This window comes from Ectobacillus ponti, assembly GCF_024294785.1.
GTDB classification, from domain to species: domain Bacteria; phylum Bacillota; class Bacilli; order Bacillales; family Bacillaceae_G; genus Ectobacillus; species Ectobacillus ponti.
The window spans coordinates 1-114377 of sequence record NZ_JANCLT010000003.1; the positions used below are offsets into that span (position 1 = coordinate 1).

Consider the following 114377-nt stretch of genomic DNA (forward strand, 5'->3'; position numbering starts at 1 on the left):
GGCCTATAGCTCAGCTGGTTAGAGCGCACGCCTGATAAGCGTGAGGTCGATGGTTCGAGTCCATTTAGGCCCACCATCTTGCAAAAAAGTATACATCACCGTTCCGCAATAGCTCAGCGGTAGAGCAATCGGCTGTTAACCGATAGGTCGTAGGTTCGAATCCTACTTGCGGAGCCACATATGGCCCGTTGGTCAAGCGGTTAAGACACCGCCCTTTCACGGCGGTAACACGGGTTCGAATCCCGTACGGGTCATTCTGATCAGGACAGGCAATGAGAAGCATTTTCTCATTGCCTGTCCTTTTTTGTTTTTCAAAAAGGGAATGAGCCGACCAAATGAGAATATGAGTGATACAGAAGGAGGGAAGAGCAATGGAACAGCAGGTAGAGCAAGTATTTGCACCAGAGCTTTTGCAGGAGGCGGCAAGGCATTTTGGTGTTGAAGTGGAGGAGGAGTCTTTAAAGGCATTTGAGAGCTATATCTTTCGGGCTCACATACATACGGGGGAAGCGCGTATTCTTCGTATTACCCATTCCTCCCACCGCAGTCAGCCGCAAGTGGAAGCAGAGCTATCCTTTTTGGCTTATGCAGCGGAGCAAGGGGTATCGGTTGCCAAGCCATATCGCTCAAAGCATGGAAGACTTGTGGAGCGGCTGGAGGCTGTGGATGGGACGTATTTTCTTGCTTCTCTCTTTGCGTTTGCCCCGGGCAGGCATGTCGGTGAGTCGGATGACATCTGGGATGAACAGCTGTTTGAAATTTGGGGCAAAACTGCAGGTGCGCTGCATCGGGCAACAAAAGGGTTTCCGTATACACCGCACCGTCCACAATGGCAGCAGGAGAAGTACCTTTCTCTGGCGCTTGGGCATCCGGACAAGGAACTGCGGGCTGCTGCAGGGGAGCTTGTGGCATTCATCAGCAAGCTGCCCCGGGAGGAAGATGCTTTTGGTCTCATTCACAGCGACCTTCACCATGGCAACTTCTTCTACAGTGAGGGCGCACTTGTTGTGTTTGACTTTGATGATCTTATGTATCAGTATTTCATTCATGACCTGGCCATTATATTGTACTATTCTGTGCTGCGGAGAGAGGGTACACAGGAGGAAAAGGATGCCTTTGCCAAGCAGCAGCTGTTTGCTCTGCGCAAGGGCTATGAGACAGAGCATATGCTTTCCGACACATGGTATGCGCAAATTCCGCTGTTCCTGCGGCTGCGGGATATCGTGCTCTATGTTGTGATATCACAGAAATTTGAAGGACAAGAAATGCCGGCAAGCCTGCAAGCAACATTGCGGCAGATACGGGAGCGAATTCGGAACAAACAGCCAATTGTGAATCTGTAGGAGGGATGAGAGGATGGAAGGGGAGGTAATTGTCCGGGAAAGGCCAAGGAAAAGACGGCTGCTTCGTTTTTTGAGCATAACAGCTGCCTGTATCGTCTTATTGCTCGGCTCCGCGTATGCGGGAGGGCGGGCTTATCTGAAGCGCAGTTTGCCGGATATAAGCGGTGAGACGCACGTCATGGGCCTGCAGGGAGCTGTAACGGTTACCAGAGACGGGCGGGGAGTGCCGCATATTGAGGCTCAGAGCGAGCAGGATTTGTATATGGCACAGGGGTATGTGACGGCGCAGGACCGTCTATTCCAGATGGACTTAAGCCGGCGCCAGGCTTCGGGAAGACTGAGTGAGGTTGTCGGGAAGAAGGCCATTGAGCGGGATAAATTTTTCCGCGCATTTGGGCTCCGCCGGGCGGCTGAAGCCTCTTACGGGATATACTCTGAGCAGGCAAAGAAGGTTTTGCAATGGTATGCAGATGGTGTAAACCGCTATATAGAAGAAGCGCGCACCGGCAACCGGCTGCCGTTTGAGTTTACGCTCCTAGGCTACGAACCGGAAGCATGGACACCGATTGATTCACTGACAATCGGCAAGTATATGGCTTATGATTTGGGCGGGCATTGGCAGGGGCAAGCATTCCGCTATCAGCTGCTGCAGACCGTACCGCAGGAAAAAGCGGCAGATTTGTTTCCTTCTTATCCAAAGGATGGGGCTGTTATTATGGCGGCTCTGGGGAATACAAACCTGAATGTGAAGTCGTTGGCAGCAGCACCGATTCCCAATGAGTTTAACGGCAGCAACAACTGGGTGGTCAGCGGCGAAAAGACGAAATCCGGCAAGCCGCTGCTTGCGGATGATCCGCACCTGTCGCTTGCAACACCGTCCATATGGTATCAATCGCATTTGCAGGCGCCCGGGATAAATGTAAGCGGTGTTATTTTTGCGGGCATTCCCGGCATTATTTTGGGACATAACGAGAATATTGCCTGGGGTGTGACAAATGTCGGCCCGGATGTGCAGGATTTGTACATTGAAAAACGCAACCCGGAGAACGCCAGACAATTTCTGTATCAGAACCAGTGGGAGCAGGCTCAGGTGATAGCTGAACGAATCCGCGTAAAGGACCAGGACCCGGTTGATTATGAGGTTGTCATCACCCGGCACGGTCCCATTATTTCGGAGTTTGCCAAGGATAAGAGTGCAGACACAGCTTTAGCTTTAAAATGGACGGCAGCCGAAGCATCAACAGAGCTGGAAGCAGTGCTGCTGATGAATAAAGCGAAGGATTGGGACAGCTTTAAGCAAGCGTTGACCTACTTCCACACGCCGGCGCAAAACTTCGTGTTTGCTTCTAAAGATGGAACAATTGCTTACCGGGCGAATGGGAAAATTCCCATCCGCAGCAAAGGGGACAGTCTGCTGCCGGTACCGGGCTGGACGGGTGAATACGAGTGGAGCGGCTATATCCCGTGGGAGGAGCTGCCGACACTGGTGAACCCGAAGGAAGGCTTTATCTCCACAGCGAACAATAAAGTCATTGCAGAGTATCCGTATCACATTACGCATACTTGGGCACAGCCATATCGGGCAGCCCGGATTCAGGAGGTGCTGCGGGATAAGAGCGCTCTCACTGTGAAAGACATGCAGCAGCTGCAGATGGATCAGAAGAATCTGCAGGCGAAGGAATTTGTGCCGATTTTCCTGCAGCATGTGCAGAAGGAAAAGCTGACCGCCATTGAAAAAGAAGCACTGGCAAGGCTTGAAAAATGGGACTTTGTGGATGGCCGAAATGAAGGAGCGCCGCTCGTGTTTCACATGTGGATGAATGAGATCAGCAATGTATTGTTTGCGAAAGAACTGTCAGCGGACATGCTGAAGCTATTTGAAGGAAAAGGGCAAGTCGTGGATGAACTCATCCGCAAGGCGCACAGCGGCAATCCCGGACCATGGATGAAGGACAGCGGCGGATTGGATGCTGTTGTAACGAAGGGGCTGCAGCAAGCCGTTGGCGGCATTGTGAAGCAGCAGGGTGAAAAAGTGGCAGATTGGAAATGGGGCACCTTCCATCGGCTGTCCTTTGTTCATCCATTATCAGCTGTCGGACCGCTCTCGTACTTGTTTAATCCGGAAACTCCCATTCCGGCAGGCGGCAGCCGTGTTACTGTACAGGCGGCCGGCTATGGAGAGGATGGCATCGTTAATCATGGCGCTTCCTGGCGTTTTGTAATTGACATGAGCGACACGACAACCGGCTATCATGTGGTGGGTCCAGGGCAGTCGGGCCATGTGGAGAGTGCCTGGTATCATGATCAAATGAAGGAATGGGTGAACGGGACATACCATGAAACAAAACTGACAAAGCCATCAGGCAAGGTATTGAAGCTGATCCCTGCGGCCGGCAAATGAAAGCACAGCATTTGGATACACTAACAAGTGCAAGGAGGGATGAGACATGACAAAAGTCAGAGAAGTCATGAGTACAGACATTTCCTGCTGTACAACACTTGATAATGTGTATGAGGCTGCTTTACGGATGAAGCAGGAGGATGTAGGCATCATTCCTGTCGTCGAAAATGACAGGCTGGTGGGAGTCGTCACAGATCGTGATTTGGTGGTGCGCGGCATTGCTGAAAAGCATCCGGGCTCCAATAAGATTACAAATGTAATGAGCACGGATATCATTTGTGTCAGTCCGGAGGATACAACTGAACGTGCAACAGAGCTTATGGCACAGCATCAGGTCCGCCGTCTTCCTGTTGTGGAGAACGGTAATGTGATTGGAATGCTGTCGTTGGGCGACCTGGCAGTGGAAAACCAGACTGATGACCAGGCAGGCTACGCCTTGAGCGAAATTTCAGAGCAGGATTGAACAGAAGAGAGGTGCTTTCCAAGGTGAGAAACTTTGGAATGGCACTTCTCTTTTTTTCTGTTTCATTTTATGATATATGGTAAGAAAATCATATATAGAAATATAGTTTTCAGGGGGTGGGAGAATGTTATCTGTGCATAAGGAGCCCAATTGGAGCCTTGTAACAAAGCAATTTCAAGAGCCGGAAACATTTACGGATTTACTGGCACTGCTGATTCCGGAACAGCCATATGGAAGCGGCGCAGAACGGGCCATCCTGGAGTGGCGGGAAACGCAATTTTACAAGCTGGAGAATCTGCAGCATTTCCTGTACTATGCCATGCATACAATTCGGGTGCTGCCGCGGTTTCATCGTGATGAGATGGCTGCAATTATGCGGATGATCCGATTGTGCCAGGAGGCAGGCTGGTATGAGCAGGCATATACTCTTTTGGAGCAGGAAGGCTTCAGCCTGTTTGTGCGGACAGCCCTTTCCGTGGAAGAGTGGGATGTGTGGAAGGAAATTGCCGCCTGGAATTATTTGATTGTGAGATGGAAAACAGGGAGATTGACAGAGGAGGATCACGCTGTTTGGGAGAGGGTTAAGTTTTGCGAAAGCTGGGCACTGAAGCATGCTGAGCTTGTTTCTCAGCGTGAGATGCTGGCGTTCACACTCTTTTATATGTGTGATCATATAAAAAGAATGCCGCGCCAAGAGGCGGAACGGGACATGATGCGGCTGGCCGAATTTTGTAATACATATATTGCTGAGATATACACATACGGCTTTTTCGTGGATTATGAAGCATTTGTAAAATATGCAGCGCACTATCAAATTCATGAGGCTGTTTTGGCGTCACAGCGGGCCGTTCTGGCGCAGGTTTGTGACCTGTTTGGCTATGATGCAGGACACAGCTATGATTTTATCAGTGAAATGGGCGATGTGATGACAGCTGCTGATTTTCACTTTTTACAGCAGCACAGAGAGTTTGTCGGCAAACTGCTTTCTTACATTATGTTTCTTGAAGCAGTACGGGTGCCCTCCCATGTTCTTTGCTTTGAGTCCCTTTTGGCAGGCTGCAAGGGATTGCGCTTCAAAGAGGAGCTGCTGCGGCAGTATGTATTTCCCTACCTGCATGAGAGTTTTATTTCCTTCTGCAGATATTTCCTGCGGAGCAAGCGCTATGAGAGCATTCATCATATTCTCTTCTACTGGTGCACAGATGAGCAGAGGCTGCGGCTTGAGGGGATGTATAATTTGAGTGCAGTCTATGAGAAATATGTCTGCGGCTGATAGAAGAAAAGGAAGGGCTGCTCATTTGAACAGCCCTTCCTTTTTTAGTAGTACAAACAAAGAGAAATGAGGGCCAGCAGAGTCACTCCGTAAAGAAGAGCCTGACTGGACGGAGATTGCTCAATACCAAGAAATTGGTTGACCTGCTGGTACCTGCGCATCACTTCTTGCTGCAGCATAATGTTCACCTTACTTTGGCAAATATAAAAGAGGATTTAGTGCGTTTGTTTTGCCGGAAGTCCATTCGCCTTTATGTAATTCAAAGTGAAGGTGCTGTCCAGTGGCATCTCCTGTATTCCCCATGTAGCCAAGCAATTGTCCTTGCTGGACCTGCTGCCCCACATTAACCGAACGGCTCTTCAGATGGGCGTACACGGTGGTATAGAGTGTTCCGTTTAACCGATGGGCAACAAATACAACATTCCCATAGCTGTTGGAATAATAGGACTTGCAAACTGTACCCGCTGCGGCTGCCTTCACCTCTACAGTCCCGGCTTTTGCAATATCAATGCCATAATGCATGGAACCCCATCTTATTCCAAATTCCGATGTGATGGAGCCTTCCGCAGGCATGGCCAACAGTGCGGTTGTCTGGACGGGAGCCGAACTCGCGGTCACCGGCTTGACGTATTGCAGCGCTACAAAGGCGCGTTTTCCGTTATGTACAATTTCATACCAGCTTCCTGTTTTCCCTGTAACGGTAACCTGTGATCCCTGTTGAAGCAGCCCGATACTATCGTAGCCCGTCCCGGGGCCGCTGCGGACACGCAATGCCGTGCAATTCACGTAATGAGAGGAAGAGGAAAGCGCTTGTACGGCAATATCGTTGCTTCGATTTGTTACAAATTCCTTCTTTACATATCCAATGGCTCCGTTTTGAAATACACGGTACCATCCATCGGTTTCCCCTTGTACGGAGATGTGTGTGCCATTGGAAAGGACATGCAGAACCGGATATGAGGAGCCTGGTCCAGACCTTACATTCAGGGCATCCGCTGTAACCGTATATGGCGCTGTCGTAGCCGGAGAGTCCGAAACATAAGCAGCCTTCACGTAGGCCGGCTCATTGTTGTAGCTGATTTTGTACCAATCGCCAGTCCGCTCTTGGATGGTTACCATGGTGCTTTGCGCCAGAGTGGTCAAAACAGGGGATTGCAGGCTGGGACCGCTGCGCACGTTCAAAGCAGAGACCGTCACGTATCCCGAAGTGGAGGCGGCATCTGCCTGCTGAGGCGTGGAATTAGAGTCTGCATATACGCTTGCAGATACTGCCGCTGCCCCCAAAGATACGGCGGCAAGTAGGATCGGCTTCATGATAACTTCCTCCTTTCAATTAAATCTGTATATTTTTACTATTAGTTTATTGAATCTATTAATATATTATAAGAATGTACCAACATTTTCAAGCGAATTTCCCCAATAGATGGAATGGTTTTGTCAGATTGTCGATCTGGCTTATGAAGAATCGGTGAAATTCACATGAATAGTCTGAAGGTTGCAGCATCTATAAGATGGTGCTATACTGAGTATAATTTAAATTGAATGTGCTGGGGGAGCCGGTTAATCGGCTGAGAGTGAGGCTGTGAGCCTCTGACCCTTATAACCTGATCCAGTTCATGCTGGCGGAGGGAAGCGGACCTAAGCGTATACATACGCCCGGCTTCCCTGCTTGGAAGTCGGGCTTTTTGCATATTTCAAACAGACCACTAGGGGTGCTGGAAAGCTGAGAGGGGCGGATGCCCTGACCCTTATTCACCTGATCTAGGTAATGCTAGCGAAGGGAAGTGGCATACATACAGCATTGTATGTACAGCCGCTTTCCTCCAAGGGAAGCGGCTTTTTATTTTACATAAGGGGGATGGGAGTATGAAATTTTCGGAGCAGTTGTTTCAAAAGGTACAGCCGATTTGGGAGCAAAGCCATCAGCATCCGTTTGTCACGGGAATTGGGGACGGGACACTGCCGCTGGACCGGTTTCAGTTTTATATAGTGCAAGATTACTTGTATTTATTGGATTATGCGAAGGTATACGCGCTTGGCGTGGTCAAAGCGACGGACCTGCAGGTCATGGCCCGCTTTGCCAAGCAGATTGACGGCATTCTGAATGGGGAGATGAGCATTCACCGGCACTATGCCGCCCGCCTTGGCATCACGGAGGAAGAGATTGAAGGGGCCAAGCCGGCAGCGATGAATCTGGCCTATACAAACTATATGCTGTCAGTGGCGCAGAACGGCACGTTGGCTGAGCTGGTCGCTTCCCTGCTGCCTTGCATGTGGAGCTATTGGGAAATCGGCAAACGGCTGAATGACCTCCAGGGAGCGGCGAAGCATCCCTTCTACGGGGAATGGATCCGCGGCTACAGCTCTGAGGAATATGCAGATTTGTGCCGTTGGGTCATTGAACTGTTTGATGATCTGACGGAGGGGAAAAGCAGCCGCGAGCTGAATCGTCTGGAAGAGATTTTCTTAAACACAAGCCGGTTCGAGTATTTATTCTGGGACATGGCCTATCGCAAGGAGATGTGGGGATTTCATGAACAGGCAACTGAGCTTTTCTAATGTGTCCTTCGCCTATGAAGGACAGCGGCATGTGCTGCAGCAGCTGAGCTTTTCCGTGGAGAACGGGGAGTTTGTCAGCATCATCGGGCCGAGCGGCTGCGGTAAAAGCACCTTATTCCGCCTCATTCTGGGGCTGGAGCAGGGACAGGAGGGAGACATTCTCACCCAAAAGCAAGCCGGCTATATGCCGCAGCAGGATTCGCTGCTGCCTTGGCGGACGGCGGCCGAGAACGCCGCGCTGTCGCTGGAGTGTCAGGGGGCAAAGAAGAAGGAGGCTGTCCGCATCGCCGGAGAGTATTTTGCCGCATTCGGGCTGGATGGCTATCACAGCAAGTATCCAAAAGATTTGTCCGGTGGCATGCGGCAGCGGGTCTCCTTTCTTCGGACCTTTCTGACGGGGGCAGATTTGCTCCTGCTGGATGAGCCATTCAGCGCGCTGGATGCCATCACCAAGGTGAAAATGCAGGAGTGGCTGCATGAGCAGCAGCGAAAGTGGGAGAAAACGGTTTTGTTCATTACGCATGATGTGGAGGAGGCACTGTTTCTCTCACAGCGCATCTTCGTTATAACAGAAACGCCGATCCGGCACATGCGGGAAGTTGTCGTGCCGCTGCCGGCGAAGCGGGAGCGCCACGACTTGAGCCGCCCTGAACTCGTCAGCCTGAAGGAAGAACTGCTGGAGCTGCTGAAGGAAGGGGTGCGGCTATGAAACGGACATTGACCCATGTACCGGCTGTGCTTACGGCGCTTATTTTGCTTGCTGCTTGGGAAGCAGGTGCCCGCTGGCTGGATGCCATGTACATTTTGCCATCTCCGACAGCGATTTTGCAGAAGATCTGGACGGTGCGAAGTGTGCTGCTGGCTGTTCATTTGCCTGCCACTCTGCTTGTCACTGTCATTGGCCTTGGCATCTCTATTGTGCTTGGCACCGGGCTGGCTGTCCTGATGAGCGCCAGCAAATGGATGGAGAGTATTTTTTATCCGCTTCTGGTGGCTTCACAAACCATTCCAACGACAGCGCTTGCTCCCTTATTTGTGCTCTGGTTCGGCTATTCCATTTGGAGCAAGGTGGTTGTCACGGTTCTCATCACCTTTTTCCCGATTGCCGTGAATACCTATGACGGTCTGCGGTCAGTGAAAAAGGAATGGGAGGAGCTGCTCTTTACATACGGTGCATCAAAGCGCGCCTTATTTTTCAAATTGAAGCTGCCGGCGGCCCTGCCGTACTTTTTCTCCGCCCTCAAGGTGGCGGTTCCGATGAGCGTCATCGGCGCAGCCATCGGGGAATGGCTCGGTGCGCAGGCAGGCCTTGGCTATTTCAGCAAACGCATGATGACACAGCTCGACGGAGCAGGCGTGTTTGCGCCGATTGTTCTCCTTTCTCTGTTGGCCATGCTGTTTGTTGGCATTGTGTCGCTGCTTGAAAAAAAATGGATTCATTGGAGGAATCATCTATGAAGCTTATAAAATATCTCATGACTGCGGTCCTGATGCTGGGCATCCTTTCGGGGTGTGCCACAAAAACAACAAGCTCAGCAGGGAACAAGCAGGAAAAGGAAGTTACGGTGGTGCTGGACTGGTACCCGAATGCCGTACATAGCTTCCTGTATGCCGCCATTGAAAAGGGATACTTCAAGGAAGAAGGCATCAATGTAAAGATTCAGTTTCCGGCAAATCCGACCGACCCGCTTACGCTAACAGCGGCGGGAAAAGCGACAGTCGGACTGTATTATCAGCCGGATGTCGTCATTGCCCGGGCAAATGAAGGAGTGCCGGTTACCTCTATTGGAGCGGTTGTCCGTTCTCCCCTGAACCACGTTGTGTCCCTGGAAGCAGCAGGCATCAAGTCACCGAAGGATTTGGAAGGAAAGACGGTCGGTTCTTCCGGCACGCCATTGAGCGAGGAATATGTAAAAGCGATGGTGAAGCAGGACGGCGGAGACCCAAGCAAGGTGAAAATTGTAGACGTTGGCTTTGATTTGGTGGCGGCGCTGATTACCAAGAAGGTAGATGCCGTGACAGGCGCTTACATCAACCATGAGGTTCCTGTTCTGCGCCATGAGGGCTATCCGCCTGCTTACTTCGATCCAGCGAAATACGGTGTCCCGAATTATTATGAGCTGGTCTTTGTGACTGGGGACAGCACGCTGAAGAAGGACAAGAAAACGCTGCAGGCCTTCCTGCGCGGCGCACAAAAAGGCTATGAATTTATGAAACAGAATCCGGATGAGGCGCTGAAGATTCTGCTGGCCCATCAGGAGAAGGAAAACTTCCCGCTCATTCCTGAGGTGGAGAAGGAAAGCATGAATATTTTGCTTGGGAAAATGGAAAGCCCGCAGGAAGCGTTCCTGTCACAAACGTCAGCCTCTTGGGAAGAGCAAAACAAATGGCTGAAGGACAAGGGGATGGCCAAGCAAATGGTTCCGGCGGATGAGCTGTTCCACGACATTTTGAAGTAGGTGCTGAAATGGGGAGGGGCTTTCATCTTGTTTCAAACGGCCGCATGAGCTTTGAGGAAATGGCGGCGGCAGCGAAGGAGGCAGATTTCCTGCATCTTCGGGAGCCGGGAAAAAGCGCCAGAGAATTGAGTGAGGGAATTGAACTGCTGCTGAAGCAGGGTGTCCTGCCGGAAAAAATCATTGTCAATGATAGGGTGGATGTTGCCATGGCGAAGGGTGTGCATGGTGTACAGCTCGGGTACCGCAGCCTATCTGTTGCGGAGGTGAAGAGAGTGTGGCCGAATGTACGGACCGGCTGCTCTGTGCATTCTCTTGGGGAGGCAGAGGCGGCAGCCGCTTGCGGGGCGGATTGGCTCATCTATGGCCATATTTTTTCAACGAACTCCAAGGCCGGCGTGCCTCCAAGAGGGCTGGCAGAGCTGGCACTGATTGGAGAGCGGGTGCCGGTTCCGGTTCCGGTCATTGCCATCGGCGGCATGACTCCCGGGCGGATAGCGGAAGTCATGGAGGCCGGCGCGGCTGGCATTGCAGTGATGTCAGGGATCTGGGAGGCAGCAGATCCGGCTGCAGAGGTAAGGAAGTACCAAGAAGTCCTAAAGGGGATGAGATGATGAAGGGGTATGATGTTGTAATCATTGGCGGCGGTGTCATCGGCTGTTCCGTCGCTTACAGTCTATCCGGACGCGGCATGCGGGTGGCAGTGGTGGAACGTGCGCAGATTGGGGCGGAGGCATCGAATGCGGCTGCCGGCCTGCTGGGTGTGCAGGCCGAGTGGGATGAGCACGATCCGCTGTTTGAATTGGCGCGGCAAAGCCGGGCATTGTTCCCAAAGGTCGCTGTGCGCTTGCGGGAGCAAACCGGCATCGATATTGGCTACGAGGAAAAGGGGATTTACCGGGTGGCCCAGACGGATGGAGAGGCAGAGCGGCTGCAGTATATCATGCAGTGGCAGCGTCAAACCGGGGAAGCGTGTGAACTCATGGACGGGACAGAGCTGCGGGAGCGGGAGCCGCATTTGTCCTCCTCCATTATGAGTGCTTTGTTTTGCCCGCAGGACGGCCATGTGCTGGCACCTGATTTAACAAAAGCCTTTGCTCACGGTGCGGCCGCCTTGGGAGCGCATATTTATGAAGGCACAGAGGTACAGCGGCTCATTGTGGAGAATGGAAGAGTAACCGGAGTTGCCACGACTGCAGGAGTGTTCAGCTGCGATAAGGTCGTGACAGCAGCGGGTGCATGGAGCACGCCATTCCTGCAGCAGCCGGAGTGGGGGACCTATCCGGTGAAAGGGGAAATGGTTGCAGTCAAAAGCTATCGCCCGCTGCTGGCGGCTCCTATTTTTCAGGATGGCTTTTACCTCGTACCAAAGCGGGGCGGCCGCATCCTGATCGGGGCGACAAAGGTGGAGGGCAGCTATCAAAAGCATGTGGAGGCAGGCAGCGTGGCTTCCCTGTTGGAACGGGCAGCCTCTCTTTTACCGGATATTCGCACAGCTGAATGGGACGGGGCATGGTCCGGCTTGCGTCCGCAGTCCCGCCAGCAAATGCCGTATATCGGTCCTCATCCAGAAATGGAAGGAATGTATGTATGCACCGGCCATTACCGCAATGGAATTTTGCTTGCGCCTGTCACAGGAGAGCATATGGCCGATGTCATAGAAGGAAAGGAACAGGTGAACCTGTTGCAGGCCTTAGTAAAGGGGAGGGAGCAGCTTGCTTCTGCAAATTAACGGGAGAAAGATAGAGGTGCCTGAGGAAATTGGGACAGTGGAACAGCTTTTGGGTCACTTCGGATTGGAAGGAAAAATCGTTGTCGTAGAGCAAAATGGCAGTATCGTAGAGAAGCAGCAGCATCGGGACACATCTGTGTTTGCCGGTGACCAAATTGAGATCGTAACATTCGTAGGAGGCGGTTAATGATGTTGAAAATTGGTCCATATTCGTTTGAATCCCGATTGCTGTTGGGAACAGGGAAGTTTCCTGATTATGATGTGCAGCGGCAGGCGGTAGAGGAGTCTGAGGCGGAAATTTTGACGTTTGCGGTGCGCCGCATGAATATTTTTGAAGCGAACCAGCCGAATCTGCTGGATAAGCTGGATGTCACGAAATATACCCTGCTGCCGAATACTGCGGGTGCATCTACTGCGGAAGAAGCGGTGCGGATTGCCCGCCTAGCGAAAGCATCCGGCTTGTGCGACATGATCAAAGTGGAGGTCATCGGCGACCCGAAAACCTTGCTGCCTGATCCGGTGGAGACATTAAAGGCAAGCGAGCAGCTGCTGGCGGAAGGCTTTATCGTTCTGCCATACACGTCTGATGATGTGCTGCTTGCCAAGCGTCTGCAGGATCTTGGCGTGCACGCTATCATGCCGGGAGCATCCCCGATCGGCTCAGGGCTGGGCATTGTCAATCCGTTGAACTTAAGCTTTATCATTGAACAGGCACGTGTTCCGGTCATTGTGGATGCCGGCCTTGGCAGCCCGGCAGATGCCGCCAAGGCCATGGAAATGGGCGCAGACGGCGTCCTGCTGAACACGGCTGTATCCGGTGCCAAGGATCCGGTGAAAATGGCGGCAGCCATGAAGCTTGGAATTCAGGCCGGCCGGCTTGGCTTTGAAGCAGGCCGCATTGCCCGCAAGCGCTATGCGACTGCCAGCAGCCCTTTGGAAGGGATGAGCGTGCTTGAATAGATATTCCCGCCAGGTTCTATTCAAGCCAATTGGAGAAGCCGGCCAGTCGGCCTTGCAGGAGAAGCATGCGCTGATTATCGGGGCAGGGGCACTCGGCAGCGGAAATGCTGAAATGCTTGTCCGTGCCGGTGTCGGCCGTGTAACAATCGTGGACCGTGATTATGTGGATTGGAGCAACCTGCAGCGCCAGCAGCTGTATGCGGAGCTGGACGCGGCCGGACAATTGCCAAAGGCTGCGGCAGCCAAACGGCGGCTCCAGGCCATCAACAGTGAGGTGGAGATTGTCATCCATGTGGCGGATGCAACGGCAGAGCTCCTGGAGCGGCTGGCTGCGGATGCGGATGTCATCATCGATGCGACAGACAACTTTGAAACGCGCTTTATCATCAACGATGTGGCACAGAAGCTGGGAGTTCCCTGGATTTATGGAGCCTGTGTCGGCAGCTATGGCATTTCCTATACAATTTTGCCGGGAGAGACACCCTGCCTGTCCTGCTTGCTGCAGACCATTCCGCTTGGCGGGGCGACCTGCGACACGGCCGGCATCATTTCGCCGGCTGTGTCCATGACCGTCTCCCATCAGGTGGCGGAAGCACTGAAGCTGCTGAGCGGAAACCGGGAGGCGCTGCGACGCGAGCTCGTCTCCTTCGATGTATGGTCCAACGAATATTCGGCTGTCCGCGTGCAGGCCATGAAGAAGGAGAGCTGTCCTTCCTGTGGGCCCGATGCGGTCCACCCTTACTTACAGCGGGAAAATACGTCACAGGCAGCCGTGCTGTGCGGCCGCGACACCGTGCAAATCCGTTTGCCGCAAGCAGTGCCCATTGAAGAGTACAGACGGAATTTGCCGCCTCATGCGGAGCATATTGTACAGAATCCGTATCTACTGTCCTTCTCCCTGGATGGAAAGCGGTTTGTCCTGTTCCGTGACGGCCGATTGCTCCTCCATGGAACAAAGGACATTACAGAGGCGCGGACAATCTATCACCGTTACTTTGGATAATGCAGGGGTGGCCCAAGTGCTTGAGCATAAGGGCCACCCTTTTTTGTGCTCCCGTAATGGGGCGAAACAATCAATAGTGTGATGGAACAAAACAGAAGGATAGGAAACAATCCCATCAATAGAATTTGTAGTGGTGGAACAAAAAAGTGTGAAAACGGAACAATTATTCCGAAAAATGGAACAAATATCTCGGAAAATGAAACAATTCTTGCCGGAGAGTCACTTCCATTCCACCATATGTCTCCTTTGGGGCTGCTGCTGGATCAAAATATATAGCGTTTCGCGCTGAGAGAACCATTTTGCAGCAGGAATTGTCACACCGAATATGGAAAAGGGGAGCCCATTCACCCCAAAGGCTCCTTCAGTCCGTCCTTATTGCAAAGCTTGCTCCAAATCGGCAATGAGCTCCTGTACGGGTTCCAGTCCGACAGCAAGCCGGATTAGGCCGGGGCTGAAGCCTTGCTGCCGCAGCTGTTCCTCATTGTAGCCATAATTCGGAGAGAGGGCGAGGCTTTCAAAGGAGCCGTATGAGAGGCCGATCCGAAATACCTGCAGCTTGTCGATGACCTGTTGTACTGCCTCATAGCTTTCTTCCTGTAAAGTGAAGGTCAGGAGGCCGGAGTATCCATGCAACTGCCTCAGTCCCAGTTCATAGTCCGGATGGGAGGGGAGCCCTGGATACTGCACCTGGGCCACCGCGCCGTGAGACGAAAGGAACCGGGCCACTTGAAGGGCGTTCTCCTCGTGGGCCTTCATGCGCAGCGGCAAGGTCCGCAGCCCCCGCAGCAGCAGCGAAGCAACTGCCGGCGCCATGATGCCGCCATACAGCAGGTATTCCTTCTCAAACAGCTCTTTCATGACGGCAGCACTCGTAATAACGGCACCGCCAACCAAATCACTGTGTCCGCCCAAGTATTTGGAAGCCGAATGAACCACGATGTCAAAGCCATACAGCAGCGGCTTTTGAAACAGCGGTGTCGCCCATGTATTATCAATAATGGTCCGGATGCCGCGTGATTTTGCCAAATCCGCCACCCCCTGCAAGTCCACAAGGCGCAACTGCAAATCCGTCGGGCTTTCCACGTAGATGACCTTCGTGCCAGGCTGAATCGCGCTTGCGATGTCAGCAATGTCCACAGAAGGGACAACCGAATGGGTGATGCCGAACTTCTGCAGATATGTAATCAAATCCATGGTTTGCTGGTACACATGGCTGACACAAAGGATATGGTCGCCGCTCTGCAGACTATTGTGCAGGGCGGCGCTGATGGCAGCCGCGCCGGAGGCGAAGCATTTGCAGCGCTCGCCCCGCTCCAGCGCCGCAAGCTTTTTCTCGGCGATTTCCACAGTAGGGTTTGTGCCGCGCCAATACACGTAGCTTTTACGTTCATCCGCCACTGCCTGTCCGAGTTCATCCAAGGTTGGATACAAGAACAGGCTGTTGCCGAACGTGGGCGGAATGACTGCTTCGAGAAAGCGCTCAGGGTCTTCTCCTTCATACAAGCAAATGCGTTTGTCTTCATCATATTGATCCTGCAGAAGCATACGCCTTCCTCCATTCTGTAGTTCGCTCTGTCCTCAGTATGGAGAGAAAGGCAAATTTCATGCGCAAAAAATTTTATGTCATGAATAAACCTTGCTATACTACATAATAAGCTATAAGAGATGGGGGAAGGAAATGCTGCAACATACAGGATTAGTGCTTGAGGGCGGCGGCATGCGCGGCGTGTATACAGCCGGTGTGCTGGAGTATTTTATGGAAAAGGATTTGTATTTCCCGTACACAATCGGGGTGTCCGCGGGGGCGTGCAATGCCGCGTCTTACCTGGCGCGGCAGAAGGAACGCAATAAGCAGGTAAACATCGGCTACATCAATCATCCCAACTACTTATCCTACAAAAACCTGTGGCGGAAGCGGCAGCTGTTTGACATGGATTTTATTTTTCGGGAAATACCGACACAGCATGTGCCGTTTGACTTCAATACGTATCGGGATGCATCAGAGCGGTTCCTGATCGGCACAACGGATTGTGAGACAGGGCAGCCGGTGTATTTTGACAAGGAAGGCACCGATGAAGAAATGCTGCTGCTGCTGCAGGCATCCAGTTCGCTTCCGTTCGTGGCGCCGATTGTGGAGTTCCGGGGGAAGAAGCTGCTCGATGGCGGCATTTCCGATCCGATTCCGCTGCGCAAATCCCAGCAGGACGGCAACGTGAAAAACATCCTGATTCTGACGCGCAACCAGGGCTATCAGAAGAAAAAATCCAGCTTTGGTTGGGTGGCAGGCCGGGCGTACAGGCAGTATCCGAAGCTGGTGGAGAGTATGCTGAACCGATACCAGTCGTATAATGAAACGCTGCAATATATTGAGGAGCAGGAGCAGGAAGGAAAGGTGTTCCTCATCCGTCCGATGGAGAAGCTGGAGGTTGGGCGCGTGGAAAAGGATCCGCAGAAGCTGGAAGCATTATATATGCAGGGCTATCGCGATGCGGAGCGCCTGTATGATGGCCTGCAGCGTTTCCTGGAAAAATAGGCTGACCCATTCGAGTCAGCCTCTTCGCCATGCGGGTCAAGGCTGGAGGAGCAGGGGCAAAAGCAGAAGCGGGATGGCCACGAGCAGCGAGCCGCCAACGACGGCCGTCATGTCCCGCCCAAGCAAGGGCTCAACCGGGTTGCTTGCCGGTGAGGTCAGAAAGCGAAGAAGCCGGTCCGCTCTGCTGCGTTTTCTCGGAAAATCCGGCACATCCACCTTATAGGCATCCAAATGCTGCTTCAATTTATGTTCCTTCTGAAAAGGATCTTGTGTCAAGGTCCTCCACCTCCAGTATCAATTTGAGCTGCTTCAGTCCATGGTGCAGCCGGGATTTTACCGTGCCGAGCGGAATACTTAAAATGTCGGCAATCTCCTTTTGCGGCAGGTCATGATAATATGCCAGCAGAATGACGGCCCGCTGCTCCTCAGATAGCTGCAGCAGCGCCTCGCGGATGGTCAGCCGGTCTTCAGGCGAGGGCGCCGGCTCTGCGGCGGGGGCCAAGAATGGCAGAAGCGAGCGCCATTTTCTGCGGCGGTTCAGCTTATTGATCATCAGGCGGTAGCCGATTTGAAGCAGATAAGACTTCACACGCCCTTTTTCCGGCTGATAGCTTTGCTTGTTCCGCTCCAGCATGAGAAAGGCATCCTGCACCAAATCCATGCTCAGCTGCTCATCATGGCTGAAGCGGTATAAAAAGGTGTACAGCGGGCCCTTTAAGAGCACATACAGTCTATCAAACGCTGCTCCGTCTCCCTGCTGAAAACGGAGCATGAGCCCCTCCTCTGTCTCAAACGGCTCCATGCTTTTGCAGCTCCTTCAATCCCTTCAAAATAAGAGAAATGCGGCTTACCAAATACAGAATGGCAACAAGGGTCCATGCCTGCGCCTGGTTGGTGAAAAACTGGACATAGTTATTGGTGATGGTATGCCCGCCCATCACCAGGAAGTTCAGCACCTGCACACAGATGACCGCGTAAGCAGCCAGGATGAGTGAAAGTGTATCAAACACATTCCAACGGAAAAACACCTTTGTTTGTTGAAAATCAATTTTTCGCCGTGCATCCCGTACAATATACTTCCGGTCAAATGGAATCACAATTGCCAGAATCAATACAATCATCACACCAGCTACTATTAATGAAGCAATCCAGCCTGTTGTCATGTAAAACGCCTCCAGTTTTGTATTTTCATAAGTATATACAAATGAAGAGGGGGGAAGGTTCAACTTATGTAAAAAAAAAGGACGACTTATCGTCCTTTTCGCTGTGTGAAAGAGAATGCGAGTGCTGCAATCAAAATTAAACCTTTGACAATGTCCTGTGCGAAGTAGGGTACATTCATCATGGTCAGGCCGTTCAAGATAATGCCGATCAGGATGGAGCCAAGGAAAGTGCCGACTACGTTCGGTTTGCGAGCGCCGAACATGGCGTAGCCGATATAAGCAGCTGCCACTGCATCCATCAGGAGCGGTGCACCAGCAGAAACCTGCCCTGTTCCAATCCGGCTTGTCAGCACGATGCCGCCGATTGCCGCGAACAAGCCGCTGATGACATAAGCGTATGTACGGTAGCGATTCACAGAAATGCCGGCAAGGCGGGCTGCTTCCCGGTTGCCGCCGGTCATATAGAAGAAGCGCCCGTACGTGGTTTTCTCCAAGAAGAGATACGCGATAATGACTGCCACAACCATAATGATCACCGGGAATGGAATGCCCGCGACAGAGCCTTGTCCGATGAAAAGGAAGGACGGGATGAAACGTCCTGTCGCTGTGCTTCCGTTCATTGGCATGCCTTCATAGATGGAAGATCCTTTTGTCAGCGTCATCTGCAGACCGTTGATGATGTACATCACGCTCAGCGTGCCGAGCAAATCCGGAAGCTTGATGCGGATGACGAAAAATGCATTCAACAGGCCCACAACCAAGCCGCACAGAATCGGCAGCAGCAGCGCCAGCAGCAGCTCCTGGCGATAGACAACAAGCGAGATGGCGGCTGTCACCGTGGCCAGGCTGGCGGTGGAGCCGACAGATAAGTCAAAGCCATCTACAATCAGAGTGAAGGTCACCCCGATTGCCAGCAAAGTTACGATAGAAACAGAGCGTAAGATGTCGCTGATATTTTGATAGGTTAAAAAAGCATCATTGACAATAGAGAAAAAGATGGTAACGCCAACAATAATGGCGAGTGTTCCGAAGCGGTATAACGCATCCGAAACAGTAAGAGCTTTTTTTATTTTCGCTTCAGCGGTCTGTGCCAAGCGGAATTCCTCCTTCTGCAAGCTGCAAGAGCTGTTCTTCTGATGCTTCGTCCGGGCGCAGCTCGGCGGCAAAGCCATTCTTTGTCAATACAAGGATACGGTCTGCGATGCGCAGAGCCTCATCCTGCTCACCCGTTACATATAAGACGGAGCTTCCTGCATTTGTGATTTCTTCAATAAAACGAAACACATCTTCCTTCGCTGCTACATCCACACCTTTTGTCGGCTCATCGAGGATGAAGATGTCAGGTGAAAAGCCGGCCCATTTGGCAATGGACACCTTCTGCTGATTGCCGCCGCTCAGCCGCTGCACAAGCACTTCAGCCTGGCCTGGACGGATGTCGAAGCTCTGGATGGCAGTTTGTGCATGCGCCTTTTCGCGGGAAGGGCGGAGCCAGCCGCGCTGGTGCAGATTCAAGTGAGTGCCAATGCTCTCTGATAAAAATAAGCCTTGCTTGCGCCGCTCTTCCGGCACAAATGCAATGCCAGCCTCAATTGCTTCCTGCGGTTTGCGAATGGTGAGGGTTTTTCCCTCAATGGTTGCCCGGTACGCGTTACGGGCTCCAAACAGTGTTTCCGCCAGGGAAGACTTGCCGCTTCCGACCAGGCCGTAAATGACCAAGGTTTCGCCTTTGCGGATGCCGAAAGAGAGCGGGGCTTTGCCTCGGGACACGATCAGGTCTTCTACCTGCAGCTTGTATGGCGTTTCTATATTGCGGACTGTGCGCTGCGACTTGGCTGCCGTTTTTCCGGTCATGGCTGTGACGATGTCGCGGTCCTCTGTGGCCGCAACCGGGGCTGAGAGAACAACATGGCCGTCACGCAGTACGGTGACCGCATCCGCCAGCTTGCGGATTTCCGCAAGACGGTGCGAGATGAACAGAATGCCGACCCGCTGCTGCTTCAGGATTTGGACAAGCCTGCCGAAGTGCTCGGCTTCCTTTGGTCCAAGTGCGGCTGTCGGTTCATCAAACAGGATGAAGGAAGCGTGATTGGATAAGGCCCGTGCGATTAAGATCAGCTGCTTTTCATGCAGTGAGCAATTCGCAACGGGCTGATGCACATCCAAGTCTGCGTCCACAAGGGAGAGCAGGCGGCGTGCTTCCTCCTCCAGCCGGCGTTTCGAGAAGCGGACTGCTTTTTTGGAAGCGAGTTGGTCCATCAGTACATTTTCCAAAACGGACAGAGTGGGAATCAGGGCATGGTCGACTTCCTGGGCCACAAAGGCAATGCCGGCTTCCTTTGCATCACGCGGTGAGCGGAAGGAGACGTTCTTGCCGTCAATGGAAAGAGCACCTGCGACAGGAGGGAAATCTCCTGCCGCGACCTTCATGAGGGTGCTCTTGCCGGCGCCATTCATGCCGAGCAGCGCATGCACTTCTCCTTGTTCCACCGTCAGCGACACCTTCTTCAAAACAGGTACCGCTCCGTAGCTGTGTGAAATGTCATGCAGTTGGAATGCCATTATTTCTTCTCCTTCTCCAGCTTTGTCATCCATGGGGAATAAGCGGCTTTGGAAGTGCCCCATCCATTGATGTATTGGGAAAGCTTGTCCATGGTGATGGATTCTTTCGGCAGGGTTTCTTTTTCAACCAGATATGGCTCGACAGAGAATACATCGGGTGTTGCTTCGCCTGCCGCTTTTTGATACAGAATGCGTGTTTGTACTTTTCCGACTTCAGCCGGGTCTGCTGCGGCTGTTGCCACCCAAGGAGAGTTTTCCTTCTGCATCAGCTGCAGGTCTTCGTTGCTCAGATCGATGCCGTATACTTTAATGTCTGTACGGCCAGCCTGCTCCAGTGCTTTTACTGCACCTTTGGCAAATTCATCCCATGTTGCGAAAATCGCATCGAGGTCGCCTTTGTTCGGGTATTTTTTCAGCAGTGCCTCCACTTGTGCTTGTGTGTCCAGCGCTGTGTTGGCAGAGGCAGTACCAAAACGGGCAACTTCCTTGATACCCGGGTAGCGTTTGTAGAATGCATCGATGATGACGCTGCGGCGCTCCATTGGCGCGAAGCCGCCAACCCAAACCACCGCGATATTTCCTTTGCCATTCAAGTCCTCGCCCAGTGTCTTCAGAGACTTCCAAGCCAGGCTGTAGTCATCCTGATCAATGACTGTTACGCCGGGAATGCGAAGGTCGTTATCAAAGGCAACAACCGGGATGCCGGCTTTTACTGCCTTGTCCACGCCGTTTTTCAGCGCTTCCGCCCGGCCATGGTCGATCAGAATGCCATCAACCTTCGCATTAACGGCAGCGTCAAGATTGGAAGCCATCTTCGCCAAGTCATTATCAGAGTTGTATACTTGGACAGTTCCGCCGAAGGCTTCGACTTGCTTTTTCACACCTTCAATGTATTGCGTGGAGAAGGTCCCGATGGACATTTGCATAATCAGCGCGACTTTCAGCTTTTTGACTTTTGCAGGAACCTCCGCACTGGCAGAAGCAGGTGCTTCTGTTTTTGCTTCCTTTGTCGTTTCGTTTGCTACAGATTGCTTTTGCGGTGCTGCGGTTTGTTCATTTGTGCAGGCTGCCAAAGCCAGCAGGCACAGGGCCAGCAGGGCGCTGATCCATTTTTTCATATGTAATCCCTCCCATGTTTTGTCCCTTATCAAGGCTGAGAAAAGCAAAAAGCCGCCTTTCCATATATCAAGAAAGACGGCATAGCTTTAATAAGCTCTTATCCCTCAGCATGTACATGCTGCAAGAATTAGCACCGTGCCCAAAAGGGTCGGTTGCCGGGCTTCGTAGGGCTAGTCCCTCCACCTGCTCTTGATAAGACGTTTGTATATTTAACTGTTTTGAATTATTGCATTTATTGGATTGTATGTCAATTCAAATTTTCACTTTCTTATCATAAAATTCTTGAAAATGTAAGAAATGCTTGGAGGTGGAAATGCGGACTTTCTGCGTTGGCACAAATGAAAAAGGTGCCCGGAAACGGACACCTTTTGCTCAGTGCGGTAAAAAAACAAGCTGATACAGGAAGAGCAGACCGAATACATACACCAGTGGATGTACCATCTTTGCTTGTCCTTTTACAAGCTTCATCAGCGGGTAGGAGATAAAGCCAAGGGCAATGCCTGTTGCAATGCTGGAGGTAAGCGGCATGCTCAGAATGACCAAGAATGCCGGAAATGCCTCATCGAAGTCATCCCAGTTAATATGGCGGACTGCACCCATCATGAGGGAGCCGACAATGATCAGGGACGGCGATGTAATGGCTGACACGCCGGACACCGCGCCGACGAGCGGGCTGAAGAAGGCGGAAACCCCGAACAGAATGGCTACGACAAGAGCGGTAAGACCCGTACGGCCTCCTGCCGCAACACCTGCAGAGGACTCAATGTAGGCAGTTGTCGGGCTTGTGCCGAACATGGCGCCCACAGTTGTGGCAATTGAGTCGCCAAGCAAGGCGCGGCCTGCGCGCGGCAGCTTGCCGTCCTTCATCAGCCCTGCCTGGGAGCTGACGCCGAGCAGGGTGCCGGTTGTATCAAACAGAGTAACAAGCAAGAAGGAGAAGATAACACCGTACAGACTATACTGCACCACATCCCCAATTGCATGGATTGGATTTGCAATCACGATGCCCTCCGGCAGCTGCGGCATGGAGGCAACACCCTGCTTAAACTTCAGCTGTCCTGTAAAGGAAGCAATGATACCGGTGAGAACCATGCCGATGAAAAGGGCGCCGTTCACATTCAAGGCCATGAGAACGATGGTAATGGCCAAGCCGACCAAAGCAAGCACAACGCCGGGGGAGTGCAGGTCACCCAGTCCGACCAGATTGGATGGATGCTTTGTAATAATGCCGGTGAGTCGCAGGCCGATGAATGCGATGAATAGACCGATGCCTGCAGTGATTGCATGCCGCAAATTAGCCGGAATGGCTTCCATCAGCCTTGTGCGGAAGGTGGTCAGAGACAAAATCAGGAACAGAATGCCTGTTACATATACGGCTGAGAACGCAATGGCAAAGGTAATGCCGGAGGTTGCTTTGACAACAGAGTAAGCGAAGTAGGCGTTCAAGCCCATGCCCGGTGCGATGGCAATCGGCATGTTTGCCAGAAATGCCATGCAGAGCGTGCCGACAAGAGCGGCAATGATGGTCGCGGTAAATCCTTGGGCAAAGGGAACTCCGGCATCGGATAAGATAATCGGGTTTACCACGACGATATATGCCATTGTTAGAAACGTCGTAATTCCTGCCAAAATCTCAGTTTTGACAGATGTTTTTTGCTGGGATAAGTTAAACATACAGATATTCCTTTCTGTTTCACGAATGATTCACACAACAGTTATATATATTATTCGCTTTTTAGTTGTTTGGCAAGAGTAAATTTTGCTGTGTATTTGTTTGTTAGCTTGCACCAATTTCGCACATGCTAAAGCCGACGAAGCTTAGGAGGGGAATGTAAATTGGACCAAAATCAGCAAAAACAGACAGCTTTTCCGCCACAGCACCAGGAGCGGCAGCCCGGCTTGGAAACTCAAATGAATCCCACGCCAAAGAGTGAGGACGACAATTACCGGGGCAGCGGCAAGCTGAAGGGGAAAACAGCCCTGATTACCGGCGGAGACAGCGGAATCGGCAAGGCGGTAGCCATTGCATTTGCGAAGGAAGGGGCAAATGTGGCCATTGCCTATTTAGACGAGCATGAGGATGCGCAGACAACGAAGCAGCAGGTCGAGAAGCATGGAGCAGCCTGTTTGCTATTGGCAGGAGATCTGGCACAGGAGGAACAGTGCCGGCATGTGGTGGAGGAGACGGTGAAGCAGTTCGGCGGGCTGAATATTGTCGTGAACAACATTGCCCAGCAGTATCCGCAGCAGCGCTTGGAGGATATCACAGCCGAGCAGTGGAACCGCACCTTTCAAATCAATGTGTTTTCCTACTTTGCTGTGACAAAGGCGGCTTTGCCGCACCTGCAGCAGGGAGACAGCATCATTAATACAGCATCCATTACCGCATATGAAGGCAATGAGCTGCTGCTGGATTACTCTTCTACAAAGGGCGCCATCGTGTCCTTCACCCGTTCCCTGGCCAAGTCCTTGGTGCAAAAGGGAATCCGGGTCAACGGTGTTGCGCCGGGCCCCATCTGGACACCGCTCATTCCAGCGAGCTTTGACAGCCAGAAGGTCGCTGAGTTTGGGACAAATACGCCGATGGGCAGAGCCGGGCAGCCGTATGAGCTGGCGCCGGCATATGTATACTTGGCATCCGGTGATTCTTCCTATGTCACCGGGCAAATGATCCATATCAATGGCGGCAAGCCTGTGGGCGGATAATAGCAAGCGAGAGGGCGGCCTTATGGGCCGCCTCCTTTTCTTGGCACTTATACTTTGGCAGGGATAACAAAAGCTATAAAGGCAATGCCACATGTGGAGGGTTAATATGAAACGAATCCTGACAGCCTGTATCGTATCGTTGCTGCTTCTGTTTGTTCCGCAAGCGGCTGCCGAAGAAGAGCCCGACCATCTTATCCTGATTAATCTGGCCTCCAATCAGCTGTCCTATTTTGCGGACGGACAATATATCCGAACCTTCTCTGTCTCCACCGGCAAGCCGGACACACCAACACCGGAAGGCAACTTCTGCATTGTCAATAAATACCGCAATAAAAAATATTATCGTAAAAATATCGCTGGAGGGGCGCCGAACAATCCGCTGGGAACCCGTTGGATGGGTCTCAGCAAACCGCAATACGCCATCCACGGCACCAGCAAGGAATGGTCCATCGGCCGCTATGAATCCGGCGGCTGCATCCGGATGCATGACCGTGATGTGCAGTGGCTGTATGCCCGCGCCCCGTTACGGACGACTGTCATTATTACCCGTTTTCATGAGCCTGTGGAGCATGCGGCCCACCGCCGCGGATACCGGGTGACCAGCTGGAATGGACAGCGTGTGCTGCAGAACCAAATTGGCAGGCTCACTGTATTTGATAGAGTGCCGCTGTACTGGCGGGATCCGTATGGACAGCTCGTGCAGGTGCAGACAGTTATGCCGAATGAAGGATTTGCCGTTCTGTCCCATGATGGAAAGGGCCAATATGACATTGGCGGCAATTTTTATATCTTTGATCCGAAGCAATCGAAAACGCGTTATATCCAGGTTCCGATTCATATCATGGCAAATCAGTACAAACGGCAAAGCGGTGTGAAGTAGGAGAAGTCTCTGCGAAGGCTTCTCTTTTCTCGTCCCGAAAAAAAGGATGCGGCATACACCGCACCCTCTGCATTTAATATTTTTGTCTGAACGTCTGGCAGCATGTCTCGGCACTCGCGGCAACGTCGCTGCTGATTTCGTGGCCTTGCAGCACTGCATTGTAGTAGGATTCATCATTCAAATTCGTATATGCTTTAGAATCAGGCTGGACAACAATCGCATTTGCCTGGCAGAAGTTGCCCTGCCCCCAAAAATGACAGTTGTTTACTGCACAGCGTACCTCTGGCATGAAAATCCCCCCTTGTCCTTTATTGTGGACAAGAGGGGATTTTTCATGTGTGTAACGCGTTACCGATGGAGGGAATCAATGGTTTTTCTCAAACCATGCTTTAAACTCATCCTTCGTATGTTCACCGACGATCCGGTCAACCTCCACTCCATTTTTATAGCGGACAAGGGTAGGCGTATATTCAATTTTAAAGGCATCCCAGCCGGCATCATACTTGACGAGGTCAAGCACCTTCATATCAATATTCATATCCTTGGCCATGGGTACAATCGTTGGAGATACTTTCTGGCAATGGGTGCATGTCGGCTGATAGAAATAGATCGTCATGTCCTTCTGGTTCTTCAGCTGCTTCTGCAGCTCTTCAACAGAAATTTGCTTCTCATAATAGTCGGTCTTCTTCTCAGACTTTGTTACAAAAAAGATTGCCGCCAAGAGTCCAACGAGAATGACCGTAAAAATCAGCATCTTTTTCATCGGTAGTAGCCTCCTTTGTTCGCTTCACGCATTAGAATCACACTGCAGCCGGTGATGAGGAGGAAGGCAAGCAGCGCAAGCAACGGAATGGTAATGAAATGAAACCAGTTCAGGTAGTCTCCGGTGCATGGAATGCGGCCGCAAGCCAGGCCGGATTGCGAAAGCGCCGGGATTTTTTGCATAGCATAATGGTACAAGGAGATACAGGCGCCAATGCCCGCCAGCGGCAGGCTGTACACGTAGATACGGTAATCTTTGCGGAACAGGGCCACCCCCAGCACAATCACAAGCGGATACATCAGGATGCGCTGATACCAGCAAAGGGTGCATGGCTCATACTTCATCACCTCTGATAAATACAGGCTGCCGAGCGTTGCAGTCAGGGCAGCGGCCCAGGCAGTAAAGAGCGTATATTCTTTCTTTGTCTCTTGGTTCATCCCTATGTCCTTTCCTTTACTCTGTCATGTAATTAAATTATAGTACGAGCCCTTGATTTATGTAAAATATAGAAAATGTACAAATTCCTGCAGCATGTCCTATTTGTCGCAGGAGCATCTAGGAGATTGCGGAAATTAATGGTATGATTGGGGGAGAAATTTTTTACATAGGCTGCCGGCAATACAGGTGTGCTTGTGCATAAAAGTACAAAGCGGGCGCTTGATGGCCGCAGCATAATTTTCACACAGGAGAGGATATAATGAGCTGGAAGCAAGCATATGAACGTTGGATGAATGCATCCGCGCTGGACCAGGAAATGAAGGAGGCTCTTTCGCACCTGGAAGGCAAGGAGAAGGAGCTGGAAGACTGCTTTTACCGGGATTTGGAGTTTGGTACAGGCGGGATGCGCGGGGAAATCGGGCCGGGCACCAACCGCATGAATGTGTACACCGTCCGTAAGGCTTCAGAGGGCCTCGCCCGCTTTATTGAAGCATATGGAGAAAGCGCAAAGCAGCGAGGTGTTGCCATTGCGTATGATTCCCGCCATAAATCTCCTGAGTTTGCGATGGAGGCTGCCAAAACGCTGGCTTCCCACGGTATTCAAACATATGTATTTGAAGAGCTGCGCCCTACGCCGGAGCTGTCTTTTGCCGTGCGTGAGTTGGGTGCGTTCTCCGGTATTGTGGTAACAGCGAGCCACAATCCGCCGGAGTACAACGGCTATAAGGTATACGGCGAAGACGGCGGCCAGCTTCCGCCTTATGAGGCAGATCAGGTTATCCAGAAGGTCAATGAAGTGGAGAACGAACTGGAGATTGAGGTTGAGGCAGAAGAAGTGCTGAAGCAAAAAGGTCTCATTCAGATGGTCGGCACAGAAATGGATAAGAAGTATGTGGAGAAGCTGAAGACCATCTCCGTGCGTCCAGAGCTGGCTGCTGAATTGGGGGACTCCTTGAAAATTGTCTTCTCGCCGCTGCACGGCACATCCAATAAGCCTGTGCGCCAGGCATTGGCGGCACTGGGATATACAAATGTGGCCGTTGTGAAGGAGCAGGAGCTGCCGGATCCAAACTTCTCCACTGTGAACTCGCCAAATCCGGAGGAGCATGAAGCGTTCACGCTGGCTATTCAGTACGGAACAGAAATCGATGCGGATGTGCTGGTGGCGACAGACCCGGATGCGGACCGTCTCGGTGTGGCAGTCAAGAATACAGAGGGCGAGTATGTTGTGTTGACAGGTAACCAGACAGGCGCACTGATGCTGGAATATCTGTTGTCCCAGAAGAAGGAGCAGGGCATTCTGCCGGCAAACGGCATCGTGCTGAAGACAATTGTAACATCTGAAATCGGCCGTGCGATTGCGGAACATTACGGGCTGCAAACTGTTGATACGCTGACAGGCTTTAAATTTATCGGCGAAAAAATCAAACAGTATGAGACAACGGGCGAGTATGTGTTCCAGTTTGGCTATGAGGAAAGCTATGGCTATCTCATCGGTGACTTCGTGCGCGACAAGGATGCTGTGCAGGCAACCATTTTTGCAATTGAAGTGGCGGCTTATTATAAGAAGCGCGGCATGACCATGTATGAAGGGCTGCTCGAGGTCTTTGCCAAATACGGCTTCTACCGGGAAGGCTTGAAGTCACTTACACTGAAAGGAAAAGATGGCGCTGAGCAAATTGCCGCACTGCTGGCATCCTTCCGTGAAGATATGCCGACGGAATTCGCCGGCTATCAGGTGAAAGCAGTGGAGGACTATAAAACAAGTGTCCGCACGGAAGCGGAAAGCGGAAGCAAAGCGGCAATCGAGCTGCCAAAATCCAATGTGCTGAAATATTTCCTTGAGGACGGATCTTGGGTGTGCCTGCGTCCATCCGGAACAGAGCCAAAGGTGAAGTTTTATTTTGGCGTACAGGGAGGCAGCCTGGCAGACAGCGAACAGAAGCTGGCGGCTGTATCTGAAGCGTTCATGGAGAAGGTCAACGAATGTCTGGCAAAGTAATGCAAGGATGTAACGCGTTTCATAATGAAAGCCAGGGCTGCGAGCCCTGGCTTTTCTTGATGTTCCACAGGAATCAAATCTTTATGTGTAGACTTCTTCCATCTGTTGTACATATGCCTTTTGCGAGGCATGGTCGATATATTGAAACAGCAGCTGCAGCTGCTTATCCACTTCTGACAAATCCTTGGAATACTTGTACGCATGGAGGAAATGCTCAATGCGTTTGGAAAATACCTCATCCTCTGTTTGCACCATCAGGACAAGCAGCTGGTCCCAGCTGCAGCAATAGGTGTAGTACAAGGCTTTATCATAATCCGTATAGTGATTCATGTCAGCCCTCCTTGCTGAGGAGTAGTTATAGTGTGCGCGTGATGGCGGACAAATAAAGCAGGAAGAAAATTGTTAACAAATTGTTACACCAAATCGGGCACAAAGTATGGTTAGATAGAGGAAGGCAATGGAAAGCTTTTGTGGATTGAGGTGTTTGATATTGCGTTCCCGCTTGGAGCATTATATAGATGAACGGGCTGTGCGCGTCTGGCGCCTGACAGCCTTGGTTGGAAACGGATTTGCTGTACTGCTGTATGCGGCTGTGGCCTGGGGCATTTCTTCCTTGCGTTCCCTGATGTGGCTGCATGCGGTTTGCTTGGGCAGCCTGATGCTGCTTGCATTCTTTACTGTCATTGTTCTGCCCAAGCTGCGTTGGCAGCGTTGGCGTTATGTAATTTATGAAGAAGAAATTGACCTGCAGCATGGTGTGGTCATTACAACGAAAACACTGATTCCCATGGTCCGGGTCCAGCATGTGGATGTGCGGCAGGGGCCGTTTTTGCGCCGCTACGGGCTGGCGTCGGTAGAAATTACAACAGCGGCAACCAAGCATGAAATTCCGGCAGTTGCTTACGAGGAAGCGGAGCAGCTCCGGATGCAGCTGTCCAAGCTGGCAAGGGCGGCGACGGAAGATGTTTGAGAAGCGGCGGTTGCACCCGGCGGCAGTGCTGCTGAATATGGGTGCATATATTTGGAATTTAGGCCCCCTAAGTATGTTTGCCGTATTTCGTTTCCGCAACAGCCTGCCGTTTTCCCCATTTTGGAATTCACTTCTGCTCGCACTGCTGTTTCTGGTGCTTTTGTTCACCTTTGCCTTTATTAGATGGCGCAGATTCACCTATATGGTAGAGCCGGATCAAATTTGTATTGAGAGCGGCATTTGGCTGCGCAATAAGCGGTATATCCCGAAGGAACGGATGCAGTCGATCCATGAGCTGCAGGATATTGTCCACCGCCTGTTCGGCCTGGTGAAGCTGCAAATTGAGACGGCCAGCGGCGGCAATGACCATGAGGGTGTGCTGACGGCCATTACAAGGGAAGAGGCTGTATGGATTCAGCGGGTTTTTTCACATGGACAAGCTGCGTCAGAGGAAGAGCAGCTCTCGTCCTATGAGCTGTCAAAGAGGCGGCTTCTGCTGTATGCAGCCACTTCGGGGAGTGTCGGGCTTGTGCTGTCGGCGGCAGTCGGCTTGTATTCAGAGCTGGATGATTACTTTGATATTCCGGATGCCCTCGCCTTTTTTTACGAAAAAACAGCCGGATTTTATGCCATTGGCATCCTTGTTCTCGGTCTGTTGGCTTGGGCTGTGGGCATGCTGCTCGTATATCAAAAGTATTACGGTTTTCGTCTTGTCCGCCAGCGGGATGAGCTTGTCATGACCCGCGGTTTGTTTGAGAAGAAAAAGGTGGTTATTCCGCTCAAGCGGATTCAGGCTGTGAAGATTGAAGAAAATATGGTGAGACAGTGGCTTGGCTTTGCCACCGTACATCTGTTGAGCGCCGGCAGCCAAGAGGATGAGCATGAGAAATTCAGTTATATCTGCCTGCCTCTTGTGCCAAAACGGGAACTGCCCGGGCTGTTGCGTGTGTTCCTGCCCGGTTATGTGCCGCAGACTTCGTTCGTGCGCCTGCCGCGGCGGGCACAAAGACGCTACATGATACGGGCGGCTTTGCCGCTTGCTGTGGCTGGCTTTACGGCATTCTATTTCTTCCCTGTCATGAAGTATGTGCTGCCGCCGGTGCTGGCAGGCGCCATGTTATTCGGGTTCTGGCAGTATTGGGATGCCGGCTGGAGCCTGGAGGGCCAGCAGGTGATCCTCTCCAGACGGCGTCTGAACCGGGTAACTGTACTGGTGCAGCGCAAGCATATTCAGTCGCTGGCAGTCAGCCGGACAGTATGGCAGGACTATGCCTCACTCTGCACGGTCCGGCTTCACGTAAAGTCCGGGGCGCTGTCGGCAAGCTTTGCGGTAAAGGACAGCGACGAGTCGCTGGGAGTGCTGCTGCGCGCCTGGTATTCTTCACAGAAGGTGCGGAATGTCTCATGAATTCCACAAAATAAAGCAGCCTGATGAGCTCAGGCTGCTTTATAATTTGACCTCCTGCACCATTTGCAGCACCTCTTTACTCAATTGGTAATCTTCGTCCGCATTCTGGTGCTTCCGGTTGGATAATAGGATTACATACGTTTGGTTATCCGGTGTAAAGCTATTAAAGGCCACCCACCCTGGCAGCACACCTTGATTATGGTAGAGCGGTGTTGTATAGAAGCCAAAGCCGAAGCTGCTGTTGATGCGCTCCGGCGGCGTGAACATCTGCTTCCGGCTGGCCTCCGACAGCAGCTTTCCGGAAAGAATGGCGCTGTCGAGCCGCTGCAGATCGTGTGTGGTTGTATACAAGTCACCAGTGCCGTACAAGGCCCGGAAGGAAAGCGCATCGCCCGGCACTGTCTGGCCATCCTTTAACATGTAGCCCTTTGTCACACGCGTGTCCGATTTCCCGGGTTTTCCAAAACCGGAGGCTCCCATCCCTGCAGGCTGCAGGACGCACTGCTGTGCATACTCCGCAATTGGGCGTTGGCACACCTTCTCCACAATTGCAGTCAGCACCATATAATTCCGGTCGGTGTACCGCCAGGCAGTGCCGGGAGCATCTGTCAGCGGGATCTTTCCGATGGAAGCGGCCAAGCGCTCGGCGGATGCATAATCGAGCTTGCCGCCATGGTCCGCCAGACCGGACGTATGCGTCAGCAGCCCCCGGAGCGTCACATTGGCACTTTCCGGAAATGCCGGCACATATTTGTGCACATTGTCATCCACACTCAGCTTTCCCTGCTCCTGCAGTTGCAAAATTGCCACAGCTACTATTACCTTCGTTATGGAACCTACATAATACTGTGCTTCAGGGCTGTTGGTTTGTTGTGCTGCGAAATCTGAATATCCATACCCCTTGTCGATCAGTGTATTGCCCCGGTGCATAATCAGGGCAGTGCCATTGAAATCCTTCTTTTTCAATTGCTCATCAATGCGGGCTGCCAGCTCCTCATCTAAACGAGTCCGGACTTCCTCCGGGTGCTGCGGTGCTGCAGTCTGTACTGTAGTATGGACTTCTGTCTGAATGGCTGTCTGCTGCACAGGAGGCGGACTGCCGGCGGCGGGCTTCAGTGCCAGCCCTCCCGCAGCCAGCAGTCCGGCTCCAAGCAATCCTGCTGTCAAAAATCTTTCCTTCTTCATCATGGCATCCCCTAATCTACATCTATCTATACCCCTCGTATTATACAATGAGCCCGCTGAGCAGGTCTTTCTCTTTAGTATGATTTATGAAAAAATGTAAGTAAAAGGTATCATATTTTGACTTGCTGCTGATAGCTATAAAGTGCATTTCCTGGATGCTTTTTATTTCAGACTATACGAGGCGGGAGAGAAGTGAGACCCTAAGAAAGATCCAGGACAAGGCAATCCTTCATGAAATGTCCCCTTTCCTCATACATTGTGATAAGAGAGGAAAAAAAGGGGGCGCGCCTAGTGCGGGAAGCTGATTATAAAGCTCTTGAATATGCGATTGATGAAATTACGGAAATTGCGGAAGGCTTTGGTCTCGACTTTTATCCAATGCGTTACGAAATTTGCCCGGCGGAAATTATCTATACCTTTGGCGCTTATGGCATGCCGACACGCTTCTCCCATTGGAGCTTCGGCAAGCAGTTTTTCCGGATGAAGCTGCAGTATGATCTGGGGCTCAGCAAGATTTATGAGCTTGTCATCAACTCCGATCCATGCTACGCCTTCTTGCTGGATTCCAACACGCTGATCCAAAACAAGCTGATTGTGGCCCACGTGCTGGCACACTGTGATTTCTTCAAGAATAATGTCCGCTTCAGCAACACAAAACGCGACATGGTGGAGAGCATGGCGGCGACGGCGGACCGGATCAAGTATTATGAGCATGAGTACGGCAAAGAAGCCGTGGAGAAGTTTCTTGATGCGGTGCTGGCGATTCAGGAGCATATTGACCCGTCTCTGATGCGGCCGAAGCTTGCCTGGAGCATGGATGACTTGGAGGAAGAGGGAGAAGCAAAGCCTGCGGCCACACCGTATGACGATCTGTGGGGGCTGGATCAGCGGAACCAAAGGCAGGAGCAGAAGGGTGTCCGAAGAAAGAAAAAGTTCCCGCCGCAGCCGGAAAAGGATATTCTGTTATTTATTGAAGAGTACAGCCGCGAGCTGGAGGACTGGCAGCGCGACATTCTGACGATGATGCGCGAGGAGATGCTGTACTTCTGGCCACAGCTGGAGACGAAGATCATGAACGAAGGCTGGGCGAGTTATTGGCATCAGCGCATCCTGCGTGAGATGGACCTGACGAGCGATGAAGCGGTCGAGTTCGCCAAGCTGAATGCGGGTGTCGTGCAGCCGTCAAAAACAAGCATCAACCCCTATTACCTCGGCTTGAAGATTTTCGAGGACATCGAGCAGCGCTATGACAACCCGACGGAGGAAATGAAGCGCCTTGGCATCCAGCCAGGCTCCGGCCGGGCCCGCATGTTTGAGGTGCGCGAGGTGGAGTCGGATATCTCCTTCCTGCGCAACTACTTGAATAAGGAGCTTGTCATGCGCGAGGATATGTATCTGTTCCAGAAGCAGGGCAAGGAGTACAAGGTGGTCGACAAGGAGTGGGAGCATGTCCGTGACCAGCTCGTCAACATGCGGGTCAACGGCGGCTTTCCATATCTCACTATCAATGACGGGGACTACCTGAAGAACGGCGAGCTGTATTTGAAGCACGGCTATGAGGGGATTGAACTCGATGTGAAGTATCTGGAGAAGGTGCTGCCATACATCCACCAGCTTTGGGGCCGTTCGGTTCACATGGAGACAGTGATTGAGAACAAGGGCGTGCTGTTTACGTTTGATGGAAAGGTGATGCATCGGAAATATCTATAGGAAAAAAGGCTGTCGGACAGCTTCGTCCGACAGCCTTTGCTGTTAAGAAATTGTCTGGGAAGCGGAAGCATCAGCAGTTACTTTCGCCGCGCTTGGCACGCGGGTAAGCACGAATCCGCCAATCAGGAACAGGAGAATGAGGCTGAATACGCCGCTGTTTGTGCTGCCGGTCAGCTGGGTGGCAATACCGACCAGGAATGGTCCCATAATGGTGGCAAACTTGCCAAAGATGTTGTAGAAGCCGAAAAACTCATTGGCCGACTCCTTCGGGACGAGCTGGGCGAAGTAGGAGCGGCTGATGGCTTGAATGCCGCCCTGTGACGTGGCGACCAGCATGGCCAGAATCCAGAAATCGAGCGTGGAGTTTAAGAAATATGCATAAATACAGATGATGATGTAAACAGTGACGCCGGCATACAGCATCGGCTTTTCACCGAATTTTTGCGCCAGCCGGCCATACAGCATGGCAAACGGGGCGGCCACCACCTGTGTGGCAAAGAGAATGATCAGCAGGCTGGTGGAGCTGACGCCGAGGTCTGCCCCATATGCGCTCGCCATTCTAATAATGGTGTCCACGCCGTCAATGTAGAAGAAGTAGGCAAGCAGGAAAAGGAAAATGGCCCGGTTGGCTTTGATATTCTTGAAGGTTTGCCCGAGCGTTTTGAAGCTTTGCCGCACCGGATGGGGCTCAGGCTCTTTGTAGTAGATTTGCTCGACGTGCCGCAGCATCGGGATGGTGAACAGCCCCCACCAAAGGGCAGTGATGCCGAACGACATCTGGCTGGCAGCTCCGACTGAGAACGGGAGGATTTCCTGCTGGGCCAAGAGGATGAGCGCGATGCTCAGGATGAAGGGAATGGTGCTGCCGATATAGCCCATGGCATAGCCGCGCGCGGAAACGGCGTTCATCCGCTCTTCCGTGGTGACATCGACAAGGAAGGCATCGTAAAAAATATTCGTGCCGGTAAAGCCGATGACTGTCAGCATGTACAGGACAAGCAGCAGGAGCCATTGCTGCTGCGGCACGACGGCGAGCAGTCCGGTGAAGACGACTCCGAGGCCAAGAAAGAAGGTGAAGAAGCGCTTTTTAAAGCCGCGGTAGTCAGCTATCGTGCCAAGAATCGGGGCAAGCAGGGATACGAGCAGGGTGGCAATGGAGTTGGCATAGCCCCAGTAGGCGGTGGATGAGGCGGGTGAAATGCCGGCCGTGTCGGTCGCGGCTTTAAAGTACAGCGGAAAAACAGCGGTTGTAATGATAACAGAGTAGGCGGAGTTGGCCCAGTCGTACAGGACCCAGCTGCGCTCTTGTTTGGTTGCATCTCGTTTCATGGTCATCAACCTCCCTCATATGTTATTGCTGCAGCAATTCTTCGACGGCCCGGCCATCTGTATCCCCAAGGTCCAGCCCGAGAAGCCGGGCGAATGTCGGCCCTTCATCAATGAGCCGTATAAAAGGAATAGTGCCGGGCTGAATGCCCCGGCCGGCGGCCATGACAATCGTGGAGTAATCCGGCTTTTCGGGTGAATAGCCATGCGTGGCCCGGGTGTATTTTTTTCGGTCCATGTCCCCTGCCGTATTCTCCCGCAGATACGCTCCTTCATAATCCTCCAGGAAATAGTAGCCTTGCTTTGCCTCCAGCAGAAAAGCGCACGTCCCGTCAGCCCCCCTTTTTTCTGCTTCGGCTCCTGTTAACATTTGCTCAATGCCGCTTTCAGGATCCTGCAGCAGGGACTCCAGCAGCTTTTGCAGTGTCTGCAGTGTTGCGGTATCCTTCTTCTTTACATGAATGTAAGCTGAGCCGTCACAGCTCTGACAGTAGGCATCCCAGTGCCGCAGCTTTCCCTTCGTATTAACGGATAGGAGGCCATGCTTCCGCAGCAGCACATTCACTTTGATGGCGATGGCTTCATCGAGCGCGCTGTGGTCGCCGAGAGCGACAAGAGTAGAGTGGTCATAGAGGCCGCTTTGCTGTAACGCGTTGGTGATGGCCCCGAGCCGTTCATCGTGCCGCCGCAGCGCCGCCATTGCCTCCTCCGAGGAAAAACCATGAAGATGGCGCTGTGTATCCAGATCGGTAAAATGGACAAGCAGCAGGTTCGGCTTTTTTGTTTGGATGGTATGGACGGTGGAGGCGAGCACGAAATCATCGAGCTCCGGCTGGCTGAGCCCGTTGCGCAGATGGCCGAACAAGCGGTTCAGCTCCCATTGATACAGCGGTGAACCGTTCAAGAGAGAGACGAGAATTTGATTGTGCCAGGGACGGTTGGCGAAAATCTCCGGCATGTTGTAGTCAATGTCAGCCTTTGCGGTTACGGGCCAAAGCAGGGCAGCTGTGGTGAGCCCGGCTTTTCTCGCTTCATCATACAGGGTGGTGCCCTGTACATCTCTCCGGTGCCAATGCCAATCCGGAGAAGATCGGCCCGGCTGCAGCAGGGTGTTGCTTGTGATGCCGTGCCGGTTCGGCAGCCTGCCCGTCACAATGGTGGCATGGCAAGGATAGGTGATAGAAGGATAGATGGTTTGTACCTGCTGTGCAAGGGCGCCGCGCTGCAGCAATGCCTGGAAATGGGGCAACTGCTTGATAACGGGCAAATCTAAGGCAGAGAGGCAGTCAAACGAGATGACAATGAGATGGTCCGTGAGTCGCTTCATAGTGCACCTCCGGGAATTGCTGTATCTCTATTGTAAGGGAAAACAGGGGGGATAGGGCTGTCTTTACAGAATTGTCGGATAAAATTAACAGAGAGAGCCTTATCTTATTTTATTCTCTTCCGGCTACAACTCATGCCTTGCAGCATAAAAAGCCTGCTGTCCATGGGACAGCAGGCCTGTTATGCCGCGGTGCGTACAGAAGCCGATTGTGTCGGCTTAATGGCGAAGGATAGAAGAAGGCCGATGGCGAGAATGCCGCCGAAGCTTTCAAACGCAAAGAGATACTGCCCTGCTTGCAAGAGGCGCAGCGCCAGCAAGGGGCCGGTGCTGGCACCGAGGAACAGGATGAATGCGTTGAAGGAAATGGCGCTTCCTCTGGCGTTTCCGGCCAACTGGCTGATAAGAGAAATATTCATCGGCGTGACGATGGCAATGCCGGCCACGAACAAGACACTCATCAGTACGATCAGCGGCAGGACAGGGCTGATGCCAAGTGCCAGCAAGCCAAAAGCGGCCAGCGCCAATCCGCTCCGCAGCACTGTGATCATGCCGAGCTTTTGTGCAATCCGGCCGGCAAATGGGGAGATGAGCATACCTGCAATACCGGCGGCCCGCACGTACAGAATGTCCTGGTTTGTCAGATGAAATGCGGACGCCAGGTAGCTTCCGAGAATCGTATACATGCCGACCAGCGACAATAACAGCATGAAGGTAACGGAAAACGCAAGCAGCAGCTGTGTCTGCTTAAGCAGAGCGGACATTTGCCCGAATTTCATGAGTATGTTCTCCTGCGGCCTTGCGATATCATCCTTCGGCAAATATACAAGAACGAGCAGAGCTGTCAGGGCATAGAGCACTCCTAGAATAACGAAAATGGTGTGCCAGCCCCAATACTCATTCACAAGGCTGCTGAACACCTGTCCGGCGATGCCGGCCATAAGCAGCCCGGAGCTGATAAAGCCGACAGCCGTCATCCGTTTGGCGGGCGGGAACATTTCGCCGGCATAGACGAGGGCGATGGGCGCAAAGGCAGCCGCCACCAGCCCCTGCACGCCTCTGAGCAGCAGCAGGCCGTAGAAATGGTCCGTGAAGCCGCAAGCAAGGGTTACGGCGGCAAGCAAACCCATGCTGGCCGTCAAAAAGATTTTGCGTCCGTACCGGTCTGAGAAGGGACCGTACAGGAGACAGCCCAGTGCATAGCAAAGGGAAAAGCAGCTGCCCATCCAAGCTGCCCGTGCCAGGCTGACATGGAAGGAGCGGGTGAAAACAGGGGTCAATGGGATAGTAATGTACATGCTCATGAGCACGACAAGACCGCACCAGAACAGGATGGCGGTCATGAGAGAATAGTTCTTGCTGTATGTGGCTGACTTCGTCACAGATACAATGCCTCCTTGAAAATCGTTACATATAAATTCAATTCCACCATCCTACGTGCATGGAGGTGTTTTTGCAAGCAAAACGCTTGTGGAGCATGCGGGCTCTTTCTGCCTGCATACATGATATTCCTAAATATGGAATGGTAGTATAATGAGAAGGAAGCATGTAGGAAACGGGGGAACGATTCTCATTGCTGTTCAGCTGTTCGTGAGCGAGAAAGGCGCGTCCCAAGCAGCTGAAACAGGTCTGCAAACCATGCTGGAGGTGCTCATTCAGGCGCAGCAGGCTGCCATGATGGCGGCATTGCCGGAGCGGCAGCATCCTCTGCAGGCGGCTCATGATTATGTAAATATTGGAACACCTATAAATATGCTGAAAAATTCGATTCGATCTTATATAATGTAGATATTCCGATAAATGCAAACCCAGGGAAACCTGGCGACGCAAAGCTACAGGGGCTAAGGTCTTGCCCGGACTATGCCAGCCAGTTGCCGAAGATAACTGTGACACCACGTTATCATTCCATTGAGTGTTATTCTTTCTTATTGAATAGCACTATTTTTTTGGCAATAAAAACCTTTTATTTTTATATAAAGATAAATGAAATGGCGGTGAGCGAATGCAAGCGGGATGTGAGGTTTGTATGCCGTCTGTCCGTGGCTACACAGTCGTATTGCCAGATGGGTTCTCAATTGAGAAGTTGATGCCGTATGTGAAGGACGAGCCTGCTCCGAGATTTCAAAAGCTTGACAGCCGCACCTTTTGGGCAGAGGATGGGCTGTTTTTTGAAATGATGGATGCACTGCAGACGAACAGCCAAGTGCAGGCAGCTCCGGCCCGGCCGATGAATCCATTGCAGTTCGAAGGGGCAGTGCAGCCGGTTGCAGCACTTTCACAGCAGCGGGAAGCAAGCTGGATTGATGAGCTGATCCGCAAGAGAAATATTGCAACCTACTATCAGCCCATTGTCCGGCTGAATGGAACTGCGGCGGAGGTCATCGGCTACGAGCTGCTGGCGCGCGGGGTACGGGAGGATGGCAGCATCATTTCTCCTTATCATATGTTTGAGGCGGCCAGAGTGCGGAATCGGTTGTTCTCCTTGGACCGTCTGTGCCGTTTGGAGGCGATTCGCAATGCTGGAAGCATGACGGATTGTTTGCTGTTCATTAATTTTATTCCCACGGCCATTTATGTACCGGAGCACTGTCTGGCCAGTACATTTCAGTTGGTGAAGCAAACGAAGCTGCGTCCCGAGCAGATCGTGTTTGAAGTGGTGGAGACGGATGAGGTGCAGGACATCCGGCATCTGCAGTCCATTCTGGAGTATTATCGCCATCACGGCTTCAAATACGCTTTGGATGATGTAGGAACAGGGTATAATCATGCTTCCAAAATTCAAAAGCTGCGTCCGGACATTGTGAAGCTGGCGATGGAGCACGTGCAGGGCATCAGTCTGGACCGGGAAAAGCAGAAGGCGGCCCTTGAAATTGCGCAAATGACTCACAGCATTGGCGGATCGGCGCTGGCGGAAGGTGTGGAGACACTGGAGGATATGCAGTGTTTGCAGGAGCTGGGCTATGATTTGTTTCAGGGCTATTATTTGGGAAAGCCGCAGCCTGAGCCGGTGCGCCGGGTGCTTTCATAATAATCGCGCGGGGCAGGGCGGCTTCAGCTGCTCTGCCTGCCGCTTTTGTAACAATGTTACAGCTGGAAGGAACAATATCATATTCCCATTACAGCCCAATTAGCAGTTTGTTACATAGACAAATTCTTCTCCTTCATCTGCTATAGTTGTATCCACACAGACGAAGGGAGAGGAGAACATGATGAAAGGAATGCTGGCAAAGGCCGGAATTGGCGGAGCAAAACCACATCTGGGGCTTCTCAGGACAGCTTATCGAAATGGAGAGGCAGTGGCCGGATATGTACAGGTAAGCGGTGGCGGAACAGGACAGCGGATTGAACGGCTGACGGTATCCGTAAAGCAGCGCAACGCGGCGTTCCCGTTGGCTGTTACAGAATATACAGAATTGGACATTACGGGGCCGTTCGCAATTGAACAGGGAGAGGAACGGCACTTTCCATTTGTGTACAAGCTGCCGCTTCAGGAGCAGGAGGATGCCCAGACCTTGTTTGAGCTTGTGGCGACTTTATATATTGCGGGTGCCCGGCGGGAGCGCGATACCGCGGAGATTTTCATTCGAACTGCCTGAGGGCAATGCCCATCCCCATCGAGAAGGAGATCCGGAATGGGAACAGCATGAATGCTGCTGGCGGCCTTGCTGATTGCTGCTGCGGTGACAGGATACATTGCGCTGCCACAGCTGATTTGGCTGGCCGTTGTAGTGCTGGTGGTATATGTCATGGTATTTGCAGTAAAGGGGATTGTCCGCAGGCATTGAGGAAGAGGCGATAGAGCCTCTTTTTTTTGTATGCTCTTAACTAAACAGGCTCGTCAGTACATATATTTTGTAATATTATGAGGGTAGATAATATTACTTGGTCATAACAGGGGGAGAGGTCATTTGGAGAAGCTTGCCTGGGTCATTGACAGCACTGCCTACGTGTCAGAGGAAGTGAAACAGCATCCTGATATCTTTGTTGTTCCTTTGGCTGTCATGTTTGGGGATGAGGTGTACGAAGATGGGGTTACCATTGATGAGCATGCTTTATATACGAAAATCCGGGAGCAGCAGGCGGTGCCGACCACCTCACAGCCGGCAATCGGCGTGTTTGTGGATCTGTACGAACAGCTGAAGGAAAACTATGATGCAGTCATTATGCTGCATGTGTCACAACGCTTGAGCGGAACATATAATGCCAGCAGACAAGCCGCGGAAATGACAGGACTCCAGTATCATTGCATCGACACCATGGTGCTGTCGGCAGGGACCACCTATTTGCTGGAGGAAGGGCTGTATTTGGCGGGGCAGGGCTGCCGTGCGGCGGAAATTGTCCAGCGGCTGGAAGCGATTCTTCCTTCTCTGGAGGACTATATTCTCATCGGCAATCTGGCGCAGCTGCACCGGGGCGGGCGGCTGAGCAATGCCCAGTATGTGATTGGCACGCTGTTGAACATTAAGCCGATTCTGCAGGTGCGCGATGGGCTGGTGGAGGTCTACGGGAAGGTGCGTTACGAGAAGAAAGCAGTAAAGCTGCTGCTGGATAAGTGCCGGGAAGCGCTGTCACAGCATGATATTCGCAAGCTGGCGGTGATTCACGGCAACCGTCCGGAAGCGGCGGCCCAATGGCGTGAACAGATTCTCGCGATGAAGCCGGGCTTGCGGGTCGACCTTGTGCCGCTGCCATCTGTATTAGGGGCGCATGCAGGGGAGGGGACGCTGGCTGTTATGTGGTACAATGCAAGCCTGGAAGGATAGATTTTTCAGGACATGTAAAAAAGCATTGACGGACGGGAAAGTCCGGTTATACAATGAATCATGTAAAAAATGGTAAAGGAGGTTACGTGTGATGATTGTAGCAGGAATGATCCGTATGCAGGACAATTGGATACAAGAGCACGTGACCGAAGCAGAGGGCTGTCTGGAATAGCCTTGTGCCGCCATTCTGATCCTACAGAGAATGCGTACGTTGCGTGAGGGCTTCGTACGCTTTTTTATGCTTTTGCAGGCATATCGTCAAAGCGGCGGTATGCCTTTTTGTGTTTTGCGGGTGATTTCGCCAAAGAGGCGTTCACATAACAAATGGAGAGAGGAAGATGAGTGATGAAAACAATCATGGTGAGCGACATGCTGTATGGAGCCTTGCAGGACAGCGGCTAGAGAAAGCAATGCCCAGAATAGAGAGGAGAGGATCTATTTGTTTTCTGTATTACAGAAGCTGACATGGTTTTTTAAAGCAGAGTGGAAGCGCTATACGATTTCAATCACGCTGCTGATGCTTGTAAATATTTTGGAGATTATGCCCCCGAAGCTGCTGGGCATGTCCATTGATGATATTAAGGACGGCACGCTGACGGCGGCGGGCATTTTGCAATATATCGGGATTTTGCTGGCGGTGGCGCTTGGCGCCTATATCATGACGTTCTTCTGGCAGCATCAGCTGTTTGGCGGGGCATTTGTGCTGGAGCGGGTCATGCGTTCCAAGCTGATGCGCCATCTGTTGAACATGACGCCGGCCTTTTATCAGCGCAACCGGACCGGGGATTTAATGGCCCGGGCTACGAATGATTTGAAGGCAATCTCCAACACGGCGGGCTTTGGCATTTTGACGCTGGTGGATTCCAGCGCCTATATGCTGACTATCTTGTTTATGATGGCCATAACGATCAGCTGGAAGCTGACGCTTGCGGCCATGCTGCCTTTGCCGATTATGGCGATTGCGATGAACCGGTATGGCAAGAAGCTGCATGAGCGCTTTACGGTTGCCCAGGATTCCTTTGGCGATATGAACGACAAAGTGCTGGAGTCGATTGCCGGTGTGCGGGTCATCCGTGCTTATGTGCAGGAAAAAGAGGATGAGCAGCGGTTCCACCGCCTCGCGACAGACGTATATGAGAAGAACATGGAAGTGGCAAAAATTGATGCCTTGTTTGATCCGACCATTAAGCTGCTGGTTGGCCTCAGCTACTTGATCGGTCTGGTGTACGGGGCATTTCTGGTGTTCCGCAGTGAGGTGACCTTGGGAGAGCTTGTATCCTTCAACGTGTATCTCGGGATGATGATTTGGCCGATGTTTGCCATCGGGGAGCTCATCAATGTGATGCAGCGGGGCAATGCCTCCCTTGACCGTGTGAATGAGACGCTGGCGTGCGAGCCGGAGGTGCAGGATCCGGCAGAAGCGGAGAAGGTGGAGAAGCCGGAAAGCATTGTGTTCGACCGGGTGTCCTTCCGCTATCCGACAGGAGACACGGAGCAGCTGCGTGAGGTATCCTTCAGCCTGAAGCGCGGCCAGACGCTCGGAGTGGTCGGGAAAACCGGCAGCGGCAAGACAACACTGGTGCGGCAGCTGCTGCGGCAATATCCGGTGCAGCCGGAATCCATCCTGATGTCCGGTGTGCCGCTTGAACGTATTCCAGTGGAAGAGGTGCTTGGCTGGGTCGGCTATGTGCCGCAGGAGCATATCCTGTTTTCCAAAAGCGTACGGGAAAATATTATGTTCGGCTGCCGGCATGTGGACAAAGAAGCGCTGCAGCAGGCCATCCGGCTCTCTGCCTTTGAAAAGGACTTGACGTTCCTGCCGGACGGTCTGGAGACCATCGTGGGCGAAAAGGGTGTATCCCTGTCCGGGGGCCAGAAGCAGCGGATTGCGATTGCGCGGGCAATGATTCTGAATCCGGAGATTTTGATCCTGGATGACTCGCTGTCAGCGGTGGACGCCCGGACAGAAGCGGCCATTATTGCCAGCATCCGCAGCGAGCGCAGCAATAAAACCACAATTATTACCACACACCGCCTATCAGCCGTGCAGCATGCCGATTGGATTGTGGTGATGGATGAGGGGCGTGTGGCGGAGGCTGGCACGCACGAGATGCTTCTGGCGCATGGCGGCTGGTACAAGGAGCAATTTGAACGCCAGCAGCTGATGAGCGAGGATGCAGGGAATGAGGTGAGTGTATGAAGGTTGGAAAACGGCTGTTTCAATATGCGGTAAAGGTTAAGGGCGTCATTCTTGCGGCGCTGGTGATGCTGGCGATTTCCGTCGGCGCCGAGCTTGCGGGACCATTTGTGGCGAAGCAAATGATTGACAATCATATTGTCGGCATTGAAAAGCCCTGGTATGAAACAAAGGAACGGCAGGACGCAGTCCTCTATAACGGCACTCTATACAAGAGGGGCGACCGCTTTTCTGCCGGGGAAGAGAAGGGAAAGGAAGCCCGCATTCTGCAGGTGAAACGGAATTATTATTTTGTTGACAGCAAGGTCGGCATTGAGGGGAAACGTTCGGCAGAGGGAAATCTGCTGACCATTCAGAGCGGTGCTGCCAAGCAGGTCTATCAGGTGCAGAAGCTGTCCTTGCCGCAGGTATTTTCCTTCTATGAGCCGGAGGTACCCCGTCTCCTTTGGCTGAGCGGCAGCTATTTTGCCCTTTTGGCAGTGGCGGCGCTGTTCGCTTACGGGCAAAAGTTTTATCTGCAGAAGGCATCCAATAAGATTATCCAGCATATGCGCGAGGACGTGTTCGCGCATATTCAGGAAATCCCGATCCGATACTTTGACAATTTGCCGGCCGGAAAGATTGTCTCCCGGGTCACCAATGATACGGAGGCAATACGCGAGCTGTATGTAACGGTGCTGGCGACCTTCTTCTCCGGCATCATCTATATAACCGGCATCTTTACGGCGCTGTTTCTCCTGGATGTGCGTCTGGCGGGACTGTGCTTGTTTATCCTGCCGGTTCTCCTGCTTTGGACCGTGCTGTACCGGAAGTATGCGTCCCGCTATAACCACGTTATCCGCGCGCGCTTGTCTGACATCAATGGCATGATTAACGAATCGATCAACGGCATGAGCATCATTCAGGCGTTCCGGCAAAAGCAGGAGACAGAGCGCGAATTTGAGGTAATGAACGGCGAGTACTATGAATATCAGAAAAAGCTGCTCAATCTGAATGCGGCAACCTCCCACAACCTGGTGGGGGTGCTGCGGAATCTCTCCTTCATCGCGGTTATCTGGTATTTTGGCGGTGCTTCCTTGACTGCGTCGGCCGCATTGTCCATCGGTGTGCTGTACGCTTTTGTGGATTATCTGACGCGCCTGTTTTCGCCGATTACCGGCATGGTGAACCAAATGGCCAATCTGGAGCAGGCACGCGTCGCTTCCGAGCGTGTATTCGAGCTGCTGGATGAAGCAGGCACGGAGGTCAGTGAGGCGCATGTGCCTCGCTTCGCCGGAAATGTGGAATTCCAGCATGTCTCCTTTTCTTACAACGGCAAGGATGACGTTCTGCACGACCTCTCCTTCAGTGCCAAGCGGGGGGAAACCGTGGCGTTGGTCGGCCATACAGGATCCGGCAAGAGCTCCATTATGAACGTCCTGTTTGGCTTCTACGAGTTTCAAAAGGGGCGGATTACGATTGACGGTCAAGATGTGAAGGAATTGCCAAAGCAGGCGTTGCGTGAGCATATGGGCATTGTCCTGCAGGATCCGTTTCTGTTTACAGGAACGATCGCTACGAATGTCAGCTTGGAGCATGGGCGCATTTCCCGTGAGAGGATGGAGCAGGCCTTGCGCGACGTGGGAGCGGACCGCTTCATCGCCAATTTGGCAGGCGGCTTGGATGAGCCGGTCATTGAAAAGGGCAGTACGCTGTCGGCCGGCGAACGGCAGCTCATTTCCTTTGCCCGTGCGCTTGCCTTTGACCCGGCCATTTTAATTCTGGATGAAGCGACATCGAGCATCGACACGGAGACAGAGACGATCATTCAGGATGCGCTGGAGGTGCTGAAAAAAGGGCGTACGACCTTCATCATTGCCCACCGCCTCTCCACAATCCGGAATGCAGACCAGATTCTCGTGCTCGACCGCGGCTGCATTGTGGAACGCGGCAGCCATGAGGAGCTGATGGCCCTTGGCGGCCGCTACTCCCGGATGTATGAGACGCAGGCTGCCGGTGCCCAAAGTGCCTGATGTTCACAGAAAGTTACGATAGCTGCCATATAATGTTTACAGTTCCTCTGATAAGCCAATCCCTCCAAATGATATGCTAATAGTAGAAAAAGGCACAGAGGAGGATTTATATGGAAGAGTTCTCTATTACCTTGAATATCGCATTTTTCCTGCTGCTGTTGGGCTTTATCGGCTATACAGTACTGGATTCCTAAAAGGACCTGTTCACGTGAACAGGTTCTTTTTTATGGAGAAGTTGGTTAAAATAAGCACAGGACATTATACTTGAAAAATGATTGCATAACGCATACAATCAGGAATGTTCTAAAAACCCGATAAGAATACTGGAGGATTGTTGTTATGAAAAAGTTATTTTCCCTTTTTCTCGTAGCATTGCTGGCGTTCGGCGCACTGGCTGGATGCAGCACAAAGGAAGAGAAGAAAGATACAGCCAAGTCCACAAGCAATGATGTGCTGGCAAAAATCAAGAAGGATGGCAAGCTGCTCGTAGGGACAGAAGGTACATATCCGCCGTTCACCTTCCACGATGAGGGCGGCAAGCTGACAGGCTTCGATGTGCAAATTGCGGAGGAAGTGGCAAAGCGCATCGGTGTGAAGGCTGAATTTAAAGAAACACAGTGGGATGCCATGTTCGCAGGCTTGGATGCCAAGCGTTTCAATATGATTGCGAACCAGGTGGGCATCCGTCCGGACCGCCAAGAAAAATACGCGTTTTCAAAGCCGTATATTTCTTCTTCTGCGGTGCTGGTTATTCCAAAGGATAAGGACAAGCCTGCCAAGTTTGCGGATGTGAAAGGCTTGAAGGGTGCGCAGTCTCTCACAAGCAACTTTGCGGATATCGCGAAGAAAAACGGTGCGGAAATCGTCGGTGTGGAAGGCTTTAATCAGGCGGCAGAGCTGCTGAGCTCCGGCCGTGTGGATTTTACCATCAATGACCGTTTGTCCGTACTGAATTACATCGCCACAAAAAAGGATGCCAAAATTAAAATTTCGGATACAGAAGCAAATGCTTCCGACAGCGGCTTGATGTTCCGCAAGGACAGCCAAACACTTGTGGATGCGGTGAATAAGGCGTTGGATGATATGAAGAAGGATGGCACATACGCGAAGATTTCCGAGAAGTGGTTTGGTGAAGATGTATCTAAGTAATGCAGTTTTCGACAGTGAGCGGCTCCAGCTTTGGGGCGAAGTGACAAGGACCTCCTTCATGCCCATGCTGAAGGGGGTTATCTCCAATACCCTCCCGCTGACTTTGGTCAGCTTTGTGATCGGCCTGGCACTCGCTGTCGTTACGGCATTGTGCCGCATTTCAGGCAACGGGCTGCTGGACCGCATAGCACGCGTGTATGTTTCCGTCATCCGCGGCACACCGCTGCTCGTGCAGCTGTTCATCATTTTTTACGGCCTGCCGACGGTCGGGATTACAATTGATCCCTTCCCGGCGGCCGTCATCGGCTTTTCGCTGAGCGTGGGCGCCTACGCTTCCGAAATTGTCCGTGCCGCCATTCAGTCCATTCCGAAGGGGCAGTGGGAAGCAGCTTATACCATCGGCATGTCGTACCGGCAGGCGCTGCAGCGGGTGATTCTGCCGCAGGCCGCGCGCGTGTCTGTGCCGCCGCTGTCCAATAGCTTCATCAGCCTCTTGAAGGATACATCGCTGGCATCGACCATTCTGGTGGTGGAGATGTTCCGCAAAGCGCAGGAAATTGCGGCTATGAACTATGAGTTTCTCATTGTCTATACGCTGGCAGCGGTTATATACTGGGTAATTTGCTTTATCCTCTCCATTGGCCAGCAGGTTCTGGAGAAGCGTTTGGAACGCTATGTGCTGAAGTGAGGAGGGGATGTTGTGATTACAGTACGGAATTTGCAAAAGCAATTTGATGATCATCTTGTGTTACGGGATATCAGTCTGGAGGTGCCAAAGGGCGAGGTAGTGGCCATCCTTGGCCCGTCCGGTTCCGGCAAAACGACGCTGCTGCGCTGCTTGAATGTGCTGGAAATGCCAAACGGCGGCAGCGTCACCATCGGCGGCGAGACCGTTGAGTTCGGCGGCAAGGTGACGAAGCAGGATATTGCCAAGCTGCGCAGCCAGACCGGCATGGTGTTTCAGCAGCATAATTTGTTCCCGCACTTTACGGCACTGGAAAATGTGATGGAAGGCTTGGTTACGGTCAAACGGGTGCCTAGGCTGAAGGCGCGCGCCACCGCAGAGATGTTTCTGACGAAGGTCGGGCTCGGCGACAAGATGAACCTGTATCCGTTTCAGCTTTCCGGCGGCCAGCAGCAGCGCGTGGGCATCGCCCGGGCGCTGGCGATGGAGCCGCAGGTGATGCTGTTTGATGAGCCGACGTCAGCGCTCGACCCGGAGCTCGTCCAAGAGGTGCTGAAGGTTATGAAGGAGTTGGCGGCGGAAGGCATGACGATGGTGGTCGTGACGCATGAAATGCGCTTTGCCCGCAGCATTGCGAACCGGGTCATTTTCATGGAAGGCGGCTACATCGTCGAAGAAGGACAGCCGGAGCAAGTCTTCCAAAGCCCGCGGGAGGAGCGGACGAAGCAGTTTCTGCAGCTGTTTGAATGAGAAAATGGAGCCGTGTGCGGCTCCATTTTTTTATGGCCGGCTTCGCTTCCGCCAAGAACAATATCCCGGCTGCAGCAATCCCGGCTGCATCCAGGTGCGGTCAGGCGGCGGGGAACTCGGCTGGTCCAAAGTCTTTGGTGCTGCCAAAGCCTGCAGCTTCGGAAAGCTTCAGAACCCGGTTGCAATCGTTGACAAACCAAGAGCCTGAAGCAATAAGAAGAGGCTCCGGTTGGTCCGGAGCCTCTATAGCCATATTATGGTTTATCGTTGAAATCCGCCAAGCTGTTGCTCAGCCATTGCCACAAGACGCTTTGTGATTTCGCCGCCGACAGAGCCGTTAGCGCGGGCAGTTGTTTCGCCACCCAGTTGTACACCAAACTCTTGTGCAATTTCGTACTTCATTTGATCCAAAGCTGCTTCCGCACCAGGTACAACTAACTGATTCGTGTTGTTGTTAGACATGTTAGTTCCTCCTTAGGAATATAAGTTTTTTTGGTTGGATTAGCTGGGGTTGCACCAGTGAAAGCCACTAGGCTGGCTCTAATCCATCGGGTTGGTGGTGCGCTTGCTTTGTACTACTAGTATGGATGGGAAAGAGGTTTGTATGCGGACATTTCCGCTGGTATATTTTTGCAAAATAACAAATTCTAATTCCAAAAATTTCAAGTCGTAAAAGCACATAGGAAAAAGAGAATGTCACATAATAGGAGTACACCAGTCAAGGAGGTGAAAACAAATGTCCAACAACAATAATCAATTGGTTGTTCCAGGTGCAGAAGCTGCTCTTGACCAAATGAAGTATGAGATCGCGCAAGAGTTCGGCGTACAGCTTGGCGGTGAAACAACTGCCCGCGCTAACGGCTCTGTCGGCGGCGAAATCACAAAGCGCCTTGTAGCAATGGCTGAACAGCAATTAGGCGGCAGCTTTCAACAACGATAATATATAATGGCTATCGGGGCGGGTGAACACCCGCCCTTTTCTATAGGAGGAATGAGCATGTCTCTTTGTCCGATTTGCAATGGCATGACCGATGTACAGGAGCGCTGCCCGGAGTGCGCGGCTGTTATGCAGGACTGCGGCAAGACAGTGGATTATTTGGACGACTACAGTGCCTACATGGACTGGCAGCAGCTCGAACAGGTTGACGGCATGCCCTATGAAGAGTCGCATACATACTGCCTGCACCTGTTCTATTGTCCCCGCTGTCAGCAGGAGCACAGCGAAAAAATTCTCATGATATAAAAAAGTCTCTCCCGCTTCGGAAGAGACTTTTTTCGTGCTTCATTACTTTTCATTTGTGTTGCGGATGCGGCTCTCGCTGTCCACATCGAAGAAGTGAACTTTGTTCATGTCGAATGCCAATTCCACGTTATGGCCCGGTTTGAAGTCCGTGCGTGCATCTACGCGCGCTACGAAGTCTTGGCCGGCAACCTGAGAGTACAGCATGGATTCTGCACCGAGAAGCTCAGCCACTTCAATCTTGGCATTCACAACAGAGCCTTGTGCAGCGCTGATGAATACAGGCTCATCATGGACGTCTTCCGGGCGGATTCCCATAATCACTTCTTTGCCTACGTAGCCTTGCTCACGCAGGAACTTCATTTTGCCTTCTGGAACAGCCAATGTGACATCGCCTGTCACGAAGCCTGCATCGGACAGCTTGCCGCGGAAGAAGTTCATCGCCGGGGAACCGATGAAGCCGCCTACGAATACGTTTTCCGGCTTCTCGTATACTTCCTTCGGAGAACCAACCTGCTGGATGATGCCATCCTTCATAACAACAAGGCGGGTTGCCATTGTCATCGCTTCTGTCTGGTCATGCGTTACGTAGATTGTAGTTGTGCCCAGACGGTGGTGCAGCTTGGAGATTTCCGCACGCATGGATACACGCAGCTTGGCATCCAGGTTGGAGAGCGGCTCGTCCATCAAGAATACCTTTGCATCACGAACGATGGCGCGTCCGAGGGCAACACGCTGGCGCTGACCGCCGGACAGTGCCTTTGGCTTGCGGTCCAGGTACTGCTCCAGACCAAGAATGCGTGCTGCTTCTTTCACGCGGCGGTCAATTTCCGCTTTGTCAAACTTGCGCAGCTTTAGGCCGAATGCCATGTTGTCATATACGCTCATGTGCGGATACAGGGCATAGTTCTGGAATACCATCGCGATGTCGCGATCCTTTGGCGCCACGTCGTTTACACGCTTGCCATCGATGGAGAAGTCACCCTTGGAGATTTCTTCAAGGCCCGCAATCATACGAAGCGTTGTGGACTTACCGCAGCCGGATGGGCCGACGAATACGATGAATTCTTTATCCTGAATATGAAGGTTGAAGTCTGTAACCGCAGTTACGTTGTTATCGTAAATCTTATAAATGTGGTCTAATTTCAGTTCAGCCATTTTAAGATCCTCCTGACGATTTGAAATCGTTTTCTCATGTGTTCAGTTTACCCAAAATCGCCAAGTGAGGAAATGGATAGATTGACTAAAAAAACCGCTTTCAACTGTACAGGTTGCACAAAGGCTACTTCGCCTCTGTAAATAGGATCGCCATATAGACGGAGACAGCACCTCTGAAGGATTTGATGTCTATTCCGGTCTTCTCAATGAATTTATCGACACGGTACAGCACACTGTTGCGGTGCATGTAGAGCTGTTTGGCTGCCAGCGAGACGTTCATATTGCAATCCAAATACGCCCGGACAGTTGCCAGCAGATCCTTTTCGTCCTTCACCGTCTGCAGCATGAAATCAGCGGCTTCCCCGGCGTGCCCGGCCAGGAAGAGATAGGGAAGGGCATCCTCGAGCCGATACATATGCTGGCGGCGCAGATGTGTTTTTGCAATGCCAAAGCAAAATTGCTCGTACCGGAAGGCTGCCGGAAGTGCGGAATTTACCGGGAGCAGCCTTCCGACCAGAACATGGGGTGTAATAAAAAAGTCGGATACCAGTGTCTCAAAGGCATCACTCTCAATAGCGATTTCCTCGTCATACGAATAGGTTTCCACAATGACGCCTTGGGAATGGTCCTGCCAGGCCATGACAAACGCTGTCTCCAGCAGACCCTTCAATGCCTCCTCCAGCGCCTGCTTTTCGAAGAATGGCTCCTTTAGGGAAAAATGCAGAAAACGGACCTTTTTCACGGAGGGCTGCAGGGCGGACAGGGCAGCTTCCTCCTGCCCAAACAGCAGCCGCTGCCACAGCTGCTGCTCCGGCGACCGGTATACATCCTCGAGAGCCACAGGAGTCAGAAATACCTGCAGCAGTGCTTCTTCTTGCGGCGACAAGGTTCCTTTTTCAATGCCGATGATTTGGTTGTGCGGGTCACTGTACCAGTGATAGGACTCGCGCCGGCCGGCTGCCGCCTCGGTCACAACCGCCTGGCCGTAATGCTGGCGGAGCTTGTCGATCATGATGAATCTCTCCTTGTGAAATGTTGCTTCTATTGTAGCACAGAAAAAAGGGCTGACCCAATGCGGCCTGCCCTTGCCTGTTATTTGTATACATGAAACAGCATCAGCTCGTGAATTTGCGAAATAATTTGCTTTTCCTCCTGCTCCGGCGGCTGCTGGGACGTCCAGGTAATACGGCCGTCCTTATGATAGGTTCCCTTATAGGGAACACCCCGGAAGAAAAAGGAGATGCTCCAGCCGGGAAGCGCTTCGTTGGCAAAGAGCGGCTTGTATTGGAAGTGAATCAGCACAGGTCGAACCTCCCTTGGTGTGGTTGTCTACTCATTCTGCCGGCCATGCTGAAAATCCTGCTTCCTCCGCAAAAATGGCAAGCAGCTGCTCCGTAATGCGGCGGGCTGTCTCCGGTTCATCGAATATCATGGGCTTGCTGTTCGCTTCGTAAATGAAATACCGCCCTTCTCGGTCAACTCCGATATCAAGTGAAAACTCCCGAATGCGCCCAAATATAGACAGGCTCTGGCCGCAGGCTTGCGCAAGCTGCTGCAAATCCGCCATGCGCACAGGGCGGCTGAGTTCGGAAGGCGAAATGATGGTTCCGCCGTTCGGGACATGGGTGACAATTTCATCGGGCGCCGCCAGCCGGACACCGGCCCCGGTCACCTGAAAGGCACCGCTGGTATAATGCACAGCAACGCGAAGGTCGTATTTTTGCCCCTGCTGCAGGTCATGCGGTAAGGCGGCTTGTACGATGTAAGTGCCATCCAGAAACAGCGATTTCAGCTCTTGATCAGAGACGATCCTGGCCGGTGCACCGGGCGAACGGAGCAGCAAGGCTTCGGCTTGCCGTTCCATGCGGACCAGATGCTTTCCTTTGGCGGACTCCGCACGCTTTACATACACGGCAGCCCCATCAGGCAGTCTTCGCAAATCCATTGGATTCTTCAGCAGCCGCGTCGGCAGCAGGTGGGGGAGGAGGGCAGTATTGCTGCGGAAGGCCTCATATGTCTGCCATTTTGAGAAAAAGCCGGGGTTGAACAGCGGGATTGAGCGGGCGGTGAGCCTGCGGATGGCCTGCTGTACGTCCTCCTTCTGCTCATGTGACCGGTATGGCACGCGGTTATAGACAACGTCTGGGAGGGGAAGCTGGCATTTGCGCCAGCGACCGTCCGGCAAATAGACATAGCCTTCTATACCCTGCTCCTTTATTCCGTAGGGGGAGAACACAAAGCTGACGCCCCCCTTCTCCTGAAGTGCCTGCTGCAGGCCGGCAAAGCGGGGGATGTCGCCAAATAACCTCCCTGCTTCGGTGCCGCTTGTCAAAATTCCGACAAGCGGGCCGAGCCGCCCGTTCTGCTCCTGTACCCGGAAACAGAAGGCGCCTGCTTCATCAGCGGCAGCCGTCCTGCCGCGCCCGAAGCGGTACGCCTGCCGGGGGTGCACCCATTGCTCCAGCCGCGTGTCATAATAGATGCTGGTCATTGAAACAGCTCTTCCGGGGAGAAAAGCGACTTTTCTGTCAGGTGCAGGGCGTATTCAAGGAACAGTTCCTTCGTCAGCCGGTCGCTTTCCTGCAGCTTTGGGTGCTCGAAAATGGAACGGCCGGGCTTGGAGTTTGCCTCGAACAGCCACACCTTCCCGTTCTTATCCAAGCCGATATCAAAGCCGATTTCCCCGATGCAGCCATCCACTTGCCGGTCAATGCAGCCGCTCAGCAGCAGAACCGCATCCGTAATTTTTGTCTGCACTTCATCCCGCTGCTGCGGGTCAGGAAACAGCTCCTCAAGCGTCAGCACATCGCCGCCATTATTGATGTGGGTAGTCATGCTGCCCTGGCCGGCGACCTTGGCGGCGATCGCGGTCAGCTGCCAGATGCCGCTGCGGTTTTTATTCGTATGCACCCGGAAATCAACGGGCTGCCCATTCAGCCGGTACAGCGAAATGCCCTGCTGCACGATAAATTTATCAAGCTCATGATGGCGCAGCAGATGGTTCACTAAATATTCCAGCGCCTGATACTTGCGCAGCTTGTTGCCATTTTCGTCACGGAAGCGGCAGTAATACACATTCTCCTCAAAGGCATAGCGAATTTGGTAGATGCTGTTGCCGAGGCTGCCGTTCATTGGCTTCACATACACATGGCCGTACTTCGCCAGCAGCAGCTCGATTTGCCCGAAGCTGGTAAAGCGCTCTGTTTCCGGCAGATAGGGCAGCGCCTCCTCCTCGCGCTGCAGCAGCTGGTAAATATCCCACTTGTTGAAGAAGCCCGGGTTGAACCAAGGAATCAGATACTCCCGCTGCAGTCTGGTTTTGACACGGGCAATGGCGCGGTGATTTTCCGTCTTCCGGTTCGGCAGCCGGTCATATACGACGTGCGGAAGAGGCACTTCATGCTGCACCCAGCGCTCATTGTTATAGAAGTAACCCGTTACAGTCCCCTCATCCCAGTGAATGTGGTGGGAGCCGAACACAAACATATAAGCCTTATTGGCGGCTGTGGCAGTCAATAGATTGGCAAAGAAAAGCGAGCGCTCTCCGATTGGGCGCAGAGCGGATTCTGTGAAGCCCGCTGTAAAAATGCCAATGAGCGGCCCCAGCATAATCGTGTCTTCCTGGATAAAGACATGAATGTCGGCTGCAAAGGGCAGATGGATTTGCTTGGCGACGTTTGCGCCGATTGTAATGATGGAATCAGACAGATAATCTGTCTCGACCTTGCATGCCGCCACAGACGCACCGAAGGAAATATGCTGCAGCTGCCGTACCTCCGGGAATGTATAGGGAAGGAATACAACATCGGGATGCCGTTCATTGATTTGAATTGGATAGCTCTTCATCGTACATCCGCTCCTTTCTCATGCATGAGATAGCGGCTGTAGGCAAGCGGTGCGCGGTACAGCTGCTCGGTGCGCTCCGGCATGCAGGTGGTGATGACCTTCCGTCCAGGCTTGGAGTTGACGTCAAGCAGCCAGACAGCCCGGTTCCGTTCTACGGAAATGTCGAGCCCGACTTCAAACAACGGCGGCAGCTCCCGCTCAAGCGCACGCGGCACGGCTGCAATCAGAGTGCGGATATCATCCTCAAGCAGGGAAAGATCCCGGCGCGGATAGGCGGCCCGCCATTCGGCATAGGAGATGGTGCTGCTGCCGGCATGCAAATTCGATACAAGGGCGCGTGCGGCGCCGACCCGGACACCGCGTCCGCTTTCCTGCCACTGCCCCTGTTCATCCTTCTGCAGCAGGATGCGAATATCAAATGGCCGCCCGTGCCGGTCCTGTACGGACAGATGCGGCTGAAGCAGGAAGGCGCGTGTTTGGAACAGGGCGGAAAGCCAATCTGTCAGCTCTTCTTTGGAGCGGAAGGTATAAGATTGCTGCTCCTGCCCCTGCTGCATGCTGATGTAAAAGCCGTCACGCTTATGGGAGAGGCGGCAAAAGCCGTTTCCTTGGGAACCGTTGATGGGCTTAAGGGCGGCCTCTCCTTTCCGTGCCAGCATGCTGTGCACCTGATCAGCTGTTGCCTGCTCTGTGTGCGGCACATAAGGAGCTGTTTCACGATGTGAGGACAGGATGCGGTATGTTTCCCACTTATCCGGCAGACCGTAGCCGAGAAATGTAATATCTGTCCGTTTCTTCAGCCAATCCACAATGGGCCGCCCTTTCTTTGCCGCCTCGGAGCCATTGTAAAAGCAGCGGTCATAAATAATGGAAGGAAGCGGAAAGGTCTGCTGCTTCCACTCTTGGCTGCTCTGGTCAAAGGCCAATCCGGCAATGAGCTCGGTTACCGGCTGAATTTGGGCGGGCGTGAAGCGGACAACCTGCAGTCCGTAATCCGGCGCGCGGCGCGCCAGCTCTGTCGCATATTCGGCTTCTTGGGCGGAGCGAAGGGTGAGAAAACCGATCAGCATCATCATACCTCCTTGGATGGCTGTGCGGCAGCCGCACAGCAGTATTGCAGAATAGAACGCACCGAGGGGCGGATTGCCGGCCCGGCCGTTTGCGGCATCATATTTTTGGAAGGCTTGGAATTGGCTTCAATAAACCAGGGGTTGCCATGTTCATCGACTGCCATATCAATGCCGAGCTCGCCGTACAAGCCGTCATAGGAGAGGCTGATGCATTTGGCCACCTCAATGGCGAGCTCGCCCAGCAGCTTTTTAATATGCCGGGCTTCCTTCGAAGAGAAAGCGGGCTGAAGCACTTCCTCCGGTCTATGCAAGGAACCGCCAAGCGCCGCGTTGGAGACAAATTGCTTCTCCGCCGACACGCGGGCGATGGAAGAGGTCACCTTCCAGCGGTGCTCCGGCGTTTTATGGCAGAGAATGCGGAAGTCCAGCGGCCTTTGCTTATAACGGTACAAGGATAATCCCTGCTGCATGAGATAAGAGCGTTGGCCGGTAAGCCGTTTGATGGTGCGGAACAGCTCATCCAGCGAAGTGTAAGAGCGCTGCACGTCTCCGGTGAAGGTCGTGTAGTCCAGCAGATAGCCGGCTTCATCGCGGGTGACGCGCAGAATATTGCGCCCCTGGCTGCCGTAAATGGGCTTCAGGAACAGGCAGGAGTGTGACGCCAGCATATCGGCCAGCTCCTGTTTTGTCTGCAGCAGGGCAGTCTCCGGAATGTACGGCTTCAAATAGGGAAATCCTTGCAGCAGCTCATGCACCTCCCATTTATTCAGAAACCGGTCATTAAAATGCGGGATGCCCCGGGCCTTCATATGCTTCAGCCAATTGAGAAAGCGGGTGCTCTGCTCGGCTCTTCGGGAATGGACCCGGTTGTGCACAATATTCGGAAACGGCATGCTTTCCTTCAGCCAAGCGCCATTTTCGAAGCGGTAGCCTTCTACATCATCATCATCCCAAAGGGACAGTGAAGTGACATAGAAGAAGCAGCCCATTTGCTCGCTAAAGGCAGCGAGCTCTTCGCAGAAGGCAGCCACATTGCCAAAGGAGGGACCGTTGTCCATTTCCTTAATCTCTGTCAGCAAAGCGATGACAGGGCCAAGCACCAGCTCGCGTTTTGATGGAAAGTAACCCGAGCGGAGCAGAGAATCCGGCAGCAGCCGCAAGTGCTCCAAAAGCGCCGGATGGCACAAGAGTACATTTTCTTTGCCGTCTATTGAACTAATATTCACCGCCGCGTCCGTTAGACCAAAAAACAGTGTCAGAGAATCACCTTTTCGAAGCTGCCACTGCTTGGCAAGCCGGCGGGAGAGAATGATTTCATCAGCATCCAAAGCGGACTCGCTCTGGATGCTGACACCGGTTGCAGTAAACATATATGTCCCTCATTTGCTAGGTAATGGGAGAGGCTCTATAATAAGGAGGAGGCTTTTTGTAGTGTATGAGAAAGAGAAATGACTGGTGAAATGGAAGGTTGATGAGAGTGAATATATGGTGGAACTTACTTATTACAACAGGGCTGGGAGCCGTTATTGGCGGCTACACGAATCATGTGGCCATTCAAATGCTGTTCCGGCCGCATGAGCCGGTGTACATCGGCAAGTATCGGGTGCCATTTACCCCTGGGCTGATTCCGAAGCGCCGCGACGAGCTGGCGCGGCAAATGGGGCGCATGGTGGTGGAGCATCTGCTGACGCCGGAGGGGATTGAGAAGCGGCTGCAAAACGAGGCATTCCGGAATGAAATTACACAATGGGCGCAGACAGAGGCTGGAAAGCTCCTGCAGACGGACCGCTCTGTACGGGAGCTGCTGGCTGTAGCCGGCGCAACGGACGTGGAAGGGAAGGGACAAGCGTTTGTACAAGGCCTCGTGCAGAACAAGCTGAACGAAGTATTTGACACATACGGGGCTCTTTCTCTGGCAGAGGCTTTGCCGGCGGACACAAAGGATAAGATTGGGGCGTGGATTCCAAAAGCGGCAGACATGCTTGTGCAAAAGGGCATTGAATATTTTGAGAGCGAGGCAGGCAAGCGCCGGCTGTCACAGATGGTGGATGACTTCTTCGCTTCCCGCGGCACGCTGTTGAATCTCGTCGGCATGTTCCTTGGCAATGCAAATTTGGCGGAGCGCATTCAGCCGGAAATCATTAAGTTCCTGCGGCAAGGCGGAGCACAGAAGCTGCTGACAGAGGTCATTGAGAAGGAATGGCAGGCGCTGCAGGAGCGCAAGATCGGCGAAGCGGAAGAGCTTCTGTCCCGCCAGACGATTCTGGATGCCATTCTCCGCAGCGTAAATATGGAGGAGGCAATCGGCGCCATGCTGGACCGGCCGGTGCGTGATTTCCTGGCGCCGTACGCGGGGCGTGTGCAGACAGAGCTCACTCCATCTGCAGTGAATCGGGTGTTCCAGTGGATCAGCAGCCATTTGCCGACTGTCATGAAGCGGCTGCATTTATCAGAGATTGTGGAGGGGGAGGTCGCCACATTTTCCACGGAGCGTCTGGAAGACCTCATTCTGTCGATCATGAAAAGCGAGCTGAAGGCCATCACGTATCTGGGGGCGCTTCTGGGCGGATTGATTGGCATTGTACAAGGACTTGTCATGCAGCTGATGTCATAACGGAAAAGCATTTCTCATATAGTAAATAGTCTGGTATAGTAGGTAGGTATAAGCGGAAAGCTCCCTGTCCCACGGACGGGCTACATAAAAGGAGGAAGCACATATGGCAACAAATATGTATGATGCGGCATATGCTCTGCAAAAGGCAATTACAGAAAATCCGGATTTCCAAGCACTGAAGCAGCAGTATCAGATAGTACAGGCGGATCCGCAGGCAAAGCAGCTGTTTGACCAGTTCCGCGGCATTCAAATGGAATTGCAAAACAAAATGATGCAGGGCCAGGAAATTACCGAGATGGATAACATGAAGGCGCAGCAAATCGTCATGCAGGTGCAGCAGGATCCGAAGATCACGGCACTGATGCAGGCGGAGCAGCGCGTCAACATGCTGATCGGCGATTTGAACAAAATCATTCTGCAGCCGCTCGAGGATTTGTACGGTCCATTCATGCAATCCTAAAGGATAAGGAAGGCAGCCCATGGAGGGAAGCCTTCCTTTTTATTTGGACACAAACGGGTGCCCTTTATAATAGAAGCGCCACGGATAATGGATTGCTTCCTCCGCGTAATCGATATTAATCCGCGGCCCGGCGGCCATTTCGTATTGTTTGGACAAATGCTGCTCCGGCTCCACAACCTCCATGTACAGCTCGTCTCCAAGCAAGGACAATCCGCGCTGCGCGAACGTGATGTCCAGCGCCCGGCACAGCTTGCCCGGCCCGTTCGTCAGATTGCGGTATTGGCTTTTGGTAATGTCTATCTTGCCGAATCGGGCAGCCTTCATTTCTTCAATGCCCTCAGCCGGCTCCAGCGCCCGAATCAGCACGCCTTGCGGAATCCCCTCGGGGGCTGTAATAATGTTGAAGCAATGGTACATGCCGTAGATTAAGTACACATAGGCATGTCCCGGCGGCCCAAACATGACCTCAGTCCGGTCAGTGCGCCGTCCTCCGTAGCTGTGGGCTGCTTTGTCATCCGGCCCTTTATACGCCTCCACCTCCACAATGAAGCCGCTCCGCTTCCGGCCGTCCACCATATGGACCAGCTTATGCCCGAGCAGCCGCTTCGCCACCTCCAGCGTATCGCCCTCATACCAATCCGCAGGCCATTTCATTGGCATATCTCCTTTCCTGGCCAGGCCGCAGCCCGACTTGAACGTTCTATTTCCGCCTCCTGCTTCATAGGCTAAGTGTAGAAATGCATCAGCCTAGAAAAGGAGGTCCCTCATCATGATTTATCGCTTACTCGCCATTAATATAGATGGATCCCTGCTCCGCCCCAATGGAAAACTGCAAAAAGGAACGAAGGAAGCCATTGATTTTGTCCGGGAAAAAGGTGTCTATGTTACATTATATACAAGCCGGAACTTTCAATCCGCGCAGAAAATTGCCAAGGTGCTGAAGCTGGATTCCTATTTGGTTACACACAGCGGCGCCTATATCTCCGATTCCTTGGACGCCCCGCTGATTCAAAAGCGGCTGTCAGAGGAAAAAACGTTTAACCTCGTGCAGGTGCTGGAGCACTTCGAATGCAATATCCGCATTTGTCATGAGCGCTTTTCCCTGGGCAACCGCCGCCGCCTGGCATCAAACCTGATTGCGCGTACGGTGCTGTCCAATGCGGACCCGGTATTCTACCCCATTCAATTCGTGGAGTCCCTCGGTGACACGCTGCGCGACCAGCCGGTGGCGGCTCCGAAGATCGATGTATTCTTCGCTGATAAGAAGGAAAAGGCAAAGGCCATGGAGACCATCCGCGAGGCGTTCGAGGACGTCAGCATCATTGAATGTGACGGGGAGCGGATCGAACTCGTGCCGCCCGGTGTTTCCAAGCTCCGCGGCCTGCAGCAGCTCGGACGGCACCTTGGCATTGAATTGGGTGAAATGGTTGCCATCGGCGACAGCATCGATGATTTGGAAGTGATTGAAAGTGTGGGTCTCGGTGTGGCGATGGGCAATGCGCCGGTTCAGCTGAAGAAGGCGGCTGACTGGATTACCCGCTCCAATAACGAGCACGGCGTCACCTACATGATTAAAGAGCATTTCCGCAAGCAGTTCCCGCTGGAGTTCCTGAAGGGTCATTTGCGGATCAAAAAATGGTAAGACACATTCCCCGGGATTTCGTCCCGGGGAATTTTCGCTTCGCTCCAGCTGCGCCGCAGGTTTTGAAGTCCCTCCATCTGGAAAGGCTTATATATTGACCCTCTTTGACCCGTACAGTACACTTAAGGGAGTTTACAAATGAAAGGTGATTCTCATTGCGCATTCAACTTCGAAATTTGCAGGACGAACGGTTTTTACGCCCGCTGCAGCTCATCAGCGGCTTGTTTTTTGAGGAATGTGAAACTGCCATCCATACATCGGAAGCAGATTTCATGGTCGATATCACAGTAGAAGGAACAGCCCACGTTGCGGCGGCAGCGGTATTGACAGAAACGGCAACGGGCGAAACATATACAGCTTCGTTTGAAAAGGATTTGTCCGCCATTGCGGAGGAAAAGGAACGCTTCAAGCAGGTGAAGCATGTGGTTTCCTATGTATACCTGTCTGTCCTCCAGCAGGTGACCGGCATCGAGCAGAAGTGGGGCATCCTGACCGGCGTGCGCCCGACAAAGCTGCTTCATAAGAAGCTGCAAAGCGGTTTGACACAGGAAGAGGCGCACCAGCAGCTGCGCGACGATTACTTGATTCATGAAGAAAAAATTGAACTGATGCAGCGTATTGTGGACCGCCAGCTGGCGATTGTGCCGGATCTCTATCGCTTGAAGGATGAGGTCAGCATTTATATTGGCATTCCATTTTGCCCGACCAAGTGCGCCTATTGCACCTTCCCTGCGTATGCCATCAATGGGCGCCAGGGGTCTGTGGACTCCTTCCTCGGCGGCTTGCATTATGAAATCCGCGAGGTCGGCAAATTCCTGCGGGAACAGGGCATCAAGATTACAACCGTCTATTACGGCGGCGGTACACCTACGAGCATTACGGCGGAAGAGATGGACATGCTGTATGAAGAAATGTACGAAGCCTTCCCGGATGTCCGCCATGTACGCGAACTGACGGTGGAGGCAGGCCGTCCGGACACGATTACACCGGAGAAGCTGGACGTGCTGAACAAATGGAACATCGACCGCATCAGCATCAATCCGCAGTCGTATCATGAGGAAACGCTGAAGGCAATCGGCCGCCATCATACGGTAAAAGAAACGATTGATAAGTACCATCTGGCACGCGAGATGGGCATGAACAACATCAACATGGACCTTATCATCGGCCTCCCGGGCGAAGGCACAGAGATTTTCCAGAACACCCTGGATGAGACGGAGAAGCTGATGCCGGAATCTCTGACGGTGCACACGCTGTCCTTTAAGCGCGCTTCTGAGATGACGCAGAACAAGCGCAAGTACAAGGTGGCAAGCCGTGAGGAAATTACGGATATGATGCATATGGCGGAGGAGTGGACCAAGGAGCACGGCTATGTGCCGTATTACCTCTACCGCCAGAAAAACATCCTTGGCAACCTGGAGAACGTCGGCTATGCGCTGCCGGGGCAGGAAAGCATCTATAACATTGTGATCATGGAGGAAGTGCAATCCATCATCGGCCTTGGCTGCGGTGCTTCGAGCAAGTTTGTCCATCCGAAGACGGGCGCCATCACGCACTTTGCAAACCCGAAGGATCCGAAATCCTACAATGACAGCTTTGAGCAGTATACGGAGGAGAAAATTCAAATTCTGCGGGAGCTGTTCGCATAAGAACATGAGGGACAGCAAAGAAAAAACCAATGGGCCATCCATTGGTTTTTTCTTTGCCACACTACTCTGTTATACCGGACTCTAAAATATTTACATCTACATGAACTGAGATAGGCATTGTACTGTATTGCCGGTCCCATCTCTGCATGTTGAAGCCGCGCGTTTGGCTCCGTGCGTGATCGCCGATTCCGAGCGGATCTACATGCTCTTTTTGAAACAGCTCAATCATCGCTTGTGCCTGCTTTTTCGTAATTTCTGATACATGCTGCTCGAGCTTTTTTAACATGCGGGGGTCATGAATCTTCAGCTGTCCTGATTCAACAATTCGCCCCTTCAGCTTAACAAGGATGTCCACCTTTGGATGGGTGTTTCCATCCGTTATGGAATAGTGCACAGAGGAAGCTATACTCTGGAAGGTTACATAGATGTCCTTCTTGATATGGAACTCGTAGATTCCGCGCTTGAAGGGTTCGTCCAGCATTTTATAGATGAATGCCTGGTTATAAGGAATATATTTTCCTATATATTTATCTTTCTTAAGCAGGGCGATTCCCTGAATGCGAATATGGTTTCCCTTTCGCTTCAGCAAGGGAAGAATGGCATCCATCCCCTCCCCCTTATCATGATATAAAAATTCCTGAAGGTCTGTTTCCGGAAAGTTGCCCTTCTCGTTCTGTGCCAGAAGGTGGCGAATATAGGAGCCAGGATCTTCTCCCATAGAGGGGCGTACTGTAAGGATGTCTCCGGCTTCCCCCTCTGCAAGGGCCACATATAAATCCCTGCCGATGCTGGGGTCGCGCCGAAGGCCGTCCACATACGGAGAAATGCCTTGCTTGGCAAGCTCTTCGCCGTAGAGTACGACACCGACTTTCCCGGTCAGAATGGGCTTGGGCGACTCGGCCTGGGCAAGCTGGCGCAGAGTTTTTCCTGTGTGGGCGCTTGTCACAAACACGTCATTCCTTGTTTGAACCTCCCCTCCTTGTCCGGGAGGAGTAATGGTAACGGCAAGCGTCCCTTTGATCTTATGGTCCCCCGCCGCATCATACGCAGCTGCCCGCGACAGCTGGATGTCCTCTAATATCTTGGATTCCACACCGCACCCGCACAGCAGGAGAAAGCAAAGAAAGATGCAGCTGCGTCTAGCCATGGGCTTTCTTCCTCACTTTATAAATCATGGCCTGCCAAATATATAAAAGCAGAAAGTAGCAGGGGATGGTATACAGTCCAATCAGGGACATCGTATTGTTCAAGGTATCCACCTGTCTGCGCGACTCCATGAGACAGCTGGCGCAAAATACGATGAGCAGAATGCCCTGCAATGCCCGGCGCTGTGTGATGGGAAAGAGCCGGTGCATGGTGCGGCTGGCCCCCCACAGCGTCAGGCATATGTTTGGCAGAACACCAAACAGCCAGATGGAAATCCCCATATACTCGAAGCGCTCCAGAAAGGGAAAATCAACAATTTTCCACAATGTCAGGGTGGCCCATATGGTTTCCTTCAGCTGTCCTTGATTGAAATAGGAAAATGTCACCAGGGCAGTGAATAGATACACCAGTACACTGGCTGCCACCCCCAACTGGGCCCACTTCTGGGATTTCTCCTTATTCTTCAGGAAGGGATAATACACCATGATGAGCTCGAATCCCAAGTAGTTCAGCGCCATGCCTTTGGCGGAGTCCAGTATCTCCGGCAGAGTGTGGTCCAATGGCGGAAACATGTTGTACAAGTGCCCTTCCTGAATTGGGAAGTATTTCAGCGGCAGCAAAAACATCGTATAGACAATGCCAAGAAAGCAAAAGCCGGTCACCACCCGAAGCCCGCCTGTCACAAAGCTGTAGGCAAGAAGAGACAGGATGCCTGTGAGAACCCATGCGTTGATTTCAGGAAACAGCCAAACCTGAATCACCTCTACGTATGTGCGCAGCAGGGTGAGGGCAAAGGCGCTGAAATATAAAATAAAATAGATGCTGAACAGGCCGCCAATCCATTTTCCGAGCACATCATGATGGATGGCCGCCAAATCATTGTTGCCCTTTTTCAGAATCTGATAGGCAAGCCAAAGGAGGAGATGGGTGGCGAGTCCGGCCAGTATAATTCCAATCCAGGCATCGTAGCCGGCAAGCTTCGCAATATATCGCTCGAAGCCGAGTATGCCCACTCCAATCTGCATTTTATGTACAAGATAGAAAGCAAAATAAGCGGAAACCATGCGATTTTCCTTCGGTAAAGCGTACATGTCAGCTCCTCCTTTCTTCCCTAATCTTCTATGTCCTGCTTTTCTTCGCTCTGCTTCCGGTCAGGCTGGAAGCGCAGTCTGTTATGTGTCCGCGTCATAATGGGACGTCCCGCCTGCTTGCTGAAGGGCAGGCGGATGAGGGCATCCTTTAAATCTCTCGTGCGCAGCGGATAGATGGGAGACACGTAGGGCCGGCCCAATGAAGTCATCCGCAGGAGATGCGACAGGATGAAGGCGAAGCAGATGGAAATCCCCAGGAGTCCGTATGCCTGCGCTGCCAGTAGAAACGGAAAGCGGATCAGGCGGATGGTATTGCTCATTTGATAGACTGGCGTTGTAAAGGAGGCCAGGGCTGCAAGCGCCACAATAATGAGCAGCACATTGCTTGTGAGTCCTGCCTGTACAGCTGCCGTTCCAATCACGATACCGCCTACGATACCAATGGTCTGGCCAACCTTCGTGGGCAGGCGTGCGCCCGCTTCCCGCAGCAGTTCAATGGCCAGCTCCAGCACAATGGTTTCAATAATAGGCGGAAAAGGAATGCCGCTTCGGGAGGCAATCAGCGCATTTATCAGATCATCCGGAATCATTTCATAATGATAGGTAAGAATGGCAACATAGAGCGGCGTGGAGAGAACTGAGAAAAAGACAGAAAACAGCCGGATGAGACGGAAGGCAGATGCCAGATACCAGGTAAGAAAGTAATCCTCAAAGGCAGAGAAAAATTCAACAAGCGTCGTGGGTCCTGTCAAGGCCTGCGGGGAGCCATCCACCAGAATGGCCACTTTCCCCTCGGACAGCACGCTGGCCACCCGGTCCGGACGCTCTGTGTCCACCAGCTGGGGAAATGGCGAATTTCGGTTATCCTCAATCATTTGGGTAATGAAGGAAGAATCTGGGATGATATCATAGCTGATTTCCTGAATGCGCTGGATGACTGTATTGACATTTTCGATATCAGCAATTCCTTCCACATGTAAAATAGCCACTCTTGTTTTGGAGCGCTCGCCCACCTGCAGCTCCCGCACCTGTAATTCGGGAATGGGCAGGCGCTTGCGGATCAGCCGGATGTTGATGTCAACAGACTCCACAAAGGCCTCCTTTGGACCGACAACAGAGAATTCGGTCTCAGGAGTATTGATGGAGCGCCCCTCTTCCCGGGCAAGACCATGAATGAGGGCGCAGTGTGCTTCATTGCCGTCCTGCTGAACAACAATCGCCCCCTTCATCAGCGCCTGCTGGATGGCGGCCGCATCGTCTGTCAGGGTAATATCCTCAATTGGCAAAGCCTTCTTGATGTCTTCCAGACAGGAGAACGACTCGTGGGCAAGGTATGGAAGCACATCCCGATGCACATACTCGGAGTCCACCAAAGTTTTAAAGTATGACAAGCGGAGCGGGTGCGCGGCAGAATAGGAAAACGAAAAATAGTCAGCGGAGCGTCCGCACAGCTCTAAAGCATCATGGATGGATTGCTTCCGTTGCTTTTCCTTAAAAAAATGGCGCTCATTTTGATTGTCGGAGGTAAAGTCCATCCCTGTCACCTGTCTTCCTTCTGTTGATGCTTTTTGTATTGTTTCCAATACATTCCAAGGATATGAAACGAAAGTGTAATTCGGGGGCGGAGAAGTTCAGACGGGGAAAAGCCTGTTCCGTCAAGGGAGGAACAGGCTTATACGTGTATTTAAGAGAGGCGGAACCGCTTTAAGAATTGCAGGAAATGCTGCCCCGTCTCATGGCCCTCCCGTGTGATGGCATAGGTGCGGGCGGACGGCAGCGGAAAGTCTCCGCAATACACCTCCAGCAGCCGCCCCTCCAGCAGCTCCCGCCGTACGGCGCTTTCCGGCAAAAAGGAAACGCCGAGCCCTTCTTCAATGAAGCGCTTCGTAATGTGCACCTGTGATACGGTCATGGTGCGGAGCGGCAGATGGAGCTGCTTCAGCCGCAGAAGCAGGTCATCCCAATATTCCGGATGATTGTGTGTCAGGATGGTTTGCGCTTGCAGGATGCTTTCCATTTCCAGTGCTTCCGCATGCTCGCTGTCCAGTCCGTCATGCGGCGCCACAAGCAGCACGCGGTCCTCCGCCAGAATGCGGCAGGACAGGTCATCGTGCTGGACATGCAGGCGGGACAATCCCAAGTCAATTTCATCACGCAGCACAAGGCCGGCAATCTCCTTGGATTCTGCCACCTGTACGCTCACCTCCACCTCGGGAAAGGAGCGGACATAGCGGCTGAGCGCAAACGGGATGGAATACGCGGCGATGAGCGGCGAAACCGCAAGCCGCAGCGTTTTCGTATAGCCCTGCTGGAGGCGCTGCAGCTCGCTCATGCCGGCCTGCTGCTGCAGGAGAATTTGCTTCGCATGGGGCAGGAAGCGCCGTCCTGCCTCTGTCAGCCGCACCCGGCGGCCGACCCGTTCAAATAAGACGGAGCCAAGATGGCTTTCGAGCAGCTTGATTTGCACGGTCACGGTTGGCTGGGAAATATACAGCTCTTCGGCTGCCTTGCGGAAATTTTCATTCCGGGCGGCGCAAACAAAGGTTTCCAGCCATTTCAAATCCATAGAATCTCTCCCTTTCTGTTGATTACATTTTATAATCAATTCAATGCCGAATATTCAATATTTTATCTTAATTCGATTATATATAATGGGAGTAAGAGAAGCAAAGGGGAGAAGACGTATGCAGAGAGGATTAAAGGGTATTGTTGCGGCGGAGACAGCAATCAGCTTCATTGACGGCAATGCGGGTGTGCTGGTGTACCGCGGCCATCCGGCTGCGAAGGTGGCCGTGCAGCATTCCTTTGAAGAGGTTGCTTACTTGCTGTGGCATGGTGCTCTGCCAGGTGCAGCCGAACTGTCGGCCCTGCAGGCAGAGATGCGCCAGGCGCGCCAGGTGCCGGATTTTATATATACATTAATTGAGACACTGCCGCAGGGGCTCGATATGATGAACCAAATGGCGGCTGCGGCAACGGCTCTCTGTCCGGGACAGGAGAAGCCGACGCTTGCGCAGGCGGTGCAACTGACTGCGGCTATGCCTGTCATTGCGGCAGCGGTGTACCGCAAAGAGCAGGGGCTGCCGGCCATCCGGCCGCATGCCGCTCTCGGCCATGCAGCGAACTATTTATATACGCTGACAGGAGAGGTGCCGCAGGAAGCACATGCGCGTGCGCTCGAGGCCTACATGATCCTGACAATGGAGCATGGCCTGAATGCTTCGACCTTCACGGCACGGGTTATTGCCTCCACGGAATCTGACATGGCTTCCGCGGTATCCGGTGCCATCGGTGCCTTGAAGGGGCCGCTGCACGGCGGGGCGCCGACAGAGGTCATCACCATGCTGGAGGAAATCGGAACAGTGGAACGGACAGAAGGCTGGCTGCGCGCCCGCTTGGAGAACGGCGAACGGCTGATGGGCTTCGGCCACCGTGTATATAAAACGAAGGATCCAAGAGCTGTGGCACTGCGGCAGGTAACGGAGCAGGTCGGCCAGGATGACCATTGGCTGCGCCTTGCCGCTCATGTCGAGCAAACGGCGATTCGGCTGCTGGAGGAGTATAAGCCAGGACGCGGACTGTATACGAACGTGGAATTTTACGCGGCAGCCGTGATGCGCTCCATCGGCTTGCCGGCGTCGATGTTCACGCCGACGTTTGCTGTAAGCCGCACCGTCGGCTGGACCGCGCATGTGCTGGAGCAGGCAGGTGACAACACCATTTTCCGTCCGGAAGCGCGGTATACAGGTGTAATATATTCATAATGAAAAATAGACCACTGCTTCAGCGGTGGTCTATTTTATTGCTTTGAGAACCAATTCTTGCATTCCAGGATGAAAAGGAGCGTCTTGGTGGAAGAATGAGCGGGAATTGTTTCATTTCCGGAAAAGATTGTTTCATTTTTTGATTTTTTTGTTTCACTGCTTGTCGTGCTTCCGTGGAGACAGCTCCGTTTCGTTTCGTCTGTTCCGATTTTGTTTCCTAACAGTCCGTATTGCTTCATGACAGCAAGCCGCCAAATGACAGAAGGGAGCTGACTTGGTCAGCTCCCGTTTTATTGCGCCTTTTGCTGCAGCTCTTCTTCCTTCTTCACCCGCTTGTCCAATTCCGGAGCAATGCGCTGGAACAAGAGCACGCCAGCCAGACCGGTTGCGGTAATGAAGACAGATGTCATGAAGCCGGACAGAAACGCACTGAGTGTCACCGTCAGCGAGCAAATGAGCATGGCGAGGTTGAAGGTAAGCCCGGCCACTGCCATGTATGAGCTCCGCGCATCTGCCGGCGGGAGATTGGCCATGTAATTTTGCTGCACCGGCACACGCAGCACCTCTGCAACAGTTGCCGCCAGCATGGCCAGAAACAGAACCCACATATTCGTAGAATATGAGATAAATGCATAGCCTGCGACAAACACAAGGCAGCTGAGCACGAGTGTGTAGCGGTCCTTCCATTTCTCGACAATGCGCGTGGCGAACAGGGCAGTAATAACGACTAAAACAGTATTTTCAGTGCGGAGAAAGCCTGTCATTTCAATGCCGCCAAAGGTCCAATTCATCAGGTGTTGCTGCGGCATGTCATTGGCGAGGCGGATGCTGACATAGTTTGTAAGCTGAAATTCCATAGACAGCACAAGCAGCCCTGCCAGTACGTACAGCACAAAGATATGGTCGGTGAAGACCCGCTTGTAGCCGGACAGCATCGTTTTGGCATGGACGGCGGGAGACTTGGCGGCCGTCTGCTTTGGTGTGTAGCTTTCATCGATGAAAAAGGTGATGAGCACCCAGGTCAGCAGTGCTGCAACAGAAAGCGCCAGCAGCAGCTCAAACAGGTAATGCTGGAACAAGAACCCGCCTGCAATGCCGCCGAGGGCAACAGAGAGATTATTGGTCCAATACATGATGGTGTACATCAGCTTTCGTTCTTCGGGCTTGCTGACATCAATCAGCATGGCTTGGTTGGCCGGGCCGGCCAGCCCCCAGCAGACGCTGTTGACAGTCATCATGAAAAAGGTAAGAAGCGGTGATGAGAACCAGGGAGAATTGCAGAGCATCATGGTGAAGAAGGCAAGGAAGCGCAGTGTTTCCGCGATGACAATCACTTTTTTGCGCCCGAACTGATCGGAAAAGTAGCCGCCAAAGAAATTGAGCCCGATGCCGACAAACACATTGAGAAGCAGAAGCAGTCCGGCTGTCTTCATTCCAAAATGGTGAGATAGGTAGATGGCCATAAACGGGAAAATCATGCCGCCGATGGTGGAACCGAGGAAGGATTCAACCAGCCGGATTTTAATATTTTTGTGGAATTGAAAAATACTCATGAGATTCACATCCTTTCTTCTATTGTAAATGTGACAATATCATATATTAACAGAAAAATATAAAAATGGAAATAAAATATATAGTCAAAAGATGAAGAGGGCAACCAATTTAACCAAAAGGTCTGCCCAATCCCCCCTATATACGACGAAGCGGGTAATACTATGCGTTTAAGCAGGGCGCACAGGAGCCGGTTTCGGTGCTGTCAGGGGCATTAAGCATGTGGCGGGAGTCCTTACAAGGGCTTTTTTTATTCACAAAAAAGCTATTGACCCCCATTTGCAGAAAACGTTATCATTTAATTGAAATTGTTTGAAACAATAAAAGTTGAAGTAAAGGGGGAGATGTTATGAAAGCAAGCAAGCTGACTGCCGCAGCCCTGGCTGTGCCGTTGGTGTTGTCCGCCATGCCGCAGAGTCCGACTGTCAACGCGGAGCCAACAAAGGAACAAGCCTTTGGAGTGTTCCAGAACCCTGTTGTCACGGAGGGAGCCGACCCGTGGGTGGTGCGCCACTCGGATGGCTATTATTACTACACACAAACAACCGGCGATAATATTACCGTGTGGAAGTCCAAGACCCTTTCCGGCCTTGGCGGCGCCGAAAAAAAGGTGGTATGGGAGCCGGCTGCCGGTGCGCCGAACAGCCAACACATGTGGGCGCCGGAGCTGCATTTTCTGAATGGCAAATGGTACATCTATTACGCAGCTTCTGACGGTGACATGGGCAAGCAGCGGATGTATGTGCTGGAATCAGAGGGCGCGGACCCGCTTGGTCCCTATCATTACCCGCAGGGCACAGCCTACGGCAAAGTTTCCGACCCATCCGACAAGTGGGCCATTGACGGCACCATTTTGGAGCAAAACGGCCAGCTGTACATGATTTGGTCCGGGTGGGAGGGGGACGTCAATGTCAGTCAGCAGCTCTACATCGCCCCGATGTCCAATCCATGGACGATCAGCGGCAACCGGGTGGAGATTTCCCGGCCGGAGCTTGCTTGGGAAAAGAATGGCTTCCCGTACATCAACGAAGGGCCGCAGTTGCTGAAGAATAAGCAGGGGCAGGTGTTCCTTGTATATTCAGCAAGCGGCAGCTGGACTGATGATTACTGCCTGGGCATGCTGACGCTGAATGGAGACCCTCTGAACCCGAAATCCTGGCTGAAGCATGAACAGCCTGTATTCCAGAAGGATCCGGCAGCCGGTGTATACGGTCCGGGGCACAACAGCTTTGTCCAATCGCCAGACGGCAAAGAAGACTGGATTGTGTATCACGCTGCCCGTTTCCAAGGCGCAGGCTGGGAGCGCAATGTGCGCATGCAGCCATTTTCCTGGAACAGTGACGGCACGCCAAACTTCGGCACACCGGTGGCGGCCTATGCCTTCCAGCGTGTTCCGTCCGGTGAGGGGGCAATTGGAAAGCTGGCGCCGTCCTTCCCGGGACTTACCTATAAATATGAGGCGGAGAGCGGCACAGTGAACCGAGCGCGCATTGTGCCGAACTCGGATGCTTCCGGCGGCGCAAAGGTCGGCTATATGGACTTTGAGGACAGCTATGTGGAATTTGCCGTGCAAGTGCCGCCTGGTGCTTATACAATGAAGGTCCGCTACTCCAACGGCATGGGCCAGCAGACGAGCCATAAGCTGGTGCTGAACGGCCAAGATCTCGGGGAAGTCACCTATGAGCCGTACGGCTGGAATTCCTGGCGCTATGCCGAAGTGCCGGTTACGCTGCAAGCTGAAAATACAATTCGCCTGTCCAAAGGCAAGCTGTACACCGAGCTTGACGGCATTGAACTGGTGCCGCAGAACACAACAGTGTACCGCTATGAAGCGGAGCTGGCTGAACTCAAGCGCGCAAAGGTCATTCATGACATTACGCTGTCCAACCGGCAAAAGGTGGCTTGCCTGGATGAGCAAAGCAAGCTTTCCTTCCCGGTGCAGGTTCCGAAATCCGGAATATATAAGCTGCAGTTTCAATACCGCAACACAGCCAATACAGCGGGGGCCCAACAGGTGCAGGTGAACGGCAAGCCGTCCGGAAATCTGTCCTACAGCCCAACCGGTCAAGCTTGGCAGACTGTCTCAATGGAAGCAGAGCTGCGCGAAGGTGCCAATACCATCACCCTCTCCAAAGGTGAAGGCATAATTGAGCTGGATTATATGAATATTGCAAAGCGAGGGGAATAGCATGGAATTTCGTACATTAGGAAAATCAGGCTTGCAGATTTCCGAGGTGGGCTTCGGCGCGTGGGCCATTGGCGGCGATGCTTGGGGACCGGTGGATGACCAACAGTCCATCCGGGCCATGCAGCACGCTTATGAGCTGGGCGTCAACTTCTTCGATACAGCCGATGTATACGGTGATGGCCGCAGCGAGCATTTGGTGCGGGAGCTGCTGAAGGGGAAGCGCGACCGCATCATCCTGGCCACAAAGGGCGGCCTTCTGGGCCATACCCGCAAGCCAGAACCGATTTACGACACGCCGGCCAAGGTGATTGGGGCGTTTGAAGACAGCTTGCAGCGGCTCGGAACAGACTATCTGGACGTCTACTTCTGCCACATCTGGTGGCACCAGGAGCAGGAAACAGAAGCCTTCCTCACCGCCTTTGAGCAATTAAAGCGCGACGGCAAGGTGCGGGCAGTCGGTGTCTCCACCGATGATTTTGCTTACCTGCAGACATTTAACCGCTACGGTGCCGTGGATGTGCTGCAGGTGGACTACAGCATCCTCAACCGGGCAGCCGAGGGTGAAATTCTGCCGTATTGTGAGCGGGAGCAAATCGGAGTTGTCGTGCGCGGCCCGCTGCAAAAAGGGCTGCTGACCGGAAAGTTCACGAAGGAGACCATGTTCACCGGCAATGACGTTCGGCAGCATTGGGACCGGGCGTGGTTTACGGAGCAGGTGGACAAGGTGGAGCAGCTGAAGCAATTGGTGCAGGCTGACCGCATCCTTGGCCAGCTTGCCTTGCAATTTGTGCTGTCCCATCCGGCTGTCTCCGCTGCTATTCCAGGCGGAAAAACCGAAATGCAGGTATCAGAAAACGTGCAGGCATCCCGCCGGCCGCTGCTGACAGAGGAGGAGCTTGCTTTTATCCGTTCGCTGTAGATACAACAAGAGGGTGACCCATGTAGGTCACCCTTTTTTCAGCATGGGGTGAAGCAATAAACAGCATGCTGGAACAAAACAGGAAGCGATGAAACCACCCTGACATGTGTCTCGTTTTAAATGACCGCTTGCGTCGTCCAGTGTGAAAGGGAAAATTGTAGAACAGGCATCATGATAACTGAGCCGTTTCCGCACTTGCTGGAGGCAAAAAAGCAGGAATTATGATAAAAATAGGTCTTAGGTCTTATGAACTTACCTTTAGAACTTGTTATAATAACAGCATGGAAAACAAATTCTAAAGAAAAAGGAGCTCGTTATCTCATGGAACATAAATGGTTGAAGGTATTGACCCATGCAAGCACATGGTTTGCCCCGATTCTAGTTCCCATTGTTGTCTATTTGCTGATTTCCGACCGGGAAGTGAAGCGCATTGCGCTGCAGGCGCTGACCTTCCACGTTGCGATGGTTGTGCTGATTTCCATCTCTGCATTCTTCTCATGGGTCTTGATCGGCATTCCGTTTCTGATCGTGTTCAGCCTGATGGCCCTCATTGCCCCAATTATCGGTATCTTGCGCGCTCTGGAGGACCGCCCGTTCCGCTATCCGATTGTAGGCTTCTTATTTTAAAGGAAAAAAGGAGCTTTCCCGCAAAGGGGAAGCTCCTTTTACTGCTCCAGGGTATCCCAGGCATCCTCATGCTTATTTCGCAGCAGCTGAAAGCCGATGAGGATGAGGGTGCCGCTCATAATGACATTTTGCACCAGGTCGTATGGAACATAGATGGAAATATATTGCGGCAGGTAGTTCATGATTTGCTTCATGACAGTCAGGCAGCCAAGGGCAATCAGCACCCAGCCGAACACATGCTTTTTCCGGCGCAGCCAGGCAATGGTAATAAGCGGTTCATCATACAGCTCAGTCATATCCTGATACAGCCGGTGCAGCTGCAGGGCATCGAAGTAGCTGTAGAATACAATGACCGGCAGCACGAGTGCCAGGCTGCCGAACGAGTTGGCAATGAGAAAAATGGTGCCAAAGAACAGCAGCATGAACTGCAGGCCCCGTGTCATCAGGCCGAGATAAAAGTGGCCGAGCCCCGGCAGAAGCGCCAGGAAGTATAAAAGCGGTCTTCGTCTATTCATTTCGTGTTCCCTCCATCCAATGTATGAGCTTGTGGTCTGCAAAGAATGACGTGCGTTTCACTGTACGTTCAACATAAGCGTCTGTACGCGGAATCAGCTGCAGAATGCCGGACTGTAAAAACAGGAACGCCGCCGCTGCAGCCAGCAGAACATGAACCCGGCTCACCTTGCGCGAAGGCTGCTGCTTGGGCGGTATAATCGGAAGCGGCGCTGCTTGTATATCAGCCATAATGGCTGTAAAGGTATGTTCGGGGAGCGGCTGATCCGGATGGCTCCAGACGGCCTGGAGCTCCCGCAGCATGTCCAGCTCCAGCAGGCATTCTGTGCATTGCTGCAGGTGCTGTTCGCATAGGTGCCGCTTTGTTTGCGGCAGCTCATTCCGGCTGTAAGCCGTAAGAAGGGCAATGGTCAGATGCTTCATCCTGTTTCTCCTTTCCGCATGTGCTGCAGGAGGCCCCGCGCGCGGTACAGGCGGGACTCCACCGTTTTCACGGCAATGCCGAGCTTGTCGGCAATTTGCCGGTAGGACAGCTCCTTAAAGTAGTAAAGATAGACAATCTCCCGGTACGCTGCGGGAAGCCGCATAATGTTGGCATGCAGCCATTCCTGCTCTGACTTCTGCAGCAGCGCTTCCTCAGGAGTGGCGGCCTGCATGTCGGGCAGCTGTGCCAGTGCAGCATCAGGGGCCTGCGGCTTCTGCTTTCTCTTATAATCGAGCGCCTTATTCATCGTAATCCGATACATCCAGGTGGAGAGCTTTGCTTCTCCCTGAAACTGAGGCAGAGAGCGATACACTTGGAGAAAGACCTCCTGTGAAATGTCCTCGGCATCGCGCGGATTGTCCGCCACCTTTATGGCCACGCTGTGCACCTGCGCGCCGTAGTGGGCTACAATCTCCTGAAAGCGGTGCCGGTTGCCGCGTAAAATGTCTTGTATCAGCTGCTGTTCGTTCTCCAAAGCATCACCTCTTTTCTCTCTGACTCTTAGACGTCCCCCATGCACGAAAACCCTGCAAGATTTTTGAAAAAAAGATAAAAAGTCACAAAATATATTATAATGGGGATATTCTTGCTTAGGGGGATTGAATAATGGGGAATTCCGAAACGGTTTTAAAGCAAGCGCTGGAGCTTGACTTTGTCTATATGGATACATTCACAACGAGAATTCCGACGGCTTGGGGGTATCTATTCTGCAATGAAGGCCATCCGGCCTATTATACGGCAAACCATGCCCACCTGTACGATGCTCCGCAGGATCCGAAAGCTGTCATTGAAGAGGTGCTCCAGTTTTATGGGGAGCGCAATCTCGTGCCAAGATTCTATATTTATAATTTGGAGCAGCAGACTGCCTTTTTGCGGGAGGTGCAGAACTATGGATTTCGCTACGAGGAGCTTGTCAGCCCGGTGCAGGTTTGGGACAAACAGCTTCCCGTGCTGCATGGCCGGCAGGGAGTCGTGATTGAGCAGGTCACAGAAGCCAATTTTCAGGAGGCGCTGGACATTGAATGCAGCATCCCGGAGCTGGGTGGAAGGGCGGTCCGGGAAAAGGCTTTTACAGAGGAATTCCAGCATCCTTGCTTCACGCATTACCTGCTGCGGCTTGATGGAACAGCCTGTGCGGTGGCCTGCCTGTTTTCCGACGGAAAGCAGGGAAGAATTGAGAGTGTGGCCACCAAGCTGGAGTTCCGGGGCAAGGGGCTGATTGGAGAGCTCATCCGGTTCATCCAGGCAGAGGCAAAGCAAAAAGAACTGGAGAACCTGTGGATTTTCCCGATTAATGAGCGGGTCGAGCGCGTATATGCAAGGTACGGCTTTCAAACCGCAGGGACGTTCCGGGTTGGCCATGCGTTCTTAAGCGGAAAAAGCATTCATGAAATTAATCAAGGATAAGAAATGACGCAAAAGGAGCCCAGCGCTCCTTTTGCTGTCTTCAGGAGATCAGCGTGTCAGCAGTCCGCCCGGGCGAAGGCGCGCCATCATGATTTCATCCACAAAGCTGCCGTCCGCTTTTAAGCTGCCGCGCCTTACGCCTTCTTCAACGAAGCCAAAACGTTCATACAATGCCTTTGCTTTCGGGTTGGTGGCAAGCACGCCGAGCTCGATACGCTCGAGCATCAGCCAGTTGTCAGCCAGATCCAGCATTTTTGTTAAAAGGGCGGAGCCAATGCCCGAACCATGGCGGGCGCTGTCCACGCCAATGAACAGATCGCCTCTGTGGGAACGCCGCCCTTGCCCCTGCGACATGCCGATGAAGCCGGCAACCTTTCCGTCCAGCTCCGCCACAAATTCATATTCCTGCGGTCCAAGATTGCGCAGGCGGTTTTCCACCGCTTCAGGGCGCATGCTCGGCAAAAACACCATATACGGGAGCACATCCTCTTGGATATAGATCCGGTGCAAGGCGGCAGCATCCCGAATTTCAACCGGCCGGATTGCAACTGTCATACAGCATCCTCACTTTCTAATTGTTTTGCTAGTATTCTCTCATTTTTTACAGGATTTGACTACGGGGAAGAAGGAAGAAAAGGGAGCGGGACGAAATATAAACATATAGATGATCAACAAGGGGGAATAAGTATGGACATGACAGTTGGACGGATTTTTGATCTGGCTGTACAGGCATATCCGAGAAAAGAAGCACTGGTGGAAGCAGCCAAAAACATCCGTTGGACCTACAGCCAATGGGACGAGCAAGTGAACAAAGCAGCAAATGCACTGCTGGACGCCGGTGTCCGTAAAGGGGACAGAGTTTCAACCTTCCTCTATAACGGCAGCGAATTTGCAACAGCCTTTTTTGCCTGCATGCGCATCGGCGCTGTGTTCAACCCCATCAATTTCCGCTTGAAGGCGAAGGAGGTCGCGTATATTCTGAACGACGCCGCCCCGAAGGTTGTGCTGTTTGAGCAAGCCGTCGAGCCTGTCGTCACAAGCATTGAACAGCAGTTTCCATCTATTTCATTCTGGTCCATCGATACCGTACCTTCCTACGCAGCCTCCTACCATGAAACAGTCGCACAAGCAGCTTCCAGCCTAGATCCAATCGAAGTCACTGAACAGGATTATTGCTCCATGATGTATACAAGCGGCACAACGGGGCATCCGAAAGGGGTGCTGCACCGCCACCGCGAGATGGCAGAGCACAGCCTCATCTGCACGTATTACTTGAAATACAACCGGGATTCCATCGGCCTGATCACTGCGCCGCTGTACCATTGCGGTGAATTGCATGCGGGCATCATACCGCGCGTGCATGCGGGCGGCAAGAATGTCGTTGTGCATCAGTTTGATACAAAGACTGTGCTGCGCACCATCCAGGAGGAGAAAATCACCACCTTCTTCGCTGCGCCGACGATGTGGAACATGCTGCTGCAGGAGGACCTGTCCCAATATGATGTAACCTCTATGAAAATCGGTGTCTATGGCGGAGCGGCAATGGCTCCTGCCCTGGTGAAGGAATGCAAGGAGCGCCTTCATATTGATCTTGTGCAAATTTATGGCATGACAGAAATGGGACCGGTGGTTTCCTTCCTTGTGGAAGAGGATCAGCTGACAAAGCCAGGCTCTGCCGGCAAGGCGTGCTTTAATCATGAAATCCGCATCGTGAAGCCGAGTGAGGACGGCCCATCTGAGCCGGATGATGTGGTGGAGCCGTACGAAGTCGGCGAAATTATCCTGCGGGGCCCGTGCATGATGGCTGGCTATCACAACCGGGAGGAAGCAACAGCCAAGTCCCTCTACAAGGGCTGGTACCATTCCGGTGACCTCGGCTATCTGGACCGCGACGGCTATCTGTATGTGGCGGACCGGGTGGATGATATGGTCATCAGCGGCGGGGTGAACATTTATCCTCGTGAAATTGAGGACTTCCTGCACAGCCATGAAGGGGTGCTCGATGTAGCTGTGCTGGGTGAGCCGGATCAGCTGTGGGGCGAGCGCGTTGTGGCGGTCGTTGTAAAAAAGGATCCGAATTTGACAGCGGAGGATTTGGATGCATTCTGCAAAACGAGCGATGCGCTGGCTGACTATAAGCGTCCGCGCCATTACATCTTCGCTGAGGAACTGCCGCGCAATGCCAGCGGCAAGCTGCAGAAGTTTGTGCTGCGCGAATCGCTGAGCAGTGTGAAGTAAAACAAGAGCTGATGCCGCGGCATCAGCTTTTTTCTGCGAAAAATGAATACTTGTTCAGTATGTGGCAGGATTTTTTCCCCTGTGCCGCAAATAGGTACATGAGAAGAAAAGGGGGAGTTCAGGTGAGTGTTTCAAGTTCTACAGATACAGTGATTGTAAAATATGAGGGGCGTACTGCAACAGTGATGCTGAATCGGCCGGAGGTATTGAATGCCCTGGATGAAGCGACGCTGAAGGAGCTGACGGTAAAGCTGCGCGAGGTGGCAAAGAGCGAGGCGGATGTTGTGGTGCTGTGCGGCAATGGCCGGGGGTTCTCGGCAGGCGGCGATATTAAATCCATGCTGTCCAACACAGATGAAACAAGATTTCTGCCGATTATGGACATCATTTCCGAGGTGGCTGTCGCGCTGTATACGATGCCGAAGCTGGTCATCAGCGCCATTCATGGCCCGACTGCCGGACTTGGGCTGAGCATGGCGCTTGCAGCTGATTACATCATGGCGGATGCTTCCTCCATTATTGCGATGAACTTCATCGGCATCGGCCTGATTCCGGATGGCGGCGGCCATTTCTTCCTGCAAAACCGGGTGGGAGCAGAGGCGGCAAAGCGCATTATTTGGGAGGGAAGCAAGCTGTCAGCGGAGCAAGCGCTGGCGCTCGGTCTGGTGGATGAGGCCGTGAAGGAGAATTTCCAGCAAGCCGTCCGCGCCAAGGTGGACACGTGGCTGCAGAAGCCGGTGGCAGCCATGATTGAAACGAAGCTCGTGCTTGCTGACCTGAACAAGGATAAGCTGGTGCAGGTGCTGCAGGCTGAGAAGCATGGACAGGCAAAAATGAGGGAGACAGCTGACCATAAGGAAGGCATTGCGGCATTTTTGCAGAAACGGCCGCCGGTGTTCACCGGCAAGTAAGCGGAAAGGACCCGGGTAGAGGCCCAGGTCCTTTTCCATCATCGCTGGAACAGCACAAGCTTGCCGCTTGAGGAGGTGCAGCGGTGTGTGTGTCCGTACAGTCCTTTTTCGCGGAGCAGCCGCTCGCCCGTTTCCTTCGCCTCTGCTTCGCTTGCTGCCTGAAAGGATTCATCGAGCAGCTTTTTGCCGTCTTTCTCAAATGCAGTCAATACATATGTCCCCATCTCATATCCCCCTTATTTTACCATTACTACTATTTTGGCATATCCTTTGTTATTGTGCAAAATGGAAATCTGCCGTGCTGCACTGAAGGCGGATAAAGGAGAGAGAGCGATGACATCACTTACATTTCTTCATGCCGCTGATTTGCATTTGGACAGCCCCTTTAAGGGGCTGGCAGGAAGCGTGCCGCCATGTTTGCGGGAGCGGATGAAGGAGAGCACATTTCAATCCTTCCGGCGCATTGTGGATTTAGCGGTGAAGCAGCAGGTGGATTTCGTCCTGCTGGCCGGCGACATATATGACCAGGAAGCGCAAACTTTGGCCGCACAGCTGTTTATGCGGGAGCAGCTGCAGCGTTTGAGCAAGGCGGGAATTGCCGTGTATATGAGCTATGGAAACCATGACCACATGGGCGGCAAGCGGGCGGCATGGTCTGTTCCGGAGCATGTACATGTGTTTACGGAGCCGGTTGTAGAGAAAAAGCCGTTTTTTCGGGATGGCGAGCTGCTGGCGTACATATATGGCTTCAGCTATCCGCAGCGTGCCGTTACTGTTGATATGACACCTCAGTATGAAGCAGCAGGAGACTGCTTTCATATTGGGATGCTGCATGGATCGATGGAGGGGGAAACGGAGCACAGCCTGTACGCGCCCTTCCGCCTGCAGTCGCTGCTTGGCAAGCCGTTCGATTACTGGGCGCTCGGGCATATTCATAAACGGCAGCTGCTTCATGCCCAGCCGCCCGTAGTTTACCCGGGCAATATTCAAGGGCGGCACCGCAAGGAAACCGGGGAAAAGGGCTGTTATGTTGTGAAGCTGCACCGGGGGCATGCGGATTGTGTGTTTCATGCCACTGCCGATGTGATTTGGGAGGAGGCAGTCCTTTCGATTGAGGGAATGGAAACAGTGGATGGGCTATTGGAGCTGTGCAGGCAGACGATGGAACAGAAGCGCCGCGGACGGGAAGGTGTGCTGCTGCGGCTGATTCTGGGCGGTGCGGGCCCGATGGCGGAGCTCATGGCGGACGAGCGACAGCGGGAGGATTTGCTGGCAGCCCTGCAGGCGGAAGAGGAACGGGAGGACTTCGTATATGTGACGCAGCTCGATAACCGCACAGCTCCTTCTGTTTCGCCGGAAGAGCTGCGGCAGCATCCTTTCTTCAGCCTTCTGCTGGAGGAAGCAGGGCAGCGGTCGGCTGTACAGGCGGCCGTTCAGCCGCTTTGGTCCGGAGCGGTGGCCCGCCAGCTGCTGGTTCCGTTTACAGAGGAGGAAGAAGAGGAGATTGCCGGGTCAGCAGAGCGGCTGCTGCTCCAGCTGCTTGCGGGAGGAGGGGGAACCGGTGAAGCTTGAACAGCTGCATATATACGGCTATGGCAAGTGGGAGAAGAAAGAACTGCAGCTTGCCGACCTGAGTGTGATCTATGGGGAGAACGAGGCTGGAAAGTCCACCATCCGCTCCTTTATCCGCAGCATCCTGTTTGGGTTTCCAGCCAAGGGACAGCTTCGCTATGAGCCGAAAACAGGGGGGAAGTACGGAGGTTCTCTTACCATTTGGACAGAAGAGCATGGCCAGGTTCGAATTGAGCGGATTGGCAGGGGAGAGGCTTCCGTGTTTTTTGCCGATGGCACATGCGGCGGGGAGGCGTCTCTGAAGCAGGTGCTGCAAGGACTTGATGCACAAACCTTTGATGCTGTTTTTTCTTTTGATATGCATGGCTTGCAGCAGATTCATAAGCTGGACCGGGAGCAGCTGGGCGCCTATTTGCTGTCGGCGGGGGCTGTCGGGACGGATGCGCTGCTGGGGGCAGAGCGTCTGCTGCAGCGCCGCATGGATGAGCTGTTTCGCCCGAACGGCCGGAAGCCGGCCATAAATTCCATGCTGAGCGATGTAAGCCGTATGCGTATGGAGCTTGGGAAAAAGCAGTCCATGCCGGAGCAATATCGGCTGCTGGCGGAGCGGCAGCACATGGCCGAGCAGGAGCTGTATCAGGTCCGAAAGCGGAAGCAGGAGCTGCAGGAGTATGAAAAAATGCATGTGCTGCGCTCGCTGCTGCAGGAGCGGCATATGTGCGAGGAGCTTGTACGCGAAGCGCAGGAGCATCCTATTTATGAGGAGCTGATCCGGCAGGAGGAACGGCTGCAGCGGGAGCTGGAGACGTTGCATGTACGGCGGGCGCTGCTGCAGGAGCAGCTGGAAACAGCCGTTCAAGATCTGGCCGGGGTTCCGGATAGCGGGGGGGCGGGCGTGTTGCCACTGCTGGAGGAATGGCGGGCGCAGCAGCCCTTGTACGAAGCCGCCAAGCGGGAGCGTGAGGAGGCGTTATGGCAGCGGCAGCAGCTTGCTGATCAAATTACTGCGCAGTACCAGAAAATCGGGCGAATCGGGGAGGAAGATGTTCTGCCGGCGGCAATGGGCCAAAGAGAGGAGCTGCAGCAGCAGGTTCTGGAGGCAGAACGGCTGCAGGGTGTTCAGCGGCAGCTGGATGAACGCTTTGCTTTGGCAAAGGAGGCATTGGAAGCGCAGGAGGCAGAGGTGCGGCAGCTGCAGGCGCACTTGCCGCCGCGCGGGGAGAGGAAGGAGCATGCGGCAGCTGTGGAACAGCAGGGCAGCCTGCTGCTGCGGTTTCTTCCGGTCGGGGTCATACTGCTTGGAGTTGGAGCGTGGCTGCGGGAAGCATGGCTCTTTGCCGGAGCGCTGGGTCTTTGTATCAGCTTGGCAGCCGTATATGTATGGATGATGCGGAGGCAGCAGTCCGTGCCGGCAAACAGTTGGCTGCTGGAGCGGGAGCAGCGGAAGCTGCGGCAGGCGGAGAAGTCATATGAGCAGGTGCTGCAGCAATACGAAGCGTGGGAGCGGGAGCAGTACGCTGTCCGGCAGAGGCTGGCTGACATCTGCAGAAAACATGGTTTGCCGGAGACGATGTCCCATGCCGGGCTGCTGTCTGCATGGGAAGGTCTGGAGCGGGCGGGAAAGCTGCAGGAGCAGCTGGATCGGGTGGAAATGAGAATTTCCCGGCTGAATCAGCAGCTGCGGGTCTTCGAGCAGGGCTTGGCAAAGCTGAAGGCGGCGCTTCCGGACGGCTGGAGCCTTTCCGCAGCATTGGACAGGCTGCAGGAAATAAGGGAGCAGGACGCCGGACGTAGGCAGCTTGCCGCAGCCCGGCAGAAGCTGGAGCGGGAAAGGAAAGAGATTCAGAGCATGATAGACGGGCTGCATGAAAAGCAGCTGCAGCTGTGGAACATGGCGGGAGCGGCTGATGGCCTGGAATTCCAGCGGCAGGCGGGCCGCTTTGAGCAGGCCGAGGCAGCCCGCGGCAGGCTGCAAGCCTTGCAGCAGCAAATTGGCCATCTGCAAGTGCAGGCGCTCAGCATACCGGCAGATTGGCAGGAGCCGGACGGGTGGCAGCAGGAGCTGATTACGCTGCAAGAGAAGGAGCTTCGCCTTCAGGATGAGGCTGCTGAAGCAAAAGCGCGCGTCTTGCAGCTGGAAGGGGAGGGGTCCTATCGTGATCTGCTGCACGAGTATGAGGGATCTCGTTCCCGATTGCGCGGGCAGGCTGAAATATGGGCTGTGTATGCGGCAGCCCGCCATATGCTGGAGCGGGCGAAGCAGCGCTATCATACTGTCCGGCTGCCGCAGGTGCTGAAGCAAGCGGAAATCTATTTTTCTCATCTAACTGCGGGGGAATATACCCGGCTGCTGGCGCCAGAGCGGCAGCTTATCATAGAGCGGCACGACGGCATCCGCTTTGACAGCCGGGAATTAAGCCAAGCCACGGCCGAACAGCTGTATCTGGCAGTGCGGCTGGCCTTGGCATCCGCCTTTCACGTGAATGCTCCCTTAATTATTGATGACAGCTTCGTTCACTTTGACAGCCGCCGTGCCGGGCTCGCGGTGCAGCTGCTGCAGCAAATGGCCCGGAAGCGGCAAATCCTGTTTTTTACCTGCCATCATCATATGAGGGAAATGTTTGCCGGGCAGCAGGTGCATGAGCTGGCAGAAGCAGCCGATTAGGCTGCTTTTCTCATCCGCGGCACCCATATGATATAATAAAAGAAATGAGAGCTGTATTGGAGGACGATATATGAAGAAGATTATGCAATATGAAGTGGGCGAACAGGTAGAAGTATATTTGCTGATCAAATCAGCTTCACGGGGCACTGCCAGTAACGGCAAGCCATTCCTCACACTTATGCTGCAGGATCAAAGCGGCGAAATTGAAGCGAAGCTTTGGGATGTCTCCAAGGAGGATGAAGGGAATTACATAGCGGAAAAAATTGTCCGGGTGGTCGGGGATATTCTCAATTACAAGGGGCGCATCCAGCTGCGCATCAAGCAAATCAGGCTGGCGCAGGCGCATGAAGTGCCCGATATCGCAGAGTTTGTGGAGAAAGCCCCTGTCCCGAAGGAAGCGATGATGGAGAAGGTGACGCAATATATCTTTGAAATGCGCAACCCGAACATTCAGCGGATTACACGCCATTTGCTCAAAAAGCATCAGACCGCCTTTTATGAATATCCGGCCGCTACGAAGAACCATCATGAGTTTGCATCGGGCTTGGCCTACCACGTTGTATCCATGCTGGACTTGGCAAAGGCCATTGCCGGCTTGTATCCATCACTGGACCAGGACCTGTTGTATGCAGGTGTCATTTTGCATGACCTCGGCAAGGTGATTGAACTGTCAGGCCCCATTTCCACCTCTTATACAGTAGAGGGCAACCTGCTTGGCCATATTTCCATTATGGTGAGCGAAATCAGCAAAGCGGCTGAGGAGCTGGACATTCATGGTGAGGAAGTGGTCGTGCTCCAGCACATTGTGCTCAGCCATCACGGCAAGCTGGAATGGGGCAGTCCGAAGCCCCCGATGATCCGTGAGGCGGAGGTGCTGCATCACATTGATAACCTGGATGCCAAAATGAATATGCTGGACCGGGTGCTCAGCCGGACGAAGCCGGGTGAATATACAGACCGGGTATTTGCGCTCGATAACCGTATGTTTTACAAGCCGACCTTCCATCAATAGGAATAACCTGCTCCTTCTCTTCATATAGTGAGAGAAAGAAAGCTTGTCTATGGAGGGATTGCAATGGAGCTGTTGCCTTGGTGGGTGTATCTTGTCATCGTCGGGATTATTATAAGCGGTTATATGGTGCTGTATACCTCAAAAAAGGAGCAGGAAATCGACCAGGAGTTCATTGAACGGGAAGGTGATGTGTATATGAAGCGCCTGCAGCAGGAGCGGGAACGCCGGAACCACGAGAAGAATGACTCTACGATTTTATCGTAATAATAAGAAGCCGCATAACGGGGCAGTGTCCGTGGCAGCAGCAAAAAGGCTGGCCTTCCATTTCGGAAGCCAGCCTTTTTGCTGCTATATTATTGGCCGTTCGTGCTGGTGCCGGAAGAGGCCGCTTTTGTTTCAAATGCGCTCTTCAGGTCTTTATCTTCCACCTTCAGATCAGCCTTCTTCAGTTCCTTGTCAATGAGTGTGTTGACGAATGTAGAATCAGCCATCTTCTCGTCCACAAGCTGCTTCTTCAGGTCATCCTTCACTTCATTGAACGGCTTCAGTTCCTTAATATCTGTTACTTTGATAATATGGTAGCCGTATTGTGATTTCACTGGCTCCTGCGTCATCTCGCCCTTTTTCAGCTTATACGCAGCTGCTTCAAATTCAGGCACCATTTTGCCCGGGCCAAAGAAGCCGAGGTCGCCGCCTTTATCCTTGGAGCCTGTGTCCTCTGAATACTGCTTTGCCAAATCCTCAAAGGACTTGCCGCCCTTCAGCTCGTCCATCACTTTCTTCGCAGTTGCCTCATCCTTCACCAGGATATGGCTTGCGCGGATTTCCGGCTTATATTTTGCCTGCAAATCCTTGTCGGTGATGCTGTCAGCAACGGCCTTCTTCAGTGCCAGATTGGACTTGATTTGCGTCTTCAAATCCTTCTCTGTCATGCCGCTTTGCTTCAGCAAAGAATCATACTGATCGCCGTACTGCTCTTTCACGCTTTTCAGCTCAGCTTCAATTTCTTTATCTGTTACATTATATTTCTTTGTAAATACTTTGGACACCACAAGCTCCTTCACGATGCTGTTGCCCGCGCGCAGCTTCATTGCATCATAAAGCTCCTCTTTGGTGACATTTCCAGCGCTTGTCTTCACAAGAACCTCTGAGTTAGAGGAAGAGTTGCACGCAGAAAGGGCAAAAACGCTTGTGACAGCCAGCGCAATAATTGCTTTCTTCATTTGATAAACACTCCTGTTACAAATTTTTTACTATTAGTATGCTCAAATCGTACAACAACTAATATAACACATTTTATAGGCATTTCCCATGAAGAGTCAACAAAACGACAAATCCTGTAAGCTTTTGTCCGATTCCGGATATCCGCACAGACTGAAAAGGCTTGCGTACATTTTTTCGCAGGGGAGAGGCAAAAGCCTAAGCATCGGAGGCCGATCTTTCATATGATACGGTACAAAGCAGCGGGGAGGTGTAGGCATGAGCGGCGGATACGGCTACTATGGCGGCTTTGCGCTGATCGTGGTTCTCTTTATCTTATTGGTCATCGTCGGTGCAGCATGGGTGTACTAAGAGTGAGTGATTAAAAAACTATGAAAAGACCGGTTGGGTGGGCCAGCCGGTCTTTTCTTTGTGCAGCCGGAACCTCCCTTCTGTGGGCTGAACGAGCCGGCTCCGCTTTTCTGTGCACCCCAGGCGTTTGTCCTGCATACATAAGAAGGGAGGAGGCGAAACACATGACATATTCATATCCGAATGAATTTTTGTTATACCTAATTTTATTTATCCTGCTTGTCATTATTGGCGCACTCTGCTTCTAAAGCATAAAAAAAGTGATGAAGCTGCTGCTCTTCATCACTTTTTTAATGGAAAATCACTTCTACGTAGCTGGAAATGAGCAAAATGGTGATGCAAACGTTAATCCAGCGGAATACGCGGCTGCTGTGCTGTTCTGCCATTTGCTTTTGCTGACACAATGTATGGGTCATGAAGTTCGTATAGAACAAAACAATCAGTGCGAGAGCTACAAAAGCAAGATTCATGAACGAATCCTCCTTCTTATCCAATCTATCTTTTACATTGTATCATAGGTTGTTTCTCCTGTGTACGATATTTCCGGAAAAGAGGAGGTTGTATATAATATGTGAAAGGTTGAGCAATGAGAGCAGGGAAAAAAGCGGAGCAACTTGTCGGGGCAAGATCCGCTTCTGGTATAAGTTGCAACATCACTCTCCTGATGCTGCATGCTGGATCAAAAACGCAGAATGGAAAATAGAATAATGGCTGCTTATCGTTTTACGAGTTTTTGATCTTTCTCTGTAAAGTTTTCCTCAATGCTGTCGAGTGACTTTTCGAAAATTTCAATGAAGTCCTGCCCGTATATATTTCGCAGAATTGCCATTAATTCAATATTTTCAGGAAATTTACCGTAAAAATCTCTCAGGGCCAGCGCACCATTGAATACAGCATTATTGTCCGGATTGTAATCCTGCATCAATTGCACAAGCAGTTGTTCGCCCTTAGGGGTAATCTCAATGTACGTGTTGCGCTTGTCATCTTCCTTTTTAGAGAAAACAAGCAGACCTCGCTCTTCCAGCTTCTTCGAGAAATTGAAGGCGGTGGACACGTGCATGACACCGAACTTGGCAATTTCAGAAATAGAAGCTCCCTTCAGCTGGTACGCGATGGAGAGAATGTGGTGCTCATTAATGTTCAGGTCATAGGGCTTAATCCATTGCTGCCAATCCTTTTCGACAGACTTCCAAAGGGCCTTGGACAGCTGGGCGATCCGCTGACTGAAAATCATTGCTTCTTTCATTGAATAATGTTTTTCCCCGTTTTTCATGAACTCACCTACTTTTCTTATAATCTAATTCATTAGTATCTATTATGCCAGTAAAATAAAAATTAATAAAGTACTTTTGTTAGAATTGTGAAAATTTTTAGGGTATACCGGTTGGACCGGCTTTCCTCATTGTATAAAGGAGCTTGCGCCGTGTCCACCGGCCGGGGTGTGTCAATTTCTGTCAGGCAGCGACTTCTGCAGCTCTTCAATGGAACGCTGCAGGGCATCAATTTCCTTTTGGATATTTTCTTTGTTTTGCGCTGTTTCAGCCTTCCAGGAAGAGAGCGCTTTTTGCATGTCATCCTTTAATTCAATGAATACTTCCTTGCTGTCATGCACGGTCTGGATGGCTTGCTCCTTCAGTAGCAGCGTGTCGTCCTTGAAGCCGTCCAGCTGGCCTTTCAGTTCAATCCCTTTCTGGGCAACCTTCTTGCGCAGCTCGCGCCCTGAAGAAGGGGCCGTCAGCAGTGCGGCAATGCCGGCTGCGACGCTGCCGAAGAGCACACCGGCTGCAAATGCTTTTGTTTTTGACATAGAATTACCACCTTTCAAAATGCTCATGAATCGAGGGAGACAGGCATACGTATAGGAGAGGAGGGATGAAATGCTTACGACTGTTCTGCTCGTTCTCAGTATCGTCTGTTTTCTGCATGCAATCCTGATTTTCCTGTCCATCCGGCAAAAACGGGCCTATCCGCCGCCGCTCGTGCTGAAGCAACGTGCCATCCTGTCAGGCGGCCTTGGATGCCTGCTGCTCATATGTACATGTCTGCTGCAAATAGTTTAGCGCTGCTGCTCTATATGGCTGGCAAGATTGCCGGCAATCTGCTGCAAATCCTCGAAGGTGTACTTGCTTTGCTGCGATTTCCAGATGGCGCCAAAGCCATCCTCTTCGCCATAGCGCGGAATCAAGTGCATATGGAAATGGAAAACAGTCTGTCCTGCAGCTTCGCCATTGTTATTGAGTATGTTCAGGCCGACTGGCTGGTACGCCCTCTGGATGGCATTGGCGATATGCGGCACAGCGGCAAATAAATGGGGAGCCACGTCCGGCGTCAAGGCAAATACATCCTGTCGATGCGTCTTGGGGATCACCAATGTGTGCCCTTTTGTTACTTGACTGATATCCAAAAATGCCAAAACGTGCTCATTTTCATATACTTTTGCGCATGGAATTTGGCCGGCAATAATTTTGCAAAAGATACAATTTTCATCGTGATGTGCCATTATTCTCATCCTTTCACGGGTATTAGCCGTATTTTACCATATTTTAATTTGGAATAAAATCATTCGCCGGCCAAACTTGCCAAAATCATTTTTATACTGAGAAAAAGAATTTAAAGGTTTTTTATAAAAGCTTTATCGTTTTCTAAAATGAACATTTGCGCAGGAAAAAGAAAAGGCAGGAAGCCGTTATGGCTTCCTGCCTTCCGAAGAAGGTTTCAGTGAAAAAGCGCTCAACATGTATGCCTTTTGCAAACACCTCATTTGCAAGGATTTACGCGTCTTCCAACATCTGCTCCAACCGCAGCACCTCATTTTTGGTAAGGTTTGTGAGAACAAGTCATACTATGCGTATTTCTGTACTCTCTGCTCTGCTCGAAGCACCTCATTTACGAGTTAGTTGTCAGTCATCCTATGCGTCGTTCAACATGTATGCCTTTTGGAGACACCTCATTTCACAGAATTGCGTAAAGCACGACTGTTACAGCGAGATTTAATCGTTTCCGATATCTCCGACCAGCACCTCATTTCAAGAACTGATGTGATGTTTCATTTAGCAATCGGCTCCGACGTCTTTGGCAAACACCCCATTTTCAAGTAGTAAAACACTTCACAGCGTTTGTCACTTCCATGGTTTGTTGCTTTTTCAACCTCTGGCCCTTCCTCACTAATTATAATGTCCCGGATAAGCGGGTCTCATGCATGTCGGAAAATTGGAATTTATTGTGGCGCCGGGGCAGGAGAATTCGCCAGAGTGCGGTATTGTTTGATAAAATGGAAAAAGACCAAATGGAAAGGGGTGTTCTATGGAGACGCTATTGCAAGTTCAACAGCTGACCGGCGGCTATACGAAAAAGCCTGTCCTGCAGGATGTATCCTTTTCTGTACAAGCGGGCGAACTCGTCGGCCTGATCGGGCTGAACGGCGCCGGAAAGAGCACAACGATTAAGCATATTATCGGTTTGATGGAACCGCGCGAGGGCCGCATCACCATCCGCAACAAAACCTTCCGGGAGGACCCGACCGGCTACCGGGCCAGCTTCACCTTCATTCCGGAAACTCCGGTTTTATATGATGAATTGACACTGGAGGAGCACCTGAAGCTGACAGCCATGGCCTATGGCTTGGACGAGCGTACCTATGAAGAGCGGACGCAGCAGCTTTTGAAGGAGTTCCGAATGACAAACCGGATGAAATGGTTTCCGGCCCATTTCTCAAAGGGGATGAAGCAGAAGGTCATGATCATGTGCGCGTTTCTTGTCCGCCCGTCCCTGTATATTGTGGACGAGCCGTTTGTCGGGCTCGATCCGCTTGGCATTCAATCCTTGCTTTCCTTCATGCAGCAAATGAAGGAGAAGGGAGCCGGCATTCTCATGAGCACGCACATCCTGGCGACAGCCGAGCGCTATTGTGACTCCTTTGTCATTCTGCACCAAGGGCAAATCCGGGCGAAGGGCACGCTGCAGGAGCTGCAGGAGCAGTTCGGCATGCGCGGGGCCACGCTGGACGACATTTATATTGAACTGACGAAGGAAGAAGAGCGATGAACGTGCATGAATTGTGGAAGCAGCGGTTCGGCCTGTTTCTGAAGGAGGCCCGTACATACGGCAAATATATTTTTAATGACCATCTGAAGTTCATTTTGATTTTTGCCATCGGGGTTGGGGCGTACTATTACCAGCAATGGCTGGCAACCTTGTCCCCGTCTTTCCCGGCAGCCTTTGTGCTGGCGGTTGTATTGGCGCTGGCGTTGACAGCGGGCACGGTGCAGACGCTGCTGAAGCCGGCGGACCTTGTTTTTCTGCTGCCGCTGGAGGAGCAGTTGAAGCCGTATTTTGCGAAAGCCTTCCGCTTTACATACCTGCTGCAGCTGTATGTGCTGGCCATGCTGGCAGCAGCGGGAGCCCCCCTGTACCTGCAGGTGCTGAAGGGCAGCGGGCAGTCCTATTTGCTGATTGTGGCGGCTGCCGCCCTCATGAAGCTTTGGAACTTGTTTGCTGCATGGGAGGCGGTGTACAGTATGAGCAGCCGCACACGCTTGCTGGATCGGCTGGCGCGGCTTTGCCTGAATGCGTTGCTCCTGTATGTGCTGCTGAGCCGGGCTTCGGCTGTGTACGCCGCAGTTCTTGTTGTCATCATGGCCGCGTACGGTTTCTTCCTATATAAAGGAAATCGGGGAAGAGGGCTGAACTGGGAGCAGCTCATTGCGGAAGAGAACAAGCGGATGCTGCTGTTCTACCGGGTGGCGAATTTGTTCACGGATGTTCCGGCCTTAAAGGAGCAGGTGCATCGCCGCCGCTGGCTGGATCCATTGGCGGGGCTTGTGTCCTTTTCGCAGCAGAATTCCTATTCCTACCTGTATGTAAGGACATTCTTGCGGGCCGGCGGTTACTTTGGGCTGTATATACGGCTGCTTGTGCTTGGCGGCATTCTGATCTATGTCATTCCATTTCTGTACGGCCGGTTTATTTTGGGTGTGCTGTTCCTCTATCTCATCGGCTACCAGTCGCTGACCCTGTGGAAGCATCACCGCTATAAGCTTTGGCTGGATTTGTATCCCGTTCCGGCAGAGAGGCGGAATGCGGCGCTGCTGCAGCTCCTGTTTGCTGTCATGGCAGCGGCGAGTGTTGCCTTTGCTGTCACGTTCTTGGCCGCAACAGCTGCCGTAACGGATGCAGCCCTGCTGCTGATCATTGGGCTGCTGTTCAGCTACGTGTTTACCTACATTTACATTAAAAACCGCACGAACAAGGCTGACCTCGTCTGAGGCCAGCCTTTGTTTTTACAAATCCAGGCTTGCAGGCTGATTCTTGTTCCGTTTCATCTGGAAGCCGAGATAGACGGCTCCAAGCGCGACCCAGGCAAGGCCGAGCCAAATGGCATTCCGGTCCATGCCGTACAGCACGTAGCCGATGATGATGAACCCGATGATGGGAAACAGCAGGTGCCGGACATAATCCTTGGACTTCTGCCGGATGATATAGTGGTTCACCACCGAGATGTGCAGCATGAGAAAGCCTGTCAAAGCCCCGAAGTTCACAATGCTCGTCAGCATGGCAATCTGTGCCTGGAAGAAGAGGCCGACGATAAGAGACAATCCCGCCACGAACAGGGTGCTGACGTATGGTGTCTTGTAGCGCGGGTGCACCTTGGCAAACATGGCCGGCAGGCGGCGGTCGCGTCCCATGGAAAAGAGAATGCGCGAAATGGCTGCTTGGGCGGCCAAGGCGTTGGCGATGCCCCAGGAGAAGGCGGTTGCGATAATCGTCAGGTCCTTCAGCCATTCACCGACCTGTGCACCGGCAATATCATAAAAGGCGGTATCCAAATTTGTCAGCTTCAGCCCCTGCGACAGGTCGCTCGCCACCCATGTCTGGGCGATGAACAGCACGCCGACGATGAGCAGAGCAGTGACAGTGGCCTTGCCGATTACGCGGCTGCCGCCCTTTACTTCCTCGGACAGCGTGGAAATGCCGTCAAAGCCAAGGAAGGAGAGCACGGCGATGGAGACCGCACCCATGACAAGCGCAAGGTTAAACTCACCGGCATTGTAAATCGGCTTGGCCGTAAGAGTGCCGCTGCCGGCGCCGTGATACAGCGCATAGATGCCGACTACAAGGAAGATGCCAAGAATGATGAATTCCAGAATCAAAATCACTTTGTTCGCTTTTGCCGTGAACTCAATGCCAAACACATTAATAACCGTATTAATTCCAATGAATGCAACAATCCAAACCCAAATTGGCACAGACGGCAGCAGCGCTCCGAGCGCCGCAGCACTCACGACATATAAGAGTGACGGAATCAGGATATAATCCAGCAAAATCGCCCAGCCGGACAAAAAGCCGATGTGGGGGTTAATGCCGCGCTGCGCATACGCATAGACCGACCCGGCAATCGGGAAGGCCTCGGACATGCGGGCATAGCTGAAGGCGGTAAAAATCATGCCGGACATGCCGATGGTGTAAGCGAGCGCCACCATTCCCTCAGAGGCGTCCGCAATATAGCCGTACACCCCGAATGGCGCAATCGGCACCATGAAAATCATCCCGTAAATAACAAGATCCCAGAACGTTAAGGCGCGTTTCAGCTCCTGCTTGTATCCGAATTGATCCAATGACATATTACCACTTCACCCCCAACCGCAGAGTCTGATTCCTGACATGATTGTATTTCATCATCTCTCCTCCTTCTTTGTACAGGATATCTCTAATATTAACTAAAAATTTTAAATATTCAATGTGTTTCGGGCTGCCAGGAGAGAAAATATTTTATAATGGAAGATATATTTTTGTTTGAAACGATGCGCTTTACGGTCAGGCTGTAGGTAGCCTATGCTGAAGAAGAGGAGTGAAAGCATGACAGAGTATGAAAAACAAATGCTGCAGGCTGCGGCAGCATGGAAGAAGGAGCAAATCCGTGAATCCTCCCTGATGAACCGGGCGGCCAAGAAGGTGCAGACGAAAATGCAGGAGCTCATTCCGGAGAAGGTGCATGCCGTGCTGACGGAAACGGTCAAGAGGATGACACAGGGCATTCTCGCCGGCTCTGATTTCATTAAACCAAAGCTGAAGGAAACAGGCCTTACGCTGCAGGAGCGGGATACACGGGTGAAGGAGAAGCTGGAGAGCTATAAGAAGGTGGCTGCCGCTGAGGGGGCCGGCACCGGTGCCGGCGGCATTCTGCTCGGGCTTGCCGATTTTCCGCTGCTCTTGGGCATTAAGATTAAGTTTTTGTTTGATGCAGCCACGCTGTATGGCTATGATACAAGCAAGGAAGAAGAGCGGCTGTTCATTCTTCATGTGTTCCAGCTTGCTTTCTCAAGCGATGACCACCGCCGGGATATTTTTTACATCCTGGAGAACTGGGAAACGTACCGGGAGAAGGAGCAGAACATCGACTGGCGCAAGTTCCAGCAGGAGTACCGGGATTATATTGACCTCGTGAAGCTGCTGCAGCTGGTTCCGTTCATCGGGGCGGCGGTCGGCGCGTATGCGAACTATCAGCTGTTGGATAAGCTTGGCGAAACAGCGATGAACGCCTACCGCATGCGCTGGCTGCAGGAGCAGGGAGCGCAAATCCAAGCAGACTGAAAAACGGTCGGATTCAATAAAAAACAGACCCGCGGAGGCGGGTCTGTTTTCTTTTACAGGGCAAAGGTTGTCACAAAGGACGGGCGCGGGAAGATGGACACCTGCTGGTCGATGCCTTCCGGCGTGTGGCGCTTCTGGTGCGCCTTGTTATAGGACTGGGACTGCTGCCATGCCTTGAAGCTTGCTTCGTCATCCCAGATGGTCAGCACCACGTATGTATCGTCTGTCAGCGGGCGCAGCAGGCGGAACACCTGGAAGCCCGGCTCATTTTCAATGAGGCGCGCCCGGTTCAAGAAGCGCTGTTCAAACTGTTCGCGGCCTTCTTCTTTCACCGGGATATTGTTCAGCACGGCAAAGCCCTTGGCGCCCGTCAGTTCGCCCACTGCATCCAGCACTTCATACTTCATCTCCCCGGCATCGGATTCATGTAATACGATGGTTCCCTTTTCGCCTGTTCCGGTGAACGCGGCTGCTTCGGGAGCAGTGCCAGTCTCTAAATATGTAATGGATACTGTCATTTTTTGTTCCTCCTTACAGATGTGATATCCTCATTATAGCAAGTTTCCCCCATAATACATAAAGAGAACATTTCGTTACATAATATACATACCAGATTTCGGAAAAGGAGCAGCTTATGATTAAGAAGGGAGCAATCGGGCTGGCAGCTGTCGCCATAGTGCTGATGACGTCGCTTGCGGTATATGTCGGCATCATTGCGCTCGGCCATTATGCAGTCGATGAAAAAAAGCTTGTGTTTCATTCTGCCTCCCGCATCGTGGACCGGAATGGAAATGAGCTGATGAAGCTGTATGCGGAGAACCGGGAGATCGTTCCGATTTCCCGTATTCCGCGTCATGTGAGAGAAGCCTTTATTGCTGTCGAGGACAGCCGGTTTTACCGGCATCACGGGGTGGATGTGCCGGCGTTGCTGCGGGCGCTCTACCGGGATGTGGCCGCAGGCGGAAAGGTGGAGGGCGGGAGCACCATCACCCAGCAGCTCGTGAAAAATGTCTTTCTGACAAATGAAAAAACATGGTTCCGCAAAACGAAGGAGCTTGTGATTGCACTGAATCTGGAGCGCACCTACACGAAGGATCAGCTCCTGGAATATTATCTCAACCAAATTTATTTCGGGCACGGTGCGTACGGAATTGCAGCCGCATCACAGCTGTATTTTCAAAAGCAGCCGGAGGACTTGACGGTGGAGGAAGGCGCATTGCTTGCCGCGTTGCCGAAATCCCCCAGTGCCTACTCGCCGGTGTGGCATCCGGAGGAAAGCAGGAACAGGCGCAATCTGGTGCTGTCCCTTATGCAGCAGCAGGGCTATCTGTCTGCCGAGGATACAGTGCGGTCGCAGGGCAGAACCCTCTCTCTTCATATGAAAAAGCAGGAACAGGAAGACCAGTACGCTTCCTATATGGATATGGTGTTCCGGGAGGCGGAGGAGCGGTACGGCCTTTCGCATGAGGAAATGCTGCGGGGCGGCTATACCTTTACCATTGCCATGGATAAGAAGCTACAGGCGGAGGCATACGAGGCCTTCCGAAGCCCGGAGAATTTTCCGGATGAGAAGACGGAGGGCGCCTTCGTGCTTCTGGACAGTGAAACAGGGGGCATCCGGGCAGCTGTCGGCGGACGGAACTACCAGGAGCGCGGCTGGAATCGTGTATATGCAAGGCGGCAGCCGGGTTCGGTGCTGAAGCCGCTGCTTGTCTATGCGCCTGCGCTCGAAACAGGCAGGTTCAAGCCCTATTCCCTGCTGCCGAATGAGAAGCTTTCCTTTGGCGGCTACGCACCGCGCAACTACGACAACCGCTACACGAAGGAAATCACCATGTATGATGCCGTGAAGGACTCCGTTAATGTGCCTGCAGTCTGGCTGCTGAACGAAATTGGCATCTCAACGGCAAAGGGATACCTGGAAAAGGCCGGTGCGGCATTGCCTGACAAGGGATTGAGCATGGCGCTCGGCGGCCTGAAGGAAGGGATGTCGCCCTTGGAGCTGGCGAAGCTGTACCGTTCCTTTGCCTCATCCGGCAGCCTGGTGGAGCCGTATGTGATTGAGAGAATCCAGAACCGGCAGGGAGAAGTCATTGCCGAGCCGGACCGCCGGGAAACAGTATTGTTCTCGCGGCAGACAGCCTGGTACATGACCCGGATGCTCGAAGGCGCGGTGAAGGATGGCACAGGACAGGCAGGGCGGTATGACGGAGCGTTGGCGGGGAAAACGGGGACGACTTCCTTGCCGGGCAATGACAGAGGTGTGCGCGACGCTTGGTTCGTCGGCTACACGCCCTCCCTGGTGGGAGCTGTTTGGATGGGGTACGACAAGACGGGAGAGCAGTACATGACCGGCGGAAGCGGCTATCCGACCAGACTGTTCAAGCAGATTTTGCGGCATACCGATGAGGAAGCCGCAGCTGCCTTCAAGCAGCCGGGAGGCGTCGAAAATGTGGAAGACCCAATCCGGGTCGGTCCGGTGGAAGCGATACAAGCGAAGCTGACGTTCAGCCCATTTGGACTGTTCACAGCCAAGCTGACATGGAAGCCGCTCCCTGATGAACGGGTGCAATACCGTATTTATAAGAAAGAAGGCGTGAAAGAGACGCTTGCAGGAACGGTGACCGGCAAAGGCGAGTATCGCGTGAAGTTTTTGAACGTGTTCGCCCGGCCGCAATTCTATGTGGTTCCCTACAATCCGCAGACAGAGCGGGAGGGGGAAAAAACAAGCCTTGTCAGACCGTGAAACGTGCCGCTATGATATAATGAAAGCGCTGCTTTCCGTATGGAAAAGTGGCAATTTCATGAACAAAAGAACTTTGATTGTGCATTTTATGGTGGAAAACTGTATAGTAAGGAAGGAAACAATCGGAGGAAGCAGAAGGGAGACTGGGGTTTTGACACAAGTATTTAATGACACATTTTTAAGAGCCTGCAGAGGAGAGAGGACGGATTATGTACCGGCCTGGTATATGAGACAAGCAGGCCGATCTCAGCCGGAATACCGCAAGCTGAAGGAAAAGTACTCTCTGTTTGAAATTACGAAGCAGCCGGAGCTGTGTGCGTACGTAACCCGCCTGCCGGTGGAGCAATACGGCGTTGATGCAGCCATTTTATATAAAGATATCATGTCCCCTCTGCCTGCCATCGGTGTGGATGTGGACATTAAAGCAGGAATCGGCCCCGTAATCGGCAACCCGATCCGCTCCCTGTCCGATGTGCAAAAGCTGGGTGAAATCCACCCGGAGCAGGACGTTCCTTATGTGCTTGATACCATTAAGCTGTTGACGACAGAGCAGCTGAATGTGCCGCTGATCGGCTTTGCCGGGGCGCCTTTCACATTGGCAAGCTATATGATTGAGGGCGGGCCGTCCCGTAATTATAATAAAACAAAGGCATTCATGTACGCGCAGCCGGAGGCATGGTTTGCCTTGATGGATAAGCTTGCGGATATGACCATTACATATGTGGGTGCACAGGTGCAAGCGGGTGCCAAAGCGGTGCAGATTTTTGATTCTTGGGTCGGTGCTTTGAATGTAGCAGACTACCGTTTCTTTATTAAACCGGTTATGACGCGCATTTTCACAGAGCTGCGCAAGCTGAATGTGCCGCTCATCATGTTTGGGGTGGGAGCAAGCCATTTGGCAAACGAATGGAACGACCTGCCGCTTGATGTGGTTGGTCTGGATTGGCGGCTTCCGATTTCGGAGGCGCGCGGACGCGGCATTCATAAGGCGGTGCAGGGCAACCTGGAGCCTGCCATCCTTCTTTGCCCGTGGGATGTGATTGAAGCGCGCGTGAAGGACATTCTGGATGCGGGCATGCAGCAGCCGGGCTATGTGTTCAACCTCGGCCACGGTGTATTCCCGGATGTGAATCCTGACACGCTGAAGCGTCTGACTGACTTTGTGCATGACTATACGAGAGAACAATTGAAGAAGTAAGAAGGAGCGAAGCAGCTTATATGAAAAAGAAGATGGGTTTACTTGTCATGGCGTACGGCACGCCATATAAAGAAGAGGATATTGAGCGCTACTATACACATATCCGCCACGGCCGCAAGCCGAGCCCGGAAGCGCTGCAGGATTTGACAAACCGCTACCGCGCCATCGGCGGCATTTCCCCGCTGGCGCAAATCACATTGGACCAGGCGCACAAGCTGGAGGAACGCCTGAACGCGGTGCAGGATGAGATCGAGTTCAAAATGTATCTCGGCCTGAAGCACATTGAGCCGTTCGTAGAGGACGCGGTGGAGCAAATGCACAAGGATGGCATTGAGGAAGCAGTCAGCATCGTATTGGCGCCGCACTATTCCACGTTCAGCGTGAAATCCTACAATGGACGTGCGAAGGAAACCGCAGCGAAGCTGGGCGGACCGGCTATCTATGATATTGAAAGCTGGTATCAGGAGCCGAAGTTCATCAGCTATTGGGCGGACCGTGTCCGCGAAGCCTTCGCATCCATGCCGGCTGACGAGCGGGATCATGCAGTGCTGATTGTATCCGCGCACAGCCTGCCGGAAAAAATTATTGCGGCGGGTGATCCGTATCCGCAGCAGCTGCAGGAAACAGCGGATCTAATTGCAAAGCAAGCTGAAGTTAAGAATTATGCGGTAGGCTGGCAGAGCGCCGGCAACACGCCTGAGCCATGGATCGGCCCGGACGTGCAGGATTTGACGCGCGAGCTGTATGAAGAGCATGGCTACAAGGCCTTTGTATATACACCGGTGGGCTTTATTGCCGACCATTTGGAAGTACTGTATGACAACGATACAGAGTGTAAGGCCGTAACGGATGAAATTGGCGCAAGCTATTACCGTCCGGCCATGCCGAACGCGCAGGAAGAGTTTATTGACTGCCTGGCGACAGTTGTAAGGAAGAAATTGCAAGCAGTTGCACACTGACAGGCAGCAGAGGGAGGGCCTCACATGAAGCAAAAGGTAGTCATCATTGGTGGAGGAATTGCCGGGCTTACGGCAGCTTATTATTTACAAAAGACAGTGCGCGAGCAGCAGCTTCCGATTGAAACGCTTCTCATTGAAGCATCCGGCAAGCTGGGCGGCAAGGTGCAGACGGTCCAGCGTGACGGCTTTGTCATTGAGCGCGGCCCTGACTCCTTCCTGGAGCGCAAGGCGAGCGCGGCCCGTCTTGTCCGGGAAGTGGGTCTTGGCGATGAGCTGGTCAACAATGCGACCGGCAAGTCATATGTGCTCGTGAACAACAGGCTGCACGGCATTCCGGAAGGCTCCAACATGGGCATTCCAACGAAGGTGGCGCCGTTTGTAACATCAGGCCTTTTCTCGCCGCTTGGCAAGCTGCGGGCCGGCTTTGATTTCATCATGCCGCGCTCGAAGCAGCAGCCGGACCAATCACTCGGCCAGTTCTTCCGCCGCCGTCTCGGAAATGAAGTGGTGGAAAACCTGATTGAGCCGCTGTTGTCCGGGATTTATGCCGGGGATATCGATCAGATGAGCCTGATGGCGACATTCCCGCAGTTCTATCAGGTGGAGCAGAAGCACCGCAGCATCGTGCTTGGCATGCGCACCCTTTCGCCAAAGGCGCCAAAGCCGGTCAGCCCGGGTCCGAAGAAAGGAATTTTCCTGACGCTGAAGACCGGCCTGCAATCGCTGGTGGAGGCTGTGGAAGCGCGCCTGGAGCCGAACACTGTATTGAAATCCACACGGGTGGAAAAGGTGGCGCGGCATGCACAAGGCTATAAGCTGCTGCTGAGCAACGGCAAAGAGCTGGCGGCGGATGCCATCATCGTGGCGGCACCGCATCGGACGCTGCCGGGCATGTTCGCCCAGCACCGGGAGTTTCAATTCTTCCGCCATATCCCTTCCACTTCTGTGGCCAACGTTGCGCTTGCATTCGATGAGAGTGCCATTAAGCGGGATATTGAGGGAACTGGCTTTGTTGTATCCCGCAACAGTGACTTTGTCATTACGGCATGTACATGGACGCATAAGAAGTGGCCGCATACAACGCCGAAGGGCAAGGTGCTGCTGCGCTGCTATGTGGGCCGCCCGGGGTATGAGGAAATTGTGGAGGCACCGGATGAGCAAATTATCGGTGCTGTGCTGCAGGATTTAAAGAAAACAATGGACATTCATGCAGAGCCGGATTTTGCGGTGGTAAGCCGTTGGAAGGATGCCATGCCGCAATATACAGTCGGGCATAAGGAGCGGATGAACAATCTGCAAAGCTTTATGGCGCGTGAGCTTCCTGGCATTTATCTTGCCGGCAGCTCCTACGCCGGGGCTGGTCTTCCAGACTGTATTGACCAAGGCGAAGCTGCGGTCAAGCTGGTGCTGGAGCATCTGCAGGGTGCGGAGCGGCAGGCGGCCGCCACTATGCAATAAGAGGAAAAAGGGTGTGCGGTTTCATTCCGCACACCCTTTTTGTTAAGCTTTTTTTATTTTCGCGGCAGAAGCGGCTGGAGCCGCGCCTTGCTTCCGCATGCCGGCAGAAGCAAAAAGTCCGGCCGGCACTGCAATTGCGAGTGCCAGAAGAGAACCGGCAAATCCAGGCTTGACCGTCATGAGGAACACGATGGCCACCGCAAGCATGGTCATGATGGAAACAGAATTCCACAGTGCCTTATTGCGGACAATGGCATGCAATTCTGCTGTCAGCGGGCCCTCCGCCGCTTCACAGGCTGCAGTATGGATGGCTTTAATGCGGGTCAGGTTGATCACCGGCCCCATTACCGTCATCAGAACAAGTGTGGTGAGAGAAATGGCCACCCATGCCGCGGACCATGTCCAGCCTTGGGAGACGAGATACCCGCCGGGAAGGAGGATAAAAATCACGCTCAGCGGCAGCAGGCCGTCCGCCTTCTTCGCCAAACCGGACCAGCTCCGCAGCGCTTCCACGGTGCGGGCATGCAGTGTTCCCAGCATAGCTGTCAAGGTGACGCCGACGCCGATGAACATAAGAAGAACACCGATGATGTGCAAAAATAGAACAATGTTATAAAGCATTAATAAAGTCCTCGCTTTCGCAATATTTTATGATTACTATATTAACACGTTTTTTATGTTAAATATGGTTAAAAATCCAATTTTATCTTGTAATTGTAAAGCTTTTATATGGAAACAGAGGATATTCAGTAAAAAGAACCGCTCAGTTCGCACTGGCGGTTCTTTTCATTTCTTCATATGCCTGCAGTGCCCGTACACGGGCTGCTGCGTGATCCACAATCGGCTTCGGATAGGTGGTGCCGAGTGCCACATCAGCCTGCAGCAGGACGTGCTCCGGCGCCTCCCAAGGCTTGTGGATGTATTTGCAGGGCATGCTGCCAAGCTCCGGCACCCAGCGGCGGACATATTCGCCCTCCTTATCAAACTTCTCTCCCTGCGTCACCGGATTGAAAATGCGGAAGTAGGGGGCGGCATCGGCGCCGCTGCCGGCTGTCCATTGCCAGCCCATTGTATTGTTGGCCAGGTCGGCATCGAGGAGCGTGTCCCAGAACCAGGCTGCTCCCTGCTGCCATGGAATCAGCAGATGCTTTACCAGAAAGGAAGCGACAATCATCCGCACCCGGTTGTGCATAAAGCCGGTTTCCCACAGCTCGCGCATGCCGGCGTCGACAATGGGATAGCCCGTTTGCCCTTTTGTCCATACATCAAGCAATGCGCTGTCTTCCCGCCAAGGAAAGGCGCGGAAGGACGGCTGCAGCGGCTCGGCTGCAGTATGCGGGAAGTGGAACAGAAGATGGTAGCTGAACTCCCGCCAAACGAGCTGACGGAGAAAGCTTTCTGCTTCCTGCTGCAATCCGGGCTTCTCCTGCAGCGGCAGCTTTCGCATCATATAGTGATGGACGAGGCGCGGCGACAGCTGGCCAAATGCCAAATAGGGAGCAAGGGAGGAATTGCCGCTTATGGCAGGAAAATCACGCAGTTCGCTGTAGCGCGGCAGCTTCCGGTTCAGGAACAGCTTCAGCCGCTCGTAGCCTCCTGCTTCTGTCGGGGTCCACACCCGTTCCATGCCGGCTGTCCATGGAACAGCCGGCAGCAGCTGTAAATCCGATAAGGCAAGGCCGGAAGCGGCTGTCCAGCTGCTGATTTGCTTGACCTTGGGCAGGGGCGCGGGAACAGTATGCTTTTGAAATGCCTTATGGTAAGCGGAGAACACCTTATACGGCTCTCCTTTTCCTTTATGTACAGCTTCCGGCGCCAAGAGCAGATGCGAGTCAAAGGTATGCACCTCCATTCCGGCGTTTTGCAGCATATGCTCCAGCTTTGCATCATGGATGCGTACAGCAGGCTCGTACCGGCGGTTCCAGTATACAGTGTTCGCGCCCGTTTCTTCTACAAGCCGAAGCAGCACCGCAGCGGTTTCTCCCGCTTCAATGAGCAGGTCCGCACCAAGCTGCTGCAGGCGTGCCTTCACATCTGCGAGTGCATGATGCAGCCACCACTTGGCTGCCCCGCCCGGCTGCCAGTCGCCTTCGCAAGCCGGATCATGGATGTAGACCGGCAGCACAGCTCCCCGGTTTGCCGCTGTCAGTAAGGCGGGGTTGTCAAATAAGCGAAAATCCCGCCTGAACAGCACGATTGTCCGTTTCTTCATATCAAATCTTCCCCTCATTCCGCTATGATAACGTATTATAGCAAGCCAATCCAGGTCCGACAATGAAAATGCTTATACAAAAATAGGACATTAATTCTAAAAAGGTTGGACGAGCTTGCGGCCCTCCTGTCCCTTGCTTTTCCTGTATGTACGTGGTACGATATCTTTTGTATAAAATGACTATATTGTTCATTTGGTCAGTTTCTGGAGGTGGGCAGATGGCATCGGAGAAAAGACGTGCAATACTGGAAGCGGCAGCAAAATCCTTTTCTTATTTTGGGTATAAGGCAACGACAATGGATCAGGTGGCGAAGGCTGCGAACGTTGGCAAAGGCACCATTTATACCTTCTTTAAGAATAAGGAGGAACTGTTTGGTGAAATTGTGTCGGGCCTGATTCATGAAATGAAGCAGGTGGCACAGGAATCGCTTTCTCCTGACCTGTCATTCTTTGAGAATGTGCACAGGGCGCTGTACCGCCTGCTGGAATTCCGCAAAGACCATCAGCTTGTGCTCAAGCTGATTCAGGAGGAGCGGGAGATTGGCACGCAGGAGGTGCAAGAGGTCATGAAGCAGGTGGATCAAGCCATCATCAGCTTTATTAAGGAAAAGCTGGAGATTGCCATACAGCGCGGCTTGATCAGGGAGTGTGATCCGGAGCTGACGGCATTCGTGATGCTGCGCCTGTACATTGCCCTCATTTTTGACTGGGAGCGAAAGCATGAGCCGCTCGAAAAAGAACATATTGCCCAGCTGTTTGAGCTGTATCTGCTGAAGGGATTATCGAAATAGATAATCTCCTTCTTTTTAGGGTAAATGACCAAATGAACAAAATGGTCAATCGTTTGGGGGGAGACACGTGAAGCAGCTGTTAAAGACAATACGGGGTGAGTTTTCTGCTATTTTCCAAAATCGGATGCGCGCCATCGCACTGATTGCCATTATGTTTATCCCTGTATTGTATACGGGCACATACTTATATGCGTTTAAGGATCCATACAGTCAGCTGGACCAGCTTCCGGTGGCGGTGGTCAATTTAGATAAGGGTGCCGAGCATGACGGCAAGCAGCTGACTGTCGGCAAGGATTTTGTGGATAAGCTCAAGGACAAAGATAATTTTCAGTGGCACATCGTCAGTGACGAACAGGCAAAGCAGGGGCTGAAGGGCCAGAAGTACTATATGGTCATCCGCATTCCGGAGAATTTCTCGGCGAATGCAGCCACGCTGACTGAGGAGCACCCGAAGCATTTAGAACTCGAGTATATGCCGAACAAGGCCTACAACTTCCTGGCAGCCCAAATCAGCAGCAGCGCTGTGGAGAAGATTAAGGAAGAGGTGGCGGCAAGCATCACCGAAACGTATGCCGAGGAGATGTTTGACGGGGTACAGTCTGCAAATGAAGGCTTTGCCAAGGCGCATGACGGCGCCCGGGAGCTGTATGACGGCCTGAAGGATCTGGCTTCGGGTTCTCTGACCTTCACTGAAAAGATGGGGGAAGCAAGCACAGGGGCCGGTAAGCTGCAGGAAGGCATGCAGTCCTTTCAGGAAAAAAGCAATGAGTTTAATGCCGGTATGCATCAAGTAGAGAGCGGCACAGCTTCCTTCGCGGAGCAAACGCCGCAGGTGCAGCAGGGCATTTCATCTCTGGCGGGCGGCCTGCAGCAGCTGCAAAAGGACGGCTATGCACCGCTGTACCAGGGGGCACAGTCCGTGCAGACGGGCCTGCAGCGGGCATCCGGCAGTGCGGCGGAGCTCGCGGCAGGAGCAAAACGATTGCAGGATGAGGGTCTGGCGCAGCTGAAGGAAGGCACAGGCCGGCTGTATGCAGGCGCATCGGACTTGGCGGACGGCAGCACAGACCTGGCGGCAGGCATCGTGAGCGCCAAAGGCGGCGCGGACCAGACAGCAGCGGGAGCCGCCGGTGTTGATGCGGGCTTGGAGCAGCTGCAGGCACAGATTGACCAGCTGCCGGAGCCGTACAAGAGCCAGCTGCAGCCGGCTGTGGAGCAGCTGAAGGCGGGAAGCGGTTCGGTGCAAAGCGGCGCCAAACAGGTAGCGGACGGATTGGGCGCACTTGTGCCGGGCGCTGACAAGCTGAAGCAGGGCGCAAGCGATTTGCGCAGCGGAGCGGCGGCAGCACAGACAGGCGTCACCGCATTCGGCAAGTCGCTGGATCAGGTGGTACAAGGGCAGCAGCAGCTGTCAGCCGGTCTTGGGCAGTTGGCACAGGGACAGGACACATGGCTGAAGGGCTATGAGAGCTTCGGGCAGAGCCTGGACCGTGCCAGCACGGGGGCAGGCACACTTGTGCAGAAGACAGTCCCATATTTTGCGGCGGTGCCGCAATTGCAAAGCGGCATGGCGCAGCTTGCGGACGGTTCTGACAAGCTGACAACGGGAGCCCGGACCATCCAAAGCAAAATGGGTGAGCTGACATCCGGCCTGCAGCAGCTTGAAAACGGTTCGAAGGATATTCAGGAAGGCGCAGGCAAAGCATCTGACGGCTCCAAGGAATTAACTTCCGGCTTGCAGGACGGTGTAGAAAAGACCGGAAGCACGAAGGGAAGCAAGGAAACCTACGAAATGTTTGCGAAGCCGGTGGACGTGAAGACGGAGGACTTTGGCCATGTGGAGAACTATGGCACAGGTGTATCGCCGTATTTCATCTCACTGGGCTTGTATGTGGGCGCGTTGCTGCTCAGCGTTGTATATCCGCTGCGCGAAGCAAACGGCCTGCCGAAATCCGGCTTCCATTGGTTCCTCAGCAAGCTGTCGGTTGTGCTCTTGGTTGGCACCATCCAGTCGCTTGTCATCGACTGGGTTGTCATGAAGGGACTGCACATTGAGGTGCAGAGCACATGGCGCTTCATGGCGCTTGCCTGGATCACCAGCGTTGCTTTCCTGACATTGATTCAGTTCCTGGTGACAACACTTGGCGATGCCGGCCGTCTGGTTGCCATCATCATTCTTGTACTGCAGCTGACTACAAGCGGCGGCACCTATCCGCTGGAAATGGTGGCGCCTGCCCTGCAAAAGGCGGCAAACTATATTCCGATGACATACTCTGTCAATGCATTTAAAGCAGCCATTGCGAGCGGCGATTTCAGCTATATGTGGAGCAATGCACGTGTGCTCGGCCTCTGGGCGCTTGCCTGTGCGGCCGGCACGGCCCTTTGCTTCACCCTGCTGTACCGCAGCTATTTCCGCAAGCTGCAGCAGACAGCGAAATAACACAGGAGCCCCTGTCCGCGGACGGGGGCTTTTTGTGCTGCCAGGCATTGGCCTTCTTCCACTGCGGGTTTGCATCAAGCATGAGATCCAAGCGGGATGAAAGACCGGTTAAGACTGCATCACTTTTCTATCGGCATGCTGCTAATCTGACAAAACTTTCGGAAGTCATTGAAAGTGGGGCGTATATCCTATATAATGTAAAATTAGAAAACGCTTTCATTCTTAAGGGGGAAACACGTGTGTCAACAATCGAAGACGTAGCGAAGCTGGCGGGACTGTCCCGCACTACCGTTTCGAGAGTGATCAACAACCATCCGTATGTATCTGAGGAGAAGAAAAAACGCGTCATGTCCGCGATGAACATGCTGGGCTTTGTGCCAAATTCGGCAGCGCGCCGCTTGCGCAAACAAAAAACTGAAACAGTGGCTGTGCTTGTTCCTCGAGTGACAAATCCCTTCTTTAGTAAGCTCATAGAGTCGTTGGAGATTGCCGCTTCAGAGCATAAGTATAAGCTGATTATTTGCCAGACCCGCTATCTGCCGGAGAAGGAGCTGGAGTATTTGCAGCTCTTGTCAACGAAGCAGGTGGACGGAATTATTATGTGCTCGTTACAAAACGATTGGAGCCTGGTGGCGCCGTACCTGCAGCATGGGCCGATTGTCATGTGCAATGAGTATACGGAAGAAGCTGAAATTCCGACGGTGAAGTTCGATCAGATGGACGGGGCATATAAAGCAGCGAAGCATCTGCTGGATCAGGGGCACCGCTGCTTATTATTCTGCAGCGGCAGCGAGAAAAGCATGGTGGTACAGCACCGGAAGCTGGGCTTTCTGCAGGCGGTTGCGGAGCATAAGAATATTGATGTGGACTTCATCGAAAACGCTTACGATATTGAAGATGGCCGGAAAGTATTTCAGCAGATTAAACAAATGGAAAAAAAGCCCACTGCCATCTTCGCCGGGGGAGATGAAGTGGCAGCAGGCATCATTACCGAAGCAAAACGCAATCATTGGAGCGTTCCGGAGGATTTGGCGATTGTCGGTTTCGACAACCAGCTGTTATCCGAAATTACGGAGCCGACCATTACGACCGTATGCCAGCCTGTGGATAAGATGGCCCGTCAAGTAATCGATCTCATGATGGAAAAAATTCACACGAAGAATTATCAAAGGAAAGAAGTATACGAATTTGAATTGGAGCTGTTGATTAAAGGATCGACCATGAAGAATATGATGCTTTTGGCCTAGGCGACTTGCCTGGGTCTTTTTTTATTCGGCTGTGTGAACGCAGTCATCACACTTGTTATGGTACATTTCATGCTGCTCGTCGATTGTCTTGCCGCACTCGCAGCACTTTTTCGCAGGCAGATTTCTGAAGAACTCCATTGGATTTTGTAGCATGTAGCATTCCTCCCATTTCCTTTTGTTACTTTTATTGTATTAATACAAAAGTAATAAGTCAACAACTGTTTTATAACAAATTGAAAAAATAATGAAAATGCCCAGGAGATGGATTATAGTGATAGTGCAGCGAGAAAACTGACAATAAGCAGAATGAGAAAGGGTGAAGACGATGAAAATGACCGTAATTGGCTTTTGGGGCGGCTATCCGGAGGCCGGCGAAGCGACATCCGGGTATTTATTCGAGCATGAAGGCTTCCGTTTGCTGGTGGACTGCGGCAGCGGTGTATTAGCACAGGTGCAAAAATATGTTCATCCGGGAGACCTGGATGCCGTCATCCTGTCTCACTACCATCATGACCACGTAGCGGATATCGGGGTGCTGCAGTACGCTCGTCTTATCACAAGTGTAACAGGAAGGGATATCCCTGTTTTGCCGATTTATGGGCATCTTTTTGACAAAAGCGGCTTTGACAGATTGACGCATGAGCCTTATACAAAAGGAACCGCTTATGATCCGGAAGCAGAGCTGTCCATTGGGCCGTTCTCCCTTCGGTTCCTGCAGACGGCGCACCCGGTTTCCTGCTTTGCCATGCGGATTACGGCGGGCGGCAAAACAGTCGTATACACAGCTGATTCCAGCTATTTGGCAGGGTTTATGGCGTTTGCCAAGGAAGCGGATTTGTTCATTTGCGAGTGCAACATGTATGCGGATCAAGACGGAAAAGGCGCAGGGCATATGAACAGTACAGAGGCCGGCATCATTGCAAAGGAAGCCGGCGTCGGGGCGCTCCTGCTGACACACCTGCCGCATGCAGGCAATGTGCAGGATTTGGCTGAACAGGCCGGTGAAGTGTATGAAGGCCGCATAGACTTGGCCCACAGCGGCTACACATGGGAGTGAGACAAAATGCTGTATATTGATAACAAAGGAATTACCGATCCAAGCATCAACCTGGCAATAGAGGAGTACTGTCTGAAAAACCTGGATATCGACGAAACGTATTTGCTGTTTTACATAAACGAGCCGTCCATTATCATCGGCAAAAACCAGAACACCCTTGAGGAAATCAATGCAGATTATGTGCGGGAGAAAGGGATTCATGTTGTGCGCCGCCTGTCCGGCGGAGGGGCGGTATACCATGACCTCGGCAATTTGAATTTCAGCTTCATTACCAAGGATGACGGCGAGAGCTTTCATAATTTCCGCAAGTTCACCGAGCCGGTCATCCAGGCGCTGCAAAAGCTTGGCGTGCAAGCCGAGCTGAGCGGCCGGAATGATATTTTAGCGGAAGGGCGCAAGATTTCCGGCAACGCACAATTCAGCACGAGAGGCCGCATGTTCAGCCACGGCACCCTGCTGTTCGATTCCCATATGGAGGATGTCGTCGGCGCGCTGAATGTCAAAATGGATAAAATTCAGTCGAAGGGCATCAAATCCATTCGCAGCCGGGTGGCAAACATCAGTGAGTTTTTGGAAAAACAGATAACAATTGAGGAGTTTAAACAGCTGCTGTTACAGTCCATTTTTGAAACAGAAGGACAAATCCGGGAGTATAAGCTGACTGAGGAAGACTGGAACGCCATTCATCAGCTGTCGGAGGAGCGATACCGGAACTGGGATTGGAACTATGGCAAGTCCCCCAAATTTAATGTGCAGCATTCCCATCGTTTCCCAGTGGGGCAAATTGATGTGCGCCTGGAGGTACATAAAGGAGTTGTGGAGGCCTGCAAAATTTACGGTGATTTTTTCGGTGTGGGCGATGTTCATGATATGGAAGAACGCCTTGTGGGCGTGCGCTTTGACCGGGAGGAATTTATCCGTGTGCTTCATGATCTTGATGTAACACGATATTTTGGCAGTATAACAAAAGAAGATTTTATCGGTCTTTTCTTCTAAGGCATAAATATTGAAGAATCCGCTTGTCGTATAAGGCAGGCGGATTTTTTGCATCCCAGGCCGGGAAAATTCATATTGCATGTTCAATTTTCTTCCAATATAATTATAGTTAGAATTTTTATAATTTTTAAAACAAAGGGGGTCCTTCTATGAATCTTGTGCAATCCTTACAGGAGACAGCAGGAAAAAAAGGCGATAAGACAGCGTACATCTTTGAGAACCAAACTGTCACGTACGGGGAACTCGCGGGCGCAGTTGAGAGGTTCGCCGGCGGCTTGTCCAAGCTCGGAGTGAAGCAAGGCGATCATGTTGCTCTTATTTCCGGCAATTCTCCATACTTCATTATTGGTTTATACGGCGCCATGCGGGTCGGAGCTACCGTCATTCCAATCAATCCCATCTACACCTCAGACGAGATCCAGTATATTTTGCAAAACGGCGATGTGAAAACAGTTATCACCTTGGATCTGCTGCTGCCGATGATGCAGCAATTCGCATCTCTGCTTCCTTCAGTCGAACACTACATCATTTGTCCTGCTTCACCACAGTTTGAACTGCCCGCGAATGAAAAAATGAAACCGTTTACATAACTGCTTGCTGCCACAGAGCCTGCACCTGTGCCGCAGCTGCAGGATGACGATACGGCTGTTATTTTGTATACCTCCGGAACGACCGGCAAGCCGAAAGGCGCGATGCTGACACACCGGAACCTGTACAGCAACGCCGCCGATGTGGCGGATTACCTGGGCTACACGGAGAATGACAGAGTCATTGCGACCTTGCCGATGTTCCATGTATTTTGCTTGACCGTTGCGCTGAATGCGCCGATTGTCAGCGGGGCGACCATTCTCGTTATGCCGCGCTTCAGCCCGAAGGAAGTGTTCCAGGTGGCGGCCGAACAGAAAGCAACCGTGTTTGCCGGTGTGCCGACGATGTACAATTTCCTGTATCAATATCCGGAAGGCCGGGTGGAGGACCTGCAGACGCTGCGCCTTTGTGTATCCGGGGGCGCTTCCATGCCGGTTGCCCTGCTTGAAAACTTTGAAAAGAAGTTTAATGTCATGGTTTCCGAAGGCTACGGCCTTTCTGAAGCCTCGCCGGTTACGTGCTTTAATCCGCTGGACCGCCCGCGTAAAGCCGGTTCCATCGGCACAAATATTTTGAACGTGGAAAATAAGGTGGTAAACGAACTCGGCGAGGAAGTGCCGGCCGGCATGGTCGGAGAACTGATTGTCCGCGGGCCGAATGTCATGAAGGGCTACTACAAAATGCCCGAGGAAACGGCGGCGGCCATCCGCGGCGGCTGGCTGTATACCGGTGATTTGGCCCGCATGGATGAGGAGGGCTACTTCTACATCGTGGACCGCAAGAAGGACCTCGTCATTGTCGGCGGCTATAATGTGTATCCGCGCGAGGTGGAGGAAGTGCTGTACGCACACGAGGGCGTGAATGAGGCAATTGCCATCGGCGTGCCGGATGATAACCAGGGCGAAGTGGTACAAGCGTTTGTTGTGCTGAAGGACCAGAGTGTCACGGCTGAAGAGCTCATTCACTATTGCTCGCTGCATCTGGCCAAATATAAGGTGCCGGCTGCCATTGAGTTTCTGGATGAATTGCCGAAGAATACAACCGGGAAGATTTTGCGCCGGGCGCTGCGCCAGCAGATTGTCAAAAAGTAAGAGCAGGGGGGCATGGCTCCCCTTTTTCTTATGGGAAACCCCTTCCAGCTGCTGTGAGATGGAGAAAAGATGTCAATTTGTGTTGGGGGGAGAGGCGAATGTTTACATATCAACTGGATGAGCATAGCGAATTGCGGCTGTTGGGCATACAGCATGCGGAAGAGCTGTATGCCTTAACAGACAGCTGCCGGACATACCTGAGGGAGTGGCTGCCGTGGGTTGATGCGACGAAAAGCGTGGAGGATTCCAGAAGCTTTATTCAAATGACACTGGAGCAATACGCCCGGAGCGACGGCTTTCGGGCGGGAATTTGGCATAAGGGGCAGCTTGCCGGCTGCATCGGGTTTCACGGCATCAACCGAAATAACAGCTCCACCTCCATCGGATATTGGCTGGGGGAAGATTTTCAGGGCAATGGCCTGATGGCGAAGGCGTGTGCCGCTCTCATCCACCATGCTTTTACGGAGCTTGGCCTGAACCGGGTGGAGATCCGGGCCGCGGTGGAAAACAGGAAGAGCCGGGCTGTGCCGCTCCGTCTTGGGTTTACAGAAGAAGGCTGCATCCGCCACAATGAGCGGCTGCACGGCCGGTATGTAGACCATGTGGTGTATGGCTTGCTCCGGGAGGAATGGCAGGGATAAGAACAGCGCGGGGGGCGTCCCCGCGCTGTTCTTATATCCGGAATCTCCCGAGAACTTCCTGCAGTTCCTCTGTTTGCCGGCGCAGCGACTGAATTGTCTCTTCCGTTTGCTGCAGCGCGTTCACCTGCTCTGTGGAAGAAGCGGCAATTTCCTTGGCTGCGGCTGCTGCCTCTGCCGCAGTCAAAGCAATGTGCTGCACGGAAGAGGAGGCCTCAGCGGCTCCTTGGTTGACGCTCGTAATGGCATGGGACATGTCAGCAATTTTTTGGTGAATATCCCGCATGGCCGCCCGAATTTCATCAAAGGTCTGCTTTGTGGTGTCCGTCAGCGACTCCCCTTCCTGAACAGCGGTCTGGGTAGCAGAAATGGAGCTGGCCGTCCGCTTTGTATCCCGCTGGATTTCTTGAATTAAGCGGGAGATGCTTTGTGCCGATGCAGCGCTCTGCTCAGCCAGCTTTTTAACCTCATCCGCCACAACGGCAAAGCCGCGCCCGCTTTCGCCGGCGCGTGCCGCTTCAATAGCCGCATTCAAAGCCAGCAGGTTCGTTTGGGAAGCCAAGGCTTCAATTGTTTCTGTAATATCATTGATTTGCTGGGAGCGCTGCTCTAATTCGCGCACCTGCGCCATCGTTTCTGCGACACTCCCTGAAATGGCGCCCATCTGCTTGACTGTTGCATCCATGAGCGAGAGACCGTTCTCTGACTTTCCTGCCGCTTCAGCCGCCGCCTCTGACACGGATTGAGAGCTGGCCGCGATATGCTGCAGGTGTGCCGTTGTTTCCTCGAGCGCTGCTGCACTCGTGTGCGCCTGGTCCTGCTGCAGGCGTGTATGCTCGCTCAATTGCTCCATGTAGCGGTGAATACTGCTGCTTTCTGCCGTAATTTCACCGGATGCTTGTGACAGGACAACCGTAGACTGCTCTACATGGGAGGAGCTGCCGCCGACATTTTGCATCAGGCTGCGGAGTGTACGGATGAAATCGTTGAAAGAGGAGGCCAGTGCCGCAAATTCATCACGGGAGCGCACATCAATTTGCTTTGTCAAATCTCCTTCGCCGCTTGCCAATATTTGCAGCTCAGTCTGCAGGTGGGTGAGCGGACGCAGGATGGAGCGGATGAGCAGAATGCCAAGGGCCGCTGCTGCCAGGACAATTGCGAGCGTCACGGCAATTTGCAGCATAACAGTATTTTGCTCGCGCTTTGCCGCTGCCGACTGCTGCTTCTTTACCGCTCCGTCAATTTGGGCAGTCAGCTTGTCCACAGCCGGGTACAGTACTTCTTTGCGGATCGTGCGCTGCTTGTTGAAGTGCAGTTGCTCCGCTGTCTCTATATCTTTTTTCTCATACGCCGCCTGCATTTCCGCATGCGTGTCCATATATTGCACAAAAGCATGTTCTACAGTTGTGGCTGCTTTCTTCACATCTGCTTCTGTTGCCAGCTTCGGCACACGCTGTAGAGCTTCCTTCGCGTCTCTTGCCTTCTTAATCACGTTATCCGCGTATTCGGTCTCCCCTGTCAGCAGATAGCCCCGTTCATCATTGGACAGACCAGCTACAAGGTAATTGAATTCCCGCAGCTGGACTTGTGCCTGGCGCTCCTGGTCCAGCTTGCTGTATGTGCCCGTAATTGCCGGGATTTCATATAAAATGAAGCCCAAGCTCACCAGCACTCCCGCCATTGCCAGCAGAAGCAAGAGAGTCAGCCGTTGCTTGATGTTCCATTGTATTCGCATGTAAAGCACCTCTTTTATGAAAATAGTAATACAACGCTATAGTAACATGTAATTTTATATAATAATATTTGAATAATATAGAAAAGGTAATAAAAGATTGGAAGCCGGAAGCAGTTTTCTATTTTGGGGAATACTACGGCATAGAAGCTGTCAAAAGGAGATAAACAAACATGAAGCGATGGATGATTGTCATGCTCATCATCCTGTCGGGCTGTTCATATCTAGACGGGAAGCAGGCACCTGAGCCGTACTTTACAATTGACGGAAAGGAGAAGCCGTTCGCATATCAGACCATTTGCTGGAATCAAGGCTGTAAGCGGAAGGGTTTGCCGGATTTGTCGCCCCAGGTTGTATCGGCAGCGCCGGGCAGCACGGCTGCTGTATCGCTGCAGTATTTTCGGGCCAAGCCTGCCAGCGTCTATCTGCGGAATATGAAAACAGGGGAGGAGCTGCATGTGCAGACTGCCAAGCTGTTTTATGTGACTGTCCCAAAGCAGGGCAGCCATTACCGAATTGAATTTGTTTGGGAGGATGTAAAAGGAAACATCATCGGCCGCTCCCTCATGGAGTTTGCGCTGCAGCCAAAATAAAAGAAGGTTCGCAGCGGAACCCTCCTGTTACATGGCAGCCTTGATCTTCTTCAGCACACGCTCATTGTTAAAGCCATTTTCGCCCATGCCGAATACTTCAAGCAAGCGGTTATTTTCATCGAGCAGATAGGTGTTGGATGTATGGATGAAGCGTCCGTCACCCGGATCGCGGTACAGAAAGCTGAAGGCGTCGGCAAACTTCTTTGTATCCTTCTCCGTGCCGCGAAGCAAATACCATCCGTCTGCCTTTTGCATGTCAAAGGTTTTCGCGTAGGCCTTCAGCACATCCTGCGTGTCGCGGGCCGGATCAATCGTAATGGTCCAGAACTCAATGCTTTTGCCGAAGCTGCCGTCCTGCACAAGCTGATCGCGCAGCGCTTTCATTTTCAGCGTGGTTGTTGGACAAACATCCGGGCAATTCGTATAAATAAACTCCACCAGCCGGAGTTTCTTTGGTTCCTTGCCAAGCACAACCTCCTTGCCGTTGACATCCTGCATGGCAATATCCGTCGGCACCTTTGTATTTGTTTTATTGTAGGCAGATACATAAAAGATGCCGCCGCCAATCAACAACGCCAGCAGCGAAAAGAACGTTATGTATAATTTCTTCATGACAGACTCCTCCCCCTTGTCATCTATCATACTAGAAAAACAACATCGCGGAAGTGAATATTGCGTGAACGATATTGGTGTTCTAATTTTGCTTGTACAAACTACAATAGTAGTATTGCAGCATTGGACAACAAGGAGGGATGTGTATGCGCAAGGCCGTCAGTTGGTCGATTCTGGCGTACCTTTGCTTTGGGGCATTCATGTATTGGTATTTGTTTTATGGAACGAGCGGAGCCATTCCTGCCGAGTTCAAGGGAACGAGTGCAGACCCTGCCACCTTTATGAACAGCCGGGAGCTGCTGCTGAGTCAGGAGTATTCCCGGACGAAATACTTATTGTTCTTCCTGTCAACGCCGTTTGAATGGCTTGTTTTGCTGCTGCTTCTGGTGCTGGGTATATCGCGCCGGTTCGAGGCTTCAGCCGAAGCAGTGACGAAGCTGAAAGTGGGCCAGGCAGCCATTTACATGTTTTATTTGTCTCTGCTGACAACGGTGCTGGCGCTGCCGTTTAAGTGGATCGGCTATCAGGTTTCCAAATCGTATAATATCTCCACGCAGACAACCGGCAGCTGGATCAAAGACCTGGTGACAGATTACTGGGTGAATTTTGCCATCACGCTGCTTGTGGTGACCGTGCTGATGTGGCTCATCCGCAAAAGCCAAAAGCGCTGGTGGCTGTATGCTTGGGCTTTGTCCGTCCCATTCACTCTGTTTTTGACCTTTATTCAGCCGGTGATCATTGACCCGCTGTACAACGACTTTACACCGCTGAAAAACAAGCAGCTTGAGCAAAAGATTCTCTCCATGGCGGAGCGGGCCAATATTCCGGCAGAGCATGTATACGAAGTGGATATGTCCGCCAAAACAAATGCGCTGAATGCTTATGTAACCGGTATCGGCGCCAATTCCCGCATCGTGCTTTGGGATACCACGCTGAATCAGCTGAAGGAGCCGGAAATTCTCTTCATCATGGCCCATGAGATGGCGCACTATGTATATAAGCATATTTACTGGGGCGTCGCCAGCTATATCGTCTTATCCTTTGTCGGGCTCTACCTCATCAGCCGCCTTGTAAATGCCATGCTCACACGCTGGCGGGGGGCGCTGCAAATTCCAAGCATCCAGAGCCTGTCGGCCGTTCCGCTTATTTTTCTGATCTCTTCGGTTTTATCCTTTGCCGTCAGCCCGGCAGAAAACTATGTATCGCGGATGGAGGAACGGGCTGCTGATCAATACGCGATTGCGATGACGAAGAATAA

112 protein-coding genes, 2 tRNA genes, 2 pseudogenes and 4 riboswitches (1 of these 120 running past the window's edge) are annotated in these 114377 nt (G+C 52.6%); of the genes and pseudogenes, 68 read left to right on the forward strand and 48 right to left on the reverse strand.

From position 1 onward, the window contains the following. Positions 1–102 precede the first annotated feature (102 nt). The 6 genes from NK662_RS06155 to NK662_RS06180 all read left to right on the forward strand — a co-directional run bounded on the left by NK662_RS06155 (position 103) and on the right by NK662_RS06180 (position 5480). Positions 103–177: transfer RNA gene (locus NK662_RS06155), tRNA-Asn, on the forward strand. Positions 178–182: 5 nt separating this feature from the next. After that, positions 183–254, forward strand: a tRNA-Glu gene (locus NK662_RS06160). A gap of 117 nt (positions 255–371) precedes the next feature. Next, entirely contained in the window at positions 372–1343 is a 972-nt protein-coding gene (locus NK662_RS06165; RefSeq protein ID WP_254758043.1) for a phosphotransferase enzyme family protein, read from the forward strand. Between the two features lie 13 nt (positions 1344–1356). Then, a complete protein-coding gene (locus NK662_RS06170) occupies positions 1357–3744 on the forward strand; it encodes a penicillin acylase family protein (RefSeq protein WP_254758044.1) in 2388 nt (795 codons plus the stop codon). 46 nt (positions 3745–3790) lie between these two features. After that, entirely contained in the window at positions 3791–4207 is a 417-nt protein-coding gene (locus NK662_RS06175) for a CBS domain-containing protein (protein WP_254758045.1), read from the forward strand. A gap of 124 nt (positions 4208–4331) precedes the next feature. Continuing rightward, positions 4332–5480 carry a DUF3965 domain-containing protein gene (locus NK662_RS06180; protein WP_254758046.1) on the forward strand — a complete coding sequence of 383 codons (1149 nt, stop codon included), beginning with the start codon at positions 4332–4334 and terminating at the stop codon, positions 5478–5480. A gap of 189 nt (positions 5481–5669) precedes the next feature. Here the strand turns inward: NK662_RS06180 and NK662_RS06185 are convergent, their stop codons facing one another. Then, positions 5670–6794, reverse strand: coding sequence for an SH3 domain-containing protein (locus NK662_RS06185; RefSeq protein WP_254758047.1), 1125 nt, complete (start codon positions 6792–6794; stop codon positions 5670–5672). Positions 6795–7019: 225 nt separating this feature from the next. Continuing rightward, positions 7020–7128, forward strand: a riboswitch (TPP riboswitch). A 50-nt stretch (positions 7129–7178) separates the two neighbouring features. Next, positions 7179–7280: riboswitch (TPP riboswitch) on the forward strand. Between the two features lie 66 nt (positions 7281–7346). Between NK662_RS06185 and tenA the strand changes: the two genes are divergently transcribed. The 9 genes from tenA to NK662_RS06230 are packed head-to-tail and all read left to right on the forward strand — an operon-like array spanning position 7347 to position 14190. Further along, the gene (tenA, locus tag NK662_RS06190; RefSeq protein ID WP_254758048.1) at positions 7347–8039 is read left to right on the forward strand and encodes a thiaminase II; all 693 of its coding nucleotides are present in this window, start codon (positions 7347–7349) and stop codon (positions 8037–8039) included. Further along, positions 8014–8748, forward strand: a complete 735-nt coding sequence (locus NK662_RS06195; RefSeq protein ID WP_254758049.1) for an ABC transporter ATP-binding protein — start codon at positions 8014–8016, stop codon at positions 8746–8748. The genes tenA and NK662_RS06195 overlap by 26 nt, the downstream gene beginning before the upstream one ends. Next, positions 8745–9497, forward strand: a complete 753-nt coding sequence (locus tag NK662_RS06200) for an ABC transporter permease (RefSeq protein ID WP_254758050.1) — start codon at positions 8745–8747, stop codon at positions 9495–9497. Before NK662_RS06195 ends, NK662_RS06200 begins: the two co-directional genes overlap by 4 nt. 32 nt (positions 9498–9529) lie before the next feature. Next, positions 9530–10498 (forward strand): ABC transporter substrate-binding protein, encoded by a 969-nt coding sequence (locus tag NK662_RS06205; protein ID WP_438503604.1) that lies wholly within the window; start codon positions 9530–9532, stop codon positions 10496–10498. Positions 10499–10506: 8 nt separating this feature from the next. Further along, on the forward strand, positions 10507–11109 hold the full coding sequence (locus NK662_RS06210; protein ID WP_254758052.1) for a thiamine phosphate synthase: 603 nt from the start codon (positions 10507–10509) through the stop codon (positions 11107–11109). Further along, on the forward strand, positions 11106–12227 hold the full coding sequence (gene thiO / locus NK662_RS06215) for a glycine oxidase ThiO (protein WP_254758053.1): 1122 nt from the start codon (positions 11106–11108) through the stop codon (positions 12225–12227). The genes NK662_RS06210 and thiO overlap by 4 nt, the downstream gene beginning before the upstream one ends. Next, positions 12211–12414, forward strand: a complete 204-nt coding sequence (thiS, locus tag NK662_RS06220) for a sulfur carrier protein ThiS (RefSeq protein WP_254758054.1) — start codon at positions 12211–12213, stop codon at positions 12412–12414. Before thiO ends, thiS begins: the two co-directional genes overlap by 17 nt. Positions 12415–12416: 2 nt before the next feature. Further along, complete coding sequence (locus NK662_RS06225; RefSeq protein ID WP_254758520.1) at positions 12417–13187, forward strand: thiazole synthase; 771 nt, start codon at positions 12417–12419, stop codon at positions 13185–13187. After that, a complete protein-coding gene (locus NK662_RS06230) occupies positions 13180–14190 on the forward strand; it encodes a thiazole biosynthesis adenylyltransferase ThiF (RefSeq protein WP_254758055.1) in 1011 nt (336 codons plus the stop codon). The genes NK662_RS06225 and NK662_RS06230 overlap by 8 nt, the downstream gene beginning before the upstream one ends. Before the next feature lie 372 nt (positions 14191–14562). Here the strand turns inward: NK662_RS06230 and NK662_RS06235 are convergent, their stop codons facing one another. Then, positions 14563–15735, reverse strand: coding sequence for a trans-sulfuration enzyme family protein (locus NK662_RS06235; RefSeq protein WP_254758056.1), 1173 nt, complete (start codon positions 15733–15735; stop codon positions 14563–14565). Between the two features lie 133 nt (positions 15736–15868). On the opposite strand from NK662_RS06235, the gene NK662_RS06240 reads away from it, so the two are divergent. After that, on the forward strand, positions 15869–16723 hold the full coding sequence (locus NK662_RS06240; protein WP_254758057.1) for a patatin-like phospholipase family protein: 855 nt from the start codon (positions 15869–15871) through the stop codon (positions 16721–16723). Between the two features lie 36 nt (positions 16724–16759). On the opposite strand, the gene NK662_RS06245 is transcribed toward NK662_RS06240, so the two are convergent. The 7 genes from NK662_RS06245 to NK662_RS06275 all read right to left on the reverse strand — a co-directional run bounded on the left by NK662_RS06245 (position 16760) and on the right by NK662_RS06275 (position 23238). After that, on the reverse strand, positions 16760–16966 hold the full coding sequence (locus NK662_RS06245) for a hypothetical protein (protein ID WP_438503596.1): 207 nt from the start codon (positions 16964–16966) through the stop codon (positions 16760–16762). A 1-nt stretch (position 16967) separates the two neighbouring features. Next, positions 16968–17525 (reverse strand): RNA polymerase sigma factor, encoded by a 558-nt coding sequence (locus tag NK662_RS06250; protein ID WP_438503597.1) that lies wholly within the window; start codon positions 17523–17525, stop codon positions 16968–16970. Beyond that, positions 17512–17886, reverse strand: a complete 375-nt coding sequence (locus tag NK662_RS06255) for a hypothetical protein (protein WP_254758059.1) — start codon at positions 17884–17886, stop codon at positions 17512–17514. The genes NK662_RS06250 and NK662_RS06255 overlap by 14 nt, the downstream gene beginning before the upstream one ends. An 86-nt stretch (positions 17887–17972) precedes the next feature. Continuing rightward, positions 17973–18980 (reverse strand): ABC transporter permease, encoded by a 1008-nt coding sequence (locus NK662_RS06260; protein ID WP_254758060.1) that lies wholly within the window; start codon positions 18978–18980, stop codon positions 17973–17975. Beyond that, positions 18964–20448, reverse strand: a complete 1485-nt coding sequence (locus NK662_RS06265; RefSeq protein WP_368736060.1) for a sugar ABC transporter ATP-binding protein — start codon at positions 20446–20448, stop codon at positions 18964–18966. Before NK662_RS06265 ends, NK662_RS06260 begins: the two co-directional genes overlap by 17 nt. Beyond that, positions 20445–21563, reverse strand: coding sequence for a sugar ABC transporter substrate-binding protein (locus NK662_RS06270; protein WP_254758062.1), 1119 nt, complete (start codon positions 21561–21563; stop codon positions 20445–20447). The genes NK662_RS06265 and NK662_RS06270 overlap by 4 nt, the downstream gene beginning before the upstream one ends. 95 nt (positions 21564–21658) lie before the next feature. Next, positions 21659–21763, reverse strand: a riboswitch (SAM riboswitch). A gap of 173 nt (positions 21764–21936) precedes the next feature. After that, positions 21937–23238 (reverse strand): NCS2 family permease, encoded by a 1302-nt coding sequence (locus NK662_RS06275; protein ID WP_254758063.1) that lies wholly within the window; start codon positions 23236–23238, stop codon positions 21937–21939. Between the two features lie 162 nt (positions 23239–23400). Between NK662_RS06275 and NK662_RS06280 the strand changes: the two genes are divergently transcribed. Further along, the gene (locus tag NK662_RS06280; RefSeq protein ID WP_254758064.1) at positions 23401–24270 is read left to right on the forward strand and encodes an SDR family oxidoreductase; all 870 of its coding nucleotides are present in this window, start codon (positions 23401–23403) and stop codon (positions 24268–24270) included. A 106-nt stretch (positions 24271–24376) separates the two neighbouring features. Beyond that, the gene (locus NK662_RS06285) at positions 24377–25150 is read left to right on the forward strand and encodes a L,D-transpeptidase (RefSeq protein WP_254758065.1); all 774 of its coding nucleotides are present in this window, start codon (positions 24377–24379) and stop codon (positions 25148–25150) included. A gap of 73 nt (positions 25151–25223) precedes the next feature. On the opposite strand, the gene NK662_RS06290 is transcribed toward NK662_RS06285, so the two are convergent. The 3 genes from NK662_RS06290 to NK662_RS06300 form a co-directional block, all read right to left on the reverse strand. Next, the gene (locus tag NK662_RS06290; protein WP_254758066.1) at positions 25224–25439 is read right to left on the reverse strand and encodes a DUF1540 domain-containing protein; all 216 of its coding nucleotides are present in this window, start codon (positions 25437–25439) and stop codon (positions 25224–25226) included. A gap of 75 nt (positions 25440–25514) precedes the next feature. Next, positions 25515–25913 carry a thioredoxin family protein gene (locus NK662_RS06295; RefSeq protein WP_254758067.1) on the reverse strand — a complete coding sequence of 133 codons (399 nt, stop codon included), beginning with the start codon at positions 25911–25913 and terminating at the stop codon, positions 25515–25517. Beyond that, complete coding sequence (locus NK662_RS06300; RefSeq protein WP_254758068.1) at positions 25910–26350, reverse strand: disulfide oxidoreductase; 441 nt, start codon at positions 26348–26350, stop codon at positions 25910–25912. The genes NK662_RS06295 and NK662_RS06300 overlap by 4 nt, the downstream gene beginning before the upstream one ends. 260 nt (positions 26351–26610) lie before the next feature. Here NK662_RS06300 and NK662_RS06305 point away from each other — a divergent pair, with 260 nt between their 5' ends. Beyond that, positions 26611–28353, forward strand: a complete 1743-nt coding sequence (locus NK662_RS06305) for a phospho-sugar mutase (protein WP_254758069.1) — start codon at positions 26611–26613, stop codon at positions 28351–28353. Positions 28354–28434: 81 nt separating this feature from the next. On the opposite strand, the gene NK662_RS06310 is transcribed toward NK662_RS06305, so the two are convergent. After that, the gene (locus NK662_RS06310; RefSeq protein ID WP_254758070.1) at positions 28435–28683 is read right to left on the reverse strand and encodes a YhdB family protein; all 249 of its coding nucleotides are present in this window, start codon (positions 28681–28683) and stop codon (positions 28435–28437) included. 160 nt (positions 28684–28843) lie between these two features. Between NK662_RS06310 and NK662_RS06315 the strand changes: the two genes are divergently transcribed. Then, positions 28844–29323, forward strand: coding sequence for a PH domain-containing protein (locus NK662_RS06315; RefSeq protein ID WP_254758071.1), 480 nt, complete (start codon positions 28844–28846; stop codon positions 29321–29323). Further along, positions 29316–30731 (forward strand): PH domain-containing protein, encoded by a 1416-nt coding sequence (locus tag NK662_RS06320; protein ID WP_254758072.1) that lies wholly within the window; start codon positions 29316–29318, stop codon positions 30729–30731. The genes NK662_RS06315 and NK662_RS06320 overlap by 8 nt, the downstream gene beginning before the upstream one ends. A gap of 39 nt (positions 30732–30770) precedes the next feature. Here the strand turns inward: NK662_RS06320 and NK662_RS06325 are convergent, their stop codons facing one another. Next, positions 30771–31916, reverse strand: a complete 1146-nt coding sequence (locus NK662_RS06325) for a serine hydrolase domain-containing protein (RefSeq protein WP_254758073.1) — start codon at positions 31914–31916, stop codon at positions 30771–30773. 291 nt (positions 31917–32207) lie between these two features. Here NK662_RS06325 and NK662_RS06330 point away from each other — a divergent pair, with 291 nt between their 5' ends. Further along, a complete protein-coding gene (locus NK662_RS06330; protein ID WP_254758074.1) occupies positions 32208–33626 on the forward strand; it encodes a SpoVR family protein in 1419 nt (472 codons plus the stop codon). Positions 33627–33668: 42 nt separating this feature from the next. Here NK662_RS06330 and NK662_RS06335 read toward each other — a convergent pair whose 3' ends face one another. The 3 genes from NK662_RS06335 to NK662_RS06345 form a co-directional block, all read right to left on the reverse strand. Then, positions 33669–34955 carry an MFS transporter gene (locus tag NK662_RS06335; RefSeq protein ID WP_254758075.1) on the reverse strand — a complete coding sequence of 429 codons (1287 nt, stop codon included), beginning with the start codon at positions 34953–34955 and terminating at the stop codon, positions 33669–33671. 22 nt (positions 34956–34977) lie between these two features. Next, positions 34978–36279 carry an alkaline phosphatase family protein gene (locus tag NK662_RS06340; protein ID WP_254758076.1) on the reverse strand — a complete coding sequence of 434 codons (1302 nt, stop codon included), beginning with the start codon at positions 36277–36279 and terminating at the stop codon, positions 34978–34980. A gap of 179 nt (positions 36280–36458) precedes the next feature. Continuing rightward, entirely contained in the window at positions 36459–37658 is a 1200-nt protein-coding gene (locus NK662_RS06345) for an MFS transporter (RefSeq protein ID WP_254758077.1), read from the reverse strand. 181 nt (positions 37659–37839) lie between these two features. On the opposite strand from NK662_RS06345, the pseudogene NK662_RS06350 reads away from it, so the two are divergent. The 11 genes and pseudogenes from NK662_RS06350 to NK662_RS06400 form a co-directional block, all read left to right on the forward strand. Further along, positions 37840–38064, forward strand: a pseudogene (locus NK662_RS06350) (hypothetical protein); the annotation flags it as partial. A 3-nt stretch (positions 38065–38067) separates the two neighbouring features. Continuing rightward, positions 38068–38155, forward strand: a riboswitch (cyclic di-GMP riboswitch). A 147-nt stretch (positions 38156–38302) separates the two neighbouring features. Then, positions 38303–39304, forward strand: a complete 1002-nt coding sequence (locus tag NK662_RS06355) for an EAL domain-containing protein (protein WP_254758078.1) — start codon at positions 38303–38305, stop codon at positions 39302–39304. A 178-nt stretch (positions 39305–39482) separates the two neighbouring features. Beyond that, positions 39483–39872, forward strand: coding sequence for a sporulation protein (locus NK662_RS06360; protein ID WP_254758079.1), 390 nt, complete (start codon positions 39483–39485; stop codon positions 39870–39872). Between the two features lie 51 nt (positions 39873–39923). Next, positions 39924–40061, forward strand: a complete 138-nt coding sequence (locus NK662_RS06365) for a hypothetical protein (RefSeq protein ID WP_254758080.1) — start codon at positions 39924–39926, stop codon at positions 40059–40061. 123 nt (positions 40062–40184) lie between these two features. Further along, entirely contained in the window at positions 40185–41039 is an 855-nt protein-coding gene (locus tag NK662_RS06370) for a DegV family protein (RefSeq protein ID WP_254758081.1), read from the forward strand. A gap of 439 nt (positions 41040–41478) precedes the next feature. Beyond that, positions 41479–43239, forward strand: a complete 1761-nt coding sequence (locus NK662_RS06375) for an ABC transporter ATP-binding protein (protein ID WP_254758082.1) — start codon at positions 41479–41481, stop codon at positions 43237–43239. Beyond that, positions 43236–45248, forward strand: a complete 2013-nt coding sequence (locus tag NK662_RS06380; RefSeq protein WP_254758083.1) for an ABC transporter ATP-binding protein — start codon at positions 43236–43238, stop codon at positions 45246–45248. Before NK662_RS06375 ends, NK662_RS06380 begins: the two co-directional genes overlap by 4 nt. 339 nt (positions 45249–45587) lie before the next feature. After that, positions 45588–46397: an amino acid ABC transporter substrate-binding protein gene (locus tag NK662_RS06385; protein ID WP_254758084.1), complete on the forward strand. Its 810-nt coding sequence runs from the start codon at positions 45588–45590 to the stop codon at positions 46395–46397. Beyond that, positions 46384–47085 (forward strand): amino acid ABC transporter permease, encoded by a 702-nt coding sequence (locus NK662_RS06390; protein ID WP_254758085.1) that lies wholly within the window; start codon positions 46384–46386, stop codon positions 47083–47085. Before NK662_RS06385 ends, NK662_RS06390 begins: the two co-directional genes overlap by 14 nt. Positions 47086–47097: 12 nt before the next feature. Beyond that, entirely contained in the window at positions 47098–47832 is a 735-nt protein-coding gene (locus NK662_RS06395) for an amino acid ABC transporter ATP-binding protein (protein ID WP_254758086.1), read from the forward strand. Continuing rightward, a complete protein-coding gene (locus NK662_RS06400) occupies positions 47825–48040 on the forward strand; it encodes a hypothetical protein (protein ID WP_254758087.1) in 216 nt (71 codons plus the stop codon). Before NK662_RS06395 ends, NK662_RS06400 begins: the two co-directional genes overlap by 8 nt. 53 nt (positions 48041–48093) lie before the next feature. Here NK662_RS06400 and NK662_RS06405 read toward each other — a convergent pair whose 3' ends face one another. Then, entirely contained in the window at positions 48094–48294 is a 201-nt protein-coding gene (locus tag NK662_RS06405) for an alpha/beta-type small acid-soluble spore protein (protein ID WP_254758088.1), read from the reverse strand. A 274-nt stretch (positions 48295–48568) separates the two neighbouring features. Here NK662_RS06405 and NK662_RS06410 point away from each other — a divergent pair, with 274 nt between their 5' ends. Both NK662_RS06410 and NK662_RS06415 read left to right on the forward strand, forming a co-directional pair. Next, positions 48569–48772, forward strand: a complete 204-nt coding sequence (locus NK662_RS06410) for an alpha/beta-type small acid-soluble spore protein (protein ID WP_254758089.1) — start codon at positions 48569–48571, stop codon at positions 48770–48772. A 57-nt stretch (positions 48773–48829) separates the two neighbouring features. After that, positions 48830–49075, forward strand: coding sequence for a hypothetical protein (locus NK662_RS06415; protein WP_254758090.1), 246 nt, complete (start codon positions 48830–48832; stop codon positions 49073–49075). A gap of 42 nt (positions 49076–49117) precedes the next feature. On the opposite strand, the gene NK662_RS06420 is transcribed toward NK662_RS06415, so the two are convergent. From NK662_RS06420 to NK662_RS06450, 7 genes are all read right to left on the reverse strand, one after another. Then, the gene (locus tag NK662_RS06420) at positions 49118–50230 is read right to left on the reverse strand and encodes an ABC transporter ATP-binding protein (RefSeq protein ID WP_254758091.1); all 1113 of its coding nucleotides are present in this window, start codon (positions 50228–50230) and stop codon (positions 49118–49120) included. A 124-nt stretch (positions 50231–50354) separates the two neighbouring features. Then, on the reverse strand, positions 50355–51242 hold the full coding sequence (locus NK662_RS06425) for a PucR family transcriptional regulator (RefSeq protein WP_254758092.1): 888 nt from the start codon (positions 51240–51242) through the stop codon (positions 50355–50357). An 80-nt stretch (positions 51243–51322) separates the two neighbouring features. Beyond that, a complete protein-coding gene (locus NK662_RS06430; RefSeq protein ID WP_254758093.1) occupies positions 51323–51532 on the reverse strand; it encodes a YheE family protein in 210 nt (69 codons plus the stop codon). 31 nt (positions 51533–51563) lie between these two features. Next, the gene (locus NK662_RS06435) at positions 51564–52721 is read right to left on the reverse strand and encodes a YheC/YheD family endospore coat-associated protein (RefSeq protein WP_254758094.1); all 1158 of its coding nucleotides are present in this window, start codon (positions 52719–52721) and stop codon (positions 51564–51566) included. Continuing rightward, on the reverse strand, positions 52718–54076 hold the full coding sequence (locus NK662_RS06440; RefSeq protein ID WP_254758095.1) for a YheC/YheD family endospore coat-associated protein: 1359 nt from the start codon (positions 54074–54076) through the stop codon (positions 52718–52720). Before NK662_RS06440 ends, NK662_RS06435 begins: the two co-directional genes overlap by 4 nt. Next, positions 54073–55146: a YheC/YheD family endospore coat-associated protein gene (locus NK662_RS06445; protein WP_254758096.1), complete on the reverse strand. Its 1074-nt coding sequence runs from the start codon at positions 55144–55146 to the stop codon at positions 54073–54075. The genes NK662_RS06440 and NK662_RS06445 overlap by 4 nt, the downstream gene beginning before the upstream one ends. Positions 55147–55148: 2 nt before the next feature. Then, a complete protein-coding gene (locus tag NK662_RS06450) occupies positions 55149–56516 on the reverse strand; it encodes a YheC/YheD family endospore coat-associated protein (protein WP_254758097.1) in 1368 nt (455 codons plus the stop codon). A 98-nt stretch (positions 56517–56614) separates the two neighbouring features. Between NK662_RS06450 and NK662_RS06455 the strand changes: the two genes are divergently transcribed. After that, on the forward strand, positions 56615–57760 hold the full coding sequence (locus tag NK662_RS06455) for a DUF445 domain-containing protein (protein ID WP_254758098.1): 1146 nt from the start codon (positions 56615–56617) through the stop codon (positions 57758–57760). A gap of 103 nt (positions 57761–57863) precedes the next feature. Further along, positions 57864–58220, forward strand: a complete 357-nt coding sequence (locus NK662_RS06460) for a YlbF/YmcA family competence regulator (RefSeq protein ID WP_254758099.1) — start codon at positions 57864–57866, stop codon at positions 58218–58220. Positions 58221–58259: 39 nt separating this feature from the next. Here NK662_RS06460 and NK662_RS06465 read toward each other — a convergent pair whose 3' ends face one another. Continuing rightward, positions 58260–58874 carry a DNA-3-methyladenine glycosylase gene (locus NK662_RS06465; RefSeq protein ID WP_254758100.1) on the reverse strand — a complete coding sequence of 205 codons (615 nt, stop codon included), beginning with the start codon at positions 58872–58874 and terminating at the stop codon, positions 58260–58262. 115 nt (positions 58875–58989) lie between these two features. Here NK662_RS06465 and NK662_RS06470 point away from each other — a divergent pair, with 115 nt between their 5' ends. Further along, entirely contained in the window at positions 58990–59862 is an 873-nt protein-coding gene (locus NK662_RS06470; protein ID WP_254758101.1) for a Cof-type HAD-IIB family hydrolase, read from the forward strand. 155 nt (positions 59863–60017) lie between these two features. Then, a complete protein-coding gene (locus NK662_RS06475; protein WP_254758102.1) occupies positions 60018–61511 on the forward strand; it encodes a coproporphyrinogen III oxidase in 1494 nt (497 codons plus the stop codon). A 61-nt stretch (positions 61512–61572) separates the two neighbouring features. Here the strand turns inward: NK662_RS06475 and NK662_RS06480 are convergent, their stop codons facing one another. The 4 genes from NK662_RS06480 to NK662_RS06495 all read right to left on the reverse strand — a co-directional run bounded on the left by NK662_RS06480 (position 61573) and on the right by NK662_RS06495 (position 66314). Next, on the reverse strand, positions 61573–62658 hold the full coding sequence (locus NK662_RS06480; protein ID WP_254758103.1) for a Ger(x)C family spore germination protein: 1086 nt from the start codon (positions 62656–62658) through the stop codon (positions 61573–61575). Next, positions 62651–63748 (reverse strand): spore germination protein, encoded by a 1098-nt coding sequence (locus NK662_RS06485; protein ID WP_254758104.1) that lies wholly within the window; start codon positions 63746–63748, stop codon positions 62651–62653. The genes NK662_RS06480 and NK662_RS06485 overlap by 8 nt, the downstream gene beginning before the upstream one ends. A 20-nt stretch (positions 63749–63768) precedes the next feature. Beyond that, the gene (locus NK662_RS06490; RefSeq protein ID WP_254758522.1) at positions 63769–65283 is read right to left on the reverse strand and encodes a spore germination protein; all 1515 of its coding nucleotides are present in this window, start codon (positions 65281–65283) and stop codon (positions 63769–63771) included. 149 nt (positions 65284–65432) lie between these two features. Further along, entirely contained in the window at positions 65433–66314 is an 882-nt protein-coding gene (locus NK662_RS06495; protein ID WP_254758105.1) for a LysR family transcriptional regulator, read from the reverse strand. A 118-nt stretch (positions 66315–66432) separates the two neighbouring features. On the opposite strand from NK662_RS06495, the gene NK662_RS06500 reads away from it, so the two are divergent. After that, positions 66433–67512, forward strand: a complete 1080-nt coding sequence (locus tag NK662_RS06500; protein WP_254758106.1) for a citrate synthase/methylcitrate synthase — start codon at positions 66433–66435, stop codon at positions 67510–67512. Positions 67513–67802: 290 nt separating this feature from the next. Here the strand turns inward: NK662_RS06500 and NK662_RS06505 are convergent, their stop codons facing one another. Next, positions 67803–69065 carry an MDR family MFS transporter gene (locus tag NK662_RS06505; protein ID WP_254758107.1) on the reverse strand — a complete coding sequence of 421 codons (1263 nt, stop codon included), beginning with the start codon at positions 69063–69065 and terminating at the stop codon, positions 67803–67805. Between the two features lie 347 nt (positions 69066–69412). Between NK662_RS06505 and NK662_RS06510 the strand changes: the two genes are divergently transcribed. From NK662_RS06510 to NK662_RS06520, 3 genes are all read left to right on the forward strand, one after another. After that, positions 69413–71251 (forward strand): family 43 glycosylhydrolase, encoded by a 1839-nt coding sequence (locus NK662_RS06510; protein WP_254758108.1) that lies wholly within the window; start codon positions 69413–69415, stop codon positions 71249–71251. A gap of 1 nt (position 71252) precedes the next feature. After that, positions 71253–72170 (forward strand): aldo/keto reductase, encoded by a 918-nt coding sequence (locus tag NK662_RS06515; RefSeq protein WP_254758109.1) that lies wholly within the window; start codon positions 71253–71255, stop codon positions 72168–72170. A 321-nt stretch (positions 72171–72491) separates the two neighbouring features. Further along, positions 72492–72797, forward strand: a complete 306-nt coding sequence (locus tag NK662_RS06520; protein ID WP_254758110.1) for a DUF4870 domain-containing protein — start codon at positions 72492–72494, stop codon at positions 72795–72797. Positions 72798–72835: 38 nt separating this feature from the next. Here the strand turns inward: NK662_RS06520 and NK662_RS06525 are convergent, their stop codons facing one another. The 3 genes from NK662_RS06525 to NK662_RS06535 are packed head-to-tail and all read right to left on the reverse strand — an operon-like array spanning position 72836 to position 74269. Next, complete coding sequence (locus NK662_RS06525; protein WP_254758111.1) at positions 72836–73312, reverse strand: hypothetical protein; 477 nt, start codon at positions 73310–73312, stop codon at positions 72836–72838. Beyond that, positions 73305–73733, reverse strand: coding sequence for an anti-sigma factor family protein (locus NK662_RS06530; RefSeq protein ID WP_254758112.1), 429 nt, complete (start codon positions 73731–73733; stop codon positions 73305–73307). Before NK662_RS06530 ends, NK662_RS06525 begins: the two co-directional genes overlap by 8 nt. Further along, the gene (locus tag NK662_RS06535; protein ID WP_254758113.1) at positions 73730–74269 is read right to left on the reverse strand and encodes an RNA polymerase sigma factor; all 540 of its coding nucleotides are present in this window, start codon (positions 74267–74269) and stop codon (positions 73730–73732) included. The genes NK662_RS06530 and NK662_RS06535 overlap by 4 nt, the downstream gene beginning before the upstream one ends. Before the next feature lie 131 nt (positions 74270–74400). Here NK662_RS06535 and NK662_RS06540 point away from each other — a divergent pair, with 131 nt between their 5' ends. After that, positions 74401–75201: a GNAT family N-acetyltransferase gene (locus NK662_RS06540; protein WP_254758114.1), complete on the forward strand. Its 801-nt coding sequence runs from the start codon at positions 74401–74403 to the stop codon at positions 75199–75201. A gap of 48 nt (positions 75202–75249) precedes the next feature. Here the strand turns inward: NK662_RS06540 and NK662_RS06545 are convergent, their stop codons facing one another. Then, positions 75250–75756 carry a GNAT family N-acetyltransferase gene (locus NK662_RS06545; RefSeq protein ID WP_254758115.1) on the reverse strand — a complete coding sequence of 169 codons (507 nt, stop codon included), beginning with the start codon at positions 75754–75756 and terminating at the stop codon, positions 75250–75252. 132 nt (positions 75757–75888) lie between these two features. Here NK662_RS06545 and NK662_RS06550 point away from each other — a divergent pair, with 132 nt between their 5' ends. Both NK662_RS06550 and NK662_RS06555 read left to right on the forward strand, forming a co-directional pair. Then, complete coding sequence (locus NK662_RS06550; RefSeq protein WP_254758116.1) at positions 75889–77439, forward strand: fatty acid--CoA ligase; 1551 nt, start codon at positions 75889–75891, stop codon at positions 77437–77439. Between the two features lie 122 nt (positions 77440–77561). Then, positions 77562–78350, forward strand: a complete 789-nt coding sequence (locus NK662_RS06555) for an enoyl-CoA hydratase (protein ID WP_254758117.1) — start codon at positions 77562–77564, stop codon at positions 78348–78350. A 38-nt stretch (positions 78351–78388) separates the two neighbouring features. Here the strand turns inward: NK662_RS06555 and NK662_RS06560 are convergent, their stop codons facing one another. Beyond that, positions 78389–78574: a YhzD family protein gene (locus NK662_RS06560; RefSeq protein WP_254758118.1), complete on the reverse strand. Its 186-nt coding sequence runs from the start codon at positions 78572–78574 to the stop codon at positions 78389–78391. 109 nt (positions 78575–78683) lie between these two features. Here NK662_RS06560 and NK662_RS06565 point away from each other — a divergent pair, with 109 nt between their 5' ends. The 4 genes from NK662_RS06565 to NK662_RS06580 all read left to right on the forward strand — a co-directional run bounded on the left by NK662_RS06565 (position 78684) and on the right by NK662_RS06580 (position 83863). Beyond that, positions 78684–79922 (forward strand): metallophosphoesterase family protein, encoded by a 1239-nt coding sequence (locus NK662_RS06565; RefSeq protein ID WP_254758119.1) that lies wholly within the window; start codon positions 78684–78686, stop codon positions 79920–79922. Further along, positions 79912–82587: an ATP-binding protein gene (locus NK662_RS06570; protein WP_254758120.1), complete on the forward strand. Its 2676-nt coding sequence runs from the start codon at positions 79912–79914 to the stop codon at positions 82585–82587. The genes NK662_RS06565 and NK662_RS06570 overlap by 11 nt, the downstream gene beginning before the upstream one ends. A 70-nt stretch (positions 82588–82657) precedes the next feature. Further along, positions 82658–83599 carry a 3'-5' exoribonuclease YhaM gene (yhaM, locus tag NK662_RS06575; protein ID WP_254758121.1) on the forward strand — a complete coding sequence of 314 codons (942 nt, stop codon included), beginning with the start codon at positions 82658–82660 and terminating at the stop codon, positions 83597–83599. A gap of 63 nt (positions 83600–83662) precedes the next feature. Further along, entirely contained in the window at positions 83663–83863 is a 201-nt protein-coding gene (locus NK662_RS06580) for a sporulation YhaL family protein (RefSeq protein ID WP_254758122.1), read from the forward strand. An 89-nt stretch (positions 83864–83952) separates the two neighbouring features. On the opposite strand, the gene prsA is transcribed toward NK662_RS06580, so the two are convergent. Next, complete coding sequence (gene prsA, locus NK662_RS06585; RefSeq protein ID WP_254758123.1) at positions 83953–84822, reverse strand: peptidylprolyl isomerase PrsA; 870 nt, start codon at positions 84820–84822, stop codon at positions 83953–83955. Positions 84823–85078: 256 nt separating this feature from the next. On the opposite strand from prsA, the gene NK662_RS06590 reads away from it, so the two are divergent. After that, complete coding sequence (locus NK662_RS06590; RefSeq protein WP_254758124.1) at positions 85079–85171, forward strand: YjcZ family sporulation protein; 93 nt, start codon at positions 85079–85081, stop codon at positions 85169–85171. A gap of 290 nt (positions 85172–85461) precedes the next feature. On the opposite strand, the gene NK662_RS06595 is transcribed toward NK662_RS06590, so the two are convergent. The 3 genes from NK662_RS06595 to NK662_RS06605 form a co-directional block, all read right to left on the reverse strand. After that, positions 85462–85641: a hypothetical protein gene (locus tag NK662_RS06595; RefSeq protein ID WP_254758125.1), complete on the reverse strand. Its 180-nt coding sequence runs from the start codon at positions 85639–85641 to the stop codon at positions 85462–85464. Positions 85642–85886: 245 nt separating this feature from the next. Next, on the reverse strand, positions 85887–86444 hold the full coding sequence (locus NK662_RS06600; RefSeq protein ID WP_254758126.1) for an HTH-type transcriptional regulator Hpr: 558 nt from the start codon (positions 86442–86444) through the stop codon (positions 85887–85889). A gap of 171 nt (positions 86445–86615) precedes the next feature. Continuing rightward, entirely contained in the window at positions 86616–86978 is a 363-nt protein-coding gene (locus tag NK662_RS06605) for a YtxH domain-containing protein (protein ID WP_254758127.1), read from the reverse strand. 70 nt (positions 86979–87048) lie between these two features. On the opposite strand from NK662_RS06605, the gene yhzF reads away from it, so the two are divergent. Next, a complete protein-coding gene (gene yhzF / locus NK662_RS06610; protein WP_254758128.1) occupies positions 87049–87231 on the forward strand; it encodes a membrane protein YhzF in 183 nt (60 codons plus the stop codon). Here the strand turns inward: yhzF and NK662_RS06615 are convergent. Then, a complete protein-coding gene (locus NK662_RS06615; protein WP_254758129.1) occupies positions 87228–87671 on the reverse strand; it encodes an HIT family protein in 444 nt (147 codons plus the stop codon). The genes yhzF and NK662_RS06615 overlap by 4 nt on opposite strands. A gap of 803 nt (positions 87672–88474) precedes the next feature. Here NK662_RS06615 and NK662_RS06620 point away from each other — a divergent pair. Then, a complete protein-coding gene (locus NK662_RS06620) occupies positions 88475–89215 on the forward strand; it encodes an ABC transporter ATP-binding protein (protein WP_254758130.1) in 741 nt (246 codons plus the stop codon). After that, positions 89212–90435 carry an ABC transporter permease gene (locus tag NK662_RS06625; protein WP_254758131.1) on the forward strand — a complete coding sequence of 408 codons (1224 nt, stop codon included), beginning with the start codon at positions 89212–89214 and terminating at the stop codon, positions 90433–90435. The genes NK662_RS06620 and NK662_RS06625 overlap by 4 nt, the downstream gene beginning before the upstream one ends. A 15-nt stretch (positions 90436–90450) precedes the next feature. Here the strand turns inward: NK662_RS06625 and NK662_RS06630 are convergent, their stop codons facing one another. Further along, positions 90451–91791, reverse strand: a complete 1341-nt coding sequence (locus NK662_RS06630; protein ID WP_254758132.1) for an APC family permease — start codon at positions 91789–91791, stop codon at positions 90451–90453. A 235-nt stretch (positions 91792–92026) separates the two neighbouring features. On the opposite strand from NK662_RS06630, the gene NK662_RS06635 reads away from it, so the two are divergent. Continuing rightward, on the forward strand, positions 92027–92761 hold the full coding sequence (locus NK662_RS06635; protein ID WP_254758133.1) for an EcsC family protein: 735 nt from the start codon (positions 92027–92029) through the stop codon (positions 92759–92761). A 53-nt stretch (positions 92762–92814) separates the two neighbouring features. Here NK662_RS06635 and NK662_RS06640 read toward each other — a convergent pair whose 3' ends face one another. After that, positions 92815–93279, reverse strand: coding sequence for an antibiotic biosynthesis monooxygenase family protein (locus NK662_RS06640; RefSeq protein ID WP_254758134.1), 465 nt, complete (start codon positions 93277–93279; stop codon positions 92815–92817). A gap of 119 nt (positions 93280–93398) precedes the next feature. Here NK662_RS06640 and NK662_RS06645 point away from each other — a divergent pair, with 119 nt between their 5' ends. The 4 genes from NK662_RS06645 (at position 93399) to hemY (ending at position 99122) form a co-directional block, all read left to right on the forward strand. Continuing rightward, on the forward strand, positions 93399–95507 hold the full coding sequence (locus tag NK662_RS06645; RefSeq protein ID WP_438503605.1) for a transglycosylase domain-containing protein: 2109 nt from the start codon (positions 93399–93401) through the stop codon (positions 95505–95507). A gap of 151 nt (positions 95508–95658) precedes the next feature. Next, positions 95659–96705, forward strand: a complete 1047-nt coding sequence (hemE, locus tag NK662_RS06650; protein ID WP_254758136.1) for a uroporphyrinogen decarboxylase — start codon at positions 95659–95661, stop codon at positions 96703–96705. A gap of 20 nt (positions 96706–96725) precedes the next feature. Further along, entirely contained in the window at positions 96726–97664 is a 939-nt protein-coding gene (hemH, locus tag NK662_RS06655; RefSeq protein ID WP_254758137.1) for a ferrochelatase, read from the forward strand. Between the two features lie 24 nt (positions 97665–97688). Next, positions 97689–99122, forward strand: a complete 1434-nt coding sequence (hemY, locus tag NK662_RS06660) for a protoporphyrinogen oxidase (protein WP_254758138.1) — start codon at positions 97689–97691, stop codon at positions 99120–99122. Positions 99123–99164: 42 nt separating this feature from the next. Here the strand turns inward: hemY and NK662_RS06665 are convergent, their stop codons facing one another. Both NK662_RS06665 and NK662_RS06670 read right to left on the reverse strand, forming a co-directional pair. Continuing rightward, on the reverse strand, positions 99165–99743 hold the full coding sequence (locus NK662_RS06665) for a DUF2269 family protein (RefSeq protein ID WP_254758139.1): 579 nt from the start codon (positions 99741–99743) through the stop codon (positions 99165–99167). A 142-nt stretch (positions 99744–99885) separates the two neighbouring features. Beyond that, a complete protein-coding gene (locus tag NK662_RS06670) occupies positions 99886–101334 on the reverse strand; it encodes a cryptochrome/photolyase family protein (RefSeq protein ID WP_254758140.1) in 1449 nt (482 codons plus the stop codon). 218 nt (positions 101335–101552) lie between these two features. Between NK662_RS06670 and NK662_RS06675 the strand changes: the two genes are divergently transcribed. The 3 genes from NK662_RS06675 (at position 101553) to NK662_RS06685 (ending at position 105812) form a co-directional block, all read left to right on the forward strand. After that, positions 101553–102125 carry a TetR/AcrR family transcriptional regulator gene (locus NK662_RS06675; RefSeq protein WP_254758141.1) on the forward strand — a complete coding sequence of 191 codons (573 nt, stop codon included), beginning with the start codon at positions 101553–101555 and terminating at the stop codon, positions 102123–102125. 67 nt (positions 102126–102192) lie between these two features. Beyond that, positions 102193–104565, forward strand: coding sequence for a YhgE/Pip domain-containing protein (locus tag NK662_RS06680; protein ID WP_254758142.1), 2373 nt, complete (start codon positions 102193–102195; stop codon positions 104563–104565). Positions 104566–104804: 239 nt separating this feature from the next. Continuing rightward, a complete protein-coding gene (locus NK662_RS06685) occupies positions 104805–105812 on the forward strand; it encodes a LacI family DNA-binding transcriptional regulator (RefSeq protein WP_254758143.1) in 1008 nt (335 codons plus the stop codon). Between the two features lie 21 nt (positions 105813–105833). On the opposite strand, the gene yhfH is transcribed toward NK662_RS06685, so the two are convergent. After that, positions 105834–105965 (reverse strand): protein YhfH, encoded by a 132-nt coding sequence (gene yhfH / locus NK662_RS06690; protein WP_254758144.1) that lies wholly within the window; start codon positions 105963–105965, stop codon positions 105834–105836. A gap of 172 nt (positions 105966–106137) precedes the next feature. On the opposite strand from yhfH, the gene NK662_RS06695 reads away from it, so the two are divergent. From NK662_RS06695 to NK662_RS06710, 4 genes and pseudogenes are all read left to right on the forward strand, one after another. After that, entirely contained in the window at positions 106138–106869 is a 732-nt protein-coding gene (locus tag NK662_RS06695; protein ID WP_254758145.1) for an MBL fold metallo-hydrolase, read from the forward strand. Positions 106870–106875: 6 nt separating this feature from the next. Continuing rightward, positions 106876–107865, forward strand: coding sequence for a lipoate--protein ligase (lplA, locus tag NK662_RS06700; RefSeq protein WP_254758146.1), 990 nt, complete (start codon positions 106876–106878; stop codon positions 107863–107865). A 149-nt stretch (positions 107866–108014) separates the two neighbouring features. Continuing rightward, positions 108015–109544: pseudogene (locus tag NK662_RS06705) on the forward strand (fatty acid--CoA ligase family protein). Positions 109545–109642: 98 nt separating this feature from the next. Further along, on the forward strand, positions 109643–110185 hold the full coding sequence (locus NK662_RS06710) for a GNAT family N-acetyltransferase (RefSeq protein WP_254758147.1): 543 nt from the start codon (positions 109643–109645) through the stop codon (positions 110183–110185). A 31-nt stretch (positions 110186–110216) separates the two neighbouring features. Here the strand turns inward: NK662_RS06710 and NK662_RS06715 are convergent, their stop codons facing one another. After that, on the reverse strand, positions 110217–111917 hold the full coding sequence (locus NK662_RS06715; protein ID WP_254758148.1) for a methyl-accepting chemotaxis protein: 1701 nt from the start codon (positions 111915–111917) through the stop codon (positions 110217–110219). A 170-nt stretch (positions 111918–112087) separates the two neighbouring features. Between NK662_RS06715 and NK662_RS06720 the strand changes: the two genes are divergently transcribed. After that, positions 112088–112507 (forward strand): hypothetical protein, encoded by a 420-nt coding sequence (locus NK662_RS06720; RefSeq protein WP_254758149.1) that lies wholly within the window; start codon positions 112088–112090, stop codon positions 112505–112507. A gap of 27 nt (positions 112508–112534) precedes the next feature. Here the strand turns inward: NK662_RS06720 and NK662_RS06725 are convergent, their stop codons facing one another. Beyond that, the gene (locus NK662_RS06725) at positions 112535–113119 is read right to left on the reverse strand and encodes an SCO family protein (RefSeq protein ID WP_254758150.1); all 585 of its coding nucleotides are present in this window, start codon (positions 113117–113119) and stop codon (positions 112535–112537) included. A gap of 146 nt (positions 113120–113265) precedes the next feature. Between NK662_RS06725 and NK662_RS06730 the strand changes: the two genes are divergently transcribed. Beyond that, positions 113266–114377, forward strand: the 5' portion of a protein-coding gene (locus NK662_RS06730; RefSeq protein WP_254758151.1) for a M48 family metallopeptidase. It continues 139 nt past the right edge of the window; 1112 of the gene's 1251 nt are visible here — the first part of the coding sequence; its start codon is at positions 113266–113268; its stop codon lies beyond the right edge, outside the window.

What these genes read in the sequence shown, in the direction of transcription:
- NK662_RS06255 (WP_254758059.1), bottom strand. Translation starts at nt 17,886, where the DNA reads ATGACAACAGGCTGGATTGCTTCATTAATAGTAGCTGGTGTGATGATT.
- NK662_RS06250 (WP_438503597.1), bottom strand. Translation starts at nt 17,525, where the DNA reads ATGGAGCCGTTTGAGACAGAGGAGGGGCTCATGCTCCGTTTTCAGCAG.
- NK662_RS06560 (WP_254758118.1), bottom strand. Translation starts at nt 78,574, where the DNA reads ATGGGGACATATGTATTGACTGCATTTGAGAAAGACGGCAAAAAGCTG.
- NK662_RS06625 (WP_254758131.1), top strand. Translation starts at nt 89,212, where the DNA reads ATGAACGTGCATGAATTGTGGAAGCAGCGGTTCGGCCTGTTTCTGAAG.
- NK662_RS06365 (WP_254758080.1), top strand. Translation starts at nt 39,924, where the DNA reads ATGCTGCTGGCGGCCTTGCTGATTGCTGCTGCGGTGACAGGATACATT.
- NK662_RS06285 (WP_254758065.1), top strand. Translation starts at nt 24,377, where the DNA reads ATGAAACGAATCCTGACAGCCTGTATCGTATCGTTGCTGCTTCTGTTT.
- NK662_RS06165 (WP_254758043.1), top strand. Translation starts at nt 372, where the DNA reads ATGGAACAGCAGGTAGAGCAAGTATTTGCACCAGAGCTTTTGCAGGAG.
- prsA (WP_254758123.1), bottom strand. Translation starts at nt 84,822, where the DNA reads ATGAAGAAAGCAATTATTGCGCTGGCTGTCACAAGCGTTTTTGCCCTT.
- NK662_RS06725 (WP_254758150.1), bottom strand. Translation starts at nt 113,119, where the DNA reads ATGAAGAAATTATACATAACGTTCTTTTCGCTGCTGGCGTTGTTGATT.
- NK662_RS06665 (WP_254758139.1), bottom strand. Translation starts at nt 99,743, where the DNA reads ATGCTTTATAACATTGTTCTATTTTTGCACATCATCGGTGTTCTTCTT.
- NK662_RS06545 (WP_254758115.1), bottom strand. Translation starts at nt 75,756, where the DNA reads ATGACAGTTGCAATCCGGCCGGTTGAAATTCGGGATGCTGCCGCCTTG.
- NK662_RS06470 (WP_254758101.1), top strand. Translation starts at nt 58,990, where the DNA reads ATGATTTATCGCTTACTCGCCATTAATATAGATGGATCCCTGCTCCGC.
- NK662_RS06180 (WP_254758046.1), top strand. Translation starts at nt 4,332, where the DNA reads ATGTTATCTGTGCATAAGGAGCCCAATTGGAGCCTTGTAACAAAGCAA.
- NK662_RS06485 (WP_254758104.1), bottom strand. Translation starts at nt 63,748, where the DNA reads ATGTACGCTTTACCGAAGGAAAATCGCATGGTTTCCGCTTATTTTGCT.
- NK662_RS06605 (WP_254758127.1), bottom strand. Translation starts at nt 86,978, where the DNA reads ATGTCAAAAACAAAAGCATTTGCAGCCGGTGTGCTCTTCGGCAGCGTC.
- NK662_RS06635 (WP_254758133.1), top strand. Translation starts at nt 92,027, where the DNA reads ATGACAGAGTATGAAAAACAAATGCTGCAGGCTGCGGCAGCATGGAAG.
- NK662_RS06290 (WP_254758066.1), bottom strand. Translation starts at nt 25,439, where the DNA reads ATGCCAGAGGTACGCTGTGCAGTAAACAACTGTCATTTTTGGGGGCAG.
- NK662_RS06360 (WP_254758079.1), top strand. Translation starts at nt 39,483, where the DNA reads ATGATGAAAGGAATGCTGGCAAAGGCCGGAATTGGCGGAGCAAAACCA.
- NK662_RS06715 (WP_254758148.1), bottom strand. Translation starts at nt 111,917, where the DNA reads ATGCGAATACAATGGAACATCAAGCAACGGCTGACTCTCTTGCTTCTG.
- NK662_RS06510 (WP_254758108.1), top strand. Translation starts at nt 69,413, where the DNA reads ATGAAAGCAAGCAAGCTGACTGCCGCAGCCCTGGCTGTGCCGTTGGTG.
- NK662_RS06675 (WP_254758141.1), top strand. Translation starts at nt 101,553, where the DNA reads ATGGCATCGGAGAAAAGACGTGCAATACTGGAAGCGGCAGCAAAATCC.
- NK662_RS06620 (WP_254758130.1), top strand. Translation starts at nt 88,475, where the DNA reads ATGGAGACGCTATTGCAAGTTCAACAGCTGACCGGCGGCTATACGAAA.
- NK662_RS06670 (WP_254758140.1), bottom strand. Translation starts at nt 101,334, where the DNA reads ATGAAGAAACGGACAATCGTGCTGTTCAGGCGGGATTTTCGCTTATTT.
- NK662_RS06175 (WP_254758045.1), top strand. Translation starts at nt 3,791, where the DNA reads ATGACAAAAGTCAGAGAAGTCATGAGTACAGACATTTCCTGCTGTACA.
- lplA (WP_254758146.1), top strand. Translation starts at nt 106,876, where the DNA reads ATGCTGTATATTGATAACAAAGGAATTACCGATCCAAGCATCAACCTG.
- NK662_RS06210 (WP_254758052.1), top strand. Translation starts at nt 10,507, where the DNA reads ATGGGGAGGGGCTTTCATCTTGTTTCAAACGGCCGCATGAGCTTTGAG.
- NK662_RS06385 (WP_254758084.1), top strand. Translation starts at nt 45,588, where the DNA reads ATGAAAAAGTTATTTTCCCTTTTTCTCGTAGCATTGCTGGCGTTCGGC.
- NK662_RS06270 (WP_254758062.1), bottom strand. Translation starts at nt 21,563, where the DNA reads ATGAAAAAATGGATCAGCGCCCTGCTGGCCCTGTGCCTGCTGGCTTTG.
- yhfH (WP_254758144.1), bottom strand. Translation starts at nt 105,965, where the DNA reads ATGCTACAAAATCCAATGGAGTTCTTCAGAAATCTGCCTGCGAAAAAG.
- NK662_RS06530 (WP_254758112.1), bottom strand. Translation starts at nt 73,733, where the DNA reads ATGAAGCATCTGACCATTGCCCTTCTTACGGCTTACAGCCGGAATGAG.
- NK662_RS06380 (WP_254758083.1), top strand. Translation starts at nt 43,236, where the DNA reads ATGAAGGTTGGAAAACGGCTGTTTCAATATGCGGTAAAGGTTAAGGGC.
- NK662_RS06720 (WP_254758149.1), top strand. Translation starts at nt 112,088, where the DNA reads ATGAAGCGATGGATGATTGTCATGCTCATCATCCTGTCGGGCTGTTCA.
- NK662_RS06450 (WP_254758097.1), bottom strand. Translation starts at nt 56,516, where the DNA reads ATGTTTACTGCAACCGGTGTCAGCATCCAGAGCGAGTCCGCTTTGGAT.
- NK662_RS06325 (WP_254758073.1), bottom strand. Translation starts at nt 31,916, where the DNA reads ATGAAGAAGGAAAGATTTTTGACAGCAGGATTGCTTGGAGCCGGACTG.
- NK662_RS06205 (WP_438503604.1), top strand. Translation starts at nt 9,530, where the DNA reads ATGCTGGGCATCCTTTCGGGGTGTGCCACAAAAACAACAAGCTCAGCA.
- NK662_RS06460 (WP_254758099.1), top strand. Translation starts at nt 57,864, where the DNA reads ATGGCAACAAATATGTATGATGCGGCATATGCTCTGCAAAAGGCAATT.
- NK662_RS06710 (WP_254758147.1), top strand. Translation starts at nt 109,643, where the DNA reads ATGTTTACATATCAACTGGATGAGCATAGCGAATTGCGGCTGTTGGGC.
- NK662_RS06580 (WP_254758122.1), top strand. Translation starts at nt 83,663, where the DNA reads ATGGAGCTGTTGCCTTGGTGGGTGTATCTTGTCATCGTCGGGATTATT.
- NK662_RS06185 (WP_254758047.1), bottom strand. Translation starts at nt 6,794, where the DNA reads ATGAAGCCGATCCTACTTGCCGCCGTATCTTTGGGGGCAGCGGCAGTA.
- NK662_RS06310 (WP_254758070.1), bottom strand. Translation starts at nt 28,683, where the DNA reads ATGAATCACTATACGGATTATGATAAAGCCTTGTACTACACCTATTGC.
- NK662_RS06390 (WP_254758085.1), top strand. Translation starts at nt 46,384, where the DNA reads ATGTATCTAAGTAATGCAGTTTTCGACAGTGAGCGGCTCCAGCTTTGG.
- NK662_RS06355 (WP_254758078.1), top strand. Translation starts at nt 38,303, where the DNA reads ATGCCGTCTGTCCGTGGCTACACAGTCGTATTGCCAGATGGGTTCTCA.
- NK662_RS06200 (WP_254758050.1), top strand. Translation starts at nt 8,745, where the DNA reads ATGAAACGGACATTGACCCATGTACCGGCTGTGCTTACGGCGCTTATT.
- NK662_RS06615 (WP_254758129.1), bottom strand. Translation starts at nt 87,671, where the DNA reads ATGGCACATCACGATGAAAATTGTATCTTTTGCAAAATTATTGCCGGC.
- NK662_RS06415 (WP_254758090.1), top strand. Translation starts at nt 48,830, where the DNA reads ATGTCTCTTTGTCCGATTTGCAATGGCATGACCGATGTACAGGAGCGC.
- NK662_RS06590 (WP_254758124.1), top strand. Translation starts at nt 85,079, where the DNA reads ATGAGCGGCGGATACGGCTACTATGGCGGCTTTGCGCTGATCGTGGTT.
- NK662_RS06540 (WP_254758114.1), top strand. Translation starts at nt 74,401, where the DNA reads ATGGGGAATTCCGAAACGGTTTTAAAGCAAGCGCTGGAGCTTGACTTT.
- NK662_RS06445 (WP_254758096.1), bottom strand. Translation starts at nt 55,146, where the DNA reads ATGCTGATCGGTTTTCTCACCCTTCGCTCCGCCCAAGAAGCCGAATAT.
- hemY (WP_254758138.1), top strand. Translation starts at nt 97,689, where the DNA reads ATGAAGCAAAAGGTAGTCATCATTGGTGGAGGAATTGCCGGGCTTACG.
- NK662_RS06525 (WP_254758111.1), bottom strand. Translation starts at nt 73,312, where the DNA reads ATGAATAGACGAAGACCGCTTTTATACTTCCTGGCGCTTCTGCCGGGG.
- NK662_RS06275 (WP_254758063.1), bottom strand. Translation starts at nt 23,238, where the DNA reads ATGTTTAACTTATCCCAGCAAAAAACATCTGTCAAAACTGAGATTTTG.
- NK662_RS06195 (WP_254758049.1), top strand. Translation starts at nt 8,014, where the DNA reads ATGAACAGGCAACTGAGCTTTTCTAATGTGTCCTTCGCCTATGAAGGA.
- NK662_RS06405 (WP_254758088.1), bottom strand. Translation starts at nt 48,294, where the DNA reads ATGTCTAACAACAACACGAATCAGTTAGTTGTACCTGGTGCGGAAGCA.
- NK662_RS06500 (WP_254758106.1), top strand. Translation starts at nt 66,433, where the DNA reads ATGCAGAGAGGATTAAAGGGTATTGTTGCGGCGGAGACAGCAATCAGC.
- NK662_RS06630 (WP_254758132.1), bottom strand. Translation starts at nt 91,791, where the DNA reads ATGTCATTGGATCAATTCGGATACAAGCAGGAGCTGAAACGCGCCTTA.
- tenA (WP_254758048.1), top strand. Translation starts at nt 7,347, where the DNA reads ATGAAATTTTCGGAGCAGTTGTTTCAAAAGGTACAGCCGATTTGGGAG.
- NK662_RS06170 (WP_254758044.1), top strand. Translation starts at nt 1,357, where the DNA reads ATGGAAGGGGAGGTAATTGTCCGGGAAAGGCCAAGGAAAAGACGGCTG.
- NK662_RS06305 (WP_254758069.1), top strand. Translation starts at nt 26,611, where the DNA reads ATGAGCTGGAAGCAAGCATATGAACGTTGGATGAATGCATCCGCGCTG.
- thiO (WP_254758053.1), top strand. Translation starts at nt 11,106, where the DNA reads ATGATGAAGGGGTATGATGTTGTAATCATTGGCGGCGGTGTCATCGGC.
- NK662_RS06595 (WP_254758125.1), bottom strand. Translation starts at nt 85,641, where the DNA reads ATGAATCTTGCTTTTGTAGCTCTCGCACTGATTGTTTTGTTCTATACG.
- NK662_RS06240 (WP_254758057.1), top strand. Translation starts at nt 15,869, where the DNA reads ATGCTGCAACATACAGGATTAGTGCTTGAGGGCGGCGGCATGCGCGGC.
- NK662_RS06565 (WP_254758119.1), top strand. Translation starts at nt 78,684, where the DNA reads ATGACATCACTTACATTTCTTCATGCCGCTGATTTGCATTTGGACAGC.
- hemH (WP_254758137.1), top strand. Translation starts at nt 96,726, where the DNA reads ATGAAAAAGAAGATGGGTTTACTTGTCATGGCGTACGGCACGCCATAT.
- yhzF (WP_254758128.1), top strand. Translation starts at nt 87,049, where the DNA reads ATGCTTACGACTGTTCTGCTCGTTCTCAGTATCGTCTGTTTTCTGCAT.
- NK662_RS06480 (WP_254758103.1), bottom strand. Translation starts at nt 62,658, where the DNA reads ATGGCTAGACGCAGCTGCATCTTTCTTTGCTTTCTCCTGCTGTGCGGG.
- yhaM (WP_254758121.1), top strand. Translation starts at nt 82,658, where the DNA reads ATGAAGAAGATTATGCAATATGAAGTGGGCGAACAGGTAGAAGTATAT.
- NK662_RS06320 (WP_254758072.1), top strand. Translation starts at nt 29,316, where the DNA reads ATGTTTGAGAAGCGGCGGTTGCACCCGGCGGCAGTGCTGCTGAATATG.
- NK662_RS06490 (WP_254758522.1), bottom strand. Translation starts at nt 65,283, where the DNA reads ATGGACTTTACCTCCGACAATCAAAATGAGCGCCATTTTTTTAAGGAA.
- NK662_RS06550 (WP_254758116.1), top strand. Translation starts at nt 75,889, where the DNA reads ATGGACATGACAGTTGGACGGATTTTTGATCTGGCTGTACAGGCATAT.
- NK662_RS06300 (WP_254758068.1), bottom strand. Translation starts at nt 26,350, where the DNA reads ATGAACCAAGAGACAAAGAAAGAATATACGCTCTTTACTGCCTGGGCC.
- NK662_RS06440 (WP_254758095.1), bottom strand. Translation starts at nt 54,076, where the DNA reads ATGAAGAGCTATCCAATTCAAATCAATGAACGGCATCCCGATGTTGTA.
- NK662_RS06695 (WP_254758145.1), top strand. Translation starts at nt 106,138, where the DNA reads ATGAAAATGACCGTAATTGGCTTTTGGGGCGGCTATCCGGAGGCCGGC.
- NK662_RS06410 (WP_254758089.1), top strand. Translation starts at nt 48,569, where the DNA reads ATGTCCAACAACAATAATCAATTGGTTGTTCCAGGTGCAGAAGCTGCT.
- NK662_RS06600 (WP_254758126.1), bottom strand. Translation starts at nt 86,444, where the DNA reads ATGAAAAACGGGGAAAAACATTATTCAATGAAAGAAGCAATGATTTTC.
- NK662_RS06225 (WP_254758520.1), top strand. Translation starts at nt 12,417, where the DNA reads ATGTTGAAAATTGGTCCATATTCGTTTGAATCCCGATTGCTGTTGGGA.
- NK662_RS06420 (WP_254758091.1), bottom strand. Translation starts at nt 50,230, where the DNA reads ATGGCTGAACTGAAATTAGACCACATTTATAAGATTTACGATAACAAC.
- NK662_RS06640 (WP_254758134.1), bottom strand. Translation starts at nt 93,279, where the DNA reads ATGACAGTATCCATTACATATTTAGAGACTGGCACTGCTCCCGAAGCA.
- NK662_RS06505 (WP_254758107.1), bottom strand. Translation starts at nt 69,065, where the DNA reads ATGAGTATTTTTCAATTCCACAAAAATATTAAAATCCGGCTGGTTGAA.
- NK662_RS06520 (WP_254758110.1), top strand. Translation starts at nt 72,492, where the DNA reads ATGGAACATAAATGGTTGAAGGTATTGACCCATGCAAGCACATGGTTT.
- NK662_RS06335 (WP_254758075.1), bottom strand. Translation starts at nt 34,955, where the DNA reads ATGAAACGAGATGCAACCAAACAAGAGCGCAGCTGGGTCCTGTACGAC.
- NK662_RS06495 (WP_254758105.1), bottom strand. Translation starts at nt 66,314, where the DNA reads ATGGATTTGAAATGGCTGGAAACCTTTGTTTGCGCCGCCCGGAATGAA.
- NK662_RS06340 (WP_254758076.1), bottom strand. Translation starts at nt 36,279, where the DNA reads ATGAAGCGACTCACGGACCATCTCATTGTCATCTCGTTTGACTGCCTC.
- NK662_RS06465 (WP_254758100.1), bottom strand. Translation starts at nt 58,874, where the DNA reads ATGAAATGGCCTGCGGATTGGTATGAGGGCGATACGCTGGAGGTGGCG.
- NK662_RS06435 (WP_254758094.1), bottom strand. Translation starts at nt 52,721, where the DNA reads ATGACCAGCATCTATTATGACACGCGGCTGGAGCAATGGGTGCACCCC.
- NK662_RS06425 (WP_254758092.1), bottom strand. Translation starts at nt 51,242, where the DNA reads ATGATCGACAAGCTCCGCCAGCATTACGGCCAGGCGGTTGTGACCGAG.
- NK662_RS06235 (WP_254758056.1), bottom strand. Translation starts at nt 15,735, where the DNA reads ATGCTTCTGCAGGATCAATATGATGAAGACAAACGCATTTGCTTGTAT.
- NK662_RS06515 (WP_254758109.1), top strand. Translation starts at nt 71,253, where the DNA reads ATGGAATTTCGTACATTAGGAAAATCAGGCTTGCAGATTTCCGAGGTG.
- NK662_RS06295 (WP_254758067.1), bottom strand. Translation starts at nt 25,913, where the DNA reads ATGAAAAAGATGCTGATTTTTACGGTCATTCTCGTTGGACTCTTGGCG.